This is a genomic window from Pseudomonas sp. SK (assembly GCF_012975065.1).
Classification (GTDB): Bacteria; Pseudomonadota; Gammaproteobacteria; order Pseudomonadales; family Pseudomonadaceae; genus Aquipseudomonas; species Aquipseudomonas anuradhapurensis.
In genome coordinates this window covers 344026-459368 of the sequence record NZ_CP051857.1, presented here as the reverse complement: position 1 = coordinate 459368, position 115343 = coordinate 344026, and the positions used below count along the sequence as shown (strand labels likewise).

Genomic DNA, 115343 nt, shown 5'->3' with positions numbered 1-115343 from the left:
AATCACCCCACGTGAGCACCAGGCGCTGTGGTACGAATACGAGCGCATCGGCGAAGCCTTCCCCGACACGTTCGCCCAGCAGCAGTTGGTATCGGCCGGCGACATCTACCCGGTCTTCCGTGAACTCTTCCAGCGCAGGTTAGCCACATGACCGCCAGAGCACAGAGACGCCAACCCATTTCCACCGGGTCCGAGTGGACGTTCGAACTGATCCAGACCTACGACCGGGAAATCAGCCGCCTGGCCGAGCGTTACGCCCTGGACACCTACCCCAACCAGATAGAGGTGATTACCGCCGAGCAGATGATGGACGCCTATGCCTCGGTCGGCATGCCACTGGGCTATCACCACTGGTCCTATGGCAAACAGTTCCTCAGCACGGAAAAGTCCTACAGCCGGGGCCAGATGGGCCTGGCCTACGAAATCGTGATCAACTCCGACCCGTGCATCGCCTACCTGATGGAAGAGAACACCATGTGCATGCAGGCACTGGTGATCGCCCATGCCTGCTACGGCCATAACAGTTTCTTCAAGGGCAACTACCTGTTCCGCACCTGGACCGACGCCAGCTCGATCATCGACTACCTGGTGTTCGCCAAGCAGTACATCGCCCAGTGCGAGGAACGCCACGGCATCGATGCCGTGGAGGACCTGATCGACTCCTGCCATGCGCTGATGAACTATGGCGTCGACCGCTACAAGCGCCCTTACCCGATTTCCGCCGAAGAGGAACGGCGCCGGCAGAAAGAACGCGAGGAGCACCTGCAACGGCAGATCAACGACCTGTGGCGGACCATCCCGAAAAGCGCTGACAAGGGCAACGAGCGCGATGATGCGCGCTTCCCCGCCGAACCACAGGAAAACATCCTGTATTTCATCGAGAAGAACGCCCCGCTACTGGAGCCATGGCAGCGTGAAGTGGTACGCATCGTGCGCAAGATTGCCCAGTACTTCTACCCGCAGCGCCAGACTCAGGTGATGAACGAAGGCTGGGCGACGTTCTGGCATTACACCTTGATGAACGACCTGTACGACGAGGGCCTGATCACCGAAGGCTTCATGATGGAGTTCCTGCAGTCGCACACCAGCGTGGTGTTCCAGCCTGGCTTCGACAGCCCGTACTACAACGGCATCAACCCGTACGCGCTGGGCTTTGCGATGTATACCGACATCCGCCGCATGTGCGAAAACCCGACCGAAGAAGATCGCCGCTGGTTCCCCGACATTGCCGGCAGTGACTGGCTTTCTACCATCAAGTTCGCCATGAGCAGCTTCAAGGACGAGAGCTTCATCCTGCAGTACCTGTCACCCAAGGTGATGCGTGACCTCAAGCTGTTCAGCATTCTCGATGATGACCAGCGCGACGACCTGCTGGTGCCCGCCATTCATGACGAGGCCGGCTACCGAATCATTCGCGAGCAACTGGCGGCGCAATACAACCTGGGCAACCGCGAACCGAACGTGCAGATCTGGAGCGTCGATCGCCGCGGCGACCGCTCGCTGACCCTGCGCCACCAACAACACAACCGTAAACCGCTGGGCGACTCCACCGATGAAGTGCTCAAGCACCTGCATCGCCTGTGGGGCTTCGACATCCACCTGGAGACCGTGCAGGGCGACCAGGTAATGAAGACCCACCACATGCCACCGCGCGGCGAGCACGGCGAAAACGCCGACTACGGGCGCATGGACCTGGCCGTCATCCACCACCTCTGATGCAACGCCATGGCTGTCGACAGGTTATCCTGTCGGCAGTTATGGAGAGTTGCACATGCACATCTACAAAGTCGGCGGCGCCGTGCGCGACCGCCTGCTCGGCCGCCCTGTGAGCGATATCGACTGGCTGGTGGTCGGCGCCACGGTCGAAGAAATGCACGCCAAGGGCTACCGCCCGGTCGGCGCCGACTTCCCGGTGTTCCTGCACCCGACCACCGGCGAGGAATACGCCCTCGCACGCACCGAGCGCAAGAGCGGACGTGGCTACGGTGGTTTCACCTTCCACGCCAGCCCCGAAGTGACGCTGGAAGAAGACCTCATACGCCGCGACCTGACCATCAATGCGATGGCTGAGGACGAAGCGGGCGTCTTGTACGACCCCTATCATGGCAAGAACGATCTCGATCAGCGCCTGTTACGCCACGTTTCCCCGGCATTTGCCGAAGATCCTTTGCGCGTGCTGCGCGTCGCGCGCTTCGCTGCCCGTTATGCACCGCTGGGTTTCCGGGTGGCCGAGGAAACCTTGGAGCTGATGCGCCAGATCAGTGCTTCGGGCGAGCTGCAGGCGCTGACGGCCGAACGCAGCTGGAAGGAAATCGAGCGGGCGCTGATGGAAGCGCAGCCGCAGGTGTTCTTCCAGATCCTGCAGGCCTGTGGCGCCCTGGCGGAGCTGCTGCCCGAGCTGGGAGAGCATACCCAGGCCATGCTGGCGCTGGAGCAGGCTGCACTGCATGACCAGGCCCTGCACCTACGCTGGGCCTGCCTGCTGCACAGGCTGGCTCCCGCTTCGATCAAAGCCGTCAACCAGCGCTTCAAGGCGCCGCGGGAATGCCAGGAGCTGGCGTTGCTGACCGGGGAGTGCCTGGCGCAAGGCAACCAGGCGCTGGCGTTGCCAGCGACGGCGTTGCTGGAGCTGTTACAGAAGTTCGATGTGTACCGGCGGCCGCAGCGGTTCGAGGACTTCCTGATCGCTTGCCAGATGATCGCACTGGGCGAGGGCAAAGTAGGTTATCCACAGGCCGATTACCTGCGAGGGGCAGCGGCCGCAGCGCGGGCGGTGGATGTGAAACCGCTGGTGCAGGCCGGGCTGACTGGGCAGGCACTGGGCGAAGCGCTCAAAGCTGAGCGGTTGAAAGCGCTTGAGACCTACCAGGTCGGTTGATCTCACCGACCTCATCGCGGGCACGCCCGCTCCCACAGAACAGTGTTTTACCTGTGGGAGCGGGCGTGCCCGCGAAAGGGCCGGTACAGGCTCAAGCCGGCGTCAGCTGCAACCCACGCCATTCAAAGGCAACCGGCGCCAGTACCTGGTCAATCCGCGCTTCCTGCCACAACTGCGCCATGCGCTTGCCCACCCCCGGATGCACCAGGTCGGGCGCCAGCAGCGCCAGCGGCCACAGCACGAAGGCATTCTTCAGAATCTCGGCACGGGGCAGCACCAGCCCATCGAACGTGCCCAGCAAGTCGTCATACATCAGCACATCGATATCCAGCGGCAGCCCCTTGCGGTCCGGTGCATAGCGGCCGTTGTCGGCCTCGATGAACTTCAACCGGCGGTCCAGCTCGATCAACGGCAGCGCCGTCTGCCCAGTCACCACGAAGTTGATGAACGGCCCGCTCTTGATACCCACCGCCTGGCTTTCGAACGCCGGCGAACAACGCATGTCGGTCAGGATGCCGGCCAGTGCATCGAGCCCGGCACACAGGTGCGCCTCGCGATCGATGTTGCTGCCAAGGCCCAGGTACACCGTGCTCAGAGACATCCGCGCTCGATCTCCACGCCAACACCACCACGGGCCGCAGGCACCGCACCCGGCTTGGTCAGCTTCAACCGCACCCATGGGATGTGGAACTCCTCCATCAGCGTTGCCACCAGGCGCTCGGCAAAGGTTTCCACCAGTTCGAAACGGGCCTGCTCGGCAAACGCCTGGATACGCGCCGACACACTGGCGTAATCCAGCGCCAGGCTCAGGTCGTCACCGGCCGCAGCCGGGCGGTTGTCCCAGGCGAAGCTCAGGTCCAGGCGCAAGCACTGGCGAATATCCCGCTCCCAGTCATAGGCACCGATGACGGTATCGACTTCCAGGCCTTCGATGAACACTCTGTCCAAGCACTTCTCTCCACAGCACGACAAGGGCGACTGGCGCCGTTAGAATCAGGGCGTCCTCGCCCGGAATAGTTAGCATGTTTTGGTTACTGGCGCTGCTCGCCTACCTGCTCGGCTCGCTGTCCTTCGCCATCGTCCTAAGCCGCCTTGCGGGCAGCCCGGACCCGCGTTCCAGCGGTTCAGGCAATGCCGGCGCCACCAACATGCTACGCCTGGCAGGCCGCAAGCTGGCGATCCTGACCCTGCTTGGCGACCTGTGCAAGGGCCTGTTGCCGGTATGGCTCGCCCGCCTTGCCGGGCTGGACCTGCACGCGCAGGCCTGGGTTGGCGTGTGCGCGGTGCTGGGCCATCTGTTTCCGCTGTACTTCCGCTTCCGTGGCGGCAAGGGCGTGGCGACTGCCGCCGGCATGCTCATGGCCCTGTACTTCCCGGCCGCACTGCTGGCCATCGGCGCCTGGCTGCTGACCTTCTACCTTACCCGCACCAGTTCGCTGGCGGCGCTGATCGCCACGCCGCTGACCTTGCCTCTGCTCGCCTGGCGCGAACCAGAGGCGCTGCTGCCGATCAGCGTGCTCACGCTGATGATCGTCTGGCGCCACCGCAACAACCTGCGCGACCTGTTCGCCGGGCGGGAACGGCATTTCTAGCCATCAGACCGGCGGCAACTGCTCCATCGGCCAGCGTGCCTGCACGCTGATGGCCAGGTCCTGCTGCTGCCCGGCCAACAACCGCTGGCAGCCAGCGTAGGCGATCATCGCGCCGTTGTCGGTGCAGAACTGCGGGCGCGCGTAGTACACGTTGCCCTTGATGCTGGCGAGCATGTCTTCGAGGGACGCCCGCAAGGCCTTGTTGGCGCTGACGCCACCGGCGATGACCAGGCGCTTGAGGCCGGTCTGCTTCAGCGCCCGCTTGCACTTGATGGTCAGAGTCTCCACCACCGCCTGCTGGAACGCCAGGGACAGGTCGCAACGGGTTTGTTCGTTGTCGTCACCAGCATCGCGGCACTGCTGCCAGGTGTTCAGGGCGAAGGTTTTCAGGCCGCTGAAGCTGAACTCCAGGCCCGGGCGGTCGGTCATCGGCCGCGGGAAGACGAAGCGCCCCGGCACACCGCGCTCGGCCAGGCGAGCGATTTCCGGGCCACCAGGGTAGTTCAGGCCGATCAGCTTGGCGGTCTTGTCGAACGCTTCGCCAGCGGCGTCGTCCAGGCTCTCGCCCAACAGCTCGTACTGGCCGATACCGTCGACGCGCACCAGCTGGGTGTGGCCACCCGAAACCAACAAGGCGACGAACGGAAACTCCGGCGGGTTCTGCTCCAGCATCGGTGCCAGCAGGTGGCCTTCCATATGGTGCACGCCAATCGCCGGGATATCCCAGGCAAAGGCCAGTGCCTGCGCACAGGACGCGCCCACCAGCAAGGCACCGACCAGGCCAGGGCCGGCGGTGTAGGCGATGGCGTCGATCTCGGTGGCGACGCAGCCGGCCTCGTCCAGCACCTGGCGGATGAGCGGCAGCATGCGCTTGACGTGGTCACGCGAGGCAAGCTCGGGCACCACACCGCCAAACACGCGGTGCAGGTCGATCTGGCTGAACAGTGCGTCGGCCAACAAACCACGCTCGCTGTCATATAATGCGACGCCGGTTTCGTCGCAGGATGTTTCCAATCCCAGTACTAGCATGGGCTCGTCCCTTGTGGGGGCTGAATTCGAAGCCGCGCATGATAGTCCTCGTGTCGGATGCCGACCAGCGGTTTTCGATCAGAGGCTTTGCATTCCGGCTTGCTAAGGGTTAACATCCGCAACCCTTGAAAACCGACGTTCTCCAGCACACCTTTGTTTTGCCAGGAGCACGTCTACCCCGGTAATGAATTAAGGTAGCCCTGGATGCCAGCCGTCAAAGTTAAAGAGAACGAACCCTTCGACGTAGCTCTGCGTCGTTTCAAGCGCTCCTGCGAAAAAGCCGGTGTACTGGCTGAAGTTCGTAGCCGCGAGTTTTACGAGAAGCCGACCGCCGAGCGTAAGCGCAAAGCAGCTGCTGCTGTTAAGCGTCACGCCAAGAAAGTTCAGCGCGAACAGCGCCGCGCCGTTCGCCTGTACTAATACAGGCGTTCTACGCAAAGCTTCTGCCCTGCCCGGCTAACCGCCGGGCGATGGCAGTGGTCGCTTCAAACTTGAGCAGCTAGCTCAAGGCCCTGCACAAGCTTCTTGCGAACTGCACATGGGCAACCTGCCTGAAACGTCAGAGCTGGTCCTCCTTGTTGTATGACCAGACGTGCACGTCCGACTGACGGGCCCCACCGGGCTGGCGACGAGCACATTTTCCCTCGTACTTCTCCAAGCGGCACCCGCCCCATTCGGCGTGTGAGCGATTAGACTTGCCAGTTGCCAGATGACGAGACTGCCATGGCCGGGCTGATTCCCCAGAGTTTCATTGACGACCTGATCAACCGCCTCGACATCGTCGACGTGGTGAGTTCGCGCGTCCAGCTGAAAAAGACCGGCAAGAACTACTCCGCCTGCTGCCCGTTCCACAAGGAAAAGACCCCTTCCTTCACGGTCAGCCCCGACAAGCAGTTCTACTACTGCTTCGGCTGCGGTGCCGGTGGCAACGCCCTGGGCTTCGTCATGGACCACGACAACCTGGACTTCCCCCAGGCGGTCGAGGAACTGGCCCGCGCCGCTGGCATGGAAGTACCCCGCGAGCAAGGCCGCCGCGACCACAAACCGCGCCAGCCCACCGATTCGCCGCTGTACCCGTTGCTGGACGCCGCTTCGGAGTTCTACCGCCAGGCCCTGCGCAGCCACCCGACCCGCAAGGCGGCGGTGGACTACCTCAAGGGCCGCGGCCTGTCCGGGGAAATCGCCCGCGACTTCGGCCTGGGCTTCGCCCCGCCAGGCTGGGACAACCTGCTCAAGCACCTGGGTGCCGACAGCCTGCAGCAGAAGGTGATGATCGACGCCGGCCTGCTGATCGAGAACGCCGAAAGCGGCAAGCGCTACGACCGCTTCCGCGACCGGGTGATGTTCCCGATCCGTGACAGCCGTGGGCGCATCATCGCCTTCGGTGGCCGGGTGCTCGGCGACGACAAGCCGAAGTACCTGAACTCCCCGGAAACCCCGGTGTTCCACAAGGGCCAGGAACTGTACGGCCTGTACGAGGCACGCAAGCACAACCGCAACCTCGACGAGATCATCGTCGTCGAGGGCTACATGGACGTCATCGCCCTGGCCCAGCAGGGCTTGCGCAACGCCGTGGCCACCCTTGGCACCGCCACCAGCGAAGAGCACCTCAAGCGCCTGTTCCGCGTGGTGCCCAGCGTGCTGTTCTGCTTCGACGGTGACCAGGCCGGGCGCAAGGCCGCCTGGCGCGCCCTGGAGTCGACCCTGCCGAACCTGCAGGACGGCCGCCGTGCGCGCTTCCTGTTCCTGCCCGAAGGCGAAGACCCGGACAGCCTGGTGCGCGCCGAAGGCACCGATGCCTTCATGGCCCGCATCAACCAGCACGCCCAGCCGCTGGCCGACTACTTCTTCGAGCAACTGGGCGTGGAAGCCGACCCGCGCTCGCTGGAAGGCAAGGCGCACATGGCGACCCTGGCAGCACCGCTGATCGAAAAGATCCCCGGCGCCAACCTGCGCCAGCTGATGCGCAACCGCCTGCGCGAAATTACCGGCCTCGACCCGCAGCAGGTCGAGCAACTGGCGCAACACGCCCCGGCCCCCGGCAACGTGCCGGACTACGACCCTGGCTACGATTACGACGCCATGGCCAGCTACACCCCCGACTACGGCGACATGCCGCAGCACGACTACGCCCCTGCCCAGCAGGAACAGGCGTGGAAGCCGAACAAGGGCGCCGGCAAGAAGCAATGGGGCGACAAGCCCTGGGACAAGAACCGCAAGGGCGGCAAACCCTGGCAACAACGTGACGAAGCGCCACCGCGCGTGCCGGCCCCGGTCGAGCCGCCAACCCTGGCCGCCCTGCGCACGCTGCTGCACCACCCGCTGCTGGCCGGCAAGGTGGAAGATGCCAGCCATTTTGCCGACGAAGAACACCTGTACAGCCAGCTGCTGGTGGCCCTGATCGAAGCCGCGCAGAAAAATCCTGGGCTAAGCTCAATGCAGTTGATCGCACGTTGGCACGGCACCGAACAGGGCCGCCTGCTACGGGCGCTGGCGGAAAAGGAATGGCTGATCGTGGCCGACAACCTTGAACAACAGTTTTTCGACACTATAACTAGCTTGTCCGCCCGCCAACGCGAGCGCAGCCTGGAACAACTGCTCAGGAAATCACGTCAAAGCGAATTGACCAGCGAGGAGAAATCCCAGCTCCTCGCCCTGCTGAGCCGGAATGTTCCCGCACAAACGCCGACCTCATCTGGCGCGTGAGGCCCATGCTCGGGTATAATCCTCGGCTTGTTTTTTGCCCGCCAAGACCTTCAGTGGATAGGGTGTTATGTCCGGAAAAGCGCAACAGCAGTCTCGTATCAAAGAGTTGATCACCCGCGGTCGTGAGCAGGGCTACCTGACTTACGCGGAGGTCAACGACCACCTGCCTGAGGATATTTCAGATCCGGAACAGGTGGAAGACATCATCCGCATGATCAACGACATGGGGATCAACGTATTCGAGAGTGCTCCGGATGCGGATGCCCTTCTGTTGGCGGAAGCCGACACCGACGAAGCTGCGGCCGAAGAAGCCGCTGCTGCGTTGGCGGCAGTTGAAACCGATATCGGCCGCACGACCGACCCGGTGCGCATGTACATGCGCGAAATGGGTACCGTCGAGCTGCTGACCCGCGAAGGCGAGATCGAAATCGCCAAGCGTATCGAGGAAGGCATCCGTGAAGTCATGGGCGCCATCGCCCACTTCCCGGGCACTGTCGACTACATTCTCGGCGAATATGACCGTGTCACCAGCGAAGGTGGCCGGCTGTCCGACGTTCTCAGCGGTTACATCGACCCTGACGACAACATCGCTGCACCGACCGAGGAAGTGCCGATCCCGGGCGCCAAGGCCGCGACCGCGAAGGAAGAGTCCGACGACGACGAGGAAGAATCCGAAAGCGGTGACGACGAGGAAGAGGCCGAGAGCGGCCCGGACCCGGAAGTCGCCCGCCAGCGTTTCGGCGCCGTCGCCGATCAACTGCAGGCCACCAACAAGGTCCTGAAGAAAAACGGTCGCGCCCACAAGGAAAGCATCGAGGCCCTGCAGGCCCTGGCCGACCTGTTCATGCCGATCAAGCTGGTACCCAAGCAGTTCGAGGTACTGGTAGAGCGTGTGCGTGACGCCCTGAACCGTCTGCGCCAGCAAGAACGCGCCATCATGCAGCTGTGCGTACGTGATGCGCGCATGCCGCGCGCCGACTTCCTGCGCATGTTCCCGGGCAACGAAACCGACCAGACCTGGAGCGGTGACCTGGCCAAGCGCAACACCAAGTGGGCTGCCGCCCTGGGTGAAAAGGACGCTGCCATTGTCGCTTGCCAGCAGAAGCTGATCGACCTTGAGAACGAAAGCGGCCTGACCGTTGCCGAGATCAAGGAAATCAACCGTCGCATGTCGATCGGTGAAGCCAAGGCCCGCCGCGCCAAGAAAGAAATGGTCGAGGCGAACCTGCGTCTGGTGATCTCCATCGCCAAGAAGTACACCAACCGTGGCCTGCAGTTCCTCGACCTGATCCAGGAAGGCAACATCGGCTTGATGAAAGCGGTGGACAAGTTCGAATACCGTCGCGGCTACAAGTTCTCGACCTACGCCACCTGGTGGATCCGTCAGGCGATTACCCGTTCGATCGCCGACCAGGCACGCACCATCCGTATTCCGGTGCACATGATCGAGACGATCAACAAGCTCAACCGTATTTCCCGCCAGATGCTGCAGGAAATGGGTCGCGAACCGACCCCGGAAGAACTTGGCGAGCGCATGGAAATGCCTGAGGACAAGATCCGCAAGGTACTGAAGATCGCCAAAGAGCCGATCTCCATGGAAACCCCGATCGGTGACGACGAAGATTCGCACCTGGGCGACTTCATCGAGGACTCGACCATGCAGTCCCCGATCGATGTGGCCACGGTCGAAAGCCTCAAGGAAGCCACTCGCGACGTGCTCTCCGGCCTCACCGCGCGTGAAGCCAAGGTACTGCGCATGCGCTTCGGTATCGACATGAACACCGACCATACCCTTGAAGAGGTAGGCAAGCAGTTCGACGTGACCCGTGAGCGGATCCGTCAGATCGAAGCGAAGGCGTTGCGCAAACTGCGCCACCCGACTCGCAGCGAGCACCTGCGCTCCTTCCTCGACGAGTGATGACAAACCCCGGCCCAGGCCGGGGTTTTTCTTTCCGCCCTGTGCAACCTGCCACTCCCGCATGGATCGTGCAGGCCTGCACGAAAGACTCCACCTTCCACCCAACACCAGCAGCAATGCCCGTCTACACTCGACTTCAGTCCCCCTGAAAGCGAGGCCGCTATGTCCCTGTTGCCGGCCATCCTGTTGATGTTCCTGCTTTTGTGGAACACAGCGGCCGGCGCCCTGACCCTGACAGATGAGGAAAAAGCCTGGTTGGCTGCCCATCCGCAGTTGAGCCTGGGTGTAGACGCCTCTTGGCCACCGTTCGAGTTTCGCGACCAGGAGGGCCGGTACCAGGGATTGGCCGCCGATTACATCGCCACCATCCAGCAACGCCTGGAGGTGACGCTCAAACCGGTCGAACCGCGCAGTTGGACCGAAGTGTTGGCGATGGCGCGGGAAAACCGCATCGACCTGCTGCCCGGCATCATGTCCACCCCCGAACGCCAAGGCTACCTGGCCTTCACCCGCCCGTACCTCGATTTCCCCATCGTCATCCTCGCCCATAAAGGCGCTGCACAGCCGCGCAACCTCGACGAGCTGTACGGCCTGAAGGTTGCCGTGGTGGAGAACTACGCCCCGCACGAATTGCTGCGCACGCACCACCCAGACCTCAACCTGGTGGCCCTGCCCAATGTCAGCTCGACGTTGCAGGCCCTGGCCACCGACCAGGTGGACGCCGTGGTCGGTGACCTTGCCTCGAGTATCTGGAGCCTGCGCCAGCTGAAGCTCGATGGCCTCTACGTCAGTGGCGAAACCCCCTACCGCTACCAGCTGGCCATGGCCGTGCCCCGTGACAAGCAGGTACTGGTCGGCATTCTGGACAAGGTGATCGCCGACATGAGCAGCGGCGAAGTCAGCCAGATCCAGCAACGCTGGGTGGGCAATGTGGTCGACCAACGGCTGTTCTGGTCTGACATGCTGATGTATGGCCTGCCGGCAGTTCTGGTATTGATGGCGGTACTGGCGGTGGTCATCCGCATCAACCGCCGCCTCAGCTCGGAGATCTCCCGGCGCATCGCCCTCGAACAGGAGCTGCGCAGCAGCGAATATCGCTACCGCAGCCTGGTCGAGAGCCTGTCCGCCATTGCCTGGGAGGCCGACGCCAACGACTTCATCTACAGCTACGTTTCGCCGCACGCCGAGGACCTGCTGGGCTATCCCCTCAGCGAATGGCTCAAGCCCGGCTTCTGGCGCAGCATCCTGCACCCGGATGACGCCCTCTGGGCGCAGGCCTATTGCGACAGCGAAACGGCGGCTGGGCGTGACCACAGCCTGGATTATCGGGTGATCCGCGCCGATGGCCAGCCGCTGTGGGTGCGCAACATCGTCAGCATGATCGAGCACGGCCACAAACCGGTGATGCGCGGGCTGATGATCGACATCAGCGAGACCAAGCGCACCGAGAACGCCCTGCGCCTGTCGGAACAGAAGTTCGCCTCGGTGTTCCAGCAGTGCCCGGACATCCTGCTGATCGCCCGCCACAGCGACGGCTGCCTGCTGGAGGTGAACGAAGCCTTCGAAGAGCAGATCGGCCTGGCCCCGGACCAGGTCATTGGCCGTACGGCCACCGACCTGAACCTGTGGGGCGTCGAAGGTACCGGCCCGCGCCTGCTCGAACGCCTGCACCAGGGCGGTATCCGCAACCTGGAGATGAGCTTCCGGCGCAGCAATGGCCAACTGTTCACCGGCCTGACCTCGGCGGAAACCTTCGAGCTCGACGGCACCCCGGCGCTGGTGGTGGCGGTGCGCGACATCAGCCAGCTCAAGGAAACCCAGGAGCAGCTGCAAACCTCGGAAGAAAAATTCGCCAAGGCTTTCCACGCCTCCCCCGACGGCCTGCTGTTGTCGCGCCAGACCGACGGCTTGCTGCTTGAAGTGAACGAGGGCTTCTGCCGCCTCACCGGCTACGACCTCAACCCGACCCTCGACCAGACCTCGCTGGACCTGGGCATCTGGGTCGACCTCAACGAACGCAAGCGCCTGGTCGAGCAGCTCAACCGCGACGGTTTCGTGCGTGACTTCACCTGCCACATTCGCCGCAGCGACGGACAGATCCGCCTTTGTGAGCTGTCCGCGCGGCCCCTGCCGATTGCCGGTGTAGATTGCATGCTGACCATCGCTCGCGATATCACCGAGCGCCACCTGATGCAGGAAAAGCTGCAACTGGCTGCCACCGTGTTCGAGAACACTGCCGAAGGGGTGCTGATCACCGACATCGACCAGCGCATCAGTGCGGTCAACCGCGCCTTCACCGAAATCACCGGTTACAGCGAGAGCGAGGCGCTTGGCCAGACCCCACGCCTGCTCGCCTCCGGCCAGCACGACAGCGCCTTCTATGCAGCCATGTGGCACCAGCTGACCGACGAAGGCCACTGGCAAGGCGAGATCTACAACAAACGCAAGAACGGCGAGCTGTACCCCGGCTGGCTGACCATCAGCGCCGTGCGCAACAGCGAGCGCGAGATCACCCACTTCGTCGCGGTGTTCGCCGACATCTCCAGCCTCAAGCACGCCCAGGCCAAGCTGGACTACCAGGCCCACCACGACCCGCTCACCGGGCTGCCAAACCGCACCCTGTTCGAAAGCCGCCTGCAGGCCGTGCTCACCAGTGAACAGGAGTCCAACCGCCAGGGCGCGGTATTGTTCCTCGACCTCGACCGCTTCAAGCACATCAACGACAGCCTCGGGCACCCGGTCGGCGACCTGCTGCTCAAGGGCATCGCCCAACGCTTGAAGGAGCAGGTACGCGACGTCGACACCGTAGCCCGCCTGGGCGGTGACGAATTCATCATCCTGCTGCCGGGCCTGCACAAACCCAGCGACGCCAGCACCATCGCCAACAAGCTGCTGGCCTGCTTCAACGCGCCGTTCCAGGCCGGCGAGCATGAGTTCTTCACCAGCGCCAGCATCGGCATCAGCCTTTATCCACAGGACGGCACCGACGTTTCCACATTGATTCGCAACGCCGACGCGGCGATGTACCGTTCCAAGGCCAAAGGCCGCAACCGCGTCGAAGCCTATACCCTCGACCTTACTGCCCAAGCCAGCGAACGCATTGCCCTGGAGCACGAGCTGCGCCGCGCCATCGAGCGTAACGAAATGAGCCTGTGCTTCCAGCCCAAGCTCAGCCTCAGGACCCAGAGCCTGGTGGGTGCCGAAGCATTGATCCGCTGGAGCCACCCGACCTTTGGTGAAGTGCCGCCGGAACATTTCATCCACCTGGCGGAAGAAAACGGCACCATTCTGCAGCTTGGCGATTGGGTACTGGAGCAGGCCTGCCGCCAGATACAGGCCTGGAAGCAGCATTACGAGCCCTTCGGCCCGCTGTCGATCAACCTCGCCGGCGCGCAGCTGCGCCACCCGCACCTGGCCCGGCGTATCGAACAGCTGCTCAGGCAATACCAGCTGCAGGCTGGCGACCTGCAGTTGGAAATAACCGAGAACTTCATCATGAGCCAGGCAGAAGAAGCCCTGGCCGTGCTGTACCAGTTGAAGAAACTGGGCGTGCAACTGGCCATTGACGACTTTGGCACCGGGTATTCCTCACTGAGCTATCTCAAGCGCCTGCCGCTGGACATTCTCAAGATCGACAAGTCGTTCATCCGCGGCCTGCCCGACGACCCGCACGATGCAGCCATAGCCCGGGCAATCATCGCCCTGGGCCGCAGCATGCAGCTGACCATCATTGCCGAAGGCGTGGAAAACCAGGCCCAGCAGCGTTTTCTGGCAGCTGAGGGGTGCGAGCAGATCCAGGGCTACATCGTCAGCCTGCCGCTGCCACCGGAGGAGTTTGCGGCAGGGTTCCTTCGCATAGCACTATCGGATCTTTCAGATGGCACAGGTGTGAAACCCTCGTTATAATCCGGCCACTTACTGAGGGCCTATAGCTCAGTCGGTTAGAGCAGAGGACTCATAATCCTTTGGTCCACGGTTCGAGTCCGTGTGGGCCCACCAGCTTGCAAGCCGCGCACTGCGCGGCTTTGTCGTTTCTGGCCCCTGCCATTTCCCGCCTCAATCACCTTTCACAATCTTTGGAAGTGTCCACAATTGTCCACGCATACCTGCCAGAGGGTTGAGATTGACCACATCGGCTAGATGCCCAACCAGAGCGCCATGATCGCGGCCCTGCCCGGGCTACGACCAGGTGCATCGATCAACCAGGGCGAGCGGGTGACCCACGTCGCGCTCGCCGACAACCAGAAGGCCATACGATGGAAGATGCAATCCGCCGCACAGTAGAGCGCCAATTCCCCGAAATCACGGGGTGATATCACCTGCCCCGCTTCGGGCGTGTCGTCGCGGTACCAGACGCCCCCCCAGGCGCAAGGTCTATGCGATGACTTCCGGCCACGCTTCGGTGTGGACGTACAGATTTTGCTGCCAGACGGCGAACCCGATCCCGCCCTGCCGATTCTCAACAACCTGCCTCTGCCAGCGCCTATGGGCGGCCAGGAGGCCGGTATGTTTGGCTTCCCCGAGGAAGGCACCACTGTCGTGGTGTCGTTCGCCTACGGCCTGCCGCACAAGCCCTTCATCAGATACTGCCGCACGGCCTGAGCCTTCCCCGGGTGCCAAAAGGAGACCAGGTTTGGCAGCACAGCGAGGCCTGCCAGCAACGCGTGGATGCGGACGGCAACTGGCTGCGCCAGACAGACGGCAAGATCCAGGACAAGGCAATCGAGCGGGAAGTGGAATCAATGTCCAATACCGAGCGGTACCAGAGCCACGCCAGGGAGGTAGATGGCCATTCGACAGAAGCCGTGGGGGGTATCAAGAAGATCGAAGCGCTGGGGGCGCTCAAGCTGCTGTCAGGTGGTACCGCCAGCCTGGCTGCTGTCGATGACTTGCACCAAGCCACGGGCCGCGATCTGAACCTGGTGGTGGGTCAGAAGCATAATGCGACAGTGGGTGGCGATATGCGGGAGCAGATTCAGGGCGTGCGAGAGAGCCTGACGAAGGTCAGCCAGCGCCTGCAGGCGCCCAAGACCTGGTTGGGATCAGAAGGGGTAAACGTGCTGAAGATACTTTGCGATCTTCTGGACATCGTCGAGCAGATGAACACCGCGCTGGCCGGGCACACCCACGGGCCAACTCCGGTACCGAGCAACGCCGGCGCATTCACTGCCGCCGGCGCGTCGACCAAGATGTTATTGGCTCAGTTGAAGCCGATCACCCAGTAATCAGAAGTTCAGGCGGAGCGCGGTGCGCCAGAGGTTCTTGAGTGGAGAACGCCAGTGCTTACGCCAGTTGCGTTCCCACCAGTCATCCTCATTCTTGACCACATCTTCCAGGTCGCTGCCCGCGACTGCGGCGGCATGCTGCCGGAACATCATCGGGAACACGCAGTGTTGCCGAATCCGATGCTTGAACATCACATCAACCGGCGTGCCATCGTATGGCGTCTCTGCCAGGACCCTGCAGCCCTCTCGGGACAGCACGTAGGCGTGTAGCGCAACAACTCGCCCCCTGGCGATGAACGGGAACCAGGTCAGCCAGGTCCGTCCCATCGAGTAGCCCAGGTGCAGGGCCTCGAATCGTCGTGTACGCATGAAGCGGTTGATCCAGCGAATCCTGGTGACGTTGAAGTCATACGGCTTCACGTCGTCTTCAAAGATCAGGACGCGCTCCAGGCCCTGGTTTAAAGCCATCTGAGCGATCTGCTGGTGAGATTCGTAGCATCCACGCTTCGGATCGTCTGCCTTCTGCACAACGTGGAAGATGACCTGGTTACCAATCCGCTTTCCAACGCTATCCCTGAACAGTTGACGCCTATCACTACGTGCCTCAAGCGAAATGCAATAGGCGGCGTCAACATCAAAACTGGCCCTGCTACCCATAATCCTTTCAACGTTCCTGTCATGTACTGGGTGGCTGCATATGGTACTACCGCACGCTGATATCACAAAGCCACTTTCCATTTCTGGCTGTTTCAGCAGGCATATTCATAGTTTGAGAGGGCGGTCAGCTATATTGGGGTCAAAATTCAAACTGCCATCAGCCTCGAAAGTGATATACGATAAGTGATCGTGTTCAATTTTTTGATAATTATCGTCATATCGTGCTTGGTAAAACTTGAAATCTGATCGCTTATAAACCTTACAGTGATCAGCAATCTTGCGAATCGCTCGAACTTTTACTTCGTCACTAGTATTTATACCAAATATCAAGCCTTTCAAGTCAAAGAAATTATAACCAACCGTCCTTTCTTCCCGTTCGAATGGATACCCAGCCATAATGATTCTGCATTCTGTCTCATTACCCCAATGAGCAGTCTTGGTAGTTACACTTTTTTCATACATAGCCCGATACGATGCATATCGTTGCCCATCGGCATTGGCAAGCCATTCTCCGCACTGACTTTTACGCTCTCCTTCAGAATACCAGTACGATAACGCCCATTCTTTCTGCTCATTATTTAGAGATGTAAAAAAATTCGCCGTAGTATATTCAGAATCATACCTCACTTTCATTAGAGGCATTTGACATTCCATATCTAGACGCCATTGATCATCGGGGCGACCGTAGTTAAATGCTTTAACGAAATCGGGAGGAAGTCTCTGAAACCTAAGAGTCTCGACTCCGCGGTGCAATTGTGACTCATACATCAAGCATATACCTTTGTGGTTGTCACCATAAGACCCCCATATTGCAGGATTAGAGCCACTCTCCATGAAGCAGACAACATACCAATGTGGATAGATCAAGTAGTCGAGTTGCTGCGCGAACTCTTCTGAGAAATTTACGAACACCCGCATCTGCCCAGCACTTAGAGGCTTATCCCTTAGAGCATTTCCCCTCAAGGCCTGCTGCTTGATTTTACTTTTAATCTCCTTGTAGCCATTAAGATCAGGATTACCACCAGCCGCTCTAATCTCTGCGGCACGCTGACCTGCAAAACGATAGAAACTATCTTTAACCAGCATATACCGATGAGAGTCAGACAATTGGTAACGCGTGGAGATACCATTAAATACGTGCATCAATACAATATTATGTATAGTCATCAGATGAACAATCAGCTCATATCTACTGACTTTTCTAGACGCGTCTACAATCGCTGAAAAATAATCGTTCAGCCCTTCATCGCGCTTTACAGCATCTAATATCCCCTCCAAGACCCCCCTTGGCTCAGCACCGTAGCTTTCCGGACGCAAGTTAATATAGGTAATTTCTCCATCACCTCCATTAACATACACATCGATTGTGGAAGAAAATAAAACAAGAGCGTAATGCTTTAACAAATTTCTCCAAACAACCAAATCGCCTTGAAAGAAGGTTTCTCGATGTCCTTCAAGAGGGTCATTCAACTCCTGTGGTGAAGCAAAGTAGACAGTGAGTTCGTCCAGCTCCCCTGAGCGGGCAGGGCTGTTCTCGGTAGCTGCTCGACCCAGCAGCCGATCTGCGCTTCGGAAACGATAGTACGTGCTCATAAATGATCCTTATCAAGCTGCTGCGCTTTGTTGGTAAATGACCGCAATCCGCTCTGGCATCCTGCCAAAGAATGCTGGGAGAGCTAAACCTATTTGATCGCAGAGCTTGAGCATAGAAATGCGCGAGCTGGTGCGTCAATAAACTCGCCCAGCCAAAAAAAATGAGGGTTAAAAATCACTTATCCCCCTCCCGCCGACGCGCTCTGCGTCGCGAAATAGTGCAAAGGCCAGCCCAGGTGCAAGCTAGCCCCGGAGCAGGCCCGGCGCGGGCCGCGTACAGGACAAGCGCATTGCACGCTGTGCAAAGAATTGAAGGTCTGTGCAGGCCGGTACAGCTGGATGTGTCCACAATGTGTCCACACCGAAATCGAATACCCTTCCCCAATAAGATCGAATATTCAATAAAATCAGGCACATCAAGGGTTTTGCCAATGGACACAGGTGATTTTTTCGGGCTCATAATCCTTTGGTCCACGGTTCGAGTCCGTGTGGGCCCACCAGCTACGACGAAGCCGCGCGATAGCGCGGCTTTTGCGTTTCTAGCCCCTGCAAAAAACGCACGGTGACTTTTGACGTAATTCACAACACGCCATAACCAAACAACTTGCCCAGAAAATAGACAGTGAGCCGAATAGCCGGCATTATCGGCTCATCATGTGAGCCGAATAGGCTCGTTAATCGGCTCAGCGAACCTTATGAACGACCCGCTCTGGATCTGGCAGCAGCCTGATTGGCCACACTTCAGCTGGCAAGCCGAAGCGCTTGCACCGCTGCTGCGCGCTTGCGGTCAGGCCGAGGGACGTTTGTTGGGCATGCTCGGCGCGGTGGGGAAGGACACCGAAGTGCAGAGCAGCCTGGATGCCATGCTGCAGAACATCATCACTTCTTCAGCCATCGAGGGTGAGCAGCTGAATGTCGGTTCGGTACGCTCATCACTGGCACGGCGCTTGGGGCTGAACGAAGAAGGTCGCACCACCTCACGCTCCGAAGGCCTGGCGGAACTCCTGCTCGATGCCACCCGTGCCCACCAACAACCGCTGGACGAACAGCGACTGTTCACCTGGCACCGTTGGCTATTCCCCAGCGATGAACAACTGCTGGCGCGACCGTTACACATCGGCGCACTGCGTGGCGATGAGCCGATGCAGGTCGTATCAGGCCGGATCGACCGCCCTACCGTACATTTCGAAGCTCCTCCTCGCGAAGGGCTGGAAGCGCAACTGGCAGAATTTCTCGCCTGGTTCGAGCGCAGCCGCAGCGAGGCTAGCCTTGACCCCTTTGTACGCGCCGGCATCGCTCATTTCTGGTTCGTTACCCTGCACCCTTTCGATGACGGCAACGGTCGCCTCACACGCGCCATCACCGACCTGGTATTGGCTCAAGGCGAGCAGCAGGCCATCCGCTTTTACGCCATGTCCGCAAGCATCCTCGATGACCGCACCGGTTACTACCGCATCCTCGAGGCCAGCCAGAAAGGCTCCCTGGACATCACCGCCTGGCTGCAATGGTTCCTCGCGACGTTGCTCAAAAGCTTGGAACAGGCCCTTGCCCGTATCGATCGCGTGCTGGCCAAGGCACGCTTCTGGCAGGTGCATCGCAGCCAGACGCTGTCGGTGGATCAGGTCAAAGTGCTCAATCGCCTGCTGGACGGTGGAGAGCGTGGTTTTGAAGATGGCATCAGCGCCGCTCAGTACCAAGCAGTGGCCAAGGTGTCCAAAGCCACCGCGACCCGTCACCTGAGCGATTTGCTGGAAAAGGGTTGTATCGAACGACTGCCCGGTGGCGGGCGCAGCACACGCTATCAAATAGCACGCTGAGCAGCTAAATCGCCCTCACCTGTCGCGCTGCTTCATCGTCGTAGGCCAATGGCTACGCCCGCGCCAAAAGAACGCGGAGGCGAACTTGACCCTCACGCTACGGGAGGCTTGACCATGCGTATGGTCAACCAAACGTGATGGGATGTAACGGCAATGATGAAACAGCAAGCCCTTCTCGAGGGTATTCCGCGCCGCCGGTCAGCGCTTACCATGGCCTTAGCACGTGCGGCCCACCAACTTCTCGATGAACCTAGGCTATTGCAGGACAGGCACGCGTTCGACGTACTGGGCAGCAACCTGGCACGGCAAACAGTCATCGACCCCTATGCCTACAATGCGCCAATGCTGCGTACGCTGCGCGCGGCAGTGGTCGCACGCAGCAAACTGGTGGAAGAGCGAGTGGCTCTTGCCATAAGCGCTGGGCTGCGTCAGGTCGTGATCCTCGGAGCCGGCCTGGACACGCTGTCCCTTCGCCTTCCCGAGAGCGTCAGATGCGTTGAGCTGGATCAGGCAGAGACCCAGCAATGGAAACTGGAGCGTTTGCAGGAGAGCGATGTCACGATCCCTTCCAACGTCGCCTTCGTTGCCGCAGACCTTGCGGAAGTTTCTTTGCCAGCAGTGCTCGATAAACATGGAATCGACCCGGAACGCCCGACCTTTTTCAGCTGCCTGGGCGTACTTCCCTACCTGGAAATCCCTGTCGCTTCGGCGGTGGTCCGCCAGGTTTCGCTTTATCCGCCCCAGAGCGAGATTGTGTTCGATGCGCGTGTTGCGCGCGGCTTGCTGTCACCGGTCGAGCAGTGGATGGACGATATGGCTGCACGCTCATTCGCAGCCGCAGGCGAGCCTTGGCTAAGCGCGTTTGACCCCGCCGAACTGAAAGCGATGCTCCTTTGCAGCGGGTTCTGCGAGGTGGAATGCCTGGATGCTGAAGCTGTCAACGCACGCTATTTCATGCGTCGGCGAGATGGCCTGCAGACTGTAGATGGCGGCTTGCGCCTGTACCGGGCTACCGTAGGTTAACGAGCATTCGAAACAGATTGGTGAGGAGATATTGCTGTGCGGCTAAAAGTCGGCGAACTTTCCAAGCGGTCGGGGCTTTCGGTACGCACGTTGCACCACTATGACAGCCTCGGGCTACTTAAACCGTCCGTTCGCTCCGATGCTGGCTATCGGCTTTATGGAGCGGCAGATATCCAAAGGCTCAGCAAAATACTGGCGCTTCGCGAGCTGGGCATTGCTCTTGACGAAATCCGCCAGCTCCTCGATGGAGGATTGCTTACCACTCCAGCTGTTCTGTCTGCCCAGCTGGCCCGTGTCGACGCTGAAATATCACGTCAACAGAAACTTCGTGCCGGCCTGGAACGTCTTCAACGAGCGTTACTTGAAGAAGATCCGTCTGAGGCGGCTTGCCTCAGTACGCTGGAAGCCATGGCGTTCTATCGCCAACATCTCAGAGAGGATGACTTAAGTTTGCCTTTGCTGGGAAGCAACGGAAAGTTTGCGGCTGCTTGGCAGGAGCATGTGGACGGTCTCAGGGCATTGTTTGAAAAGGGAGTGCCACCACGCGCGTCGGCGGCTCGCCGTGCGGCACGCGACTGGATAGCACTGTTGGAAAAAGACACGCGATCAAACGCCGGGACGTTCGTACGCGTGGACAATCTGCTTACTTCCCAGGGCCAGAACCTGCCGAATACGGGTTTTACTCCTCAACTTGGCGAGTACATCTTGAAAGCGTTCTGTGAGCACCGCCTGCTGATTTATCGCAGGCATCTCGCCCCCAACGCCTATAAGCACCTGCGACGCACCTACATCGATGTAATGCGGGAGTGGCCGCACCTGCTCGATAGGTTGGACGTCCTGCGCAACGCTCGTTGTCCAGCCAAGAACGCCGAGGTGCAGCGCGTGGCCAAATTGTGGATTGATATGCGACGCAGACTCGCGCTGGATGACGCTGCGCTTCAAACCATGCGCCACGCCGAAGCGTCCGAAGAGGAACTGCGGGTCGGCAGCTGGCTCCATCCTCGTCTGTTGACGTTTCTAGAGAAAGCCGTCGCCTCGGTCTCTGCAAGTGCGAATAGCCAAGCGCCCGACACATGACTCTTCATGGCACTAATCTGCCTGATGCCATGATCGAAGCAGGCAGTCGCGCTCGGATAAGCCGCTTGCAAGCCACAGAACACCAGCCTTGGCTTATCCCCCACCCGGCCGCATCTCAACCTGTCGCGGATTGTAGAACGTCATTCCGCCCGGAATATCCCGCGTAACCAGCGACATTGCCCCGATCACCACGTCGTCCCCGATGTCGATGTGGTCAGCAACGATACAGCTGTTGGCCCCCATGCTCACGTTGTCGCCAATGCGCAGCGCGTATTCCTGCAAGCCCAGGGTCTTGATGCCGATCGAGCAGTTCTGCCGAATGAAAAAATTCCGCCCGATGCTAACGTGCCGGGTGATGACCACGCCGGGCAGGTGCCCTATGCGCAGGCCGGGGGCGATCTGTGCGCCGATGTCGATGTCCACGGCGTACTTGAGATTGAGCCGTTGCTGCATGCGCCGCGCGTGACGCCGGAACACGCCGCCACGGGCACTGAAGTACTGGGCCAGGCGGAAGGCGAAGAGAAACCGTAGTTTGTTGTCCTTGCGTGCGCGACGCAGCACGTTGAACAGTAGACTGATGCGGCGTCCGGCCTTTTTCTTGTTGGAGACTTCCTGTCGCCAGCATTCGAATAGATGGTCGAGGTTCACAATCAGATTCCTGTTGGGTTTGCGCTGCTTCTCCCGAAGGCACAGCCGCTGGGCCAGCGTGGCCGGTGCCAGCCGTGTCGGCACGCTCGCTACGGCCACGCTTGCTCTGCTCGGCACGGGCTGGCTAGGCTAGCGGGCCAACCGTAGAGACTTGCCATGTCGGATTCCCGTTCCATCACGCTGGATGAAATCGATCGCCAGCTGATCGCCCTGCTGCAGATCAACGCCCGCGAAAGCGTCGCCACCCTCGCCCGCCAGCTGGGTATCGCCCGCACTACCGTCAACTCGCGCCTGGAGCGGCTGGAGAAAAACAAGGTCATCTCCGGCTATGGCGTGCGCCTGGGCCAGCGGGTATTGGGCGGCGGCCTGCAAGCGTATGTGGGGATCAAGGTGCAACCGCGCTCGGGCAAGGAGGTGGTGCGGCGCCTGAGTGCCATGGGGCAGGTGCAGCAGCTGTGTGCGGTAAGCGGCGAGTTCGACTATGTGGCCTGGTTGCGTACCGACTCGCCCGAACAGCTGGACCAGTTGCTCGACCAGATCGGCAGTGTCGACGGGGTGGAGAAGACTACCACATCGATCATCCTCAGCAGCAAGGTGGACCGCGGGCAGCCGCTCTGAGCGGGCTGGCACTCAGGCCTCCTGGGCGTCGAGCAGGCTGTCCAGGATCGCCGAAAGGCTTTCGGCGCAATGCTGCATCGCCCAGACCAGGTCGCGGCTGCGCTCGGGTGCATGGTGCTGGGCGTAGTCGGTGACGATCTGATCGAGGCCACGGGCCAGAAGGCAGGCGTGCACCAGAGCGTCTGCGGCGTCGATGCCGGGGCGGATGGCGAACAGCGGCGGGTGGCTGGATTCGCAGTTGCAGAAGGTTTTTTCGGCGGTGGGTTGCAGTTTTTCGGGTTGGCCTGAACCAAATTTCTTCACGATGCAATTTCCAAATTGAGTCTTGAGGAAACTGCCGGCCAACTCCTTCTCACGGGATATGGGCGGCAGCCATGCACGGGGTGAGAAACCGGCCAACTTGGAAATCCGGCCAGGCCGAAGCCTGCCCGCGCACAGCTGCCATGACACAAGCCTTGGTGCGAAGTTGGAGGATGGGTTCTCACACCCGCTCGCCCGAACAGCGGCGACCCAGTGAAGTTAACGATGAGGCGTTTCCCACGCAGCCAGACCGAGGCTATAGCTGGCGTAGGGTAATTCTTTGAATCTCGGTATGGGTGTAGGAATTGGCTGATCGGCGTCTTTCAAAACGCGCCACTAGGGGCTGGCCTTACGATTTGCAGGGCCTGTGCGATCGAGCGCCGCGCGGGCGGCGCTCGATCGCACAAACACCAAAAACCTTAAGACGAAAACCCGTCAAAAATAACAATCAAATAATCATTTCGACGAAAAAACCTACATTCAGACAACACAATAAGCCTTAATAACGAACACCCCACTCCCTAAAATGACCCCAGGCATCTCCTATACTCAGGCTCCGCTCCTCGCGCAGCCCCTCTGGCAAGGTCACTCCATGAACAAGAAAAACCGCCACCCCGCCGACGGCAAAAAGCCCATCACCATTTTCGGCCCGGACTTTCCCTTCGCCTTCGACGACTGGCTGGAACACCCCGCAGGCCTGGGCAGCATCCCGGCCGAGCGCCATGGCGAGGAAGTGGCCATCGTCGGCGCCGGCATCGCCGGGCTGGTGGCGGCCTACGAGCTGATGAAGCTGGGCCTCAAGCCGGTGGTGTACGAGGCCTCCAAACTGGGTGGCCGGCTGCGCTCGCAAGCCTTCAACGGTACCGACGGGGTCATCGCCGAACTGGGCGGCATGCGTTTCCCGGTGTCGTCCACCGCCTTCTACCACTATGTGGACAAGCTGGGCCTGGAAACCAAGCCCTTCCCCAACCCGCTGACCCCGGCCTCGGGCAGCACCGTGATCGACCTGGAAGGCCAGACCTACTACGCCGAAAAACCCGGTGACCTGCCCCAGCTGTTCCAGGAAGTGGCCGACGCCTGGGCCGACGCGCTGGAAAGCGGCGCCCAGTTCGCCGACATCCAGCAGGCCATCCGCGACCGTGACGTGCCGCGCCTGAAAGAGCTGTGGAACAAGCTGGTACCGCTGTGGGACGACCGCACCTTCTACGACTTCGTGGCCACCTCGCGCTCGTTCGCCAAGCTGAGCTTCCAGCACCGTGAAGTGTTCGGCCAGGTCGGCTTCGGCACCGGCGGCTGGGACTCGGATTTCCCCAACTCGATGCTGGAAATCTTCCGCGTGGTGATGACCAATTGCGACGACCATCAGCATCTGGTGGTCGGCGGGGTGGAGCAGGTGCCGCAAGGCATCTGGCGCCATGTGCCGGAGCGTTGCGTGCACTGGCCCGAAGGCACCAGCCTGAGCGCGCTGCATGGCGGCGCGCCACGTACCGGGGTCAAGCGCATCGCCCGCGCTGCCGACGGCCGCCTGGCGGTCACCGACAACTGGGGCGACACGCGGCACTACAGCGCCGTGCTCGCCACCTGCCAGACCTGGCTGCTGACCACCCAGATCGACTGCGAGGAATCGCTGTTCTCGCAAAAGATGTGGATGGCCCTGGACCGCACCCGCTACATGCAATCGTCGAAGACCTTCGTCATGGTCGACCGGCCATTCTGGAAGGACAAGGACCCGGAAACCGGCCGCGACCTGATGAGCATGACCCTCACCGACCGCCTCACCCGCGGCACCTACCTGTTCGACAACGGCGACGACAAGCCGGGGGTGATCTGCCTGTCCTACGCCTGGATGAGCGACGCCCTGAAAATGCTCCCGCACCCGGTGGAAAAACGCGTGCAACTGGCCCTGGACGCGCTGAAGAAGATCTACCCGAAGACCGACATCGCCGGGCATATCATCGGCGACCCGATCACCGTTTCCTGGGAAGCCGACCCGTACTTCCTCGGCGCCTTCAAGGGCGCGCTGCCAGGCCACTACCGCTACAACCAGCGCATGTATGCCCATTTCATGCAGCAAGACATGCCTGCCGAGCAGCGTGGCATCTTCATCGCCGGTGACGACGTGTCCTGGACCCCCGCCTGGGTCGAAGGCGCTGTGCAAACCTCGCTGAATGCGGTGTGGGGTATCATGAACCACTTCGGTGGTCGCACCCACCCGGAAAATCCTGGCCCAGGCGACGTGTTCAACGAAATCGGCCCGATCGCCCTGGCGGACTGAGACAAGGAGGCAGCATGCGCATCGCTCTGTTCCAGGGCGCGCCCAAGCCACTGGACGTGCCCGGCAACCTGCAACGCTTGCGCCACCAGGCGCAACTGGCGGCCGAACGCGGCGCCCGGTTGCTGGTATGCCCGGAAATGTTCCTGACCGGCTACAACATCGGCCTGGCCCAGGTCGAGCGCCTGGCCGAGGCCGACGATGGCCCGGCAGCCATGGAGGTAGTGGAGATCGCCCAGGCGCACCGCATCGCCATCGTCTATGGCTACCCGGAGCGCGGCGATGACGGCGCGATCTACAACAGCGTGCAGTTGATCGATGCACAGGGTCGCAGCCTGGGCAACTATCGCAAGACCCACCTGTTCGGCGAACTGGACCGCTCGATGTTCAGCGCAGGCCCCGACCACTTCCCCGTGGTGGAACTGGAGGGCTGGAAGGTCGGCCTGCTGATCTGTTACGACATCGAGTTCCCGGAGAATGCCCGCCGCCTGGCGCTGGACGGTGCCGAACTGATCCTGGTGCCGACGGCGAACATGGCGCCGTACGACTTTGTCTGCCAGGTGACCGTGCGAGCACGGGCACAGGAGAACCAGTGCTACCTGGTGTATGCCAACTACTGCGGTGCGGAAGGCGAGATCCACTATTGTGGGCAGAGCAGCATCATCGGCCCCGATGGCAGCCTGCTGGCGATGGCCGGGCATGACGAATGCCAGTTGCTGGCCGAGCTCGAACATGACCGGGTGGTGCAGGGACGGGCGGCATTCCCCTACCTGACCGATCTGCGTCAGGAGCTGCACCTGCGTAAAGGCTGAAGGCCCTTTCGCGGGCATGCATCCCACAGGACCGAGGCTTGCTCCGGACCTGAGGGGCTTACCCGCAAAGAGGCCGAGCCTGCCAGCAAATGGGTTAGCATGGCATGCAACAACCGGAGCCCCCATGCCTGACGCCACCCGCCACCTGAGCCTCGCCAACGGCCTGCAGCTGACCCTGCGCCACGCCCCGCGCCTGAAGCGGTCGGCCGCTGCCCTGCGGGTGCACGCGGGCAGCCACGATGCCCCGGGCAAATGGCCCGGCCTTGCGCATTTTCTGGAACACCTGTTCTTCCTCGGCCCCCCACGCTTCCCGCTTGAAGACGGCCTGATGCGCTACGTGCAGGCACTGGGCGGGCAAGTCAACGCCAGCACCCGGGAACGCACCACCGACTTTTTCTTCGAGGTGCCGCCCAGTGCCCTGGCAGGCGGGCTCGAGCGCTTGTGCCAGATGCTCGCCGAACCGGACCTGGGCATCGAGCGCCAACGTCGTGAACGCGAAGTGATCCATGCCGAGTTCATTGCCTGGTCACGCAACCCGCAAGCCCAGCAGCAGTTTGCCCTGCTGCAGGCGGTGGCGCCCGAGCATCCACTGGGTGCCTTTCATGCCGGCAACCGCTACACTCTGGCCTTGCACGACTCGGCCTTCCAGCAAGCGTTGCAGGGTTTTCACCAGCGCTTCTACCAGGGCGGCCAGGTTACCCTGAGCCTCTGCGGCCCGCAGCCGCTGGATGAACTGGAACTGCTCGGCCGCCAGCATGCCGCGCAGTTCACCGCGGGTGCACGTGTACCTCAGGCCCTGCCACCGCCGCTGGTGGCCGCGACCCTGCCGCGAGTGTTCAGCCACGCGCAGCTGCCTGCGGGCGCCGAGCAAGCCCTGGAACTGCTGATCAGCTGCCTTGGCGACAGCCGCCCGGGCACCTGGCTGGCGGCCCTTCGCCAGCGTGGCTGGCTGCGGGGTTTCAAGGCCGAGGCGCTGTATGCGTACGCCGGGCAATTGTTGTGGCATATCGACCTGCAGCTTACCGAGGACGCCTGCCGGGAAGAGGTCGATGCCCTGTTGCAGGGTTGGTTCGGCTTCCTCCGCCAGGCCGCGGCAGAGCCATTGAATGCCGAGTTCGAGTTGCTGCAGCAGAGCCGCGAACGCAGTGCCAGCGCCATTGAGCTGGCCCGCCGGGACAGTGCCGGCCAAGCGTTCGCCGGTTTGCCTGGGCAAGCCCTGCAGGCCTTCCGTGCCCTGCTGGCAGGCCTGCCGAGTCGCGTGCATGGGCACTGGCAGTTACCCGCTGGCGAGCCCTTGCTCCAGGCCGAACTGCCTGCTGCCAGGCCGCAACCGCTGCCAGCGGCACTGCAGATCAGCGACCAGCTCCCCGGTGCCCGCCAATACGCGGCGCTGTACCTGCGCTGGCAGGTTCCCCCAGCCGCAGGCCAACAGTTGTACCCGGTCCTCGAACGCACCTTGCAGCCACTGCAGGAGCGCTGCGCCCGCGTGGCAGTGCAGCTGCAGTTCAGTGCCGCTGGCGAATACTGGCAACTGCGCTGCGCCGGGTTACCGGCAGCGGTACTACGCACCGTGCAGCAGGCCTTGACGCTGCTGGTATCGCCACCGGCCGACAGCTGGCAGGCGTCCTCGCCGCCGCCTGCGGCACTGATCCCGCTCAGGGCCCTGCTCAAGCAACTACCCGACGCGGTGCTGGGGGCGCTGCCGGCGCCTGGTGCGCCCGGCACGCTGGCACAAGCCCAGCTCGACAGCCTGTGGCAGCAGGCGCGCTGGCATGGCCTGGCGGTCGGCTTCGACGAAACCGCCCTGAATGCATTGGCGACGGCGCTGCTGCATTGCCCCGGCCAAGGTTCGGCGCCGGGTCCACTACCGGCCTGGGCCAACCACCGCTGGCAACAGGTCGACGCCCCCGGCAGTGAACATGCCCTGCTGCTGTTCTGCCCCTTGCCGGCGGCGATGGAAGCCGCTGGCCGCTTGCTCGCCCAAGCGCTGCAAGGGCCGGTTTATCAACGGCTGCGGGTAGAACTGCAGCTCGGCTATGCGGTATTCAGTGCCTTTCGTCAGGTCGAAGGGGTCGGCGGCCTGCTGTTCGGCGTGCAGTCGCCGCACACCAGCCAGGCGCAGATACTCGAACACCTGCTCACTTTGCTACGCCAGGGCGTTACCTTCGATCCGGCCGCTCGCCAGGCACTGGCCGGGCAATTCGCGGAACCTGCGATGGCCAACGAGGACGTTGCCGAATGGGCATGGCAGACATGCCTGGCCACGCAAGCTGGTGGGCTGGATGCGCTGCGCAGGGCGATTATGGGTACCCAGCAGGCGGATCTGGATGACCTGCTGGACCACCTGCTCGGCAACGACAGCAGGTGGCTGTGCCTGGCCAACGCCGCCGCGCCAGATGGCGCCTGGTTGACCGCGACCGCGTGATTATTACGCCAGCTGCAAGGACACTTTGCTAATAATTAACCTTTCGGTACACCTATTTCTTGTAAGATAGCGCAATCTCGATCCAAGGGAACCTCCAGCCCATGGCGGTACCCTAGTATTAGCTGACAAACCCAACCCTCATCCGGAAGGAGTAATTCCATGTGGACCAAACCTGCTTACACTGATCTTCGCATCGGCTTCGAAGTCACCATGTACTTCGCCAACCGCTAAGCCTGGCTTAGGGTTCAACGCCTCGGCCTGCCGGGGCGTTTTCGTTTATTCGCTACGGTTTTCTGCATAGAGAGTGGCCATGTATATCCAGGTTCTCGGTTCCGCCGCCGGTGGCGGGTTCCCTCAGTGGAACTGCAACTGCGTCAACTGCAAGGGCTACCGTGACGGCACCTTGCGGGCCACGGCACGCACCCAGTCGTCCATTGCCCTGTCGGACGACGGCGTGCACTGGGTACTGTGCAATGCCTCGCCCGATATCCGCGCCCAGCTCCAGGCCTTTGCGCCGATGCAACCGGCCCGCGCCCTGCGTGACACCGGCATCAACGCCATCGTGCTGCTGGACAGCCAGATCGACCACACCACCGGCCTGCTCAGCCTGCGCGAAGGCTGCCCGCACCAGGTATGGTGCACCGACATGGTCCACCAGGACCTGACCACCGGTTTTCCGCTGTTCAACATGCTCAGCCACTGGAACGGCGGCCTGCAATGGAACCGCATCGAACTGCAAGGCAGCTTCGTGATCGACGCCTGCCCCAACCTGCGCTTCACCCCGTTCCCCCTGCGCAGCGCCGCACCGCCCTACTCGCCGCACCGCTTCGACCCGCACCCGGGCGACAACCTTGGCTTGCTGGTCGAGGACACCCGCACCGGCGGCAAGCTGTTCTACGCCCCAGGCCTGGGCCAGGTGGACGACAAGCTGCTGAAGATGATGGACGGCGCCGACTGCCTGCTGGTCGACGGCACCCTGTGGGAAGATGACGAGATGCAGCGCCGTGGCGTAGGCACCCGTACCGGGCGTGAAATGGGCCACCTGGCGCAGAACGGTCCTGGCGGCATGCTGGAGGTGCTCGAGGGCTTCCCGCGCCAGCGCAAGGTACTTATCCACATCAACAACACCAACCCGATTCTCGACGAAGACTCGCCCGAGCGTGCCGAAGTGCTGCGCCGGGGTGTGGAAGTGGCCTTCGACGGAATGAGTATCGAGTTGTAAGCACAGCCCTTGAGGTGACACAAACCCTGTGGGAGCGGGCATGCCCGCGAAAAATCCGACACGGTGTATGGCACCGGCTTCGCCGGTGTTCGCGGGCATGCCCGCTCCCACAGGGGGCGAGGTGAGCCGAGACTCAGCTATACAGGAGCCAGCCGAATGAGCGACGCACTGCCAATGTCCCCTGCCGAATTCGAGCAGGCCCTGCGCGCCAAGGGCGCCTACTACCATATCCATCATCCCTACCACGTGGCGATGTACCAGGGCCGCGCCACCCGCGAGCAGATCCAGGGCTGGGTGGCCAACCGCTTCTACTACCAGGTCAACATCCCGATGAAGGACGCCGCGATCCTGGCCAACTGCCCGGACCGCGAAGTACGTCGCGAGTGGATCCAGCGCCTGCTCGACCATGATGGCGCACCCGGCGAAGACGGCGGTATCGAAGCCTGGCTGCGCCTGGGCCAGGCCGTGGGCCTGGACCCGGACCAACTGCGCTCGCAGGAGCTGGTGCTGCCCGGCGTACGTTTTGCCGTGGACGCCTACGTCAACTTTGCCCGGCGGGCCAGCTGGCAGGAAGCGGCCAGCAGCTCGCTGACCGAGCTGTTCGCCCCGCAAATCCACCAGTCGCGCCTGGACAGCTGGCCGCAGCACTACCCGTGGATCGACCCGGCCGGCTACGAATACTTCCGCACCCGCCTGGGCCAGGCCCGGCGTGACGTCGAGCACGGCTTGGCGATTACCCTGCAGCACTACACCACCCGCGCAGGCCAGGAGCGTATGCTGGAGATCCTGCAGTTCAAGCTGGACATCCTCTGGAGCATGCTCGACGCCATGAGCATGGCCTACGAGCTGAACCGCCCGCCCTATCACTCCGTCACCCAGGAACGGGTGTGGCACAAAGGGATCACCCTATGAGTTTCGATCGTAATCAAGTGCCGAACTGGCGCCCCGGCTACCGCTTCCAGTACGAGCCGGCGCAAAAGGGCCATGTGTTGCTGTACCCCGAGGGCATGATCAAGCTCAACGACAGCGCAGCCCTGATCGGAGGCCTGATCGACGGCCAGCGCGACGTTGCCGCGATCATTGCCGAACTCGAACAACAGTTCCCCGATGTCCCGCAAGTGGCCGACGACATCGAGCAGTTCATGGAGGTGGCCCGTGCCGAACACTGGATCGTCCTCGCCTGAGTTACCACCCACGCCCGCAGTCGGCCTGCCGCTGTGGCTGCTGGCCGAGCTGACCTACCGCTGCCCGCTGCAGTGCCCGTACTGCTCCAACCCGCTGGACTTCGCCGCCCAGGGCCAGGAGCTGAGTACCGCGCAGTGGTTCAAGGTGATGGCCGAAGCGCGGGAAATGGGCGCCGCGCAAATCGGCTTTTCCGGCGGCGAGCCGCTGGTGCGCCAGGACCTCGCCGAGCTGATCGGCGAGGCGCGCCGGCTGGGTTACTACACCAACCTGATCACCTCGGGCATAGGCTTGACCGAGGCGCGCATCGCCGACTTCAAGAAGGCTGGCCTGGACCACATCCAGATCAGCTTCCAGGCCAGTGACGAGCAGGTGAACAACCTGTTGGCCGGCTCGAAGAAGGCCTTTGCGCAAAAACTGGAAATGGCCCGCGCGGTGAAGGCCCACGGCTACCCGATGGTGCTCAACTTCGTCACCCACCGGCACAATATCGACAAGATCGACCGCATCATCGAGCTGTGCATCGCCCTGGAAGCGGACTTCGTCGAACTCGCCACCTGCCAGTTCTACGGCTGGGCCCACCTCAACCGCCTGGGCCTGCTGCCGACCCGCGCGCAGCTCGAACGGGCCGAACGCATCACCAACGAGTACCGTGACAAGCTCAAGGCCGAAGGCAACCCGTGCAAGCTGATCTTCGTCACCCCGGACTACTACGAAGAACGCCCCAAGGCCTGCATGAACGGCTGGGGTAGCCTGTTCCTTACCATCACCCCGGACGGCACCGCGCTGCCGTGCCACGGCGCACGCCAGTTGCCGGTGCAGTTCCCCAACGTGCGCGACCACGACCTGCGGCATATCTGGTACGACTCGTTCGGCTTCAACCGCTTCCGTGGCTATGAATGGATGCGCGAACCCTGCCGTTCCTGCGACGAGAAGGAAAAGGACTTCGGCGGCTGCCGCTGCCAGGCCTTCATGCTGACCGGCGATGCCAGCAACGCCGACCCGGTGTGCGCCAAGTCGGCCGACCACGGCGTCATCCTCAAGGCCCGCGAGGAGGCGGAAAGTGCCCAGCTCGCGATTGAACAGATGACCTTCCGCAATGAGCGAAACTCCCGTGTCATCGCCCGCGGCTGAATTCAGTGCGGCCCAGGCAGTCGCGGCCGGCACCGACTTCGCCGAACTCAAGGTCAGCGCAGCCGGGCTGTTCTGGAACGAGTTCCGCCCCGCCGATGGCGCGTGCCGTATCTGGCATTGGCAGCACCAGCAGGCCCGCTGCCTGACACCTAATGGTTTCAGCGTGCGCAGCCGGGTCTATGAGTACGGCGGGGGGAGTTTCTGCCTGGGCGGCGACGGGCTGCTGTTCGTCAACGAAAAGGACCAGCAGGTCTACACCCAGGGCCTGGCAGCAGCAGCGCCACGGCCCCTGAGCCACGACGCGAATTGCCGCTACGGCGACCTGCAGTGGCACGCCGGCCTGGTGCTGGCGGTCGAAGAGCGGCATGGCGAACGGGTCGAGCATCGACTGGTTGCCCTGGCGGAACGAAGCCGGCAGGTGCTTGCCGAAGGCGCCGACTTCTACGCCTCGCCCACCGTGAGTGCCGATGGCCAGCGCCTGGCGTGGATCGAGTGGGACCGCCCGGCGCAGCCCTGGACGGTCACCCGGCTGATGTGCCGCACGCGTGACAACAGCGGCCGATGGGGGCCAGCGCAGTGTGTGGCCGGTGCCGACGAGTCGCTGCAGCAGCCACGCTTCGATGCCCAAGGCCGGCTGTACTGCCTGTCCGACCGTAACGGCTTCTGGCAGCCCTGGGGTGAGCTCGATGGTGGTTGGCAGGCGCTGCCTGCCGAGCCGGCAGACCATGCCGCCGCCCCCTGGCAATTGGGTGCGAGCACCTGGTTGGCATTGGGGCAGCAGAGTTACCTGGCCAGCTGGTTCGAAGACGGCTTTGGGCAACTGGGGCTACGCACCGTCGCTGGCCTGGAGCGATTCGCCAGTGCCTATACGCGCTTTCGCAGCCTGGCCATGGATGCCGACCACCTGTACGCCATAGCTGCTTCGCCGATAAGTCCGCCGGCCGTCATCAGCATCGACCGCAGCAACCACCAGGTCAGCGTTCTGGCTGGTGGTGCGCAAGTGCTTGCAGCCACGCATATCAGCCTGCCGCAGCCGATCCACTATGGCAGTGAGGGCCACCAGGCGCACGGTTTCTTCTATCCGGCAGCGCGCTCGCAAGGGGCCACGCCGCTGGTGGTGTTCATCCATGGCGGGCCGACCTCGGCGTGTTATCCGGTACTCGACACGCGCGTGCAATACTGGACCCAGCGCGGCTTCGCCGTAGCCGACCTCAATTACCGGGGCAGCACCGGCTACGGCCGGGAATACCGCCAGGCCCTGCACCTGCGCTGGGGGGAAAGCGATGTGGCCGATGCCTGTGCGGCTGTCGAACACCTGGCGGCACGTGGCTTGATCGACCGCAGCAAGGCGTTCATCCGCGGCGGTAGCGCCGGCGGCTATACCACGCTGTGCGCCTTGGCGTTTCATGATGTGTTCCGCGCCGGCGCCAGCCTGTACGGGGTCAGCGACCCGCTGGCGCTTGGCCGGGCCACGCACAAGTTCGAGGGCGACTACCTGGACTGGCTGATCGGTGACCCGCAGCAGGACGCCGAGCGCTACCGCCAGCGCACGCCACTGCTGCATGCCGGGCAGATCGGGGTGCCGGTGATTTTCTTCCAGGGCGAACTGGATGCGGTGGTGGTGCCGGAGCAGACGCGCTCGATGCTGGCGGCGTTACAAGCCAACGGGATCGAGGCCGAAGGGCACTTCTATGCTGGCGAGCGGCATGGCTTCCGCAAGGCCGAGAACCTGGCGCACGCGCTGGAAGAAGAGTGGAAGTTCTATTGTCGGGTGTTGGGGGGTTGAGATTCGGGGGCCGCTTTGCGGCCCATCGCGACACCAGGCCGCTCCTACAGGGATCGCGTAAATCCGAATATGGCACTGTACCTGTAGAAGCGGCCTTGTGTCGCGATGGGCTGCAAAGCAGCCCCAGAAGGTCTCAGCGCTTGGCGATGATGTACACCGCGTGCACGATCCCCGGAATGTAACCCAGCAGGGTCAGCAGAATGTTCAGCCAGAACGCCCCGCCGAACCCCACCTGCAGGAACACCCCCAGCGGCGGCAGGATGATGGCGATGATGATGCGTATGAAATCCATGCGAGTCTCTCCTGAAGGGGTTACCTCACAGACTAGCCACTCGCCACAGAGGTTCCACGCGCAAAAAAAACGCCCCGGGCCGAATGAAACAGGCCAGGGGCGATGCGCAGGAACGCCAGACGGTTCGTAGAATTCTCGGTTTCGCCAACCCGCTATGCCGGCATTTCCCGACGCGCCTGCTGGCGGGCGTGCAGGCGGGCAAAGGCGCGGGCCAGGCGTAGCAACATTTCGTCGATGTTGCCCTTGCTCACGGTCAGGGCCGGCGAGAAGCGCAGCACATCCGCCTGTGGCGCACTGAGCAGCAGGCCTTCGTGCAGGGCTGCACTCACCAGCTCCTGGGCCAGGCTTTCTTTCAGCTGCAGTGCCCACAGCAGGCCCTGCCCGCGCACTTCCCCTTGGCCGTAACGCCCGGCCAGGCGGCTCAGGCCTTCGCGCAGGTGGCGGCCGTTGTCCTGCACCTGGGCAAAGAAGCCAGGCTCCAGCACTGCATCCAGCACGGCCAGGCCTGCGGCGCACATCAACGCATTGCCATGGTGGCTGCCCTGCAGTTCGCCAGGTTCGGCGCAGCACGCCGTGCCCCGGGCCAGCAACGCTGCCAGTGGCACACCGCCCCCCAGGCCTTTGCCCAAGGTCACGATGTCGGCACGCACGCCGTAGGTTTCTTCGGCCAGCAGCGCACCACAGCGGCCGATGCCGGTCTGCACTTCGTCGAGGATCAGCAGGATGCCCAGCTCGCGGCAGAGGGTTTCCACCCCCTTGAGGTATTCCTGCGTCGCCGGGATGACACCCGCCTCGCCCTGGATCGGCTCCAGCATGATCGCCACGGTGCGTGAGTTGACCTCGGCGTGCAGCGCCGCCAGGTCGTTGAACGGCACCTTGCTGAAGCCGGGGAGGCCGGGCTCGCAACGATTGCACGGCAGTGGGTCGGATGCCGACAGCGCACCCAGGCTACGGCCGTGGCACGCCTGGCTGGCGGTGATGATGTGATAGGCGCCGTTGCGGTGCCGCTGGCCCCACTTGCGCGCCAGCTTGATCGCGCCCTCGCACGCTTCGGCACCGCTGTTGAGCAGGTAGGCCTGGTCGCTGCCGGTGCTCTGGCACAGGCGCTCGGCCAACTCCAGCAAGCCACGGCTGCGCAAGCCCGAACCCGGGTTGATCAGCGCCTGGGCCTGGTTGCCCAGTGCCTTGACCAGCACGCTGGGGCTGTGCCCCAGGCTGTTGACCGCGCCACCCTGGGTGAAGTCCAGGTAGGCATGCCCGTCGTTGTCCCACAGCCAGGAACCCTGGCCACGTACGAAAACCTGCGCTGCGCGTTCGCTGCCAGGCATCAGCCGTTCATGCGACAGCTGCGCGGCTTCCGCTACGATCACCGGCGCACGCTTGGGCTCGGCGACGGCGGTGAGGGCCGGGCGGCGCAGCTTGAACAGGTTCATCAGGGCTCCAACCAGTCACGGAAGAAGGCGTTGTCGGTGCGGTCTGGATGCCGTCACTCGATATTTTGCCTTTCCTATCAAAAGTGTTTTTCATCCAGGGTAACAATCGATTCATTCATTGCTGTAACCCTTTGGAATACAGCGATAGACTAGGCCTCGCAGGGGGTTTCGGCCATTTCGTTTTTCCAGCATTTTCGATAAGCAGCACTTATGGATTTCCGCCAACTGCGTTATTTCGTCGCGGTGTATGAAGAGGGTCACGTGGGCCGCGCCGCCGAGCGCCTGTCACTGTCCCAGCCGGCGCTGTCGCAACAGATCCGCCAGCTGGAGCACAGCCTCGACCTGAGCCTGTTCGAGCGCAGCAACAAGCGCCTGCTGCCGACCCTGGCTGCGCATACCCTGTACAACCATGCCCTGCCGCTGCTCGACGGCCTGCAGCGCGCCCACGAGGCCATGCGCAACTTCAAGGGCCAGTCGTTGCGCACCCTGGCCATCGGCGTGCTGCAGACCGTGCGCCCCAGCCTCGTACCACAACTGCTCGAACGCCTGCGCAGGGCACAGCCGCACCTTGTGGTGCAGATCTACGAATTGTCGGGGCTGGAAATCGAGCGGCGCCTGCTCAACGGCAGCCTGGACATCGGCATCAGTTACCTGCCGCCACGCCAGCCGGGGCTGCATGGCCTGTTGCTGTACGAAGATGAGCTGCAGTTGGTCATCCCCGCGACGCACCCGCTGAAGGACTTCAAGAAGGTATCCATCCGCCAGGCCGCCGAGCTGCCCATGCTGATGCTGGGCGAAGAATTCCAGATCCGCCAGATCTGGCAGGCGCAGCTGGCCAGCCAGGGGCGTCGGCCGCAGGTACAGGCGGAAATGAACAACATGGCCGGGATACTCGACAGCCTGGCCCACACGGCATTGGCGACCATCCTGCCGGGCCGGGCCAAGGAGGCCGCCGAGGATGACCAGGCGTTGTTGTGGAAGCCCTTGAGCGAGCCGCGCGTGCCGCTGAAGGTGGGCTTGGTGTTTCGCGATGCCCAGCGCCAGCAGGCCTCAGTGGAGCTGCTGCGCACGCTGCTGGAGGAAGAGACCGACGCCCGCCTGTTAGGGACATCGCCACTGGATGTGCTCGCCTGAAAAAACGCGCGCACAAAGAAAACCCCGCCTAAGCGGGGTTTTCCAGACTGTTTCCCTGTGACATCCGTATCGCCCCGCCATCCTGGCAGGTGTTCCTTCGTTGTCTTCCGTGATCTGTACTTTGCGCTTCCTGCGCAACGTCCATGTGGGAAAGATTAACCGTGGATCCAATGTGAGAACAGTGGTGAAAAGTCACCACGTCATGTAGGAAAAAGCTTACACGAGCAGATTTTTCGCATGCCGGTTGGGAATCGAGGCCGCTGCGCGGCCCCATAACCTGTCAGAACTGCTCAGCATCCAGCAGGTACAGCGATTCACTGCCTGCCTTCACCGCAGCCACCAGCGAATCCACCCGTGGCAGCAACCGCGCAAAGTAGAACCGCGCCGTACCCAGCTTGCCCGCGTAGAATGCCTCATCCCCATCACCGGCCTGTGCCGCCCGCGCCATCAACGCCCACATGTAGGCGTAGGCCACGTAGCCAAAGGCGTGCAAGTACTCGACCGAAGCCGCGCCGATTTCATTCGGGTTGCCCTTGGCCTGTTCCAGCACCCATTCGGTCAGCCCGTCGAGCTGGTCGAGGCTGGCCGCCAGCGGCTTGGCAAATTCCTCCAGCTGGCTACCTGCACTGGCAATGAACTGGCGAATCTCGTCGGAGAACAGGCGGTAGTACGCGCCACCACTGGCCACCACCTTGCGCCCCATCAGGTCCAGGGCCTGGATGCCATTGGTGCCTTCGTAGATCTGCGTGATACGCACATCGCGCACCAACTGCTCCTGCCCCCACTCGCGGATGTAGCCATGCCCGCCGAACACCTGCTGGCCGTGCACCGCGCACTCCAGGCCAAGGTCGGTGAGGAAGGCCTTGGCTACCGGCGTCAGCAATGCCACCAGCTCCTCGCTGCGCTTGCGCACGCCAGCGTCCTCGCTGTACTTGGCACTGTCCAGCTGCATGGCCACGTAGGTGGAGAAGGCTCGGCCACCTTCGATCAGTGCCTTCATGGTCAGCAACATGCGGCGCACATCGGGGTGGACGATGATCGGGTCGGCGGCCTTGTCCTTGGCTTGCGGCCCGGTCGGGGCGCGGCTCTGCAGGCGCTCGCGGGCGTATTCCACGGCGTTCTGGTAGGAGCGTTCGGCCGAGGCCAGGCCCTGGATACCCACGCCCAGGCGCTCGTAGTTCATCATGGTGAACATCGCCGCCAGGCCCTTGTTCGGCTCGCCGACCAGATAGCCGACGGCTTCGTCGAAGTTCATCACGCACGTGGCAGAAGCCTGGATGCCCATCTTGTGCTCGATGGAGCCGCAGGTGGCCGGGTTGCGCGCGCCGAGGCTGCCGTCTTCATTGACCAGGAACTTCGGCACCAGGAACAGCGAAATGCCTTTCGGCCCCGCCGGTGCATCTGGCAGCTTGGCCAGCACCAGGTGGATGATGTTCTCGGTCAGGTCGTGCTCGCCACCGGTAATGAAGATCTTGGTGCCGCTGACCTTGTAGCTGCCATCGGCCTGTGGCTCGGCCTTGGTGCGGATGATGCCCAGGTCAGTACCCGCGTGCGGCTCGGTCAGGCACATGGAGCCCGCCCACACACCGGCGTACATGTTCGGCAGGTACTTTTCCTTCAGTGCTTCACTGGCGTGGGCATTGATCGACAGGCAGGCACCGGCGGTCAGCATCGGGTAAAGGCCGAACGCCAGGCTGGAGGCGTTGACCATTTCTTCGACCTGGGCCGAAATGGCCTTGGGCATGCCCATGCCGCCGAACAACGGGTCGCCGCCCACGCCCACCCAGCCACCTTCGGCATAAGTGTTGTAGGCGTCGATGAAACCGGCCGGGGTGCGTACGGCACCATTGTCCCAGTGGCAGCCCTCTTCATCGGCGGCGCGGCTGAGCGGCGCGATGGACCTGGCAGTGACCTTGCCGGCTTCTTCGAGCACCGCCATGGCTGTGTCGGCATCGACAACCTCGGCCAACCCGGGCAACTGCGCCCACTGCTCGGCCACGTTGAAGACTTCATTCAGTACGAAGCGCATGTCGCGCACGGGCGCTTTATATTCAGCCATGACAACCTCTCGCTAGTCGGTCGGGGCGGTCTCGGGGAACCGCGACACTGGGTAACGAGCAGTGTAACCGAACAACTTTTACGACACATAGGGTCATCACTAGACCGGACAGTCAGCTTCAGTCACGCCATGCGCACCGCGCCACGCTGCGATTGCTGCCCGTGCACCATGACGCAATTGCGCCCTGCGCTCTTTGCGCTATACAGCGCCTGGTCGGCAGATTTCAGCACAGCCTCGGGGTTGCGATGCTCGGCCTGGCGCTCGGCGACGCCGATACTGATGGTGACCGACACCGTCCCACCGCTGCTGCCTGCACGCCGCTGGCGCCCGGCGGTATCGTCCTGCGGGCGGCTATGCTGGTCGCGCAGGTGCATCACGTAATTGGCGATCACCTCGCGCACCGCCTCCACGTGCGGCACGCATTCTTCGGCGGTCTTGCCAGCGAACACCAAGGCAAACTCCTCGCCACCATAACGGTAGGCCCGGCCACCGCCGGTCACCTTGGACAGGCGGCTGGCGACCAGGCGCAGCACCTGGTCGCCGACATCGTGGCCGTGGGTGTCGTTGAACTTCTTGAAGTGGTCCACATCGGTCATGGCGATCACGTAGTTGCGCCCCAGGCGTTGCATGCGCTCGTTCAGCGCGCGGCGCCCCGGCAGGCCAGTCAGCTCGTCGCGGAAGGCCATCTGGTAGGCCTCGTGGGCCACCGCCGCGGCGATCATCAGCATCACCTGGCTGCACATGATGTTCAGGGTGAACGGCAGGATGAAGGTTTGCGGCAGCATCCAGAAAATACCCAGCAGGCCCGAGATCAACGCGGCGTGCAGCGGCCGCGGAGCGCGCAGGTACTGCACCACCAGCAGGATCAACACGCAAAGGAACAGTGGGTAGACCATCTGGATCAGGCTCATCCACTGGCCATGCAGGGACGGCCAACGGATTTCCGCCAACCAGGTCAGCAGCGCTTCGGGGTAGCTTTGCTCGAGGGCCAGGGCCACGCTGCCCACGGCAAACAGCACGGCGCCACGGGCGACCAGGTCCTGCAGCAGGTGGGTGCGCTCCTGCCAGGCGCCATACAGCCCGAACAGGGCAGGCAGCAACAGGCACACCAGGTGGAAGACCAACGCCGCATCCTCGCGTACGCGGCCATGGTCACGGTAGAAGTCGGTCTGGGTGTCGAGCAGGAAGTAGGCGATATAGACCGTGAGCATCAGGAACAGCTCGCGTTGACGACGGTATACCGCGCAATAGGCGCCGCCCAGCAGCAGGACCAAGGTGGGCAGGACATTGAACAGCGATGTGAAAAACACACTGAGGTCTCTCACATAAGCCGCGGCGAGGCCTGCCAGCAACAGGATCAGCGAAGGCAGGAAGTGGCTCGCGCGAACAGCGTTAAGACGAAGCAAGGGTAATCTCCAACCCGGCAGATCAATGGTGGCATTGTGCCCATACTTCATCGGCAGTGCACATGAACAGTTGAATTCAAATCGGATACCGCCCTTGTAGGAGCGGCCTGGTGTCGCGATCGGGGCGCGAAGCGGCCCAACCATTTCCGCCAAGCAACGGTCCCCGGGGCTGCCTTGCCGCTCGATCGTGACACCAGGTCGCTCCTGCAAAGGCACCGCGCCGGGCCTGAGATACAAAAAACCCGCCTGCCGGTGAGGGCAGGCGGGTTTCAGTTACAACCGCCGGATCAGTAGGACAGGCCGAAGCTTTCTTCGTCCATCGCCATCAGGTTGTCGGCACCCGACAGCATCGCTGCCACATGGGTACGGGTACGCGGCAGGATACGCTGGAAGTAGAAGCGCGCGGTCTGCAGCTTGGCGGTGTAGAACGCCTCTTCGCTGGTGCCGGCAGCCAGCTTCTCGGCGGCCAGGCGGGCGATGTCGGCCCAGAAGTAGGCCAGGCAGGCATAACCGGAATACATCAGGTAGTCGACCGAGGCCGCGCCCACCTCTTCACGGTCCTTCATGGCGGCCATGCCCACTTTCATGGTCAGCTCGCCCCATTCCTTGTTCAGCGCCGCCAGCGGTTCGACGAACTCCTTCACCGCATCGTTGCCTTCCTGCGCCTGGCAGAACTTGTGCACGATCTTGGTGAAGCCCTTCAGCGCTTCGCCCTGGGTCATCAGCACCTTGCGGCCAAGCAGGTCCAGGGCCTGGATGCCGGTGGTGCCTTCGTACAGCATGGAGATACGGCTGTCGCGCACGTTCTGCTCCATGCCCCACTCGGCGATGAAACCGTGGCCGCCGTAGATCTGCACGCCGTGGTTGGCGGCCTCGAAGCCGACTTCGGTCATGAACGCCTTGGCGATCGGGGTGAGGAAGGCCAGCAGGGCGTCGGCCTTCTTGCGCTCCTCTTCATCCTGGCTGTACTTGACGATGTCCACTTGCTTGGCGGTGAAGTACACCATTGCACGGTTGCCTTCGGCGAAGGCCTTCATGGTCAGCAGCATGCGACGCACGTCGGGGTGGACGATGATCGGGTCAGCCGCCTTGTCCGGTGCTTTCGGGCCAGTCAGCGAACGCATCTGCAGGCGCTCACGAGCGTACTTCAGGCCGCCCTGGAAGGCCACTTCGGCATGCGCCAGGCCTTGCAGTGCGGTACCCAGCCGGGCGGTGTTCATGAACGTGAACATGCAGTTCAGGCCTTTGTTGGCCGGGCCGATCAGGAAGCCGGTGGCGCCGTCGAAGTTCATCACGCAGGTAGCGTTGCCGTGGATGCCCATCTTGTGCTCGATCGAGCCGCAGCTGACGCCGTTGCGCTCACCCACGCCGCCTTCGGCGTCAGGCAGGAACTTCGGCACGATGAACAGCGAGATGCCCTTGGTGCCGGCCGGTGCATCCGGCAGGCGGGCCAGGACGATATGGACGATGTTATCGGCCATGTCGTGCTCACCGGCGGAAATGAAGATCTTGGTACCCGACACCTTGTAGCTGCCGTCGGCCTGGGGCTCGGCCTTGGTGCGCAGCATGCCCAGGTCGGTACCGCAGTGCGGTTCGGTCAGGCACATGGTGCCGGTCCACTCGCCGGAGACCAGCTTGGTCAGGTAGGTGTGCTGCTGCTCAGGGGTACCGTGCGCGGAAATGGTGTTCATCGCGCCATGGGACAGGCCAGGGTACATGCCCCACGACCAGTTCGCCCCACCGACCATTTCGCTCAGGGCCAGGCCCAGCGACTCCGGCAGGCCCTGGCCACCATGCTCGACATCATGCGCCAGGCTCGGCCAGCCGCCTTCGACGAACTGCTGGTAGGCCTCTTTGAAGCCAGTCGGGGTTTTCACGCCCGATTCGCTCCAGGTGCAGCCTTCCTGGTCACCCACACGGTTCAGCGGCGACAGCACCTGCTCACAGAACTTCGCGCCTTCCTCAAGAATCGCGTCGACCATGTCGGGCGTGGCGTCCTGGCAACCCGGCAGGCTCTGATAGTGCGCCTCATAGCCGAGCAGTTCGTCGCGAACGAAGCGGATATCACGCAAGGGGGCTTTGTAGTCAGGCATTGCGATGAACCTCTAGGTGAGTTCTGTGGGGTGACGCGCGCCGACCGGCGTCGGTCAAACAGTTGTTTGAAACTTACGTTTAGCTCCGCCGTATGTCAAGAATGGACTATGGTGCCATTTACGCCACGAAAAATGGCAAATACGCCAACGCATGCCATGGCTCCGGTAGGAATGGGCTTACCCGCGAAAAAGCCGGCCTAGAAAACAGATGTCTGGGCTGACGCATACGCGGGTATACCCGCTCCCACCGGGGTGCAGGCGTTGATTCGGGGGTGGATGGCAGCGATCAGGCGTAGGTATCGATGAACCGGCCGAGCATTTCGTCGGATGCCTTGGCGATCTTCACGCCAAGCTCGACCTCATGTTTGCCCACGGCCAATTGCACGGTGCTGGTGGCGAGGTCCATCTGCTGGCTGCGGTCGACCGCGCGCAAGCGTTCAGCCTGAAAGTCGCTGGACTGGCTGGTGGCAGAACGTTCGGCGGTGGTATTGGCAATCTGGCTGGCAGCCTGATCGACGCGGTTCTGGCCGGTCTGGATTGCGCTCAGGCCTGCGTAGTAGGCGGAGCTACCGGTGATTTCCATGTCAGGACTCCATTGACGCTGGATGACGAACAGGCCCAATTAAAGCAGGCCGGGCGCAAAAAGGCCCGTTTAAATCCCTAATGGCCTGGTGCCATTCGATAGGCCCTGGGTATACCTGGTAGCCCGATTACCTGAACCCCGCGCAGTACCTGCCGGAGCGGCCGTGCCCGCGGAGGGGCCTGGCCTGGAACCGCCTAATCCAGCAGATCCAGCTGCAGGTGCTCGGCCACCATATCAGCGCTGGCCTGCTTGAGCTTGGGCACCCGCCCCAGGCAAGGCGCTGGCAACCGCTCAGCCAGGCTGGCCAGGTTCTCTTCCAGCCGCGAAGTACGGGGTTCGATGATGTTCGCCACCCATCCCACCAGTTGCAGCCCGTCACGGGCGATTGCCTCGGCGCTGAGCAGGGCATGGCTGATGCACCCCAGCCGCACCCCCACTACGAGGATCACCGGCAGCTTGAGGGCAATGGCCAGGTCGGACAGGTTGGCCTGCCCCGACAACGGCACGCGCCAGCCGCCGGCCCCTTCGATCAGGGTGAAATCGGCATTCTGTTGCAGCACATTGCGCATCGCCGCGAGCAGCTCCGGTACCGCAAGGGTTACCCCCGCCTCACGCGCTGCCACATGGGGTGCGATAGCCGGCTCGAAGGCAAACGGGTTGACCTGCTCGTAGGGCAGCTTGATCGAGCTTTCATCGATCAGCGCCTGGGCATCGCTGTTGCGCAGCCCTTTCGCCGTCATCGTGCAACCCGACGCCACCGGCTTGGCCCCCAGCGTACTCAAGCCTTGCAGGCGCGCCGCATGCAACAGCCCGGCAGCGATGGTGGTCTTGCCAACGTCGGTATCGGTACCGGCAATGAAATAGGCCTGGCTCATCTCGCTCCCCTCACGCCTGTGTCTTGCGCAACACACCATAGACCACTTGATAAGTGGCTGGCAGCCCTTGGGGCTGGCGAAACGCCTCGTAGGCCTGCAGCAAGCCCTGCATGCGCGCCCGGCCCGTCAGCCCGGACGGCCGCCCTGGGTTCAGGTTGTGCGCACCCAGGGCCTTCAGTTCGTGGGTCAGGCTGCGCACATCAGGGTAGTGCAGCACATGCGGGCAACGCTGCAGTTGGAGTTGCTCGAGGCCGCTGGCCGCACACAGCCGCTGGTAGTCTTCGAAGCGACGGAAGCGGTTCACATGCACCAGGCCATCCACCGCCTGCCAACTGGCGCGCAGTTCATCCAGGGTACCCACGCACAGGCTACTGAAGGCCAGCACACCGCCCGGTCGCAATACCCGCCGCGCTTCTGCCAGCACGCTGGCAAACTGGTCGCACCATTGCACCGCCAGGCTGGAAAACACCAGGTCGACGCTGGCATCCCGCAACGGCAAGCGCTCGGCATCGCCAGCGACGTGATAGTGCGCCCCACCTTGCTCGTTGCGCGCATGGCGCAGCATGCCTTCGGCGATATCCACCGCCACGCCGCTGGCGGCGGCGAAACGCTCGGCCAGCGCCCGGCTGAAGTGACCGGTGCCGCTGCCCAGGTCCAGCCAGCGCGACGGCTGCAGGCCTTGCGGCAACTGCGCCAGCAGGTTCAGGCCCACGGCACGCTGCAGCGCCGCCACGCTGTCATAGCTGGCCGCAGCGCGGGAGAACGAAGCCGCCACCTGGCGCTTGTCGGGCAGTGAGCCAGGCAGGGTCGGACGGGAAAGGTCAGTCATCGCCACTCTCATGCAGGAAACTCTTGATGCCCGCCGCCAGCTCCTGCGGGTACTCCAGCAGGAACGCGTGGGAACTGTCTTCAACCAGGCCCACTTCCACATCGGGCAACAGCTCGCTCAGGGCTTTAGCCGCTTCTGCCGGCACCAGTGCGTCGCTGCCGGCGAACAGGTGCAGCTGCGGGCCGGCGTAGGCCTGCAGGGCTTCGCGGGTATCCAGCTTGGCCAGCACTTCCAGGCCGGTGGCCAGGTACAACGGGTCGGTGTCCGGCACGCCGATACCCAACTGGCGCAGCAGGGTACGGGGTTGCTGGGCACCGTCGCTGCATAGCGTACGGAAGCGCTTGAGGGTGACCTGGGTATGGCTACGGCAGCCGTCGAGGAAGGTGCCGAAGGTATCTTCGGCCATGCCGTGGGGCCAGCCCGGGCGCACGACGAAACTAGGGTTGCTGGCCAGGGTCAGCAGGCCACAGCAGTGGTCGCCGCGCTTGTGCGCCAGGGCGCTGGCCAGCATCCCGCCGAACGACCAGCCACCCAGCCAGGCATCGTTCGGCAGCTTGCGATCGAGGTACTCGATCCAGGCCTGGACATCGCTGTGAGGCAGCTCCGGCAGGGGCATCAGCTCTACTTGCAGGCGGGCGTCCTGGCCGCGCAGGCTGGCGGCCAGCGGCTCCAGGGAGGCAGTGCCCAGGCCCCAGCCGGGCAACAGAACAAGTCGATTACGCATCGGCGCTCTCCAACTGTGGATAACACTCGGCCAATGCATTCAACAATAGCTGCACCTGCGCCTCACTGTGGGCGGCGCTCAAGGTCACCCGCAGGCGTGCGCTACCCGCCGGTACAGTAGGCGGGCGGATGGCCGTCACCAGCAGGCCGCGCTCGCGCAGCATGCGCGACAGGCGCAGGGCCTGCGCGCTGTCGCCGATGACGATCGGCTGAATCGGCGTCGGGCTGTCCATCAATTGCAGCCCGATCTGCTGTGCGCCTTCGCGGAACTGGCGAATCAACGCCGCCAGGTGCTCGCGGCGCCAGGTTTCGCGGCGCAGCAGTTCCAGGCTTTTCAGCGTGGCGCAGGCCAGCGCCGGTGGCTGGCTGGTGGTGTAGATGTAGGGGCGGGCGAATTGCACCAGCGCCTCGATCAGTTCTTCGCTGCCAGCGACAAAGGCACCGGCGGTACCGCACGCCTTGCCCAGCGTGCCAATCAACACCGGAACCTCATCCACGCCCAGGCCGAAGTGCTCGACGATACCGCCGCCCTGGTTGCCGAGGGTGCCCAGGCCATGGGCATCGTCGACCATCAGCCACGCGCCGCGCGCCTTGGCGACAGCGGCCAGTGCCGGCAGGTCGGCCAGGTCACCGTCCATGCTGAACACGCCATCGGTCACCACCAGGGTATTGCCGACCGCCTTGTCCAGGCGGCTGGCCAGGCTGGCCGGGTCGTTGTGCAGGTAGCGGCTGAAACGGGCCCCGCTGAGCAGCCCGCCATCCAGCAGCGAAGCGTGGTTCAAACGGTCCTGCAGCACCGTGTCACCCTGCCCCACCAGCGCAGTGATGGCGCCCAGGTTGGCCATGTAGCCGGTGGAGAACAGCAGCGCGCGCGGGCGCCCGGTGAGTTCGGCCAAGGCCTCTTCCACCTGGTGGTGCGGGGTGCTGTGGCCGACCACCAGGTGCGAGGCGCCACCACCGACACCCCAGCGCTCGGCGCCGGCCTGCCAGGCGGCAATCACCTGCGGGTGGTTGGCCAGGCCTAGGTAATCATTGCTGCAGAAGGCCAGCAAAGGCTGGCCGTCGACCACCACTTCCGGCCCTTGCGGGCTGTGCAGCAGTGGCCGCTGTCGATACAGGTCTGCGGCGCGCCGTTCGGCCAGGCGCGCGGCCAGGTCGAAGGCCATCTCAGGCAGACGCGGCGTTGTAGAACATCTCGCTGCTGCGCTGCTCGACCAGCGCCTGCTCGATGGCTGCCTGGTGCACTTCGTCGGCATGTTCCTCACGTGCTTCGGGCTGGATGCCCAGGCGTGCGAACAGTTGCATGTCCTTGTCGGCCTGCGGGTTGGCAGTGGTCAGCAGTTTTTCACCGTAGAAGATCGAGTTGGCGCCGGCCATGAAGGCCAGGGCCTGCATCTGTTCGTTCATCTGCTCACGGCCGGCGGACAGGCGCACGTGCGACTTGGGCATGAGGATACGCGCCACCGCCAGCATGCGGATGAAGTCGAACGGGTCGACGTCCTCTTCCTCGGCCAGCGGCGTGCCGGCGACCTTGACCAGCATGTTGATCGGCACCGACTCCGGGTGCTCGGGCAGGTTGGCCAGCTGGATCAGCAGGCCGGCGCGGTCGTCCAGCGACTCGCCCATGCCGAGGATGCCGCCGGAACAGATCTTCATCCCGGCATCACGCACGTAGGCCAGGGTCTGCAGGCGCTCGCTGTAGGTGCGGGTGGTGATGATGCTGCCGTAGAACTCCGGCGAGGTATCGAGGTTGTGGTTGTAGTAATCCAGGCCGGCCTGGGCCAGGGCCTTGGTCTGCTCCTGGTCGAGCTTGCCAAGGGTCATGCAGGTTTCCAGGCCCATGGCCTTCACGCCTTTGACCATTTCCAGCACGTAGGGCATGTCTTTGGCCGATGGGTGCTTCCAGGCCGCGCCCATGCAGAAGCGGGTGGAGCCGATGGCCTTGGCGCGTGCGGCTTCTTCCAGCACCTTCTGCACTTCCATCAGCTTCTGTTTTTCCAGCCCGGTGTTGTAGTGGCCGGATTGCGGACAATATTTGCAATCTTCCGGGCAGGCGCCGGTCTTGATCGACAGCAAGGTCGAAACCTGCACGCGGTTCGGGTCGAAGTGCGCGCGGTGCACGGTCTGCGCCTGGAACAGCAAGTCATTGAACGGTTGCTGGAACAGCGCCTTGACCTCGGCCAGGGACCAGTCGTGACGTGTTGTTGCAGTTGTGCTGGCGCTCATCGGTGTTTCCTTGTTTAGGCTGTAGCTGGCGCCGGGACAGGAAAGCCCGCCAGCGCATCACGGATAGCTCGCATAGTCATGGAAGGCCTATGAACTGTCAACCGCATTGGAAAAGGCTGGTTTACAAGTGGTTAATTATTAATCAAGCGTGTTTATTGTGCGACGAGCCTGCCGAGCAGGCCTACCCGTTGTGCGTCGCCTGCGAACAGGAGCTGCCCTGGCTGGTTGATCAATGCCTGCGCTGCGCCCTGCCCATGCCAATGGCTGGCCTGACCTGCGCGCAATGCAGCCGCCGTGCGCCGGCTTTCGAGCGGGTGGTTGCGCTGTGGCATTTCGGCTTTCCGGTAGACACGCTGGTCAGCCGCTTCAAGCACAAGCGCCAGTGGCCCCTGGGGCGGCTGATGGCGCAAATGCTCGGGCATGGCTTGCTGCATCGCTTCGCCGAAGGGCTGGCCCGGCCCGACCTGCTGTTGCCGGTGCCCCTGGCCAGGCGTCGACTGCGCGAGCGCGGCTTCAACCAGGCAGGCATGTTGGCGCGCTGGTTGTCGGCACAACTCGGCATACGTTGCGACGAACGGTTGCTGGCACGCAGCCGCGAGACGCCTGCACAACAGCAACTGGATGCATCGGCAAGGCGGCGCAATTTGCGCCAGGCGTTTGCCGTAGCAGGCGAGTTGACGGGCAGGCATATCGCCATCGTCGATGACGTGCTGACCACCGGCGCCACCGCGCAGGCGGTCGCCGAAGTACTACGCAAGGCCGGGGCGCGGCAGGTCGATGTGTATTGCCTGGCACGCACGCCCAAGCCGGCTCATGTGTGATCTCAGGGGCACCATCGCTGGCAAGCCGGTTCCTGCACGGAGAGCGTTGCCGTGGAGTCAACGTTGCCTCTGCAGGAACTGGCTTGCCGGCGATGGGGCGCGAAACGGCCCCGGCTCACTTGACTGGCCCGGACAGGAGAGGCACCGTCCCTTTATCCGTTGACGACTACATTACCTATGTCCCTGCCCGCCCTCCTCACCCAGCATATCGCCCGCCGCCCCCAGCGCATCGCCCTGCTGCATCACATTGCCGAGCAAGGCTCTATCACCCGCGCCGCCAAGGCAGCGGGGATCAGCTACAAGGCCGCCTGGGACGCCATCGACGAACTCAACAACCTGGCCAGCCGGCCGCTGGTCGAGCGCAGCACCGGCGGGCGTGGCGGCGGTGGTGCCCGCTTGTCGCTGGAAGGCGAACGGGTACTGCGCCTGTATCAGCGCCTGCAGGCCCTGCAGGCGCAAATCCTCGAAGCGGCCGAACAATCCAGTGACCTCGACCTGCTTGGTCGCCTGATGCTGCGCACCAGCGCGCGCAACCAGTTGCAGGGGCAGGTCAGCGGCCTTCGCCGCGAAGGGCGGCATGATCGCGTCAGCCTGGCCTTGGGCGGCGGGCTGGAGATCGAGGCGCTGATCACGCATGACAGCACTGCCCGGCTGGAGCTGATTCCGGGAACAACGGTGGTGGCACTGCTCAAGGCCGGGTGGGTGCGGTTGCTGGCGCCAGGGGAAGAGGCCGAAACGGGTAGCAACTGCCTGAAGGCGACGGTGGAGCAAGTGCTGGCGGAGCCTGATGGGCCGAGCGAGGTGCGGCTGGCGCTGGGCAACGGGCAGACGCTGTGTGCGTTTGCCGAGGCGCACTGGCTGGCTGAGCACCGGGTGGCGGATGGCAGTACGGTACGGGTGCAGTTTCATCCTTCTTATGTGTTGATCGGGGTTCCCGCCTAGGCTGGTTGCGCGGTGCGGGGTGTGCCCGTGAAGAGGCCGACACAGGCATAACGCGGTACCATGGCCCCCATGCCGCTTACCCCCGGAGCCCTCATGTCCCACCCCTTCGACACCCTCACCCCCGACCTGGTCCTGGACGCCGTGGAAAGCCTGGGCTTTCTCAGCGATGCCCGGGTGCTGGCGCTGAACAGCTACGAGAACCGCGTCTACCAGGTGGGTATCGAGGGCGCGCAGCCGCTGGTGGCCAAGTTCTACCGCCCAGGCCGTTGGAGCGATGCGGCCATCCTCGAAGAGCATAGCTTCACCGCCGAACTGGCCGACTGCGAAGTGCCGGTGGTTGCGCCACTGCAGCACCACGGCCGCAGCTTGTTCGAACACCAGGGTTTCCGCTTCGCGCTGTTCCCCCGCCGTGGCGGCCACGCCCCGGAGCCGGGCAACCTCGACCAGCTCTACCGCCTTGGCCAGTTGCTTGGCCGCCTGCATGCCGTAGGCGCCAGCAAACCGTTCGAGCACCGCGAGGCGCTGGCTGTGGACAACTTCGGCCACGCCTCGCTGAACACCCTGCTGCAAGGTGGCTTTGTGCCCCGAGACCTGCTGCCGGCTTTCGAGTCGGTGGCCCGCGACCTGCTCAAGCGCGTGGAAGCCATCTACGCCCGCACGCCGCACCGGCTCATCCGCCTGCACGGCGACCTGCACCCCGGCAACCTGATGCATCGCGACGAGGTGTACCACGTGGTCGACCTTGACGACTGTCGCATGGGCCCGGCCGTGCAAGACCTGTGGATGATGCTGGCTGGCAGCCGTGAGGAACGCCTGGGGCAGCTCGCCGAGCTGATCGATGGCTACAACGAGTTTCACGATTTCGACCCGCGCGAACTGGCTTTGATCGAACCGTTGCGCGCCCTGCGCCAACTGCACTACAGCGCCTGGCTGGCGCGGCGCTGGGACGACCCGGCCTTCCCGCCCAGCTTCCCCTGGTTCGGCCAGCCACGCTATTGGGGCGACCAGATCCTGGCATTCCGCGAGCAGTTGGCGGCCCTGGATGAACCGCCATTGAAATTGTTCTAGAAGCGAGCCCGTCTCTGTCTACAATAGGCGTCGCGTTATTTAGCTACCTAAGCAAGGATTCTGCATGCACGCCGCAAACCCGCGTCGCGGGTACCTACTGGGCCTCAGCGCCTACATCATCTGGGGGCTGTTTCCCCTGTACTTCAAAGCGATCCAGAGCGTCCCGGCGGTAGAGATCATCGTTCACCGGGTGCTGTGGTCGGCACTCTTCGGCTCGCTGCTGCTGTTGGTGTGGAAACACCCCGGCTGGTGGCGTGAGCTGCGTGACAACCCACGCCGGCTGGGCATCCTGGCCCTGAGCGGGGCGCTGATCGCCGGCAACTGGCTGACCTACGTGTGGTCGGTGAACAACGGCCGCATGCTCGAGGCCAGCCTGGGCTACTACATCAACCCGCTGATCAATGTGCTGCTGGGGATGCTGATTCTTGGCGAGCGCCTGCGCCGCCTGCAATGGCTGGCAGTGGCCATGGCTGCCGTGGGCGTGGCCCAGCAGGTATGGCAGGTGGGTAGCCTGCCATGGGTATCGCTGGCGCTGGCATTGAGCTTCGGTTTTTACGGGTTGATCCGCAAACAGGCGCCGGTAGCGGCGCTGCCGGGCCTGGTGGTGGAAACCTGGATGCTGGTACCCCTGGCGCTTGGCTGGTTGCTGCTGCACCCGGCGGCAATGAGTGCCCAGGGCGCGTTCTACACCAGCAGCGAGGCGTTATGGCTGATGGCCGCGGGGCCGGTGACGCTGATACCCCTGGTGTGCTTCAACGCTGCCGCGCGGCACCTGCCGTACACCACGTTGGGCTTCCTGCAGTACCTGGCGCCAACCTTGGTGCTGCTGCAGGCAGTGTTGCTGTTCGATGAGCATCTGTCGCCGAGCACACTGGTGGCGTTCATGTTCATCTGGGCGGGGCTGGCGGTGTACAGCGTCGATGCGTGGTTGAGCTTGCGCAAGCGCAGCTGATCAAAAAACAACCACTATGCTGCAAGCCTCGCGGCCCGGGGCCTGCAGCGACATCTCCAAAGGTTATCCACACCCTCGTCCCCGTGCTTTGTGCACAAGCTGCTGATTTTTGGGTGTTTTTTGAGCAAAGCTGTGCAAAGCGCGGATCTTGTGGGCTGGAGAGGTGCACCCCCAGGTTATCCACAGGGCCTTCCCCGTGATATCGGGATAACTGCAGGGGGCTGCCTTGCAGCCCTTCGCGACACAAGGCCGCTCCTACCTTGGACCGCAAAAGCTGTGGGTAAACCGGTTTGCTGCAGGAGCGGGTCGCGAAGGGCCGCAAAGCGGCCCCGGCATCCTCTGGTCATTCCTGCGGCCGCAGTTTCAACTCCACCATCAAGTCATCCGCCAGGCTCTCCAGCTTCTGTTGCAACTCATCCAGCGACAGCGTCAACGGCATGGCCAGCAAGGCATCGGCATGAAACAGCGGCTCGCTGCTCATCGGCGCCGGGCGCACCTCTGTCGTGAAGCGTTCAAGGTTCACGCCCAGGTCCGCCAGCAAGCGGGTAATGTCACGCACGATCCCTGGCCGGTCGTTACCTACCAGCTCCATGGCAATCGGTTTCCAGGTGCACGACGGCTCGATGCCGCTCTCGGCGATCAGCACGCGAATGTCATACCGCACCAACCCCTGCAACGACGCCACCAGCTCGGCGTAGTTTTCTGCCGGCACCGCCACCCGCAAGATCCCGGCAAACTGCCCGGCCATGCGCGACATGCGGCTTTCCAGCCAGTTGCCACTGTGGTCGGCAATGCACTGGGCAATGCGTTCGACCTGCCCGGCCTTGTCCGGGGCAATCACAGTCAGTACAAGATGATCCACAAGCCGTTCCTCGTGTCGGACCGCGCCGGGCGGCAGGAAATCAGGGGATCGACTCAGTATAGGCAAGGCGCGGCAACCTGCCGCAGGGCAATTTGCACAATGAATCGTGTACTGTTTCAAGATTTATCTGGAACAATCCACCTGTTTTTTGCGAACATACCCACTCCCAGCGTGACCATACGCGACCAACGGGTCGCATAACGGCGCTTTTAGTCTGATTTTGCCCCGCCTACTGCTTCATGTAGTATCCCGTGGCGCGGACTACAAAACGCTGTTTGGATGTCTGCCAAGGCGCCTGTGAAAATACGCACACTGTCTGCCAGCCAGCCTGGCAGGCCGCACCCAGCCGCGCTCGGGCATTCCCTGGGCGCATGCACTGGTGCCGTGTTTAGAGAAGCGCTACAGGCTTAATACAGAAGAGCGAAATAGCTGAGCAGAGTGAGGCAAGCAATGACTGGATACGTTCAAGTCGGTGGCCTTCAGGTCGCCAAGGTCCTGTACGACTTCGTGAACAACGAAGCCATCCCCGGGACCGGCATCGTCGCCGAGCAGTTCTGGGCGGGTGCAGAGAAGATCATCAATGACCTCGCTCCAAAGAACAAAGCCCTGCTCGCCAAGCGCGACGAGCTGCAAGCCAAGATCGACGCCTGGCACCAGGCACGCAAAGGCCAGGCCCACGACGCCGCAGCCTACAAAGCATTCCTCCAGGAAATCGGCTACCTGCTGCCACAAGCTGACGATTTCCAGGCCACCACCCAGAACGTGGACGAAGAAATCGCCCACATGGCCGGCCCACAGCTGGTCGTACCGGTGATGAACGCCCGTTTCGCCCTGAACGCTGCCAACGCCCGCTGGGGCTCGCTGTATGACGCGCTGTACGGCACCGATGCCATCAGCGACGAAGGCGGCGCCGAAAAAGGCCAGGGCTACAACAAGGTGCGTGGCGACAAGGTGATCGCCTTCGCCCGCGCCTTCCTCGATGAAGCCGCGCCATTGGCGGCTGGCTCGCATGTCGATTCCATCGGCTACCGCATCGAAGGCGGCAAGCTGATCGTTGCCCTCAAGGGCGGCAGCAACAGCGGCCTGCGTGACGACGCCCAGCTGATCGGCTTCCACGGTGATGCCGGCGCACCGACTGCCGTGCTGCTCAAGCACAACGGCCTGCACTTCGAAATCCAGATCGATGCCAGCACGCCGGTCGGCAGCACCGACGCCGCCGGCGTGAAGGACATCCTGATGGAATCGGCGCTGACCACCATCATGGATTGCGAGGACTCGGTTGCCGCCGTCGACGCCGACGACAAGGTAGTGGTCTACCGCAACTGGCTGGGCCTGATGAAAGGTGACCTGGCGGAAAACGTGAGCAAGGGTGGCAAGACCTTCACCCGCACCATGAACCCGGACCGCGAGTACGCCGCTCCCAACGGTGGCAGCGTGACCCTGCACGGTCGCTCGCTGCTGTTTGTGCGCAACGTTGGCCACCTGATGACCAACCCGGCGATCCTCGACGCCCAGGGCAACGAAATTCCCGAGGGCATCCAGGACGGCCTGTTCACCAACCTGATCGCGCTGCACAACCTCAACGGCAACACCAGCCGCAAGAACACCCGCAGCGGCAGCGTGTACATCGTCAAGCCGAAGATGCACGGGCCGGAAGAAGTCGCCTTCGCCGCCGAGATCTTCAGCCGCGTCGAAGACCTGCTAGGTATGAAGCGCAACACCGTCAAGGTCGGCATCATGGACGAGGAACGCCGTACCACGGTCAACCTCAAGTCCTGTATCAAGGCGGCCGCCGAGCGCGTGGTGTTCATCAACACCGGCTTCCTCGACCGCACCGGCGACGAAATCCATACCTCGATGGAAGCCGGCGCCGTGGTGCGCAAGGGCGCCATGAAGAACGAGAAGTGGATCGGCGCCTACGAGAACAACAACGTCGACGTTGGCCTGGCCACCGGCCTGCAAGGCCGCGCCCAGATCGGCAAAGGCATGTGGGCCATGCCGGACCTGATGGCGGCCATGCTCGAACAGAAGATCGCCCACCCGTTGGCCGGTGCCAACACCGCCTGGGTGCCGTCGCCGACCGCCGCCACCTTGCATGCCCTGCATTACCACAAGGTTGACGTGCAGGCGCGCCAGCGTGAGCTGGCCTCGCGCACCCCGGCATCGGTGGACGACATCCTGACCATCCCGCTGGCGGCCGACACCAACTGGTCGGCCGAAGAGATCCGCAACGAGCTGGACAACAATGCCCAGGGCATCCTCGGCTACGTGGTGCGCTGGATCGACCAGGGCGTGGGTTGCTCGAAAGTGCCGGACATCAACAACGTCGGCCTGATGGAAGACCGCGCCACCCTGCGCATCTCGGCCCAGCTGCTGGCCAACTGGCTGCGCCACGGCGTGGTCAGCCAGGAGCAGGTGCTGGAAAGCCTCAAGCGCATGGCCGTGGTGGTCGACCAGCAGAACGCAGGCGACGCCCTGTACCGGCCGATGGCGCCGAACTTCGACGACAACATCGCATTCCAGGCAGCTGTGGAGCTGGTGCTGGAAGGTGGCAAGCAGCCGAACGGTTACACCGAGCCGGTACTGCACCGCCGTCGCCGTGAGTTCAAGGCGCGTAACGGGCTGTAAGTAGCATCCGCCAAAGGGGCCGCCTTGCGGCCCTATCGCGACACAAGGCCGCTGCTACAGGAACAACGCTGGCATCGAATGTGCGGCGTTCCTGTAGCAGCGGCCTTGTGTCGCGAGTGGGCTGCAAAGCAGCCCCTGACCTGCTTCACAATATCTGCAACTCTTTCCTCACCAGCTCCAGCAGCCTGTCCAGGTCCACCGGCTTCAACAGGAAATCCACCACCCCCAGGTGCATCACGTCCACCGCCTCTTCGACATCGGTGTCACCCGACACGACGATGATCGACAACGCCGCCCGCTCCGATTCGCGAACCTGCCGGATCAGCGTCAGGCCGTCCTCGGGCTGCATTCGCAAATCGGTGATCATCAAGCCTATCCGCGGCTGGTAATGCAGGTACAGCCTGGCTTCCTCGGCGCCGTCCGCCCCTACACAATCGATACCCCGGCTTTTCAGGTAGTAGATCAGTGCATCGCGATTCGCCGCATTGTCATCCACCACCAGCACCAGTGGCCTGGCGGCCACCGGCGCATTGGCCAAGGCCAAGGCCTCGCGCTCGGCGTCGCTCAGGATGTCGTGTGGCTCAACCATGGTCATCTCGTCAAAAAAACTCCGCTTCAGCATTAGGACCACAGAACTTGCGTTACCCGTTTCGCCTTTCGTCGGGTCTTTGACAGGGCGGCTCATAGACTTACGTCCAATGGGCACCACCCCGCTGCAAGCCGACCATGGAGGCAGAGAACAACATGGCCGGCACCTATATAGAGATATATATAGATCGGCATAGCGATACGGTCAGTTTCATGAGCAAAAAGGACGCCTACAGCCAGGCGGGCAGGACAGCAGTGCTGCAGAACATCCAGGGTACCCTGCAGTTCCTGCAGCGCTTTCCGCCGTTCAACCAGATGGAACACAGCCACCTGGCCTACCTGGTCGAACAGTGCCAGCTGCGCTTCTATGCCAGCGGCGAAAGCATCGTCAAACCAGCCGACGGGCCGGTGGAGCACTTCTACATCGTCAAGCAGGGCCGCGTGGTTGGCGAGCGCCAGCACCTAGTCAAGCCTGGCGTCGAGACCACCTTCGAGATCACCAGCGGCGAGTGCTTCCCGCTGGCGGCATTGCTAGGCGAGCGGGCGACCCGTACGGAGCACCTGGCCGGTGAGGACACCTTCTGCCTGCAATTGAACAAGGCAGCGTTCATCCGCGTGTTCTCGATGTCGGAAGTGTTTCGCGATTTTGCCCTGCGCGGCGTCAGCAGCCTGCTCGACCAGGTTAACCAGCAGGTGCGCCAGCGTGCAGTGGAAACCCTCGGCACCCAGTACTCATTGAACACACCCCTGGGTGAACTGGCCATGCGCCACCCGGTGGTATGCAGCGCCGACACCCCGCTGCGCGATGCCGTGCGGCTGATGCACGAGCAGCAGGTCGGCAGCATCGTGGTGGTCGATGCGCAGCGCTACCCGACCGGCATCTTCACTCTGCGTGACTTGCGCCAGGTGGTGGCCGCCGCCGATGCCGAGTTGGGCGCGCCGATCGAACGACACATGACCGCCCAGCCGTTCTACCTCAGCCCCCAGGCCAGCGCCTTCGACGCGGCCATGGCAATGACCGAGCGGCATATTGCCCACGTGTGCCTGGTGGAAAACCGCCGCCTGTGCGGGGTGGTTTCGGAGCGCGACCTGTTTTCCCTGCAGCGGGTCGACCTGGTACACCTGGCGCGCACCATCCGCCATGCGCCACGCCTGGAGACCCTGGTCTCGCTGCGCGGCGAAATCAGCCAGCTGGTCGAACGCATGCTGGCGCATGGCGCGTCATCCACGCAGATAACCCAGATCATCACCCTGCTCAACGACCACACCGTGTGCCGGGTAATCGAGCTGGCGCTGGCCGAGCGCGGCGACCCCGGCGTGCCGTTCAGCTGGCTGTGCTTTGGCAGCGAAGGGCGTCGCGAGCAAACCCTGCACACCGACCAGGACAACGGCATCCTCTTCGAGGCAGCCGACAGCGCCGAAGCCGACGCCATCCGCACCCGCCTGCTGCCGTTGGCGCAGTACATCAATCAATGCCTGGCCCAATGCGGCTTCACCCTGTGCAAGGGCAACGTCATGGCCGGCAACCCCGAGCTTTGCCTGTCGCGCAGCGAATGGGCACGGCGCTTTGCCGGTTTCGTCCGCGAAGCCAGCCCGGAAAACCTGCTGGGTTCGAGCATCTACTTCGACCTGCGGGTGGTGTGGGGCGACGAGCAGGGTTGCGAGCAACTGCGCCAGGGCCTGCTCGAGCAAGTGGCCGACAACCGCCTGTTCCAACGCATGATGGCTGATAACGCGCTGCGCCAGCGCCCGCCGGTTGGCCGCCTGCGCGAGTTCGTGCTGACCCGCCAGGGTAACGACAAGGCCGCCACCCTCGACCTCAAGGTGCAGGGCCTGACGCCCTTCGTCGATGGTGCCCGGCTACTGGCCCTGGCCAATGGCATTGCTGCCTGCAATACCCTGGAGCGCCTGCGCCAGCTGGTGGCCAAGGGCATCATCGAGGCGCAGGACGGCGCCGCGTATGAGGAGGCCTACCACTTCATCCAGCAAACCCGCATGCAGCAGCACCAGCGCCAGACCCGCGATAACCTGCCCTACTCCAACCGGCTCGACCCGGACAGCCTCAACCACCTTGACCGGCGCATCCTGCGCGAATCCCTGCGCCAGGCCCAGCGCCTGCAGAGCAGCCTGGCGCTGCGGTACCAGTTATGAGCCTGTTCGCCTGGCTGCGCCCCAGCGCGCCCGAGCTGGATACGGCCACCCGCCAGCGCCTGGCCCGGCTGCCCAAACCCGCACCGTTGGGGGTCTGTACCCTGCGTGAGCAGCGCTGGGTGGTGCTGGACCTGGAGACCAGCGGCCTCAACCTCAACCGTGATCAGGTGCTGTCGATCGGCGCCGTGGCGATCGAAGACGGCGCCATCGACTTTGCCCAGCAGTTCGAGCGTACTCTGCACCGGCCAACGCAGAAGACCAACCCCAGCGTGCTGATCCACGGCCTGGGCCCCAGTGCCCTGGCTGCCGGTTGCGACCCGGCCGAAGCCTTGCTCGATCTGCTCGACTTCATCGGCAATAGCCCGGTGCTGGCATTCCATGCCCCCTTCGACCAGCGCATGCTGGCCCGCGCATTGAAGGACAGCCTGGGCTATCGCCTGCAGTCGCCGTTCCTCGACATCGCCGAACTGGCCCCCATGCTCAACCCCGACACGGTACTGCGCGAAGCCGGTCTCGATGACTGGGTAGCGCGCTTCGGCCTGCAGGTGGAAGAGCGCCATCATGCCAGTGCCGATGCCCTGGTGACCGCCGAACTGGCGCTGATCCTGTTCAGCCAGGCCCGGCGCCAGCAGCTGGATAGCCCGTTGCAACTGGAACAGCGGCTGCGCGGATGGCGGCGGCGCAAGGTGCAGAGTCACGGCTTGTGAGGTTTGAGTAGTGCGGCGCCTGTGAGATCGCGCGGGCGCTGAACCACCCACGCCCAACACCAGCCAGCCCCAGCCATACTGGCCATCCGATAAGCGCCCATTGCACCCTCCCCTTGCCTCTGCAACAATCGCGAATAATTATCGTTAGTTAATGCATACGTTCCGGGGGGACGCTGCTTGTCTTCTGCACAGAGCCCACACGCCGATCTGGTCGGTGCGCTGTACCGCGACCATCGCGGCTGGCTGCTCGCCTGGCTGCAGCGCAGCATGGCCTGCCGCCAGCGTGCCGAAGACCTGAGCCAGGACACCTTCGTGCGTCTGCTCGGCCGCGAGCGACTGGACACCCCACGTGAGCCACGCGCCTTCCTCGCCGCGGTGGCCAAGGGGCTGTTGTTCGATCACTTCCGCCGCGCCGCGCTGGAGCAGGCCTACCTGGCCGAGCTGGCCCTGATGCCGCAAGCCGAGCAACCGTCGGCGGAGCTGCAACACCTGATCCTCGAAGACCTCAAGGCCATCGACCGCCTGCTGGGCAAGCTGTCGAGCAAGGCCCGCGCAGCCTTCCTGTACAACCGCCTGGATGGCATGGGCCATGCCGAAATTGCCGAGCGCCTGGGCGTTTCGGTGTCGCGCGTGCGCCAGTACATCGCCCAGGGCCTGCGCCAGTGCTACACGGCCCTGTACGGGGAGCCGACGTGAGCAGTGCCCCGGTTTCGTCCCGCGTGCTGGAAGCCGCGATTGCCTGGAAACTCAGCCTCGACGGCGGCAGCAGTACGGCCGATGAGCGCAGTGAATTCATGCGCTGGCATGCTGCCAGCGAAGAGCATGCCCGCGCCTGGCGCCAGCTGGGCGCAATGGACCAGCGTGTCGGCACCGCCGTCGGCCCGGCACGCCAGGCCCTGCTGCAGTCGCGCGTCGGCCTGCGCCGACGGATCGGCAAGGTTGGCAGCGGGTTGGCTGGCATGTTGCTGCTCGGCTCGCTGCTGGCCTGGGTTGGCGCGCCGTCGCTCGCGCCCAGCTACTGGCTGGCTGACCAACGCACCGCTACCGGCGAACTGCGTACCCTGCGCCTGGAAGACGGCACATTGCTGAGCCTGAACAGCCATACCGCCGTCGATATCGACTATGCGGGCGAACAACGGATCATCGTGCTGCACCAGGGCGAAATCTCGGTACAGACCGGCCATCAGGACCCACGCCCGCTGCTGGTCCGTACCGCCGACGGGCGCCTGCGCCCATTGGGCACGCGCTTCCTGGTGCGCCGTGAGGCCGACGGTACGCGCCTGGAGGTGCTGCAGGCCGCGGTAGCTGCCCAGCCGCTGGACAGCGGCGAGGAACAGGTGCTGCGCGAAGGCCAGCAAGTGCTGATGCACGCCAACGGCCTTGGCCGGGTCGGCGCGGTAGCCGCCGGTGCCGACGCCTGGACCCGCGGCATGCTGGTGGTGGACAACGTGCGCCTGGCTGACCTGCTGGCGGCGCTGGGCCGGTACCGCAGCGGTTACCTCGGGGTGGACGACAAGGTCGCCGACCTGCGGGTGACCGGCAGCTTCCCGCTGACCGATACCGACCTGGCCCTGGCGTCGTTGCTGCCGGTACTGCCGGTGAAGATCCAGCGACATACCCCGTGGTGGGTGAACGTGGTGCCCAAGTAGGCAAACAGGCCAGCTCCCGCAGGAATCACCCAGATTGCGAGCTTCGTGGAATACCCGTGGGTACGGGTACCCACGAAAAGGCCAAGACAGGAGCAGCCAATTTCAAATAATTCTCGATATTTTTCAGATTCGCCCTGTCACTTTTCCAATCTCGCTCGGCAAGGAAGCAGTAAGCACTTACCCGTCGAGGAGCCGCTGCATGTCCCGTGCTGTTGAACGTATCCTGCGCCCCAGCCTGGTGGCCCTGGCCATCGCGGTAGCCGCGCCATTGGCCAGCCCTGCCCTGTGCGCCGCCGAGCAATCCGCCCCACGCGGCTACGACCTGCCGAGCGCCCCGCTGGCCGCCACCCTCAACCAGATCGCCAGCCAGGCCGGCATCGCCCTGGCCATCGACCCGGCGCTGGTCAGCGGCCGCAGCTCGGCGCCGGTGCATGGGCAGTATGACGGCCTGGGCGCGCTGCAGGCGGCCCTGCGCGGCACGGGGTTACAACTGCAACAGAGCAACGCAGGCAGCTACAGCCTGGTGGCAGTCGCGGAAGGTACCTTGGCGCTGCCGGCAACCACCATCGAGGCGGCGAGCATCAGCGAAAGCGCGTGGGGCCCGGTCGAAGGCTACGTGGCCAAGCGCAGCGCCGCCGGCACCAAGACCGATACCGCACTGGTCGAGCTGCCGCGTTCGGTTTCCGTCGCCACCCGCGAACAGATGAAAGACCGTGGCGTGCATAGCCTCGACGATGCCGTGCGTTACATGCCGGGTATCGTGTCGGCCAGCTTCGGCAGCGACACGCGCTATGACTGGATGCGCGTGCGGGGCTTCGAGCCAACCCAGTTTCTCGATGGCCTGCCGTTGCCACGTGGCGTATACGCCAACCCTAAAGCCGAAACCTGGAACCTCGACCGCCTAGCCCTGCTGCGCGGGCCGGCTTCGTCGATCTATGGCCAGACCCCGCCCGGCGGCCTGCTGGACATGCTCAGCCGCCGCCCGCAGGCCGACAGCGCGCATGAGATCGAGCTGCAATATGGCAGTGACAACCATCGCCAGATCAACTTTGCCAGTACCGGCAGGATCGATGCCGAAGGCCGCTTTCTGTATGGCGTCAGCGGGGTCATCCGCGACGGTGGCACGCAGATCGACCATATCGACGACAAGCGCTACAACATCGCCCCGAGCCTGACCTGGAACATCGACGAAGACACATCGCTGACCTTGCTCACCCAGTTCACCCGCGACGATACCGGTGCCACCAGCCAGTTCCGGCCGATCCAGGGCACCAAGATCGACATGCCGTTCGGCAAGATCTCCCACCACAAGAACCTGGGTGACCCTGACTACGAGTTCTACGACCGTACCTACTACGCGCTGGGCTACGCCTTCGAGCACCGCATCAACGATGTGTGGCAGTTCCGTCAGAACCTGCGCTACACCAAGTCGGATCTGGCCTTCCAGACCATCACGCCCGGCAGCTACAACAAGGACAATCCGCCGGTGAAGGACGACGGCACGGTCAGCCGCATGTCCACCAACACCGACGAAGACATCAGCCAGTTCGCGGTGGACAACAACTTCCAGGCCGACTTTGCCACCGGTGACATCAGCCACACCTTGCTGCTCGGTCTGGACCACCAGCGCATCAACACCAACTACCTGTCGATATTCGGCTTCAACGTGCCGGACAGCAACGTCAACAACCCGGTCTATGGGCTGCCGATCACCCGTCCGGACCGCGCCACCGCGTTCTATGACTACAACCAGAAAACCCGCCAGACCGGCGTCTACGTCCAGGACCAGATGGCGCTCGGCAACTGGCGCCTGACCCTGGGCGGGCGCGAAGACTGGGTGCATACCGGCACCAAGTTCTTCAACAAGGGCGATGCCACCAATACCCAGCGCGACCAGCAGTTCAGCGGCAACGCAGCCATCAGCTACGTGTTCGACTCGGGCTTCGTCCCCTACCTGTCGTATGCCGAGTCGTTCCAGCCATCCAGCAATGCCAGTGCCTCGGCAACCGACTCGTTCAAGCCCACCGAAGGCAAGCAGTGGGAACTGGGCGTGAAATACCAGCCACCGGGCTCCAGCACCCTGCTGTCGGCAGCCGTGTACGACCTGACCCAGAAAAACGTCGCGGTGACCGACAGCGTCGGTGGCGTGACCATCACCAGCCAGACCGGCGAAGTGAAGGTGCGTGGCCTGGAACTTGAAGCGGTTTCCGATGTGACCGAGAACCTCAAGGTGATTGCTGCCTACACCCTGGCCAAGTCGGAAGTGCAGGACGGCGATTTCAAAGGCAACCGCCTGCAACTGATGCCCAACCAGCAGGCGTCGGTGTGGGGCGACTACACCTGGCATGCGGGCGTACTCGATGGCTTCGGCATCGGCCTGGGTGCGCGCTATACCGGCAATACCTATGGCGACCAGGCCAATACCTACCTGGGCAAGGCCAACGCCTACACGGTGTTCGATGCAGCGGTGCATTACGACCTGGGGCGCCTGGACAGCAGCCTCAAGGGCGCGTCGGTGGCGATCAACGCGACCAACCTGCTGAACAAGGACTACCTGTCGACCTGTGATTCCTACTACTGCTACTACGGCGACGAACGTAGCGTCGTGGCCAGTGCCACCTACAAGTTCTGAGTGAGCTGGGGCCGCCTTGCGGCCCAGGTCCAACAAGGCAGATACCCGACAGTGATGAAAAGCCCAACCATCCGCCGCTGGTCCACGATCCACACCTGGAGCAGCCTGGTCTGCACCCTGTTCCTGCTGTTGCTGGCGCTCACCGGCCTGCCGCTGATCTTTCACCACGAGCTCGAACAGCTGCTCGGCGACGCGCCGAAGCTGCGCGACATGCCGGCCGACACCCCGCACCTCGACCTGCAACAGCTGGTGATCAAGGCCGAGCAGCACCGCCCCGGCGAGGTCGTGCAGTACTTCGGCTATGACGAAGACGAACCCAACGGCGTGGTCGCCATCACTGCGGCCACTGCCGGTACCGAGCCCAACTCGTCGCACACCTTCATGCTCGATGCACGCACCGGCGAAGCAGTCGCCATGCCCGCGGCCAACGGCGGCTTCATGATGCTCATGCTGCGCCTGCATGTAGACATGTTCGCCGGGCTGCCGGGCAAACTGTTGCTGGCGTTCATGGGCTTGCTGTTCGTCGTCGCGATCGTTTCCGGCACCGTGCTGTATGCGCCGTTCATGCGCCGCCTGGCGTTCGCCACAGTCCGCCACGACAAGTCGCGGCGCCTGCGCTGGCTCGACCTGCACAACCTGATCGGCGTGGTCACCCTTGTCTGGGCCTTGACGGTAGGTGTAACCGGAGTGATCAGTGCCCTGTCCGACCTGGTCATCGCCGCCTGGCGCAACGACAGCCTGGCCGCCATGGTCGCGCCGTACCGCGACGCTCCAGCGCTCAGCGAGCGCGCCCCGGCCACCCGCCTGCTGGAAATTGCCGCGCAGGCAGCGCCTGGCATGCGACCGGATTTCATCGCGTTCCCGGGGACGCGCTTCTCCAGCGAACATCACTACGCCGTATTCATGAATGGCGCCACGCACCTGAGTTCGCACCTGTTCACACCGGTACTGATCGACGCCCGCACGCTTGAACTGACCGCGGTTGGCGAGCGCCCCTGGTACATGGACGCCATGGGCTTGTCGCAACCGCTGCATTTCGGTGATTACGGCGGCAGGCCGATGCAGATCCTCTGGGCGGTGCTCGATGTGCTGACCATCGTGGTGCTGTGCAGCGGGCTGTACCTGTGGTGGGGCAAACAACGCAAAGCCAGGGAGGCACGTGCATGAGCCACCGGTCACAAGCCACTGCGCGTATCTTCGCCTGGCCTGCGCTGATTGCCGCGCTGACCGCACTCGGGCTGTTTGCCGCCCTGCTCGGTGACCGCTGGTGGGACGGGCTTTCCTGGCTAGGCCTGGGCCTGCCCGCGTGGTTTTCGCTACGGGGCCTGTGGCACCGCTGAGGTAGCCCGCTAACACAGCAGCCCTGGCGCCTTGGCGCAGCATGGTCCGCCCTCACTACAGGAGACGGACCATGCCGATCCCCCCCCTTTTCCAGACCCTGGATAACCAGCTTGATGCACTGCTCCCACCCATCGAGGGGGTCGAGCACAACCTGGACCTGACGCTCGCGCGACTGTTCCCAGGCCTTTCCATCAACGCCCGCACGCTGTACTTCGGGGCCCAGCCACTGTTGCAGCTGGTGGGTTTCCATCTGTTCGATGGCGGTACCTTCCGCCTGCCCGCAGGCAGTCCGATCAGGCATGCCGACTACCCGGCGCTCAGCCTGCCACTCGATTTCAACGGCCATATCGACGGCTTTTGCAAAACCATTCGTCAGACGCTACATGCCCGCCTGGCAGCGTACTGGCTGGAGCCGGACAACAAAGGCTTGACCCGCACCGTGCGCCTTGCCGTGCTGTACCGCGAGCAACTGGATGCGGAGATCCGTCTGCGCACCACCGACCAGACCCTGTCAGCGGCGCATGCACACCTATTGAGAACCTACCTGGAACTGCCGCAGCCCTGGCAACGTCGCCACTTGCCGACTGCCGCGCGTCCCCAGGCCTATCGCCTGTTGCTCGACAGTACGGCGCCCAACTGGCGCAGCCATGTACCAGGTTTCCTGGTGCTCACCGAACACGGCGCCGAAGGGCGAATGCTCGATCATCTTGAGCCGGTTGGCCGGGTACTGCTGTGCAGTGCCGCACACGGCATCGAGGCCTTCGACAACCTGGCCGACCTGCACACGGAGGTATGCGAGCGCCTGGAAGACCCGCAACAGAGCGAACACTTGCTGCAACTGATGATCGACCCCGACAACCAGCAAAACGCCCGTCGTTCAGAGCGCCTGCGCTACGACTGGTATACAGAAGACCTGGCCGACTACCTCGCCTCGACCCTGCGCGATGCCCAGGCCAGGCAACTGAGCTACAGCTGGCAACAGGCCTGGAAGCTCGGCAAACAGCGCAATATCGAGCAGCTGGATCTGGCCCTGGCTGCGGCGCTCGACATACGGCGCTCCGTCAGTAGCCGCGGCCCGCTGGCCAACCGCTACGGCCTGCTACTCGAAAAGCATCTACCCAACTGGTTACGCGCCACTTCGCAGCAGGGCGTCGCCCACATCATGCAGACCCTGCAGGAACTGATCGTGGCCATCGAAGCGGCCAGCGCTCCCGGCATCCTCAGCCTGGAACAGTTCAACCACAGGCATTCCCTGCTGAACTGGGTCAACCTGCGCCTGCGTGAATACCTGCAACGTGAACCGGGCCTGGACTGCGACCCGCGTGACATTACCATCAGTGTCACCCTGGCTCGACAGGTCGGGCCGATCGTCAACCCGCTACCCCTGGGAAGTACCACGGGCTACGTTCCGGTAGCCAGCCGGCGCCAGGCAGGCGACACCATCGAGTTGGTCAGGCATACCTACCGGCTGGATGAGCTGGCCTTGCTGAACATCGCCTGGTTCGACGTGGACTACTGGCTGACCGCGCATGTCCACCTGCACGGTGAAGCGCTGCCGGCGCTGACACCCCTGCGGGTCAAACAGATCGTGAGACGCCTGAACGCGGGCAGTGGCTATCAGGCCTACCTACGCACCCAGCTGCTTGACTCGCCCGAAGGCCGTTGGCGCCAGACAGCCCATGCGCAGATCAGCCGCGCACGGATGAATGCCGAAGCAGTGAAAGCACGCTATGTCGGCCATTTTCTCCCCGACACACTCGAACAGGGCTACGGTTGGGCCAGCACGGTCATCAGCGCCCCGGACAGCCACGCCCGCCCCTATTTCAATGAGCAGCGCGTGACAGTCCAGCAGCTGCTGGTGCAGGGCGACACGCTGATGGGGGTATTGCTGCTGGTTTCGCCAGAGCACTCGAAACGTATCGTCGTCTACTGCCCCGACGTTCCGGACCGGCGCTACTGGCGCGAATACAGTGATACCAAGGCGCTGATCCGGGCCATGCGCAGTGACCCGGCATTGCAAGACTACCTGGTCCAACGCCTGCCACGGGCCAGCGGGAAAAAACTCAAGGAGCGGCTGCACAAAGGCCGGCTGGGCGCGTTGATCACTCGCGATGCCATTACCGGCAACCTGTATCAGGCGCTGTACCGCGCCGAGGTGCAAAGCCTGATGGCCCACACCGATACCGTCACCCGCAGCAATGAAGAACTGCTGGGCGAATTCTCGGTCAACGTGCTCAGGCTGGTGCTGGATATGGTCACGTTCATACTGCCGCAACGGGCATTGATCACCCTGGCATTCGGCCGCATGGCAATCTCCATATGGGACGGCTTCGAGGCCTACGAGCAGGACGACCATGCAAGCGCATTGCACCATGCGGTCGCGGCCCTTGGCCATGCCACCGCCGGGCTGAACGAAATGGCAGGCTCCAGCCTGATGCGCCGCGCCTTGCGAGGGCTGCCCAAACCACCACCGGTGCCGCTGCCAGGTCATTACGAAACAGCGCCAGTCGCTGCCCGGCTGCGCTACCGGATCGATTCGGCGCATGGCGAGGCCGTGTATGAACAACCGTCGAGTTCCCCGGGGCTGAGCCAATACTTCGTACGGGATAACCTGGGCCGTTACTTCAATGTCAGTTTTGACGGCGCGCGCTGGCGCGCCACCGACCCCGACCAGCCTTACGCCTACCTGAAGCTGCCGATCAGGCGTAACCAGGATGGCAACTGGGTAGTTGATTCTCCGCTGCTCTGGCACGACGGCTTGCCAGACATCCCGCACCTGCTCGAGCAGTGCCGGCTGAAAACACTGCTTGAGGGCGCTGCGGATGGCACGGACAACAACCTGTTCAGCGACAACGGCAGGTACTACCTGCAGCTGCACAACCAGCAGCTGCCGGTGCGGCGCCATCTGCTGGCCGGGCATTACCACCTGATTCTCCCCGACGCCTTGTCTGGCGCAGTACCTGCCTGGGCGGTGCTGCGTCATCAGGACGGCGAATGGCGCATCCGCGTGCGCCAGGTCGGCCGTGGCAGCGACTGGCTGGCGTTACCGCAGGATTATTCGGCCAGCTTGGGCAGCAGCCGGTCCAGGCGCTGATGCAAGGCACTGCCGCTCGGCCAATTGCGCAACAACCGCGCCCGGTCACGGGCGTAGGCCGGGGCGAAGCTGAGCTGGGTGGCATGCTGGCACATTGCATCAAGGTCGATCAGCGACCAGCGGCCGTTGTCCCAGAACAGGTTGTGGCCCTTGAAGTCGCCATGGCTGATGCGTTCCCGAATCAGCTGCTGCATGACCTGGACCAAGGCATCCACCTGCTCTTCAGGGGCGTCGCCATTTTCCACATAAGGCGCGAAACAGGCAGCCAGGTCCGGGCCATCGATGTACTCGGTGACCAGGTAGGCGCGGCTGCGCAGGCCAAGCACGCGCTGCTCCAGCACTGCCAGCGGGCGCGGCGTGGCGATATCGAGGAACTCCAGGCGGTGCCCTTCGATCCATGAATGCCAGGCCCGGCTCGGGCGCCAGAAGCGTTTGAACCAGTGCGCGGTGTTCTTGATGTTGTAACGCTTGAGCACCAGCTGGCGCCCCTTCACCTCGATGCGCGCCACACTCGCGGCGCCACCGGTCTTGTACAGGTGGCCCTGGTCGAGCAACTGGTCGGCCTGCTCCAGCACCGGCAACAGCGCCTCGACCTCGTCACGGCGGATCGCGCGCAGGCCAGACAGGCTGCGCTGGACGCTGAACAGGCTGCATTCGCGACCGGCCTTTTCCAGGTAGTCCTTCTGCCGCCAGCTGCGCACCTTGTCCACTTGCTTCTGCAAGGCCTCCAGCGGCAGCGCATGTTCGGCGTTGGCCAACAGGTAGTGCACCAGCAGTTCTTCGATGAACGGCTCCAGGCGCTTGGGCAGCTGGGCGAAGAACACCCCGAGGTTTTCCAGCACACGTGGGCGCGACAGTTGCTGGCCAGGCGTTTCGGCCTTGATGCCGGCGCCGTCGATCAGGTACAGCTTGCCGCCGTGGCGCAACAGGTTGTCCAGGTGCAGGTCCTCCTGCCAGAGGCCCTGGGCATGCATGTGCGCCACCGCAGTGAGCGCCTCGCCCAGCACCAGGTGCTGCTCGTCGGCCAGCACCGGCAGGTCTTGCACGGCCGCCCAGGCATCGGCCAGGCTTTCGGCGCCGTCGAGAAACTCGAACAGCAACCAGCCGCCCTCACCTTCCTTGAGGCCATCGGCCAGCAGCTTCGGCGTGGTCAGGCCTTGCTCGGCGAGCAGCTTCACGCCCTGCAGTTCGCGCTGGAAATGCCGCGCAGCGTTGCTACCGACCAGCAGTTTGGCCAGCACCGGGGTGCCGCGCCATACCCCGGCGCCCACATAGCGCTGGCCCGGCAGCACGCGCAACAGGCTGAGCAGCTGCAAGTCAGCGCTGCCGGCGGCGTCGGCCAGGGTAATGCTCAGGGGCAGCGACGGGTTGCGCCCGGCTTCTTTCAATTCGGACAAACGCATCAGCGGGCCTCTTTTTCACGACGGCGTTGCGTCAGGCGTTGCAGCCAGGTATCGACCAGCGAGCCATCGGCCGGCTGTGCCAGGTAACTGGCCAGCAATGTACGAACATCCTGCTCGCTCCAGGCCGGGGCACGACGCAGCAGCGGCTCCAGGTCCTTGAGACGGTCACGCATGCCGAACAGCAGGGGTCGGGTCTTTTCCAGGTCGATCAGTTGCGCGTCCCAGCCTTCGCGGCGCTGGCGCAGGAAGATGTGCTTGGGGTAGAAGCAACCGTGCACCTGCCCGGCGCTGTGCAGGGTACGCGCCAGTTGGCCGCAGGCCTGCAGGATGCCATTGCGATCGCCATCGCCCAGTTGTGCCCAGCGCGCCAGCAGGCTGTCGAGGTCGGCCCATTCGTCCAGGGCGCGTGTCATCAGGATGGCCCGATGCTGGCCGGCTTGCTTGCGCTCGCCATAGAACACCGCCTGCAAGGCCGGAATGCGCAGCTTCTGGTAGCGGCTGATATTGCGGAACTCACGGGCGAAGGTTGGCTCGCCGAACGGCCGGTGCAGGGTACGGGTCAGGTAGTCGCTCTGGCGCTTGAGGTAGTAGCCCTTGCCTTCGAGCTCCAGGCGAAACACGCTGCTCCAGCCGCCACGGCCGGTATTCGGCTCGTCGACGGCATCCAGCTGCAGTGCCCACAGCGCCTCGAAGTCATCCAGGCCATGGCGTTTGAGCAGCGCGAGGTCCGCGCTGGCCAGGTAATCGGTCATTCCCTTCCCTCGAAAAAGCCCACTACCTGGCGAATGCGCTTCTTGTCGCGCTCATTCAGCCGGTCGCGGCCACGGTATTGCAGGTAGAAGCGCAGGCGCTGGGTTGCCGACAGCTGGTACTTGGCCACTTTGTCCAGGCACGCCAGGTCCTTGATCATCCGGTGCCGCCACATGAAGCCGCGCCAGAAGTCGCCGGTGGGGCAATCGATGAAGAATAGCGTGCCCTGGTCATCGACCAGCAGGTTGCGCCATTTCAGGTCGTTATGGGCGAAGTGATGCTTGTGCATGACCCGGGTATGGCGCGCCAGCTGGCTGCTGACATGCCCGACCCAGGTGCGGTCGGCGAGGCGCGCATCGTTGCGCTCGGCCAGCGCCGAGAGGTCTTCGGTGTTCGGCAATTCGCGGGTAATCATCGCGCCACGCCCAAATGCGAGGCCAAAGGCCAAGCCATTGCGCTCCAGGCCCCAGGCCACCACTTCGGCGGTGGGGATGCCCCACTTGGCGAACAGCTTCAGGTTCTGCCATTCCGCCTTGATCCGCGGCCGGCCCAGGTAGCGGCGCATGTGTTTGCCGGCCCCGGTGTAGCGCTTGACGTAGTAATTGACCCCATCACGCGTGATGCGCACCACTTCGCTGAGCGGGTCGCGGGTCAGGCGTTCGCCTTGCAGGGCAAATACCGCCTCGAGGCTGCCGAAGTCCGCCGCCAGGTGCTCATAGCCCGGCGCCAGTGTCCAACCCGACATCAGAGTGCATCCCCATAGCGTTGCTTGCGGTCGTAGAGTTTCTGCGCCTTGCGTTCAAGCCAGGCGAGCAGCGCGGCCTCCTCCTTGAGGACCTGCCGCAGCGGGCGCTGGAAATAACCCCGCAGGAAGCGCAGCTTGTCGCGCTGGGTGAGGCCGATGTCCAGCGCCGAGAAGTACAACGCGGCCAGGTCCTTGTCGCGCCAGCGACGGCTGATTTTCGCCCGGGTTTGCGCGCGGTGCAGGTCGATAACCGACAATTTGAAGTCATCCGCCGTCACCGGGCGGTCGGTGTGCAGCAGGAAGTGGCAGATGTAGCAGTCGCGGTGGTTGACCCCGGCGCGGTGCATGCCGCCGGTCATCCTGGCCACCTCGGCGATGAGTGCGCGCTTCAGGCGTGGCTCGGGCGGTTGCCTGAGCCAGTCGATGCTGAAGTCTTCCAGGCTGACGGTCGGCGCCAGCTCTTCGGTAATGATGAACGAATGCTGCGCGGCCGGGTTGCTGCCACGCTCGCCATAGGCCACCGCAGTCATGGTCGGCACGCCAGCCTGGTGCAGGCGCTGGATGGCCTGCCATTCCTGGCCGGCACCGAGCACCGGCAGCTTGGCGGTAAACAGGTTCTTGAAGATCTCGCCCCAGCCGATGCCGCGGTGGATCTTGACGAAAAAGCCAGCGCCAGCGACCTCGGTGCGCAGCGTGCGGCGCCCTTCCAGCTCGCGGTAGACCTCGCCTTGCAGCGCCTCCACCGCATCGAAGGCATCGCGCCCCGCCCACAGGCGCTTGAACGGCTCGGCCAGTATCAGCTTCATGCGGACTCCTGCCCCAGGATCACGTCGGCGGCATGCTGCGGCATGCTGTACAGGTCGGCGGTTTCAGCAAACGCCAGGCCGTTGCGCGCCCAGCTGGCACGGGCCGGCTGGTCTTCGAGCATGCGCTGCAGGTAGGTATTGAGCTGCTCTTGTTCGAACGGCTCGTCCAGCACCAGGCCGCTGTCGGCCTCGGCAATGTAGTGGGCGTAGCCACACACCTTGGACACCAGCACCGGCAGGCCGGCCACCAGCGCTTCGAGCAGCACCGTGCCGGTGTTCTCGTTGTACGCCGGGTGGATCAGCAGGTCGGCACCCAGCAGGAAGCGCGGAATATCGCTGCGCCCCTTGAGGAACTGCACCTGCTCGCCCAGGCCCAGGGTAGCGCTTTGCAGCTGGAACACCTTGGGGTCGTCCTGGCCGATCACCATCAGCCTGGTCCGCTTGCGCAGGGCCGAGGGCAATGCCGCCAGGGCCTTGAGGCTGCGGTCCACGCCCTTGGTCTTGAAGCCAGAGCCGATCTGCACCAGCAACAGGTCGTCATCGCCGAGGTTGAACTCCTTGCGGAATTCGGCGCGGATCTCGGCAGCGTTGGCCGGTGCGCGGCGGTCCTGGGAAATGCCTGGCGGCAGCAGGTGGAAGCGTTCCACCGGGGTGCCATAGTGCTTGATGAACAGCGGCTGCTGCACTTCGGAAATCATCAGTACTTCGGTATGCGCGTCCTTGGCGAACACCGCGCGCTCGTACTCGGCAAAGTGCCGGTAGCGGCCCCAGCGGCGGTACAGGCCGCCACGCAGGGTCTGCGCCTTGTCCTCGAAGCAGCCGTCGGCGGCGTAGTACACGTCCAGCCCCGGCATCTTGTTGAAGCCGATCAGGCGATCGACCGGGCGCTTGGCCAGGTCGGCAGCCATCCAGGCGCTGAGCTTCTCGTTGCGGCGGTGGTTGAAGATTGCCTTGACCGGCGCCACCAGCACTTCGAAGCCCGGCGGAATGTCACCCTCCCAGATCAGCGTGTACACACGGATCTGGTGGCCCCGCTTCTGGCACTCCAGGGCAATGCGCATGAAGTCGCGCTGCAGCCCGCCGAAGGGGAAATATTTGTACAGCACGAAAGCCAGTTGCATCAACGGACATCCTCAGCCAGCAGCAGCGCGCTCAAGCGGCTCGCCACATGCTCGGGATTCAGGCGAGTGAAGCACAGTGGCCACTCGCGTTTCAGATCGTACCGGCGCAGGTCATCGGCGCTCGGTTTGTAAGTGCACTTCTTCTGCAGGCAGGGAGCGCATGGCCAGTCACTGGCCTGGTGAATCTGGGTCCGTCCGTAGGCGCCGGTCAGCCCCGGGTTGGTCGGGCCGAACAGCGAAATGGTGGGTACATCGAGTGCCGCCGCCAAGTGGCCAAGGCCAGTATCGACGGCCACACAGGCCTTTGCCGCCGCCAGTACGCGGGCGACGCCAGCCAGGTTCAATTTGGGGAGCACCTGGCAATTGTTCAAGCCCTGGGCAATGCGCTCGGCCCGCGCCTTCTCGGCCGGGTTGCCCCACGGCAGGCGCACTTCCAGCTTGCGCCGGCCCATGCGTTCGGCCAGTTCGCGCCAGTAGGCTTCGGGCCAGTGCTTGGTCGCCCAGGTGGTGCCATGCAGGAACACCACGTACGGGGCCGCCGGCGGTAGCTGCAGGCGGTCGAGGTCGAGGCCGTAGTTGCCAATGCCCTCCGGCAGGTCATACGCCAGGGCCATGGCGAACAGCTGGCGTACCCGCTCCACCGCATGCTGGCCGACGGCAACCGACAGGCGTCGATCATAAAAGCGGCTTGCCCAGCCCTCGCGGGCCGAATAGCGATCCAGGCCGGCGACCGGCGCCTTCACGTAGCGGGTCAGCCAGGCCGACTTGACCAGGCCCTGGGCGTCGATCACCAGGTCGTACTGGCGCTCGCGCACGCGCTGCTTGAACGCTTTCCACTCGCCACTCTTGATGGTTTGCCAAAGGTTCTTGCGCCAGCGGCGGATGGCCACCGGGATGACCTGGTCGACCGCCGGGTGCCAGCTGGGGATTTCGGCGAAGCCTTCTTCCACCACCCAGTCGAAGCGGATCCCCGGAATGGCATGGGCGGCATCAGTAAGCGCCGGCAGGGTGTGAATCACATCACCCAGCGACGAGGTCTTGATGATCAGTACCCGCACTTAGTCGACCTCGGCCACGGTATCGATCAGCTCCGGCCCGCTCAGGCTGTGCAGGGCGGCGATGACTTTGCCCGGTTCCAGCAGGCGCAGGCAGTTGTAGTGGCCGAAGCGGCAGGTACGGTCGAAACACGGGCTGCATTCGATACCGGTGCGCACCACTTCGACGTGCTCGGCCAGCGGCGGGGTAAAGCCCGGCGAGGTCGAGCCGTACACCGCCACCAGCGGGCGGTTCAGCGCTGCAGCCACGTGCATCAGGCCAGAGTCGTTGGAAACCACGGCGTCGGCGCAGGACATCAGGTCGATGGCCTCGGCCAGTGAGGTTTCCCCGGCCAGGTTGGCCGATTCTTCACGCAGGCCCGGGATCAGCCGGTCGCGGATCTGCTCACCGACCGGGTGATCGTTCTTCGAGCCGAACAGCCACACCTGCCAGCCTTGGCGGATCATCGCATCGGCGACGCTGGCATAGTGCTCGGCCGGCCAGCGCTTGGCCTCGCCGAACTCGGCACCGGGGCACAGCGCCAACACCGGGCGGTCCAGCTCCAGGCCGAACTTGGCCAGGGCGGCGTCGCGGCTTTGCGCTTCAATCTGCAGGCTGGGGCGCGGATACGGCTGCGGCAACTCGGCGCCAGGCGCGTAGGCCAGGGCCATGAAGCGCTCGATCATCAGCGGGTAGCGGGCCTTGTCCAGCTTGCGCACGTCGTTGAGCAGGCCAAAGCGCATTTCGCCGCGCCAGCCGGTACGTTTGGGGATACCGGCGAAAAACGGCACCAATGCCGACTTCAGCGAGTTGGGCAGCAGGATGGCCTGGTCGTACTGGCCGGCCAGCGACTTGCCGATGCGCCGCCGCGTCGCCAGCTCAAGCGCACCGTGGCCGAGCGGGAAGCTCAGGGCCTGACGTACCTCGGGCATGCGTTCGAGGATCGGCCGGCTCCACTCGGGAGCGAGCACATCGATCACGCAGTCGGGGTGCTGCTGTTTCAGGCACTGGAACAGGGTCTGCGCCATCACCATGTCGCCGACCCAGCTGGGGCCAATGATCAGTATTCTCATGCTTGGTCCAGAAACACTCGGGGAGGCAACAGGCTGCAGTACAGCCTGGCCTCCCCTCTTTATATTCAGGCTATTTGGCGGACAGTGTACCACTCACATGGCCCATTCGCGGGCACGCCCGCTCCCACAGGTATTGCACAGCCATCCAGCCCTGCGCTTTCCTTGTGGGAGCGGGCATGCCCGCGAATGAAGCCAACTCGATATCAAGCCAGGCCCAACTCACCCCAGATCCGCCGCACCTCGCGGCGCTCATCGGCAAACTGCGCCGCATCGATCACCCCGGCCTGCTTCTGCAGGGCCTGGCGGTGCGAGGCAGAGCGGAACGCCTTGTACACTTCACGTAACAGCACCGCGTCACTGGCCGGCATCAAACCTGCCTGCTCCAGCTCTTCCAGAATGCGGATGTTATCGGTCCATCGCAGCAAGGCCGGATGGTCATGCGACCAGGCCAAAGCGGCGTATTGCACCATAAATTCGATATCGACGATACCGCCGGCATCCTGCTTGATATCGAACGGCACACCGGGCTCGAAGGCGTTGCCCGCGGTGCCGGCAGCGGTGGCCTTGGTGCCCAGGTTGTCGCGCATCTTGGCGCGCATTTCGCTCACTTCGCTGCGCAGTTTCTGCAGGTCGCGCGGCTGGCCCAGCACCTTGGCACGCACGCCTTCGAACGCTGCCCCCACCTGCGGGCAGCCCACCAGTACACGGGCCCGCACCAGGGCCTGGTGTTCCCAGGTCCAGGCTTCGTTCTGCTGGTAGCGCTCGAACGCGCCCAGCGAGCTGACCAGCAGCCCGGCGGCCCCGGACGGGCGCAGGCGCATGTCGACGTCATACAGCTGGCCGGAGTTGGTCTGGGTGGCCAGCAGGTGAATGATGCGCTGGCCCAGCCGGGTGAAGAACTGCGCACCGTCGATCGGCTTGGCGCCGTCGGTTTCCGCCTGCGGGTCGCCGTCGTGGATGAACACCAGATCCAGGTCCGAGCCGTGGCCGAGTTCCAGGCCGCCGACCTTGCCGTAGCCAATGATGATGAAGCCCGGGTCGCACAGGCTGCCGTCGCTGCGCCTGGGCTGGCCATGACGGGCCACGGTCTGGCGCCAGGCCAGGGCCAGCACCTGGTCGAGGATGGCTTCGGCCAGCCAGGTCAGGTAGTCGCTGACTTTCATCAAGGGCAGGTTGCCGCTGATTTCCGAGGCCGCCACGCGCAGGCTGTGGGCCAGCTTGAAATGGCGCAGCGCCTCCATTTGCTGCTCCAGGTCGTCCTCGGGGATGCGCGTCAGGCGCTCGCGCAGCTCGCTGGCAAGCTCCGGCGCCAGCGGCGGGCTGTACAGGCGGCCTTCGTTGAGCAGTTCGTCGAGCAGCAGCGGGTAACGGGCAATCTGCTCGGCGATCCACGGGCTGGCGGCGCAAAGGGTCAGCAGGCGGCCCAGGGCGCCGGGGTTTTCGGTCAGCAGCACCAGGTAGGCAGAACGCCGCGCCACGGCTTCGACCAGTGGCAGCACGCGCTCAAGCACCAGGTCGGGGTCGCCATGTTCGACCGTCTGGGCCAGCAACCGTGGGATAAAGGCATCCAGGCGCTCACGGCCAATGCGCTGCATCGAGCGCAGCTGCGGGCTCGAGCGCAGCGCAGCCAGGCGCCGCAGGGCGTCGGCGGGCTGCTTGAAACCGGCCTCTTCCAGTTGGCGGCCCGCAGCCTCTTCATCCTGCGCCTGCTCCCATAGCGGCGACCACTCACCGCCTACCACCAGCTCGCCTTCGCCGTCTTCATCATCCGGGTCGGCAATCACCTGGCGGAAGTGCCAGTCGATACGGCCGCGCCAGTGCACCAGTTGGTCCTGGAAGCTCTGCCAGTCGGCAAAACCGAGCATGTAGGCCACCCGTGCCTGGTCAAGCTCGCTGTCCGGCAGCATCTGCGTCTGGCGGTCGGCGATGGCCTGGATGGCGTGCTCGGTATAACGCAGGAACTCGTAGCCCTCGCGCAGCTCGGTGACCACCGCCGGTGGCAGGTAGCCCTGGCCTTCGAGGGTGGCCAGCACTTTCAGCAATGGCCGCTGCTGCAGGCTGAGGTCGCGCCCACCATGGATCAGCTGGAAGGCCTGGGCGATGAATTCCACCTCGCGAATGCCGCCAGCGCCCAGCTTGATGTTGTCGGCCATGCCCTTGCGCCGCACTTCCTGCTGGATCAGCTGCTTCATGGTGCGCAGTGCTTCGATCGCGGAGAAGTCCAGGTAGCGGCGATACACGAACGGCCGCAGCATCTCCTGCAGCTGCGCGCCGGCGGCCTGGTCACCGGCCACCACCCGCGCCTTGATCATTGCGTAGCGTTCCCAGTCGCGCCCCTGGTCCTGGTAATACTGCTCCAGCGCATTGAAGCTGAGCACCAGCGCGCCGGCCGAGCCGTAGGGGCGCAGGCGCATGTCGACGCGGAACACGAAGCCGTCCACGGTGACCGGGTCCAGGGCCTTGATCAGGCGCTGGCCCAGGCGGGTGAAGAACTCCTGGTTATCCAGCGAGCGCTTCACCCCTTCGGTTTCGCCGCCTTCGGGGAAGGCGAAGATCAGGTCGATGTCCGATGACAGGTTCAGCTCCACCGCACCCAGCTTGCCCATGCCCAGCACCACCATCTGCTGCGGTTGGCCACTGCGGTTGCCGATCGGCGTGCCGAACTGCTGGCAATGGCGCGGGTACAGCCATTGATAGGCCTCATCGATGGCGGCATCGGCCAGGTCGGACAGGTCGCGACAGGTTTCACCCAGCGCGGCCTGGCGGGTGATGTCGCGCCAGATGATGCGCAACTGCTGGCGGTTGCGCTCGCGGCGCAGGTTGCGCGCCAGCTCGTCCTCGCTCTGCGCCGCCTGGGCGGCAGCGGCAATGTGCCCACGCAGCTCGCCCATGGCGTACGGCCGGTCCAGCTCGCCACTGGCCAGCAAGCCGAACAACATGGCCGGCTCGCGCCGGGCCAGGCCAAGCACGAAGTCGCTGGCAGCGGCTACCTGGTCGAACTGTTGCCGGTGCGCCGGGCTCCAGGCCTGCAGGTCGAGTTCCGGGTGATATGCCACGGCATCGCGAAGGAATTGCTGGTTGCGAGCGACCAGCGGTTGCAGGGTGGCGGGCAGATCGGACGGCAAAGGCAGGCGCATGGTCTATCCTTGATCGGCGTGAAATGGAGGGGGAAAAGCGGCCAAGGGGAAGCCGGACCACGGTTGGACTGTCGTACAAAAGTTGGAAATAGCTGGAACAGCCTTAAAATTGGCAACAACCATCAAGAATTACCCGTTCGCGACACAATGCCAACCAACATGAACGTTTTTCCTCACAAGCCAGCATGCGACGAAACGTCGCACAAATGTAGTTTTACTACTACCCCTGTCGTGTAAAAGCATGAAATGCGAAAGCAAATGTAGTAAAACTACACGGCGCCGGAGGACACCCCGGTAATCCAAGAATTCACGACGTCTGCCCATAAGGCCAGTCGCAAACTCAGGCAATCGATTCTGGTTGCCTTTCCGCCCTGGAGCAAGCCATGCAAGACCTCGATCCAATCGAAACCCAGGAATGGCTGGATGCCCTGGAGTCGGTCCTCGACAAAGAAGGCGAAGACCGCGCTCATTACCTGATGACCCGTATGGGCGAGCTGGCCACCCGTAGTGGCTCCCAGCTGCCATACGCGATCACCACGCCATACCGCAACACCATCCCTGTCACCCACGAAGCACGCATGCCTGGCGACCTGTTCATGGAACGCCGCATTCGCTCGATGGTGCGTTGGAACGCCCTGGCCATGGTCATGCGTACCAACCTGAAAGACTCGGACCTGGGCGGACACATCTCCAGCTTCGCCTCCAGCGCCACCCTGTACGACATCGGCTTCAACTACTTCTTCCAGGCCCCGACCGAAGAACACGGCGGCGACCTGATCTTCTTCCAGGGCCACGCTTCGCCAGGCGTCTACGCCCGCGCCTTCATGGAAGGCCGCATCAGCGAAGAGCAGATGAACAACTTCCGTCAGGAAGTGGACGGCAACGGCCTGTCTTCGTACCCGCACCCTTGGCTGATGCCTGACTTCTGGCAGTTCCCGACCGTATCGATGGGTCTGGGTCCGATCCAGGCCATCTACCAGGCACGTTTCATGAAGTACCTGGAAGCGCGCGGCTTCATCCCGGCCGGCAAGCAGAAAGTCTGGTGCTTCATGGGCGACGGCGAGTGCGACGAGCCGGAATCCCTGGGCGCGATCGCCCTGGCCGGCCGCGAGAAGCTGGACAACCTGATCTTCGTCATCAACTGCAACCTGCAGCGCCTCGACGGCCCGGTTCGCGGCAACGGCAAGATCATCCAGGAACTCGAAGGCGTGTTCCGTGGCGGTGGCTGGAACGTCAACAAGGTCGTCTGGGGCCGCTTCTGGGACCCACTGTTCGCCAAGGACACCAACGGTGCCCTGCAGCGCCGCATGGACGAAGTCATCGACGGCGAATACCAGAACTACAAGGCCAAGGACGGTGCGTACGTCCGTGAGCACTTCTTCAACACCCCAGAACTCAAGGCCATGGTCGAAGACCTGTCCGACGACGAGATCTGGAAGCTCAACCGTGGCGGCCACGACCCGTACAAGGTCTACGCAGCGTACCACCAGGCGGTCAACCACAAGGACCAGCCTACCGTCATCCTGGCCAAGACCATCAAGGGTTACGGTACCGGTGCCGGCGAAGCCAAGAACACCGCGCACAACACCAAGAAGGTCGACGTCGACAGCCTGCGCCACTTCCGTGACCGCTTCGACATCCCGGTCAAGGATGCCGACCTGGAGAACCTGCCGTTCTTCAAGCCGGAAGAAGGTTCTGCCGAAGCCAAGTACCTGGCCGAGCGCCGTGCTGCCCTGGGCGGTTTCGTGCCACAGCGCCGCGCCAAGAGCTTCAGCGTGCCGACCCCGCCACTGGAAACGCTGAAAGCGATCCTGGACGGCTCGGGCGACCGCGAAATCTCCACCACCATGGCCTTCGTGCGTATTCTGGCGCAGCTGGTCAAGGACAAGGAAATCGGCCAGCGCATCGTCCCGATCATCCCGGACGAAGCCCGTACCTTCGGTATGGAAGGCATGTTCCGCCAGCTGGGCATCTACTCGTCGGTTGGCCAGCTCTACGAGCCGGTCGACAAAGACCAGGTGATGTTCTACCGCGAGGACAAGAAGGGCCAGATCCTCGAGGAAGGCATCAACGAAGCCGGCGCCATGTCGTCGTTCATCGCTGCCGGTACCTCGTACAGCTGCCACAACCAGCCGATGCTGCCGTTCTACATCTTCTATTCGATGTTCGGCTTCCAGCGCATTGGCGACCTGGCCTGGGCCGCTGGCGACAGCCGTACCCGTGGCTTCCTGATCGGCGGTACCGCCGGCCGTACCACCCTCAACGGTGAAGGCCTGCAGCACGAAGACGGTCACAGCCACATGATGGCGGGCACCATCCCGAACTGCCGCACCTACGATCCAACCTACGGCTACGAGCTGGCGGTGATCATCCAGGACGGCATGAAGAAGATGACCGAAGAGCAACAGGACATCTTCTACTACATCACCGTGATGAACGAGTCGTACCAGCAGCCAGCCATGCCGGCCGGTGTCGAGGAAGGCATCATCAAGGGCATGTACCTGCTCGAGGAAGACACTCGCGAAGCCGCGCACCACGTACAGCTGATGGGCTCCGGCACCATCCTGCGCGAAGTCCGCGAAGCGGCGAAGATCCTGCGTGACGAGTTCAACATCGGTGCCGACGTGTGGAGCGTGACCAGCTTCAACGAACTGCGTCGCGACGGCCTGGCAGTGGAACGCGCCAACCGCCTGAAGCCTGGCCAGAAGCCACAGCAGACCTACGTCGAGCAGTGCCTGAGCGGCCGCAAGGGCCCGGTCATCGCCTCTACCGACTACATGAAGCTGTTCGCCGAGCAGATCCGCCAGTGGGTGCCGAGCAAAGAGTTCAAGGTCCTGGGTACCGACGGTTACGGTCGCAGCGACAGCCGCAAGAAGCTGCGTCACTTCTTCGAAGTCGACCGCCACTTCGTGGTGCTGGCTGCGCTGGAAGCCCTGGCTGACCGTGGCGAGATCGAACCCAAGGTTGTGGCTGACGCCATCGTCAAGTTCGGCATCGACCCGGACAAGCGCAACCCACTGGACTGCTGAGGAGTATTTTTAAGTGAGCGAACTCATTCGCGTACCTGACATCGGCAGCGGTGAAGGTGAAATCATCGAGCTGTTCGTCAAGGTCGGTGACCGTATCGAGGCTGACCAGAGCCTGCTGACCCTGGAGTCCGACAAGGCCTCCATGGAAATCCCGGCGCCGAAGGCCGGCGTCATCAAGGAGCTGAAGGTCAAGCTGGGCGACCGCCTGAAAGAAGGCGACGAGCTGCTGGTTCTGGAAGCCGAGGGCACCGCTGCTGCGGCCCCCGAGGCGCCTGCCGCCGCTCCGGCGCAGGCTGCTGCACCGGCTCCGGCCGCTGAAGCCGCCCCGGCTCCTGCCCCGGCCGCAGCCCCGGCTGCCGCCAGCGTGCAGGACATCCACGTGCCGGACATCGGTTCGTCGGGCAAGGCCAAGATCATCGAAGTGCTGGTCAAGGTCGGCGACACCGTCGAAGCTGACCAGTCGCTGATCACCCTGGAGTCCGACAAGGCCTCCATGGAAATCCCGTCGCCGGCTGCCGGCGTGGTCGAAGAAGTACTGTGCAAACTGGAAGACGAAGTCGGCACTGGCGACCTGATCTTCAAGCTCAAGGTTGCTGGCGCGGCGCCTGCTGCCGCTCCGGCTCCGGCCGCCGCTGCTGCCCCGGCCAAGGCTGAGGCGGCTCCGGCCGCCGCACCTGCCGCTGCCGCTCCGGCTGCTGCTCCTGCACCGGTCGCTACCGCACCGGCTGCCGGCAGCAACGCCAAGGTTCACGCCGGCCCGGCGGTTCGCCAGCTGGCCCGTGAATTCGGTGTCGACCTGGGTGCCGTTGCGGCCACCGGTCCGCACGGCCGTATCCTGAAGGAAGACGTGCAGGTCTACGTCAAGGCGATGATGCAGAAGGCCAAGGAAGCCCCGGCAGCCGCCGGCGCGACCGGCGGCGCCGGCATCCCGCCGATCCCGGCCGTGGACTTCAGCAAGTTCGGTGAAGTGGAAGAAGTGGCCCTGACCCGCCTGATGCAGGTCGGTGCCGCCAACCTGCACCGCAGCTGGCTGAACGTGCCGCACGTCACCCAGTTCGACTCCGCCGACATCACCGAGCTGGAAGCCTTCCGCGTGGCGCAGAAGGCCGTGGCCGAGAAGGCTGGCGTGAAGCTGACCGTGCTGCCACTGCTGCTCAAGGCCTGCGCCTTCCTGCTCAAGGAACTGCCGGACTTCAACAGCTCGCTGGCGCCAAGCGGCAAGGCCATCATCCGCAAGAAGTACGTGCACATCGGCTTCGCCGTGGACACGCCGGACGGCCTGCTGGTACCGGTGATCAAGAACGTCGACCAGAAGAGCCTGCTGCAACTGGCTGCCGAAGCGGCTGCGCTGGCTGAAAAAGCCCGCACCAAGAAGCTGTCGGCTGACGAGATGCAGGGCGCCTGCTTCACCATCTCCAGCCTCGGCCACATTGGCGGCACCGGCTTCACGCCGATCGTCAACGCACCGGAAGTGGCTATCCTCGGCGTCTCCAAGGCGACCATGCAGCCCGTCTGGGACGGCAAGGCCTTCCAGCCGAAGCTGATGCTGCCGCTGTCGCTGTCCTACGATCACCGTGTGATCAACGGCGCTGCCGCCGCGCGCTTCACCAAGCGCCTGGGCGATGTGCTGGGCGATATCCGCACCATGCTGCTGTAAGGCAGCACACTGCCCCTCCCAGCGAGGGGCAGTACCCTTTTCGAGCTGCCACGCTCGTACCTCAACCCCGTCGATTGGCGGGGCTTTTTTTTGCCTGGCGATAAACGTTTGGCGCCTGTGCAATCGAGCGCCGCGCGGGCGGCGCTCGATCGCACAGGCGCCGAAACAATCAAGGCGAACTACAGAATCCAGCCCACAAGCCGATAACCCGAACACAGCATCACACATGGCGGCTTGCCAGCCCCCTGGACATGATGCAACCTTGCCAGATCTGCCGCCGCCCAAAGGCCGCGTTCCCTCTTCAAGCGAGTCTTCGATGAAAAGCCAACCCGATGCCGCCAGCCGTGTGGCGGCCGAGGTCGTCACGCAGTTACCCGTGCCCTCGCGGCTCGGCATGCTGCGTTTCGAAAGGCTCAACGAAGCCACTTGGGCCATGCTCTACCTCGACCCGGCTTGCGAACGCCAGTTCGGCCTGCACGCCAGCGACCTGTGCGCGCTGGTCGACGCCCCTTACGCCAGCCTGATGGAACCCGAGGTCCGCTACCGGCTACACGACGAGATCCAGTTGCAACTGGCCCAGCGTGGCTACTATCGCGTGCGCTACACCTTGCACACGCCCACCGCATCGCTACGCCTGCTGGAAGTAGGGGAAACCTACAAGCAGCACAATCGCCAACTGTTGCACGGCTACCTCAGTGTGCTCGACGACCAGCCCGAAGAGAGCGGCGACGCCGGCTCCAGCGACCTGGAATCGCGCAACAACCGCCTGCAACTGGCCCTGCAACTGAACCAGCGTGCGCAGCAGGAACAGCTCGAACACCTGGAGCGGGTACGTGGCCAGCAGGACCTGATCCTGCGCCTGGCGCGCCAACGCTACAGCGGCGGCAACTCGCTGCTGGAAGCTGCCCAGCTCATCACCCAGAGCGCCTGCGAAATCTATAAGGTCGACTGCGCCAGCATCTGGCACCTGGACGGCCAGCAGCTGGAGCCGATCACTGCCTGGTACCGGGACACGCAAGAGCATCGCCAGCCCGAAGCCATCGATGCCAGCCGCTTCCCCGACTACCTTGACGCGCTGCATGCCAGCCGCGCCATCGACGCCCACAATGCTGGCCATGACCCGCGCACCCGCGCGCTCGCGCAAAGCCTGCGCCCGGCAAACAAGGCCATGCTCGATGCCAGCATCCGCGTCGATGGCCAGGTAGTCGGCGTGCTGTGCCTGGAGCAGACCGGCCAGCCACGGGCCTGGCAGTCGGACGAAATCGCCTTTGCCGGCGAGCTGGCCGACCAGTTCGCCCAGGTCATCACCAACCATAACCGGCGCACCGCGGCCAGTGCCCTGCACTTGTTCCAGCGTGCGGTGGAGCAGAGCGCCAGTGCCTTCCTGCTGGTCAACCGCGACGGCGTGGTGGAGTACGTCAACCCCAGCTTCACCGCCATCACCCAGTACAGCACCGAGGAAGTCCAGGGCCGCCACCTGGGTGAGCTGCCCGCCCTGGAGAACCTGAGCGAACTGTTGTTCGACTCGCCGTCGAGCCTGGCCATGGGCAACAGCTGGCAGGGCGAGTTCAGGAGCCGGCGCAAGAACCTCGAGCCCTACTGGGGCCAGTTGTCGATCTCCAAGGTGTATGGCGACAACCGTGAGCTGACCCACTACATCGGCATCTACGAAGACGTCACCCAGACCAAGCTGGCCCAGCAGCGCATCGAACGGCTGGCCTACACCGACAACCTGACCAACCTGGGCAACCGCCCGGCGTTCATCCGCAGCCTGGACGAGTGCTTCGCCCGTGACGGCGAAAACGCCATGTGCCTGCTGCTGGTGGACATCGATAACTTCAAGCGCATCAACGACAGCCTGGGCCATCAAACCGGCGACAAGTTGTTGATCAGCCTGGCCCGGCGCCTGCGCAACAGCCTGCACGCCGGTGGCATCCTGGCGCGCTTCGCCAGTAACGAGTTCGCCGTGCTGCTCGACGACACGCGTCTGGAAGATGGCCAGGCCGTCGCCATGCAATTGCTGCGAACCCTCGACAAACCGATGTTCGTCGACAACCAGCTGATCAACGTCACCGCTTCGGTAGGCCTCGCCTACGCGCCACTGCACGGTGCAGACCCGGCCAGCCTGATGAAGAACGCCGGCCTGGCGCTGCACAAGGCCAAGGCCAACGGCAAGCACCAGGTGCAGGTATTTACCGAAGTGCTCAATGCCGAAGCCAGCTACAAGCTGTTCGTCGAGAACAACCTGCGCCGCGCCCTGACCCAGAACGAGCTGGAGGTGTTCTACCAGCCCAAGCTGTGCCTGCGCAGTGGTCGCCTGCTGGGGCTGGAAGCGCTGCTGCGCTGGAACCACCCCGAGCGCGGCATGATCCGCCCGGACCAGTTCATCAGCGTGGCCGAGGAAACCGGCCTGATCATCCCCATCGGCAAATGGGTGGTACGCCAGTCGTGCCGCATGAGCCAGCAGCTGCGCGAGGCCGGCATGGGCAACCTGCATGTGGCCATCAACCTGTCGCCCAAGCAGTTCTCCGACCCGGACCTGGTGGCCTCGATCAGCAGCATCCTCAAGGAAGAAGCCCTGCCCCCGCATCTGCTCGAGCTGGAACTGACCGAAGGCCTGCTGCTGGAAGCCACCGATGACACCCACCGCCAGCTGGAGGAATTGAAGGCCTTGGGCCTGACCCTGGCCATGGACGACTTTGGTACCGGTTATTCGTCGCTGAGCTACCTGAAGAAGTTTCCCATCGACATCCTCAAGATCGACCGCAGCTTCATCAACGAAATCCCGGACAACCAGGACGACATGGAGATTACCTCGGCGGTGGTGGCCATGGCCCATAACCTCAAGCTGAAGGTGGTGGCCGAAGGTATCGAGACGCCGGAGCAGCTGGCGTTCCTGCGCCGGCACCGCTGCGACGTCGGCCAGGGTTACCTGTTCGACCGGCCAATCCCGGGGCGCGAGCTGGCCGAACGGCTGAAGCGCTATCCGCGTGGTCCGCTGGCCTGACAGCGGCGTAAACCTCGGGCACTATAGAAACCATTCGGGCCCTTTCGCGGGCACGCCCGCTCCCACAGGTACCCCACAACATTCAGACCCTGTGGTGATCCTGTGGGAGCGGGCATGCCCGCGAAGGCCCCAACACCTATTCAACTGACATACAGAGGAACGGCCATGGTCCTGCGTTCGGAAATCCTGGTGAACAAAAACGTCATGCCTACTGCGGAACAGGCCCTGCCTGGCCGTGAAACGCCAATGAGCCTGCCCGAGTTCCATTACGTGTTCAAAGACACACCGCTGCTCGGCCCGTTCTTCCAGAATGTCGACTTCGCCATCTTCGGCCTGGGCTGCTTCTGGGGCGCCGAACGCCGCTTCTGGCAGCGTGAAGGCGTGGTCAGCACGGTGGTCGGCTACGCCGGCGGTTTCACCCCGCACCCGACCTACGAAGAAGTCTGCTCGGGCCTGACCGGGCACACCGAAGTGGTGCTGGTAGTGTTCGACAAGGACAAGGTCAGCTACCGCGAGCTGCTGGCGATGTTCTGGGAACTGCACAACCCGACCCAGGGCATGCGCCAGGGTAACGACATCGGCACCCAGTACCGCTCGGCCATCTACTGCACCAGCCCGGAACAGCTGGAACAGGCCGAGGCCAGCCGCGACGCCTACCAGGCCGAGCTGAGCAAAGCCGGTTTCGGCGAAATCACCACCGAGATCGCCCAGGCGCCGACCGTCTACTTCGCCGAGGCCTACCACCAGCAATACCTGGCCAAGAACCCGGACGGCTACTGCGGTATCGGCGGTACCGGCGTGTGCCTGCCACCCAGCCTGCAGGGTAATTGAGCGTGAGCACGATGACCCTGTTCCATGCACCGCTGTCGCCTTTCGTGCGCAAGGTCATGGTGGTGTTGCACGAAACCGGCCAGCTGGATCGGGTCAGGTTGCAGCCGGTGAACATCAGCCCGGTAAGCGGCGACCCCCAGCTGAACCAGGACAACCCGATCGGCAAGATCCCCGCCCTGCGCCTGGACGACGGTACCGTGCTGCACGACAGCCGGGTGATCTGTGAATACCTTGACCTGCAGCACGTCGGCTTGCCGCTGCTGCCGCGTGAGGGTTCGGCTCGCTGGCGGCGCATGACACTGGCTTCGCAGGCAGATGCGATCATGGATGCGGCGGTGTCGAGCCGCTACGAGAGCTTCCTGCGGCCGGAAGACAAACGCTGGGAGGGCTGGCTGGAAGCACAAGGCGAGAAGATCCGCCGCAGCCTGGCCAACCTGGAGCAGGAGCATCTGGCCGAGTTGGCCAGCGGCTTCGATCTCGCGGCGATTGGCGTGGCCTGTGCGCTGGGGTACCTGGACCTGCGTCAACCCGAGTTCGGTTGGCGCGAGCGCCAGCCTGGCCTGGCGGCGTGGTATGCCGAAGTGGCCAAGCGGCCGTCGATGGTCGCTACAGCCCCGATAGCCTGACAGACCAATCGCGGATGAATCCGCTCCTACACGAATTTGTAGGAGCGGATTCATCCGCGATGAGGCCAGCACAGCATCAGCAGTCAGGCTTGCCAGCGGTGAACTTCTTCGCCGGGTTGACCGCAGCCTTGAATTCGCGCAGCGCCTTGGAACCCACCAGCAGCGGGTAGTTGAAGCTGCTGCGGTCGACCAGGTTCACTTCCACGGTACGCTTCACGTCACCCAGGCACAGCTCCAGGTCGACCACCGGGCGCTTGGAGATTTCCGGCCCGTCGCCTTCGTCTTCCTCGTCGGCACGCCCCTTGATCTTGCTGATGCGCGAGACCTTGTGCTCGTACACCTTGCCGTCCGAGTCCTTGGTCGCCAGGCGGAAGCGCACCCACTCGTCGCCATCACGGGTGAACAGTTCGATGTCCTTGGCCGACAGCGACGCGGTGAAGGCACCGGTGTCCATCTTGGCTTTCAGGGTTTCGCCCAGTTCGGGCAGGGCAATGTTTTCGTAACGACCGTAAAGGGTAGGCTCGGCAGCCATTACTGGCAGGGCCAACAGCGACAACATGGCAAAGAGATATTTCACAGGCAGGCTTCCTTGAGAAGTGTCAGTGCTTAGACTGCACTGGCAGGATAGGTTCGCTGTCACAAGCCTAACCAACATAATGTGAAACATTTGTCCCCACCGCCGGGCAGTGGAAATTTGGCGTAGGCCACGGCCCTGCTTATGATTGCCAACCGTTTTCATCCCACAACAAGAGTCTCCTTATGCGTCGCCTGCTGACCGGCATCCTCACCACCACCCTGCTGCTGCTCAACACCCTGGTGTTGATCGGCCCACTGCTGGTCTTCGCCCTGCTCAAGCTGGTGCTGCCAGGCCGCGGGCGTGACTATGCCTCGTGGGCGGTAATGTGGGTGGCTGAAACCTGGTCGGAGATCGACAAGGCCATTTTCGCCCTGTGCATTCCTACCCAGTGGGATATACGCGGTGTAGAGAACCTGCGCAGGGACACTTCCTACCTGGCGGTCAGCAACCACCAGACCTGGGTCGACATCCCGGCGCTGATCGAAAGCCTCAATCGCCGCACTCCTTTCTTCAAGTTCTTCCTCAAGAAGGAACTGATCTGGGTGCCGCTGCTGGGCCTGGCCTGGTGGGGCCTGGACTATCCGTTCATGAAGCGCTACAGCAAGGCGTTTCTGCAAAAGCACCCGGAACTCAAGGGCAAGGACCTGGAAATCACCAAGGCGGCCTGCGAGCTGTTCAAGCGCCAACCGGTGACCGTGGTCAACTACCTCGAGGGCACCCGCTTCAGCGAGGCCAAGCGCCTGGAGCAGCAGTCGCCGTATCGCCACCTGCTCAAGCCCAAGGCCGGCGGCGTGGCCTTTGTGTTGGCAGCGCTGGGCGAGCAACTGGATGCGTTGCTGGACGTGACCATCGTCTACCCCGGCAACTCGGCGCCAGGGTTCTGGGATTTGCTCAATGGCAGCATCAGCCGGGTGATTATCGACATTCGTGTGCGTGAACTGGACCCGGCGCTGTGGGCTGGCGACTACGAGAACGATGCTGAATTCCGCCAGACCGTGCAGGCCTGGGTGAACCAGTTGTGGATAGAGAAGGACCAGCGGATCGAGCAGCTTCGGGCCGAACTGGGCTGACCTGTACTGGCCTCATCACCGGCAGGCCAGCTCCACAAGTACAGCGTCAGGCTTGAATGCTGTAAAAGCCCTGTGGGACCCGGCCTTGGCGCCAGCATGGGTACGACAGGATCGTCAGACCGAAGGTCGGGTCAATGGCGCCGGGCTGGTCCACAAGCTGCCCAGATTCTGCAGCAACGACCCGGCAATACCCTGTTGCCCAAGGTACTGGAGCAGCAGCGGGGCGAACTGGCCGATCATGCCGGTATCCATGCCCAACGCCTTGAATGCAGCGTCCAGGTCGGTGCGGTTCTGCACATCGTTGCCCAGCGCCTTGTCCAAGGCCGACTGGCTATCCTTGTCATTGCCCAGCAACTGCCCCAACCCACTCAGCCCCCCCAGGAGATTGGCACCCGACAGCAGGTCGAGGCCAGGCACGGCCTTGGTCAGCTGGCCGTAGTCGTCGCTGCTGAGGTTGTTGCGCGCCAGCCCCAGCATGGCCCCTGCGCCACCCACCGCCTGTTCCGGGGTGATGTTCAGCTGACTGCCCAGGATGTTGAGCAGGTTGGCCTGCGCCGCCGGTGCCTGTACCTGGCCTTGCTGGCCCTGTTGTTGCATGGCGGCCACGGCATTGGCCGCATCGCTGAGGTTGTAGGCGAACACCGGGCTTGCGGCCAGGGTCATCAGGGTAGCCAGCGTGAATGCTTTCATCGGGAGGGACCTCGTCGGCCGGGATGGCCGGGGAAACGAGGCATTGGACTGGAGCCAGACAAGTTTGTTCCAGGCCGGTGATCGGCCCGCTTGGGCTCACTCGAAACACAACGCCCCCCGGGCGGGGGCGTTGCTCCATCAGGTTAAGCTGCGCCCCACATCTTGTGCGGGTCGATGACGAATTTCTTCGGCACGCCAGCATCGAACTCGCCATAGCCTTCCGGTGCCTGGTCGAGGTTGATGACCTGCACGCCTACCACTTCGGCAATGTTGATACGGTCCCACATGATCGCCTGCATCAGCTGGCGGTTGTACTTCATGGTCGGGGTCTGGCCGGTGTGGAAGCTGTGCGACTTCGCCCAACCCAGGCCAAAGCGGATGCTCAGCGCGCCGATCTTGGCCGCGGCATCCACCGCACCCGGGTCTTCGGTCACGTACAGGCCCGGGATACCGATGTTGCCGGCAACACGGGTCACCTGCATCAGCGAGTTCAGCACGGTGGCCGGCGCTTCATGCTTGGCCCCTTCGTGGCCGTGGCCGCGAGCCTCGAAGCCAACGGCGTCGACGGCGCAGTCCACTTCCGGCTCGCCGAGAATGTCGACGATCTGCTCGTGCAGCGGGGTGTCCTTGGACAGGTCGACCACTTCGAAGCCCTGCGACTTGGCGTGGGCCAGGCGGGCCGGGTTGAGGTCACCGACGATGACACAGGCCGCGCCGAGCAGGCGCGCCGAGGCGGCAGCGGCCAGGCCGACCGGGCCGGCACCGGCAACATACACGGTGCTGCCTGGGCCTACACCAGCGGTGACAGCGCCGTGGTAGCCGGTCGGCAGGATGTCGGACAGGCAGGTCAGGTCACGGATCTTCTCCATGGCCTTGTCGCGATCCGGCAGCTTCAGCAGGTTGAAGTCGGCGTACGGCACCAGCACGTATTCGGCCTGGCCACCGGTCCAGTCGCCCATGTCGACGTAGCCGTAGGCACCACCGGCGCGGGCCGGGTTGACGGTGAGGCAGACACCGGTGTGCATTTCCTTGCAGGAGCGGCAGCGGCCGCAGGCAACGTTGAACGGTACCGATACCAGGTCACCGATTTTCAGGCGTTCGACATCACGCCCCATCTCGACGATTTCACCGGTGATTTCGTGGCCCAGGACCAGGCCGACCTGGGCAGTGGTGCGACCGCGGACCATGTGCTGGTCGGAGCCGCAGATGTTGGTGGAGACCACCTTCAGGATCACGCCGTGCTCGATCTTGTTGCCGCGTGGGTCCTGCATTTTCGGGTAGTCGATCTTCTGCACCTCGACCTTGCCGGCGCCGAGATATACCACTCCACGATTGCCAGACATGCTCTTACCTCGCTTGATTTGTATTTATGCAGCGGTGGTTGAACGCGCCGCCATCCGTGGGCGGCATGTGTTTCTGGAATGCAGGGAATTGTGGGCCTGATACGGCGATTTGCACTGACTGGAAGCGACAGGGAGATGCCATTTAACGGCAGGGGAAATTGTGTTGGTCCATTCGCGGGCAAGCCCGCTCCCACAGGAAGAATGCCAGCTGTGAAGGCCGCATATAACCTGTGGAAGCGGGCTTGCCCGCGAATGGCCGGTGCAGGTTGTTAGAGCACGACCGTCCGGTTGGCGTTGAGGAACACTCGCCGCTCGATGTGGTAGCCCACCGCCCGCGCCAGGGTCAGGCATTCGATGTCGCGCCCCTTGGCAATCAGGTCTTCCGGATAATGGCTGTGGTCCACCACCTCCACGCCCTGGGCGATGATCGGCCCTTCGTCCAGGTCGTTGTTGATGTAGTGCGCCGTGGCGCCAACCATCTTCACCCCCTTGTTGTAGGCCTGGTGGTAAGGCTTGGCGCCTTTGAAGCCGGGCAACAGCGAGTGGTGGATGTTGATCGCCCAGCCATCCAGGCGGCGGCACAGCTCCGGCGACAGCACCTGCATGTAACGGGCAAGCACCACCAGCTCCGCGCCGGTTTCCTCGATCACCTGGACCACCTTGCGCTCTTGCGCAGGCTTGTCCTTGGGGTCGAGGGCAAAGTGGTAGTAAGGAATCTTGTGCCACTGTGCCAGGGGCTCGAGGTCAGGGTGGTTGGACACCACTGCGACCACGTCCATGGCCAGCTGGCCGATGCGCTGGCGGTACAGCAGATCATTGAGGCAGTGGTCGGCTTTCGACACCATGATCACCACCTTCGGGCGGTGGTTGGGTGCGGTCAGCTCGAAGGCCATGCCGAACGCTTCGCTGCGCTCGGCAAGGCCGGCGCGAAAGCCTGCCTCGTCGAAATCGTCCGGCTGGCGAAACTCCACGCGAATGAAGAAACGCCCCGACAGCCGGTCATCGAAGGAGTGGTGCTCCGTCACGTAGCAGCGCTGCTCGAAGAGGTAACGCGTCACCACGTCGACGGTACCGAGCATGCTCGGGCAGTCGGCGGTGAGAATCCAGGTATCCGGTGCCCGACTCATGTTCGCTCTCCTTAAGCTTCGATGCTCAGGCCGTACTCGGCCGAAGCGTCCTGCAGCCACAGCCACCAGTAGTCGGCGAAGCTGCGGCGAATCACCAGCTCCCAGGTGTCTTCGGCGGTGCGGCGGATCACCAGTTGCGACTTGGCGAACACGGTACCGACAGCCTTGCCCACCGGGAAGTTGTTCGGATGAACATCATAGCTGGTGGACTTCATCAGCACTTCGCGCACGTTCGGGCCGCGCAGTTCCAGCAGGCTCTGCCCACCGCTGACGTTGACCACCTGGATGTGCTGGCCTTCGAGGGCGGCGCGCAGCTTTTGCTCGACGGCAAACTCCTGGCCGCCGGGAACGATCAGCAACCACTCGTCAGGGCCCATCCATTGCAGCGACATTTCATTGTTGGCGACCACTGTCAGCGCCACTGGCAGCTCCAGGCCCAGGGCCTTGTGCACGCCGGCGGCGAACTCCGGGTCGTGGCCATCGCCACGAATGGTCAGGTGGCCGAGGAACTTGCGTTCACGCAGGGTCACGCCTGCGTTCTTGCGGCCTTTGCCAACCAGGCTGGCCAGGTCGGCGTGGTGCAGTGGCGACTGGGCCTTGGCCTCGGCGCCGGGGTTTTGCTGGAAGACGTTGATAGCGCTCATTTCTTACCTGCCTTGAATTCTGGATTCGACCACGATGCCTGGGGGAGACGGTCATCCTGTGGGAGCGGGCATGCCCGCGAATGCGATGGTGGATTCACCGCCTTCTTCGCGGGCACGCCCGCTCCCACAGAGACCTCATTCCAAGCTGGGCATCAGTTGGTACCGGGGCCTTAGACGTTCTGCCGCTCACCCTTCGGATCGAAGAACACCGAAGACACGATCTCCGCCTCGATCACGCTGCCATCCGCCTGCGGCGAGTACACACGCTCGCCCATGCGCTTGAGGCCGCCCTTGACCACACCCATGGCGAACGAATAGCCCAGCGAGTTGGCTGCATAGCTGGAGGTGACGTGGCCGACCATGTCCATCGGGATCGGTTGCTTCGGATCGAACACCAGCTGGGCACCTTCCGGCAGCCACTTGGTCGGGTCGACCGGCTTCAGGCCCACCAGCTGCTTGCGGTTCTCGCGCACGCAGTCTTCGCGGTTCATGCCACGCAGGCCGATCCACGAGTACGGCTTGTTGCGGCCCACGCACCAGCTCATGTTCAGGTCGTCCGGGGTCATCGAGCCGTCGGTGTCCTGGCCAACGATGATGAAGCCCTTCTCGGCACGCAGCACGTGCATGGTCTCGGTGCCATACGGGGTCAGGTTGTACTTCTTGCCCGCCTCGATGATCTGCTCCAGCACGCCCATGGCGTAGTTGGCCTGCACGTTGACTTCGTACGACAGCTCACCGGTGAACGAGATACGGAACACCCGGGCTGGCACGCCGCCGACGTTGCCTTCCTTCCAGGTCATGAACGGGAAGGCTTCCTTGTCCATGTCGATGTCGGTCAGCTCGCTCAGCAGCTTGCGGCTGTTGGGGCCGGACAGGGTCATGGTCGCCCAGTGGTCGGTGACCGAGGTGAAGTACACCTTCAGCTCCGGCCATTCGGTCTGGTGGTACAGCTCCATCCACTGCAGCACGCGCGCAGCGCCGCCGGTGGTGGTGGTCATGATGAAGTGGTTGTCGCCGACGCAGGCGGTCACGCCGTCGTCGAAGACCATGCCGTCTTCCTTGCACATCAGGCCGTAACGGGCCTTGCCCACGTCGAGCTTGGTCCAGGCGTTGGTGTAGATGCGGTTGAGGAACTCACGCGCATCCGGGCCCTGGATGTCGATCTTGCCCAGGGTCGAGGCGTCCAGCAGGCCCACGCTGTCGCGCACGGCCTTGCATTCACGGGCCACGGCCGCATGGATGTCTTCACCGGCCTTGGGGAAGTACCAAGGGCGTTTCCACTGGCCGACATCTTCGAACTCGGCGCCGTTCTTCACGTGCCAGGCATGCAGGGCAGTGAAGCGCACGGGCTCGAACAGATGGCCACAGTGCCGGCCTGCTACCGCGCCGAAGGTTACCGGCGTGTAGTTGGGGCGGAACATGGTGGTGCCCATTTCCGGGATGGTGATGCCCATCGAACGGGCGGCGATGGCCAGGCCGTTGATGTTGCCCAGCTTGCCCTGGTCGGTACCGAAGCCCAGCGCGGTGTAGCGTTTGACGTGCTCGACCGACTCGAAGCCTTCGCGGGTGGCCAGTTCGATGGCGGCCGCGGTAACGTCGTTCTGCTGGTCGACGAACTGCTTGGGCGCACGGGCAGTGCCCTTGTCGTGCGGCACCTGGAACAGCGCCACGGTGGCCTCTTCCTTGCGCGCCACGGTTTTCGGCAGGCTGCCGACAGTGGCCTTGAAGCCGGCTTCGGTGGCTGCGCGCACGCCGCCTTCGAAACCATCGGCAATTGCGTCGCCCAGGGGGTAGACACCATTGATACCGCCGACACATTCGCGCTTCTGCGGCGCATCACCCGGTACGAAGCCGAGGATGTCTTCGCGCCAGATCGGGCGGCCGCCCAGGTGCGAAGCCAGGTGCACGACCGGGCTGTAACCGCCGGAGGTGGCGATCAGGTCGCAGTCCAGGGTTTCGCCAGGGCTGGTGACCTTGTGCGCCTGTACGTCGATGGCGGCCACGCGGGCGCCAGTGACATGCTTGCTGCCCTTGGCCTCGATCACCGCGCTGGAGGTGAGAATGCGGATGCCCTTGGCACGTGCTTCTTCAACCAGCGAACCACGCGGGTTGTGGCGGGCGTCGGCGATGGCGACCACCTGCAGGCCGGCATCGTGCCAGTCCAGCGCGGCGCGGTAGGCGTGGTCGTTGTTGGTCGACAGCACCAGCTTGCGACCCGGGGCCACGCCGTAACGGCGCACGTAGGTGGAAACGGCACCGGCCAGCATGTTGCCCGGCACGTCGTTGTTGCCGTACACCAGCGGGCGCTCGTGGGCACCGGTGGCCAGCACCACGCGCTTGGCGCGGACGCGGTGCACGCGGTGGCGCACCTGGCCGATCGGGGCACGGTCGCCGAGGTGGTCGGTGAGGCGCTCGTGGATGGTCAGGAAGTTATGGTCGTGGTAGCCGTTGACCGTGGCGCGAGGCAGCAGGGTCACTTCCGGCAGGCTTTCCAGCTCTTTGACCACGGCGTTGACCCAGTCGGTGGCAGGCTTGCCGTCGAGGGTTTCGCGGGTGTCGAGCAGGCTGCCGCCGAACTCTTCCTGCTCGTCAGCCAGGATCACCCGGGCGCCGCTGCGCGCAGCGGCCAGGGCCGCAGCCAGGCCAGCAGGGCCGGCACCGACGATCAGCACGTCGCAGTGCTGGTTCATGTAGTCGTAGCTGTCCGGGTCGTTCTGCAGCGGCGCGCGGCCAAGGCCGGCGGCTTTGCGGATGTACTTCTCGTAAGTCATCCAGAACGATTTCGGGTACATGAAGGTTTTGTAGTAGAAGCCCGGCGGCATCATGCTGCCACCGACCTTGCCGAGGATGCCCATGACGTCGTTGTTGACGTTCGGCCAGCCGTTGGTGCTGGTGGCGACCAAGCCTGCGTACAGTGCCTGTTGGGTAGCACGCACGTTAGGGATCTGGGTGGCTTCGCTGGAGCCGATCTGCAGGATGGCGTTCGGCTCTTCGGTACCGGCGGCGATGATGCCGCGAGGGCGCGAGTACTTGAAGCTGCGGCCAACGATGTCGACGCCGTTGGCCAGCAACGCGGCGGCCAGGGTGTCGCCGGCATAACCCTGGTAGGTCTTGCCGTTGAAGCTGAAGTTAAGGACCTTGCTGCGGTCGATACGGCCGCCGCTGGCGAGGCGATAGGTCTGGCTCATACTTTTTCCCCTTGGCCTTTGACGGTCGACGGTGCGCTGCTTTGCTTGCCGTTGGCGGTCACTTGCGGCTTCTCGCCAATCTTGTAGGTTTCCAGAATTTCGTAGGTCACGGTGTCACGGGTGACGTTGAAGTACTGGCGGCAGCCGGCAACGTGGTCCCACAGTTCGTGGTGAATACCGCGCGGGTTGTCACGGTAGAACATGTAGGTACCCCACTCCTCGTCGGAGCAGGCGTTGGGGTCCAGCGGGCGGGCGATGTGCGCCTGGCCAGAGGCGTGGAACTCTTCTTCGGAGCGCAGCTCGCCGCAGTGGGGACAGAAAATATGCAACATGACGGTGTCTCCGGTTAGTGGGCGACGGCGGCGGCGCCGTGTTCGTCGATCAGTGCGCCGTTGTAGAAACGGTCCATGGAGAACGGCGCGGCCAGTGGGTGCATTTCGCCCTTGGCCAGGCTCGCGGCGAAGACGTTGCCCGAACCCGGGGTCGCCTTGAAGCCGCCGGTACCCCAACCGCAGTTGAAGAACAGGTTCTTGACCGGGGTCTTGGTGATGATCGGGCAGGCGTCCGGCGAGGTATCGACGATGCCGCCCCACTGGCGGTTCATGCGAACGCGCGAGAGGTTGGGGAACATCTCGACGATGGCCTGCAGGGTGTGCTCGATCACCGGGTACGAACCGCGCTGGCCGTAGCCGACCCAGCCGTCGATGCCGGCACCGATCACCAGGTCGCCCTTGTCCGACTGGCTGATGTAGCCGTGTACGGCGTTGGACATGATCACGCTGTCGATGATCGGCTTGATCGGCTCGGATACCAGCGCCTGCAGCGGGTGCGATTCCAGCGGCAGGCGGAAGCCGGCGAGCTTGGCCATGTGCCCGGAGTTACCGGCGGTGACCACGCCGACACGCTTGGCGCCGATGAAGCCTTTGTTGGTTTCCACACCGATGACCGCGCCGTTTTCCTTGCGGAAACCGGTCACTTCGGTCTGCTGGATCAGGTCCACGCCCAGGGCGTCGGCAGCACGGGCGAAGCCCCAGGCCACGGCGTCGTGACGGGCCACGCCACCACGGCGCTGTACGGTGGCGCCAAGGATCGGGTAACGGGTGTTCTTCGAGCAGTCCAGGTACGGGATCTCGGCCGCGACCTGGGCAGTGTTCAGCAGCTCGCCGTCCACGCCATTCAGGCGGTTGGCGGAGACGCGGCGCTCGGAGTCACGCATGTCCTGCAGGGTGTGGCACAGGTTGTAGACGCCGCGCTGGGAGAACATCACGTTGTAGTTGAGGTCCTGGGACAGGCCCTCCCACAGCTTCATGGCGTGCTCGTACAGGTGCGCCGACTCGTCCCACAGGTAGTTGGAACGCACGATTGTGGTGTTACGGGCGGTGTTGCCGCCGCCCAGGTAGCCCTTCTCGATCACGGCAACGTTGGTGATGCCGTGTTCCTTGGCCAGGTAGTAGGCCGTGGCCAGGCCATGCCCGCCACCGCCGACGATAACCACGTCGTAGACCTTTTTAGGGGTTGGCGTGCGCCACATGCGCTGCCAGTTCTCGTGGTGGCTGAGGGAGTGCTTGAAAAGGCCGAAGCCCGAGTAACGTTGCATGGTGTGTGGCTCCACTCAGCGGTAAACAGGGAAATCTGCGCACAGCGCCGCGACGTTCTTCGCCACATCGGCTTCGACGTCTGCGTCACCGAGGTTGTCGAGGATGTCGCAGATCCAGCCGGCCAGGGCGACACATTGCGCGACCTTGAAGCCGCGGGTGGTGACGGCCGGGGTGCCGATGCGCAGGCCCGAGGTGACGAACGGCGACTGCGGGTCGTTCGGCACGGCATTCTTGTTGACGGTGATGTGCGCACGGCCCAGGGCGGCGTCGGCGTCTTTGCCGGTGAGGCCCTGGCGAATCAGGCTGACCAGGAACAGGTGGTTGTCGGTGCCACCGGAAACCACGTCGTAGCCACGCTCGATGAACACCTGGGCCATGGCCTGGGCGTTTTCGATCACTTGTTTCTGGTAGGCCTTGAACTCAGGTTCCAGCGCTTCCTTGAAGCACACCGCCTTGGCGGCGATCACGTGCATCAGCGGGCCGCCCTGGGCGCCTGGGAATACCGCGGCGTTGAGCTTCTTCTCGATCTCTTCGTTGGCCTTGGCCAGGATCAGGCCGCCACGTGGCCCGCGCAGGGTCTTGTGGGTGGTGGTGGTCACCACGTCGGCGAACGGGATCGGGTTCGGGTACAGGCCGGCGGCAACCAGGCCGGCAACGTGCGCCATGTCGACGAACAGCAGCGCCCCGACCTTGTCGGCAATGGCGCGGAAGCGCGGGAAGTCGAGGGTCTTGGAGTAGGCCGAGAAGCCGGCCACGATCATTTTCGGCTTGTGCTCGACCGCCAGGCGCTCGACTTCGTCGTAGTCGATCAGGCCGGTATTGGTGTCGATGCCGTACTGCACGGCGTTGTACAGCTTGCCCGAGGACGACACCTTGGCGCCGTGGGTCAGGTGGCCGCCGTGGGCCAGGCTCATGCCGAGGATGGTGTCACCCGGCTGCAGCAGGGCCAGGTAGACCGCGCCGTTGGCCGACGAGCCGGAGTGCGGCTGGACGTTGGCGTAGTCGGCACCGAACAGCTGCTTGGCGCGCTCGATGGCCAGGGCCTCGACTTTGTCCACATGCTCGCAGCCACCGTAGTAGCGCTTGCCCGGGTAGCCTTCGGCGTACTTGTTGGTCAGGCCGCTGCCTTGGGCCTGCATCACGCGCTTGGAAGTGTAGTTTTCCGAGGCGATCAGCTCGATGTGGTCTTCCTGGCGCTGTTCTTCGGCATTCATCGCCGCCAGAAGTGCATCATCGTAACCCTGGATCTGGTCTTGCTTGCTGAACATCGTGTATCTCCCGGCGGCGATCATTTTTTGTCGTGGGGCACTGTGGCCCTTTGTGGCGATGTTATGACTGGCCGGGGCGGGTCAGATGCCTGCGCACGCCTTGCAATGGCGCGTTTACGACATTGGTTGGAGGCATCTGGCAAGGTGCCGGCCTGTACCGGCCTTTGCGTGGGGCAAGCGCGCTCCTGCAAAAGCGCATCAATTCTCTTCAGGGGCAAGCTTGCCCCACGAAAGGCCGGCACACAGGAGGTGGAACAGACCTATCAAAAATGCCAGTTTCGCAGCCAGGCGCTATTCGCTAACTTCATGCCATTCTTTTGAAGGAGCAAGACCATGAAAACTTCAGCATCGGCCAAACGCGGAAAACCAGTAGAACCTATCAAACGAAAGAAAGCGGAAGATCCTGAAAAGTTGCTGCAGGCCGGCATGGGCAGTTTCTACCCGCACGACGGCCCCGAAGCCAGAGTAAAAATTCGCTTCATTCAACTGACCAGCGATAATCAAGCCATCATCACGGTCCTGGTAGGCGCTATATTCTACTCCGCCACGGTTAGCCGTGAACACGCCATTAATAGCAGCGACCTCTACGACATCATCGTGGAAAACGGGGTGTATCGTCATATTCGCCAAAAAATCATTTACAACACGAATAATGAAACACGACTTCAAACCTTAGAGCTTCCTTCAGTAAAAGTAGAACCTGGCGAGGTCCATAGCATTGCCCTCTACGCACCGAAAAACACTGTCCTTCGCCTCGATCAGTTCATAGACACCGTCTTTTCCAGAACCCTTTATCACCTTCGAGATGGCACCAAGAAATTTGTGATTAAAACTAGCGGAAATAGAGTATTCGAACACCCCATCGAACCCGGTACTGGTCCACTTGGAGTACCTGGTGATTTTGAAATTCATGAAGACGAAGGGTATGTCCGCTTAATTACCCACCGCCTAATGCTCAATAGCATCATTCGCGACGAGGGCTCACCGATCTGGTTGCCTTGACCCCTTCGCAGCAGGGCAAGTGTGTCGCCATCTCGTTCTGATACGGGACGAGCAGGGTAGCATGGCGCCAAACTTGCTCTCCAAGCGTCATCTCGCGGCACATGGCCTTCGGTTGTATAGGCAACCTGCAATCCGATGGTTTACAGTGCTGTTCTGCGTCGTTCACAGGACAGTGCCATGACAGACAAGAGCCAACAATTCGCCAGCGACAACTATTCCGGCATCTGCCCCGAAGCCTGGGCCGCGATGGAAAAGGCCAACCACGGCCACGACCGCGCCTATGGCGACGATCAATGGACCGAGCGCGCCGCCGAATACTTCCGCAACCTGTTCGAAACCGATTGCGAAGTGTTCTTTGCCTTCAACGGTACCGCTGCCAACTCCCTGGCCCTGGCCTCGCTGTGCCAGAGCTACCACAGCGTGATCTGCTCCGAGACCGCCCACGTCGAAACCGACGAATGCGGCGCGCCGGAGTTCTTCTCCAACGGCTCCAAGCTGCTGACCGCAGCCAGCATCCACGGCAAGCTGACCCCACAGTCGATCCGTGATGTGGCCTTGAAGCGACAGGACATCCACTACCCCAAGCCACGCGTGGTGACCATTACCCAGGCCACCGAAGTGGGCACGGTGTATCGCCCCGAAGAACTGAAGGCGATCAGCGCCACCTGCAAGGAGCTGGGCCTGAACCTGCACATGGACGGCGCGCGCTTTGCCAACGCCTGCTCGTTCCTGGGCTGCAGCCCGGCCGAGCTGACCTGGAAGGCCGGCGTCGACGTGCTGTGCTTTGGCGGCACCAAGAACGGCATGGCGGTGGGCGAAGCGATCCTGTTCTTCAACCGTCAGCTGGCCGAGGACTTCGATTACCGTTGCAAGCAGGCCGGGCAACTGGCGTCGAAGATGCGCTTCCTGTCGGCGCCATGGGTAGGCCTGCTGGAAGACGGCGCCTGGCTGCGTCATGGCGCGCATGCCAACCGCTGCGCGCAGTTGCTGGCCTCGCTGGTCAGCGACCTGCCTGGGGTGGAGCTGATGTTCCCGGTGGAGGCCAACGGGGTGTTCCTGCAGATGCCGGAGCATGCGATCGAAGCGCTGCGTAGCAGAGGCTGGCGGTTCTACACCTTCATTGGCAGTGGTGGGGCGCGCTTCATGTGCTCGTGGGATACCGAGGAAGAGCGGGTGCGCGAGCTGGCGGCGGATATCCGCAGCATCATTGGCGCCTGACCGAATACCTGGCTTAGCGCGGTGCATCTGCCGCGCTGGCTATAAGTCAGTACGTTATTCGTCAACTATTAGAAATGCCAGTTTCATGAAACCAGCCTCGGCGCTAGGGTGAAGTTCCCAAATAGGAGCACCCCGTATGCGCAACGACAAAATCATCACACGCGAAGATCTCAAAAACACCAAAGCAGAGGAAGTAGAGAATCCCCAAAAGCTGCTTGAGGCCTGTGTAAACAGTGCGTTTTCCAAAGATGGATTAGGTTACCCGGTCACTGCCCGTTTTATTCGCCAAACCGCCGGCGAAGCAGCCATCATCCAAATTCGGAATGACCAGGGAGATGAGTATTTCGGCACGGTGAACTCGCTGCAGAACGCCTACGAATACGCAACAGACCTTGACATATTTATTGATAAACAAGACAACTACTCTATTGTATGGGAAAAGAGTGTCTTTTTCAGCGGACACCAGACAGAAGTGGTTCTCGAGTCTCTCCCTCCCTTGGAACCCGAAACGGGAGTGGAGCACTCCTTGGCATTATCCTGCCATAAACGTGCACGAATTTACGTTGACGACCAGACAGATTATATTGCTTACCGTGTCCTTTATGAACTTTCGGAACAGGAATCTGTATTTGTCGCACGAACACTGAAGAACAAGGTATATACGAGTCGAGGCACGAGCGACGCCTTGAGCGCCCGGCTTGTTCCCGGAGATTTTTACCAATTTCAATCTTCCAATGACCTGCTATTTCAAGTGTATGGCATGGAATTGAATCCTTTCGGAGTCGTCAGACCCGCTGTTTCCCCGGTGTATGTTGTGCCTCCCCAGGCTTGATCGCCCTACCCCGGCCTTTGCAAAGTGCACAAGACTGCGCTGTGGCACACAAGGCCGCCCCACAGGAACAAACATCCTGGGAGCGGCCTGACATCGCGATTGACCCGCAACGCGCCTCGGTTTAGAGCTTGAACCCACCCATCTGCCGCGCCAGGTCATCGGCCAGGCCGCGCAACGCCCGGCACTCTTGACGACAGCCTTGCACCTCCGCCGCGGTCGCCCGCGCCAGGTCGGAAATCCCCTGCACCGTGCGGTTGATTTCCTCGGTCACCGCCGACTGCTCTTCGGTCGCCGTCGCGACCTGATGGTTCATGTCGCTGATGTGCTCGACCCGGTCGGTAATGGCCCCCAGCGATGCGCCTGTGCGCTGGCTCGACTCGACACCACTGCCGGTGGCCTGCTGCCCCGCCTGCATCGAACTCACCGCCACGCCCGCGCCCTGCTTCAGGCGCTGGATCATCTGCTGCACCTCGTCGGTGGACAGCTGCGTGCGCCGCGCCAAGGTGCGCACTTCATCGGCCACCACGGCAAACCCGCGCCCCATCTCGCCTGCCCGTGCGGCCTCGATGGCAGCATTCAGCGCCAGCAGGTTGGTCTGTTCGGAAATGCTGCGGATCACCGCGAGCACTTCATCGATCGAGGCGACTTCACCGGCCAACTGGCCCACAGCCTCGGCCGCCCTGCCGATATCGCCCGACATGCCCTCGATACCCTGGACCGAGCGCCGTACCACTTCGCGCGCCTGTACGGCTTCATCGCGCGCCGCCTGCGAGGCCTGGGCCGCATCGCCGGCATTGCGGGCAATGTCCTGCACGGTCAGGCCCATTTCGTGTACGGCGGTAGCCACCATTTCGGTCATTTCCTGCTGGCGCCCGGAACGTTCGGCGGTGTTGTCCACCACCACGGTCACCTGTTCAACCGCCTGGTGCAGCCGCTCGGAGGTCTGCAGCACTTCACCGATGAGCCGCCGCTGGCTGTCGAGGAAGCGGTTGAAACCGCGAGCCAGGTCACCCAGTTCGTCCAGGCGTGAATCGTCCAGGCGCTGGCTGAGGTCACCCGCGCCACTGCCAATTTGCACCAGCGCAGCCGTGACGCGACGGATCGGCCGCACCAGGCCGCGGGCCAACAGCACCACCAGCAGCAGCGAGACCAGCGCTACGGCGCCACCGATCAGGCTGGTCAGCCACACTGCCTGGTGCATTTGCGCGTAGATCTCCTGCTCCGGCACCTCGGCGACCAAGGTCCAGTTCAGGTCGCGCAAGGGCAGGCCGAGCGCCAGGTAGCTTTCGCCGTCTCGGCTGAAGCGGCTGCTGCGCAGGCCCTGCGCCCCGCTCAGCACCGCCTTGGCGGCGTCCGCACCGAGCTGCTCGGCCAGCTGCCGCTTGCCGCTGAAGGCGTTATCCGGGTGCACCTGGATCAGGCCATCGTTACGCACCAGAAACACTTTGCCGTGTTCGCCAAAGCTGAAGTCGTGGATCAGCTGCGACAGCTCGGTCATGCGCAGGCCCATACCGGCCACGCCGACCAGTTGGCCATGCTTTTCCACCCGGTAGTCGATGAACAGGGCCAGCTCGCCCGTGGCGCCATCGATGTCGATATTGATGAACCGCTCGGCACCGCTGTCGATGTAGCCGTAGAACCACTGGTCCTTGGGGTTGCTGCGGCTGAGGGTACGGTCCAGCCCGTTCTCGTTGTAGTAGTGGCCGGTCTCGGTGGAGACGAACAAGGTGGTGAACGCCTGGTTGCGCTGCTTGGCGGCGGTGAGGTATTCGATGAACTGCGGGGCCTGCGCGGGGTTCTCACCTGCGGCGAGCCAGTCGCGCAGTAGCGTGTTGCCAGCGATGTCTGCCGCCGCTACCAGCGGCTGGCCGAGCATGCGTTCGATGTCGTTGCGGATGGCCTCGATGCTGGCCGGCAAGGCACTGCCCACCAGGTAGCGTTCGGTGAGGCGATTGAGCGCCACGGTGAAGATGATGACTACGACCAGAATGCTCACCAGCAGGGCGGCGCCCATGCTGGTGATCAACTGCCACTGGATGCTTTTACGCCAGATACGCATGCCCCTGCTCCCCACATAATTATTGTTTTGCGGGAAGTGTATACACTTGCGTATCCAGTTAATCCAGTGATCTAGAACAACAGCTTCTCGCCCGTGCCAGCGGGGATGCTCAGGATTGCTTCATCACTGTGTCTGGCACCGGCTGCGCCGGTGTTTGCGGTGGTTCGAAGCCTCGAAAAACTCGCTCCACAGGCCCCTGGCATCAGCCCGTCATTGTTCGGCAATGGTCCGGACGATGGTGTCCACGGTGGCATCTATCTGCGCCTGGGTACGCTCCAGCGTCTTGCGGTGCTCATCCTGCAGTTCGATCTGTCGCGAACACAGGTTCAACGCGGCCAGCACCAGCAACTTGTCACCGATCAGGGTCGGGTACTGACGCTTGGTCTGGGCCAGGGCGGTGTTGAGCATTTGTACAGCCTGGGCCAGGGTTGCCTCCTGGCCTTCAGGCGCCTTGATCGAATAGTCGTTACCGAGGATCGACACGACATTGATCGGCTGGGCCCGTAGTGTCATGCGCCGACAACGCCAGCGGTGGCGCGCTCGACCAGCGCCTGCAGGCGCGCGGCGGTGCTGCCGTGCTTCTCTTCCTGCTCCATCAGCGACAGCTGCAGGGTCTCGTTTTCTTCCTTGGCCTGGGCCAGTTCCTGGCCGAGGGCGGCGTTCTGCTCGGTCAGTTGGGCGTTCTTCTGCAGCAGGTCGTTGACCAGTTGCTCGATTTGATTCAGGGAAGCTTCCAGCATGGGTCTATCTCAGGTTGTTGCGGGGGGCGCACACGATAAAGAAAAGTGCCGCCCGTCGCCATTAAATATCGGATTCACAACGTGTCGAACCCGCAGATTGACAGGGTAACCGGCCCCTTGTTCCGACCTGGGTCAACCGCCGGTCAGGAACACCTGGGCCAACTCGGGATTTTGTCAGGCGCAGACTCAAGACTGGCCGGTCACGACCGATACTCAAAGAGACACATTCTGTCGCACTGGGTGCCTCTCCTTCACTTTCCTGGATCTGCCCACCATGTCATTACGCAACATGAACATTGCCCCGCGCGCACTGCTGGGCTTTTCGCTTATCGGCCTGCTGATGCTCGGCCTCGGTACTTTCTCCCTGATGCAAATGGGCAACATCCGCCAGGCCGGCCTGGTCATCGAGCAAATCAGCGTCCCCGCGATCAAGACGCTGGATGAAATCAGCGCGCTGAACCTGCGCCTGCGCAGCCTCTCCTACCGCCTGCTGGTGAACCGCGACCCGCAAAGCCAGCAGGAAATCCTCAACCTGATGGAACAGCGCAACCAGCAGATCGACCGCGCGCGCGAAGCCTACGTGCCGCTGATCACTGCCGCTGACGAAAAGGCCGCGTACGACCAGTACGTCCAGGCGCTCAACCAGTACCGCCAGCTCGAGGCGCGCATGCGCAGCCTGAACCAGGCCGGCCGCCTCGACGAACTGAGAGATGTGCTCAACCGTGACTTGCAGGCCAACTCCGAGCAGATCAACAAGATCATGGAGACCCTGGTACAGATCAACACCGAGCAGACCCGTGACACCAACGCGAAAGCTGCCAACCAGTATGACGTGGCTTTCTCCCTGGTGATCACCCTGCTGGTCGCCGCCACCGTGCTGACTTTTGCCTGCGCCCTGCTGTTGACCCGCAGCATCGTCAAGCCGATCGACGAGGCGCTCAGATGCGCCGAACAGATCGCCGACGGCGACCTGACCCACGTCATCCATGCCGAGGGTACCGACGAAGCTGCCCGCCTGCTGCGCGCCATGGCCCGCATGCAGGACAAGCTGCGCGACACCTTGCAGCTGATCGCCGGCTCGGCCACGCAGCTGGCCTCGGCTGCCGAGGAGCTGAACGCCGTCACCGACGAAAGCGCTCGTGGCCTGCAGCAGCAGAACAACGAAATCGAACAGGCCGCCACGGCGGTGACCGAAATGACCAGCGCCGTCGAAGAGGTGGCACGCAATGCCGTCAGCACCTCGGAAGCCTCCAGCGAAGCCAGCCGTTCGGCGGGCGATGGCCGCGACCTGGTCATGGAAACCGTGGGTGCCATCGAGCGCATGAGCGGTGACGTACAAGCCACCGCCAAGCTGGTTACCCACCTGGCCGAACAGTCGCGTGATATCGGCAAGGTGCTGGATGTGATCCGCGGCCTGGCAGACCAGACCAACCTGCTGGCACTCAACGCGGCGATCGAGGCGGCCCGTGCCGGCGAGGCCGGCCGTGGTTTTGCCGTGGTCGCCGATGAAGTGCGGGCGCTGGCCCACCGCACCCAGCAGTCGACCAGCGAGATCGAGCGGATGATCGGCAGCATTCAGGGCGGTACCGAAGAGGCCGTGAACTCGATGCGCACCAGCACCGAGCGTGCCGAATCGACCTTGAATATCGCCCGTGGCGCAGGCTTGGCGCTGGATACCATTGCCGGGGCGGTGGCGCAGATCAACGAGCGTAACCTGGTAATTGCCAGCGCTGCGGAAGAGCAGGCGCAGGTGGCGCGGGAAGTGGACCGCAACCTGGTGAACATCAACGACCTGTCGGTGCAGAGCGCTACTGGGGCGAATCAGACCAGTGCGGCGAGTGCCGAGTTGTCGCGCCTGGCGGTGGATCTGAATGGGTTGGTAGCACGGTTCCGTACCTGAAAGACCTGGGGCCGCTTTGCGGCCCTTTCGCGACGCAAGGCCGCCCCTACAAGAGAATGAGCTGCGCCCCAATGTTGGACATCTGTCCACCCTCTGGGGCGCAGCTCAGAACGCGACTCCTGCAGGAGCGGCCTTGCGTCGCGATGGGCTGCAAAGCAGCCCCTGCAATCGCGGATCAGTAATCGATCCGCACATCCCCTTTCGGCACACTGCAGCACGACAGGATGTAGCCCTCGGCTTCGTCCTCTTCGGTGATGCCACCGTTGTGCTCCATCTCCACTTCGCCGCCCAGCTTGAGCACCTTGCAGGTGCCGCAGATGCCCATGCCGCAAGCTTTCGGGATCATCAGGCCAACCTTGGCGGCCGCTGCGTGCACGGTCTCGCCCGGGGCGATGCGGATACTCTTGTCGCTGCCGATGAATTCCACCAGGTTGAGGTCGGCGGCATCCAGTTCCGGCGCATCGGCAGCCTGTTCGGCATGCTCCACCGCGTCCGCCTTGGCTTCCGGCGGCGTGGCACCGAACGACTCCTCGTGGTAGTTCTTCATGTCGAAGCCCACCGCTTCGAGCATGCGCTTGACCGCGCTCATGTACGGCGTCGGGCCACAGCAGAACACCACGCGCTCCATGTAGTCCGGCGCAATCAGCTCCATCAGGCGCTGGTTCAGGTAGCCGCGGTAACCCGCCCACGGCTCACCCAGGCCATGCTTTTCGCAAATGATGTGCAGGCTGAAGTTGGGGATGCGCGAGGCCATCTGTTCCAGCTCGCGATGGTAGATGATGTCCTTCGGCGAACGGGCACTGTGCACGAACACCATGTCGACATTGCCGTTGGTGTCGTAGAACCAGCGGGCCATCGACATCACCGGGGTGATACCGACACCGCCGGAAAGGTACAGCACCTTCTGCGCCGGGAAATCGATGGCGTTGAACAGCCCCACCGGGCCGTGCACCGGCAGTTCGGCGCCTTCGTGCATGGTGTCGTGGAGGAAGTTGGAGACCAGGCCGCCCGGTACGCGCTTGACCGTGATCGAGAAGCTGTAGGGCACCGAAGGCGAGCTGGAGATGGTATAGGAGCGCATCACCGGCTTGCCTTCGATCTCCAGCTCCAGGGTGACGAACTGCCCGGGCTTGAAGAAGAACATGATCGGCTGGTCGGCCATGAAGCAGAAGGTGCGCACGTCCCAGGTCTCCTGGATGACCTTGACGCAGCGCACGATGTGGCGGCCGTTGGCCCAGGTCTGGGTGGTGACCGGATTGAGGAAGGTATCGGACATGTTCATCTCCAGCAGCCGACTATTGGCCTTTTATGGCTTGGATAATGCGCAAGCTGAAGGCGACGTACATTCCTGCCAGCGACATCGGCGTGCTTATCGCGACCAGCCCCGCCCCACAAGGGCTGCGGAGTCGTAATTCAATTCGGCCATGTCGCCCATGGATACGGTTCACGACGTCTTCGGACGCACACTCCACGGCAAAACAACCGCTGTTTCTTGATAAGCAGCCTTGCGGCACCACAACAACGATTAGCCACCTTTTGCCGGCCGCACACGGCCCCGAGGAATACACGATGGACGTCACCGCAACCCTGAGCCTGGGCGATCCACTGGAACCTGCACGCAAGGCGACAGCCGAAATGCTGCAGACCCGCGAGCGCACCTTCTCGCTGCCCCAGCCTTTCTACAACGACGAGCGTCTGTTCCAGATCGACATGCAGGAGATCTTCCACAAGGAGTGGCTGATCGCCGGCATGACCTGCGAGATCCCGGCCAAGGGCAACTACATCACCCTGCAGATCGGCAAGAACCCGATCATCGTGGTGCGTGGCGCCGAAGGCAAGGTGCATGCCTTCCACAACGTCTGCCGCCATCGCGGCTCGCGCCTGTGCGTCAGCGACAAGGGCAAGGTGGCCAAGCTGGTCTGCCCGTACCACCAGTGGACCTACGAGCTGGACGGCCGCCTGCTGTTCGCCGGCACCGAAATGGGTGCCGACTTCGACATGAACCAGTACGGCCTGAAGCCGGTGAACGTGAAGGTCGCTGGCGGCTACATCTTCATCAGCCTGGCGGAAAACCCGCCTGCCATCGACGAGTTCCTGGCCACCCTGGACCACTACATGGAGCCGTACGACATGGAGAACACCAAGGTGGCGGTGCAAACCACCTTGATGGAAAAGGCCAACTGGAAGCTGGTGCTGGAAAACAACCGCGAGTGCTACCACTGCAACGGTTCGCACCCGGAACTGCTGCAAACCCTGCTGGAATGGGACGACACCAACGACCCGCGCGCCAGCCAGGAATTCAAGGACCACGTGGCTGCCTCGGCCGCCGCCTGGGAAGCCGAGAAGATCCCGTACCTGCACAAGAGCCATGGCCTGCGTAACCGCATCGTGCGCATGCCGCTGCTCAAGGGCACCGTGTCGATGACCATGGATGGCAAGCAGGCCTGCCAGAAGCTGATGGGCCGCATCAAGAACCCGGACCTGGGCTCGATGCGCATCCTGCACCTGCCGCACTCGTGGAACCACTGCATGGGCGACCACATGATCGTGTTCACCGTGTGGCCGATCAGCGCCCAGGAAACCATGGTCACCACCAAGTGGCTGGTGCACAAGGATGCCGTGGAAGGCGTGGATTACGATCCGGAGCGCATGCGCAAGGTGTGGGACGCCACCAACGACCAGGACCGCCGTCTGGCCGAAGAAAACCAGCGCGGGATCAACTCCACCGCATACCAGCCGGGCCCTTACTCGAAGACCTACGAGTTTGGCGTGGTCAACTTCATTGACTGGTACAGCCAGCGCTTGCTGAACAACCTGGGGGCGGAGCCAGCACCTTACCTGAAGGAAGTACAGGCACAGTAAGCCCAACCCCGCCACTGAACGTTGTTTGGTGGCGGGGACTCCCCTTTCTACACTCCCCGCATGAAACCCGCTGTGTAACCCTTCCCCCTGCAACACTCGCCCCAGCGAATCACTGATCAGTATTTGACCAACTCGGTCAAACCCGCATACGCGCTCGGGTGCAGCGGTGTTCATACACCTTATCCACAGAGCCACCAACAGAGTTTGTGAGCAACCACGCGAGCACTCGCAACCGAACTGTGGATAAGTGCTGCAAGGCGCTGATTATCAAGTTCGGAAGGTTAAAAACAGGGCTTTGATCATTTTTCGAACAAATCCGTCAACGCCTTTGAATACGCGGCTCGCAGCCGATACCGAACATATTATCCACAGAGGGGCTAACAGCGATTGTGGGCAAAAACAGGAAGAGGCTGATGTGCTAGGCAAGCAAGCGCCCCGACAGAGCCTGACTGTTTTTTGATCAAACCAATGGAGGCAGCGTGATACGAGGCCTGCGGCCATGCGCCAACACTTTATCCACATGTTGGCGAACAGATTTGGTGGGCAAAGTATGCGGCCGATGCCTTGCCCCGAATGTAGGAGCGGCCTTGCGTCGCGATGGACTGCGCAGCAGCCCCGACAATCCTGAGTCTGGCTCAAGAGCTGGGGGCTGCTGCGCAGCCCATCGCGACGCAAGGCCGCTCCTACATGGGACTGCGGGAGGCTTTAGCGCAGCACGCCTTCTTCCACCAGCAGCTTGAGGATGGCTTCGGCGCCTTCCTGCGGAGTAACGTCTTTCAACACCTTGCCACCGCCACCACTGGCCTTGGCAGTCGCCGCCTTCATGCGGTCGGCGCCGCTCTTGGCCTTGATCACCTTCAGCCGCTTGGGCCGTGGGCGCGCCGGCTGCAGCTCGGCCTCGGCCAGCAGCTGGTCTTCGACGATGGCCACGTTGCGCGCCGCCAGGACACCACGGCGCGCCGGCCCGAAGGCACTCTGGCGCGGCTTCGGCGCGGCGTTATCGACAGTCGCCAGCAGCGGCAGGCGCACCTTCAGCCGGCGCCGTTGGCCACGTGGCAGGGCCTGCAATACCTGGGCGGTGCCGTTGTCGATCGATTCCACTTCGGCCAGGCCCACGATCAATGGCCAGCCGAGTTTCTCCGCCAGCAGGAACGGCAGCATGCCCGACCCTTCGCCGGTCTCTGCCTGGCTGCCGGTCAGCACCAGTTGTGCCCCGGCGTCACGCAGGTAGTCGCCCAGCACGCCCAGCACATCGGCACCGGCCGGCTGCTCCAGCACATCCAGGTGGTCCAGGCCCATGCCCAGGTAGGCGCGCAGCGCCTCTTCGCGTGGGTCGCCGGCATGCACCACCTGCAAGTTATCCCCAGCCAGCTGCAAGCCCAGTTCCACCGCGCGGGCATCCTGCTCGGCGCGGCGCGCGCGGCCGGAGCTGGGGTGGGCACCGATGGAAACCAGGCTGATCACTTTCGTACTCATGCTCGTGCCCTTATGCCGCGTCGCGCTGGCCGCCGCTGCGGTAGTTATCCACAGCCTCGATCAGTGCCTTGAGAATTGCCGAGCTGTCGCCAATCACCGACAGGTCGGCCCGTTTGATCATGTCGCAGCCTGGGTCCATGTTGATGGCCACCACCTTGTCGCAGGCGCCAATGCCCTGCAGGTGCTGGATCGCACCCGAGATACCCACCGCCACGTAGACCCGTGCGGTAACCCAGGTACCGGTAGCGCCCACCTGGCGGTTGCGCGGCATGAAGCCGTCGTCCACCGCCACCCGCGAGGCACCTTCGGTGGCGCCCAGCGCTGCGGTAGCCTGGTGGTACAGGTCCCAGTCCTTGACGCCGTTGCCACCGGAGACGATGAACTCGGCCTCGGCCATGGCAATGGTGGCCGGGTCGACGGCCACCGAGCCGAGGTCCTCGATACGCGACAGGCTGCGCGGAACACTTGTGGACAACTCTACCGGCAGCGCTTCATGACGGGTTTCGCTGACCGGCTCGGCGCATTCGGCCGCCGCCAGGATCAGGCGCGGCACGGCGCGTTGCAGGTCTTGCTGGCCGGCACCGGCACGGCCAATGCACTGGCCATCCTTGACCTGCCATACCCGCGTCGCCGGGCGCTCGCCCAGCGCCGCGCCCAGGCGTCGGCCAAGTTCGCCGCCACCGGTGCGGCTGTCGGGCAGCAGCCAGTGGCGCGGGGTGAACTGGTTATCCACAGCGCGCAGGCCCTGCACCAGTTGCTCCGGTGCATAACCTTCGAAGGCCTCGCCCTCGATGACCAGCAGGCGGTCGACGCCAGCTGTGGAAAAGTTGCTTTCCTTGTGCTCACCGAATACCACCGCCAATACCGCGCCGTCGCTGCCGGCCAGGCTGTGGGCCAGGCCGAGCAGGTCGCGGTCGTGGCTGCTCAGGCGGCCACCGACCATGTCCGGCACTACGGCAATGTAGAACGCCGGCGCCGTTACCTGGTGCAGCGGCAGCTGCACCTCGGCCGCCGCCGTGCGCCGCCCGCCCACACCGGTGCCCTGCTGGGCGCCGCTGCGGTCGATGCGCTTGAGGCCGGCCGGGCCGATGAAGCCTGCGGCAATCGCATGAGGGTTCTTGCGGATCAGGCCGTTCGGCCCCATCCAGCGGGTTTGCTGCGTCTGCATCGCTGCGTGCAGCGGGTGCAGACGGTTACGGGCGATCCACTCGGCGCGCGGGTCGCGGCGGATAATGTCGCTCATCAGTGCACCTCCGCAGGTTCACGTTTGGCCGTTTGCGCCTTGGCGGCAGCAGGCGCGTCCTCTTCGATCAGCACGTCGGCGACCAGCTCGGCCAGGTCCTTGATCTGTGGGCGCGGTTCGACCACGCCTTCGAGCATCGCGGTGCACTGCGGGCAACCCACGGCCACCAGCTCGGCCTCGGTCTGGCGGATATCGTCCATGCGCATGTCGGGGATCCGCTGCTTGCCAGGGATGTCGGTAATCGGCGCACCGCCGCCACCGCCACAGCAGCGCGAGCGGAAGCCGGAGCGTTCCATTTCGCGCACCTCGATGCCCAACGCCTTGAGCACTGCCCGCGGGGCTTCGTACTCGCCGTTGTAGCGGCCCAGGTAGCACGGGTCGTGGTAGGTGACGCTGCCACCTTTGTGCTGGCCGAGGTTGAGCTTGTTGGCCGCAATCAGTTCGGCGATGTAGGTGCTGTGGTGCTGCACCTGGTACTCACCGCCCAGGGCGCCGTACTCGTTCTTCAGCACATGGAAGCTGTGCGGGTCACAGGTGACGATGCGCCGGAACTTGTACTTGGCCAAGGTCTGGATATTGCGTTTGGCCAGCTGCTGGAAGGTCGCTTCGTCGCCCAGGCGGCGCGCCACGTCGCCACTGTCGCGCTCTTCCAGGCCGAGCACGGCAAAGTCCACGCCGGAGGCCTTGAGCACCTTGACGAACGAACGCAGGGTCCGCTGGTTGCGCATGTCGAAGGCACCATCACCGACCCAGAACAGCACCTCGGTGGTTTTCACCTCCGACAGCAGTTGCAGGTTGAGGTCGGCGGCCCAGTTCATGCGCCCACCGGGGGCGAAACCGCCCGGGTTGTCGGTGGCGATCAGGTTGTCCAGTACCTCGGCGCCCTTGTTCGGGGTCGCGCCTTTTTCCAGGGTCAGGTGACGACGCATGTCGACGATGGCATCGACGTGCTCGATCATCATCGGGCATTCCTCGACGCAGGCACGGCAGGTGGTGCACGACCACAGCGTTTCGGCGTCGACCAGGCCATTGACGATCGGCTGGTGCGGGTGGCCGCCATGCTCGCCGATCGGCTTGCCAGGGTACGGGCTGCCGGCGAACTGGGCGTCGGTACCACCGGCCAGGCCGATGACCATGTCCTGGATGAGTTTTTTCGGGTTCAGCGGCTGGCCGGCGGCAAACGCCGGGCACATGGCTTCACATTTGCCACACTGCACGCAGGCATCGAAGCCCAGCAGCTGGTTCCAGGTGAAGTCCACCGGTTTTTCCACGCCCAGCGGCGCGTTCGGGTCTTCCAGGTCCAGCGGCTTGAGGCCGGTGGAGCGGCCGCCGCCGAAGCGCTCGGCACGGCGGTGCCAGGCCAGGTGCAGGGCACCGGCGAAGGCGTGCTTCATCGGCCCGCCCCAGGTCATGCCGAAGAACAGCTCGGACACGCCCCACAGCACGCCCAGGCCGAGAATCGCGACCATCACCCAGCCGCCGGTATTGGCAGGCAGGATGCCGGCGACCGGTAGGGTGGCGATGAAGAAGCTCGCGGCGAACGCCAGCAGGCTCTTCGGCAGGCGCATCCACGGCCCCTTGGACAGCCGCGCTGGCGGGTTAAGGCGGCGCTTGAAGACGAAGATGGCGCCGCTGAACATGATCACCGTGGCCACCAGCAGCGCGTAGCCGAGGATCTTGCTCTGCAGGCCGAAACCGTGCACCAGGATTGCCAATGCGGCAGACAGCACGAAGCCGCCTGCGGTGGCCACGTGGGTCTTGGACATGTACTTGTCGCGCTCGACCACGTGGTGCAGGTCCACCAGGTAACGGCGTGGCATGGCCAGCAGACCGCCGATCAGGTTGACCTTGGATGGCCGGCCGCGCCGCCACATGCGCACCCGGCGCAGGGCGCCGAGCACTGCCAGGCCAAGGGCAGCGAACAGCAGGATGGGTAGAAGGGTGTTCAACATGGGAGGCTCCCACAACAGCTGGATTCTTGCGCCACTCTCAAGGGCGGCGCGGACCCTGTGGGAGCGGGTTCACCCGCGAATGCGTCCGATCAGGCAACGAGGTTGTCAGTGCTGACGCATTCGCGGGTAAACCCGCTCCCACAGGGGGCCAATCCCGCCCTCGGGGGCGGTGTTCATGCCGGTGCGATCAGAAGTCCTTGCACAGGCGCAAGGCGTCGTAGATCGCCGCATGCACGTTGCGCTGGGCTACGCAGTCGCCGATGCGGTACAGCAGGTAGCCTTCGCCCGGCTGGCTGAGGATCGGCTGTGGCTTGATGGCGAACAGCGCCTCCACGTCGATCTGGCCCTTGTTGCGCGAACCTTCCTTCAGCGCGTAGTACAGCTGCTCGTCAGGACGCACGCCGTTCTCCACCACTACCTGGTCAACCACGCGCTCTTCCTTGGCGCCGGTGTATTCGTTCTCCAGCACCGCCACCAGCTTGTCACCCTCGCGGTAGACCTTTTCCAGCATCATGTCGCCGGTCATGATCACTTCTTTCGGGTAGATGCTGCGGTAGTAGGTCGGGAAGCTGGTACCGCCCATGGCCACGCCCGGCTTGATGTCGTCGGTGACGATTTCCACCTGGCTGCCCTTGTCGGCGATGAAGTCCGCCACCGACATACCGGTGAATTCACAGATGGTGTCGTACACCAGCACGTTCTTGCCCGGTGCCACCTTGCCATCGAGCACGTCCCAGCTGCTGACCACCAACCCTTCGGCGGCGCCCCAGTGCTCGTTCTGCTCGAGGAACGAATGCCCACCCACCGCCAGCACGATGATGTCCGGGCGCAGGTCCTGGATGGTCGCCACGTCGGCAGCGGTGCCCAGGCGCAGGTCGACCTTCAGGCGCGCCAGCTCCAGCTGGTACCAGCGGGTGATACCGGCAATCTGGTCGCGTTGCGGCGCCTTGGCGGCGATGGTGATCTGCCCGCCGATCTGGTCCTTCTTCTCGAACAGGGTCACATCGTGGCCACGTTCGGCAGCCACGCGGGCCGCTTCCATGCCGGCAGGGCCGGCGCCCACTACCACCACCTTGCGCTTGGCGCCGGTGGTCTTCTCGATGATGTGCGGCACGCCCATGTATTCACGGGAGGTCGCGGCGTTCTGGATGCACAGCACGTCCAGGCCCTGGTACTGGCGGTCGATGCAGTAGTTGGCACCGACGCACTGCTTGATCTGGTCGATCTGGCCCATCTTGATCTTGGCGATCAGGTGCGGGTCGGCGATGTGCGCACGGGTCATGCCGACCATGTCCACGTAGCCGCCTTCGAGGATACGCGTGGCCTGGTTCGGGTCCTTGATGTTCTGCGCGTGCAGTACCGGGACCTTGACCACTTCCTTGATGCCGGCGGCCAGGTGCAGGAACGGCTCCGGCGGGTAGCTCATGTTGGGGATGACGTTGGCCAGGGTGTTGTGGGTGTCGCAACCCGAGCCGACCACGCCGATGAAGTCGATCATGCCGGTGGCGTCGTAGTACGCGGCGATCTGCTTCATGTCCTCATGGCTGAGGCCGTCCGGATGGAACTCGTCACCGCAAATGCGCATGCCCACGCAGAAGTCGTCACCGACCTCGGCGCGTACGGCCTTGAGCACTTCCAGGCCGAACTTCATGCGGCCTTCGAAAGTGCCGCCCCATTCGTCGGTACGCTTGTTGACCCGCGGGCTCCAGAACTGGTCGATCATGTGCTGGTGCACGGCCGACAGCTCGACGCCGTCCAGGCCGCCCTCTTTGGCGCGGCGTGCCGCTTGCGCGTAGTTGCCGATCACGCGCCAGATCTCTTCCACCTCGATGGTCTTGCAGGTGGCACGGTGCACGGGTTCACGGATACCCGACGGCGACATCAGGGTCGGCCAGTTGAAGCCGTCCCAGCGCGAGCGACGGCCCATGTGGGTAATCTGGATCATGATCTTGGCGCCATGCTTGTGCATGGCGTCGGCCAGGTTCTGGAAGTGCGGGATGATGCGGTCGGTCGACAGGTTGACCGACGACCACCATTCCTGCGGGCTGTCGATGGCGACGACAGACGAGCCGCCGCAGATCGCCAGGCCGATACCGCCCTTGGCCTTTTCTTCGTAGTACTTCACGTAGCGGTCGGTCGTCATGCCGCCGTCAGTGGCGTAGACCTCGGCGTGCGCGGTGCTGAGCACGCGGTTACGGATGGTCAGTTTGCCGATCTGAATCGGCTGGAACATTGCTTCGAATGCCATGACGCTATCTCCGGCTTACAACGGCTTGACGACGAACAGGCCATCTTCGTGGCCTTCTTCCGAACCGCCGTAGACCTGTTCGGC

The 115343-nt window shown here is 63.4% G+C and carries 92 protein-coding genes, 1 tRNA gene and 1 pseudogene (2 of these 94 only partly in view); 48 read left to right on the top strand and 46 right to left on the bottom strand.

The annotated features are described in order from the left end of the window. The 3 genes in view from HG549_RS02000 to HG549_RS01990 are tightly spaced (at most 55 nt apart) and all read left to right on the top strand, a layout consistent with a single transcriptional unit that may run on beyond the window. On the top strand, positions 1-151 hold the end of the coding sequence (locus HG549_RS02000) for a YeaH/YhbH family protein (RefSeq protein WP_170027947.1). The gene continues 1121 nt to the left of window position 1, outside the view; only the last 151 of its 1272 coding nucleotides appear in the window; its start codon lies beyond the left edge, outside the window; it ends in the stop codon at positions 149-151. Continuing rightward, complete coding sequence (locus tag HG549_RS01995; RefSeq protein WP_170027946.1) at positions 148-1716, top strand: SpoVR family protein; 1569 nt, start codon at positions 148-150, stop codon at positions 1714-1716. The genes HG549_RS02000 and HG549_RS01995 overlap by 4 nt, the downstream gene beginning before the upstream one ends. A gap of 55 nt (positions 1717-1771) precedes the next feature. Beyond that, positions 1772-2878, top strand: a complete 1107-nt coding sequence (locus HG549_RS01990; RefSeq protein ID WP_170027945.1) for a multifunctional CCA tRNA nucleotidyl transferase/2'3'-cyclic phosphodiesterase/2'nucleotidase/phosphatase — start codon at positions 1772-1774, stop codon at positions 2876-2878. 91 nt (positions 2879-2969) lie between these two features. On the opposite strand, the gene folK is transcribed toward HG549_RS01990, so the two are convergent. Further along, complete coding sequence (gene folK, locus HG549_RS01985; RefSeq protein ID WP_170027944.1) at positions 2970-3479, bottom strand: 2-amino-4-hydroxy-6-hydroxymethyldihydropteridine diphosphokinase; 510 nt, start codon at positions 3477-3479, stop codon at positions 2970-2972. After that, positions 3470-3826: a dihydroneopterin aldolase gene (gene folB, locus HG549_RS01980; RefSeq protein WP_019471281.1), complete on the bottom strand. Its 357-nt coding sequence runs from the start codon at positions 3824-3826 to the stop codon at positions 3470-3472. Before folB ends, folK begins: the two co-directional genes overlap by 10 nt. Positions 3827-3900: 74 nt before the next feature. Here folB and plsY point away from each other — a divergent pair, with 74 nt between their 5' ends. Beyond that, positions 3901-4470, top strand: coding sequence for a glycerol-3-phosphate 1-O-acyltransferase PlsY (gene plsY / locus HG549_RS01975; RefSeq protein WP_170027943.1), 570 nt, complete (start codon positions 3901-3903; stop codon positions 4468-4470). A gap of 3 nt (positions 4471-4473) precedes the next feature. Here plsY and tsaD read toward each other — a convergent pair whose 3' ends face one another. Continuing rightward, complete coding sequence (gene tsaD, locus HG549_RS01970) at positions 4474-5499, bottom strand: tRNA (adenosine(37)-N6)-threonylcarbamoyltransferase complex transferase subunit TsaD (protein ID WP_170027942.1); 1026 nt, start codon at positions 5497-5499, stop codon at positions 4474-4476. Positions 5500-5703: 204 nt separating this feature from the next. Between tsaD and rpsU the strand changes: the two genes are divergently transcribed. The 6 genes and pseudogenes from rpsU to HG549_RS01940 all read left to right on the top strand — a co-directional run bounded on the left by rpsU (position 5704) and on the right by HG549_RS01940 (position 15348). Further along, positions 5704-5919 (top strand): 30S ribosomal protein S21, encoded by a 216-nt coding sequence (gene rpsU / locus HG549_RS01965; RefSeq protein WP_003255575.1) that lies wholly within the window; start codon positions 5704-5706, stop codon positions 5917-5919. 303 nt (positions 5920-6222) lie between these two features. After that, positions 6223-8205: a DNA primase gene (gene dnaG, locus HG549_RS01960; protein ID WP_170027941.1), complete on the top strand. Its 1983-nt coding sequence runs from the start codon at positions 6223-6225 to the stop codon at positions 8203-8205. A gap of 67 nt (positions 8206-8272) precedes the next feature. Continuing rightward, positions 8273-10123, top strand: a complete 1851-nt coding sequence (gene rpoD, locus HG549_RS01955) for an RNA polymerase sigma factor RpoD (RefSeq protein WP_170027940.1) — start codon at positions 8273-8275, stop codon at positions 10121-10123. Between the two features lie 162 nt (positions 10124-10285). Then, a complete protein-coding gene (locus tag HG549_RS01950; RefSeq protein WP_170027939.1) occupies positions 10286-14029 on the top strand; it encodes an EAL domain-containing protein in 3744 nt (1247 codons plus the stop codon). Between the two features lie 16 nt (positions 14030-14045). Next, a tRNA-Ile gene (locus HG549_RS01945) sits at positions 14046-14122 on the top strand. Positions 14123-14379: 257 nt separating this feature from the next. After that, positions 14380-15348 (top strand): annotated as a pseudogene (locus HG549_RS01940) (hypothetical protein). On the opposite strand, the gene HG549_RS01935 reads toward HG549_RS01940, so the two are convergent. Together HG549_RS01935 and HG549_RS01930 are read right to left on the bottom strand one after the other, a co-directional pair. Then, positions 15349-16005: a hypothetical protein gene (locus tag HG549_RS01935; RefSeq protein ID WP_170027938.1), complete on the bottom strand. Its 657-nt coding sequence runs from the start codon at positions 16003-16005 to the stop codon at positions 15349-15351. A gap of 105 nt (positions 16006-16110) precedes the next feature. Continuing rightward, positions 16111-17598, bottom strand: a complete 1488-nt coding sequence (locus HG549_RS01930; protein WP_170027937.1) for a DUF2971 domain-containing protein — start codon at positions 17596-17598, stop codon at positions 16111-16113. Positions 17599-18293: 695 nt separating this feature from the next. Between HG549_RS01930 and HG549_RS01925 the strand changes: the two genes are divergently transcribed. The 3 genes from HG549_RS01925 (at position 18294) to HG549_RS01915 (ending at position 21515) form a co-directional block, all read left to right on the top strand. Continuing rightward, positions 18294-19415 (top strand): Fic family protein, encoded by a 1122-nt coding sequence (locus HG549_RS01925; RefSeq protein WP_170027936.1) that lies wholly within the window; start codon positions 18294-18296, stop codon positions 19413-19415. Positions 19416-19568: 153 nt separating this feature from the next. Further along, positions 19569-20438 carry an SAM-dependent methyltransferase gene (locus tag HG549_RS01920; protein WP_170027935.1) on the top strand — a complete coding sequence of 290 codons (870 nt, stop codon included), beginning with the start codon at positions 19569-19571 and terminating at the stop codon, positions 20436-20438. A gap of 36 nt (positions 20439-20474) precedes the next feature. Continuing rightward, positions 20475-21515: a MerR family transcriptional regulator gene (locus HG549_RS01915; protein WP_170027934.1), complete on the top strand. Its 1041-nt coding sequence runs from the start codon at positions 20475-20477 to the stop codon at positions 21513-21515. Positions 21516-21608: 93 nt separating this feature from the next. On the opposite strand, the gene HG549_RS01910 is transcribed toward HG549_RS01915, so the two are convergent. Continuing rightward, positions 21609-22163, bottom strand: coding sequence for a serine acetyltransferase (locus HG549_RS01910; protein ID WP_170034008.1), 555 nt, complete (start codon positions 22161-22163; stop codon positions 21609-21611). Between the two features lie 156 nt (positions 22164-22319). Between HG549_RS01910 and HG549_RS01905 the strand changes: the two genes are divergently transcribed. Further along, a complete protein-coding gene (locus HG549_RS01905; RefSeq protein ID WP_112251518.1) occupies positions 22320-22781 on the top strand; it encodes an Lrp/AsnC family transcriptional regulator in 462 nt (153 codons plus the stop codon). A 12-nt stretch (positions 22782-22793) separates the two neighbouring features. Here the strand turns inward: HG549_RS01905 and HG549_RS01900 are convergent, their stop codons facing one another. Next, positions 22794-23084, bottom strand: coding sequence for a hypothetical protein (locus tag HG549_RS01900; protein WP_170027933.1), 291 nt, complete (start codon positions 23082-23084; stop codon positions 22794-22796). A gap of 589 nt (positions 23085-23673) precedes the next feature. Here HG549_RS01900 and HG549_RS01895 point away from each other — a divergent pair. The 9 genes from HG549_RS01895 (at position 23674) to HG549_RS01855 (ending at position 33914) form a co-directional block, all read left to right on the top strand. Beyond that, on the top strand, positions 23674-25356 hold the full coding sequence (locus HG549_RS01895) for an NAD(P)/FAD-dependent oxidoreductase (RefSeq protein WP_170027932.1): 1683 nt from the start codon (positions 23674-23676) through the stop codon (positions 25354-25356). 14 nt (positions 25357-25370) lie between these two features. After that, on the top strand, positions 25371-26165 hold the full coding sequence (locus HG549_RS01890; RefSeq protein ID WP_170027931.1) for a carbon-nitrogen hydrolase family protein: 795 nt from the start codon (positions 25371-25373) through the stop codon (positions 26163-26165). A gap of 124 nt (positions 26166-26289) precedes the next feature. Further along, positions 26290-28590: a pyrroloquinoline quinone biosynthesis protein PqqF gene (gene pqqF / locus HG549_RS01885; protein WP_170027930.1), complete on the top strand. Its 2301-nt coding sequence runs from the start codon at positions 26290-26292 to the stop codon at positions 28588-28590. A gap of 159 nt (positions 28591-28749) precedes the next feature. After that, on the top strand, positions 28750-28821 hold the full coding sequence (gene pqqA / locus HG549_RS01880) for a pyrroloquinoline quinone precursor peptide PqqA (RefSeq protein ID WP_003243383.1): 72 nt from the start codon (positions 28750-28752) through the stop codon (positions 28819-28821). 79 nt (positions 28822-28900) lie between these two features. Then, entirely contained in the window at positions 28901-29812 is a 912-nt protein-coding gene (gene pqqB / locus HG549_RS01875) for a pyrroloquinoline quinone biosynthesis protein PqqB (RefSeq protein WP_170027929.1), read from the top strand. A gap of 156 nt (positions 29813-29968) precedes the next feature. Then, positions 29969-30724: a pyrroloquinoline-quinone synthase PqqC gene (pqqC, locus tag HG549_RS01870; RefSeq protein WP_003255592.1), complete on the top strand. Its 756-nt coding sequence runs from the start codon at positions 29969-29971 to the stop codon at positions 30722-30724. Further along, complete coding sequence (gene pqqD, locus HG549_RS01865; RefSeq protein ID WP_170027928.1) at positions 30721-30996, top strand: pyrroloquinoline quinone biosynthesis peptide chaperone PqqD; 276 nt, start codon at positions 30721-30723, stop codon at positions 30994-30996. The genes pqqC and pqqD overlap by 4 nt, the downstream gene beginning before the upstream one ends. Beyond that, a complete protein-coding gene (gene pqqE, locus HG549_RS01860; protein WP_170027927.1) occupies positions 30968-32128 on the top strand; it encodes a pyrroloquinoline quinone biosynthesis protein PqqE in 1161 nt (386 codons plus the stop codon). Before pqqD ends, pqqE begins: the two co-directional genes overlap by 29 nt. Beyond that, complete coding sequence (locus tag HG549_RS01855) at positions 32094-33914, top strand: S9 family peptidase (RefSeq protein WP_170027926.1); 1821 nt, start codon at positions 32094-32096, stop codon at positions 33912-33914. Before pqqE ends, HG549_RS01855 begins: the two co-directional genes overlap by 35 nt. 133 nt (positions 33915-34047) lie before the next feature. Here the strand turns inward: HG549_RS01855 and HG549_RS01850 are convergent, their stop codons facing one another. After that, entirely contained in the window at positions 34048-34206 is a 159-nt protein-coding gene (locus tag HG549_RS01850) for a YqaE/Pmp3 family membrane protein (protein WP_009681539.1), read from the bottom strand. A 152-nt stretch (positions 34207-34358) separates the two neighbouring features. Continuing rightward, positions 34359-35639, bottom strand: a complete 1281-nt coding sequence (locus HG549_RS01845; protein WP_170027925.1) for an aspartate aminotransferase family protein — start codon at positions 35637-35639, stop codon at positions 34359-34361. 210 nt (positions 35640-35849) lie between these two features. Here HG549_RS01845 and HG549_RS01840 point away from each other — a divergent pair, with 210 nt between their 5' ends. Then, positions 35850-36773, top strand: coding sequence for a LysR family transcriptional regulator (locus HG549_RS01840; RefSeq protein ID WP_170027924.1), 924 nt, complete (start codon positions 35850-35852; stop codon positions 36771-36773). 280 nt (positions 36774-37053) lie between these two features. Here HG549_RS01840 and HG549_RS01835 read toward each other — a convergent pair whose 3' ends face one another. The 9 genes from HG549_RS01835 to bioB form a co-directional block, all read right to left on the bottom strand. Beyond that, positions 37054-38832: an acyl-CoA dehydrogenase C-terminal domain-containing protein gene (locus HG549_RS01835; protein WP_170027923.1), complete on the bottom strand. Its 1779-nt coding sequence runs from the start codon at positions 38830-38832 to the stop codon at positions 37054-37056. A 122-nt stretch (positions 38833-38954) separates the two neighbouring features. Then, entirely contained in the window at positions 38955-40238 is a 1284-nt protein-coding gene (locus HG549_RS01830) for a diguanylate cyclase (RefSeq protein WP_170027922.1), read from the bottom strand. 287 nt (positions 40239-40525) lie between these two features. After that, positions 40526-42331: a phenylacyl-CoA dehydrogenase gene (locus HG549_RS01825; protein ID WP_170027921.1), complete on the bottom strand. Its 1806-nt coding sequence runs from the start codon at positions 42329-42331 to the stop codon at positions 40526-40528. Between the two features lie 286 nt (positions 42332-42617). Continuing rightward, positions 42618-42914, bottom strand: coding sequence for a pyrroloquinoline quinone biosynthesis protein PqqE (locus tag HG549_RS01820; RefSeq protein WP_170027920.1), 297 nt, complete (start codon positions 42912-42914; stop codon positions 42618-42620). A gap of 194 nt (positions 42915-43108) precedes the next feature. Continuing rightward, positions 43109-43789, bottom strand: a complete 681-nt coding sequence (bioD, locus tag HG549_RS01815) for a dethiobiotin synthase (RefSeq protein ID WP_170027919.1) — start codon at positions 43787-43789, stop codon at positions 43109-43111. Positions 43790-43799: 10 nt separating this feature from the next. After that, positions 43800-44618, bottom strand: coding sequence for a malonyl-ACP O-methyltransferase BioC (gene bioC / locus HG549_RS01810; protein ID WP_170027918.1), 819 nt, complete (start codon positions 44616-44618; stop codon positions 43800-43802). Continuing rightward, a complete protein-coding gene (locus HG549_RS01805; protein WP_170027917.1) occupies positions 44611-45342 on the bottom strand; it encodes an alpha/beta fold hydrolase in 732 nt (243 codons plus the stop codon). The genes bioC and HG549_RS01805 overlap by 8 nt, the downstream gene beginning before the upstream one ends. Further along, positions 45335-46507, bottom strand: coding sequence for an 8-amino-7-oxononanoate synthase (bioF, locus tag HG549_RS01800; RefSeq protein ID WP_170027916.1), 1173 nt, complete (start codon positions 46505-46507; stop codon positions 45335-45337). The genes HG549_RS01805 and bioF overlap by 8 nt, the downstream gene beginning before the upstream one ends. 1 nt (position 46508) lies before the next feature. Next, complete coding sequence (gene bioB, locus HG549_RS01795) at positions 46509-47567, bottom strand: biotin synthase BioB (RefSeq protein ID WP_170027915.1); 1059 nt, start codon at positions 47565-47567, stop codon at positions 46509-46511. Positions 47568-47656: 89 nt separating this feature from the next. Here bioB and HG549_RS01790 point away from each other — a divergent pair, with 89 nt between their 5' ends. The 4 genes from HG549_RS01790 to rarD all read left to right on the top strand — a co-directional run bounded on the left by HG549_RS01790 (position 47657) and on the right by rarD (position 51350). Further along, positions 47657-48388, top strand: coding sequence for a ComF family protein (locus tag HG549_RS01790; protein ID WP_170027914.1), 732 nt, complete (start codon positions 47657-47659; stop codon positions 48386-48388). 177 nt (positions 48389-48565) lie between these two features. Further along, positions 48566-49330, top strand: a complete 765-nt coding sequence (locus HG549_RS01785; RefSeq protein WP_170027913.1) for a TOBE domain-containing protein — start codon at positions 48566-48568, stop codon at positions 49328-49330. A gap of 93 nt (positions 49331-49423) precedes the next feature. Continuing rightward, positions 49424-50398: a serine/threonine protein kinase gene (locus tag HG549_RS01780; RefSeq protein ID WP_170027912.1), complete on the top strand. Its 975-nt coding sequence runs from the start codon at positions 49424-49426 to the stop codon at positions 50396-50398. Positions 50399-50462: 64 nt separating this feature from the next. Further along, complete coding sequence (gene rarD / locus HG549_RS01775; RefSeq protein ID WP_170027911.1) at positions 50463-51350, top strand: EamA family transporter RarD; 888 nt, start codon at positions 50463-50465, stop codon at positions 51348-51350. A 343-nt stretch (positions 51351-51693) separates the two neighbouring features. Here the strand turns inward: rarD and HG549_RS01770 are convergent, their stop codons facing one another. Next, positions 51694-52212 carry a glycine cleavage system protein R gene (locus HG549_RS01770; RefSeq protein ID WP_170027910.1) on the bottom strand — a complete coding sequence of 173 codons (519 nt, stop codon included), beginning with the start codon at positions 52210-52212 and terminating at the stop codon, positions 51694-51696. Positions 52213-52662: 450 nt separating this feature from the next. Between HG549_RS01770 and HG549_RS01765 the strand changes: the two genes are divergently transcribed. Continuing rightward, positions 52663-54840 carry a malate synthase G gene (locus HG549_RS01765; protein ID WP_170027909.1) on the top strand — a complete coding sequence of 726 codons (2178 nt, stop codon included), beginning with the start codon at positions 52663-52665 and terminating at the stop codon, positions 54838-54840. 145 nt (positions 54841-54985) lie between these two features. Here the strand turns inward: HG549_RS01765 and HG549_RS01760 are convergent, their stop codons facing one another. Beyond that, complete coding sequence (locus HG549_RS01760) at positions 54986-55525, bottom strand: response regulator (RefSeq protein ID WP_170027908.1); 540 nt, start codon at positions 55523-55525, stop codon at positions 54986-54988. A 116-nt stretch (positions 55526-55641) separates the two neighbouring features. Between HG549_RS01760 and HG549_RS01755 the strand changes: the two genes are divergently transcribed. The 8 genes from HG549_RS01755 (at position 55642) to HG549_RS01720 (ending at position 67002) form a co-directional block, all read left to right on the top strand. After that, positions 55642-57579: a DUF294 nucleotidyltransferase-like domain-containing protein gene (locus tag HG549_RS01755; RefSeq protein ID WP_170027907.1), complete on the top strand. Its 1938-nt coding sequence runs from the start codon at positions 55642-55644 to the stop codon at positions 57577-57579. Then, on the top strand, positions 57576-58286 hold the full coding sequence (locus tag HG549_RS01750; protein ID WP_170027906.1) for a PolC-type DNA polymerase III: 711 nt from the start codon (positions 57576-57578) through the stop codon (positions 58284-58286). The genes HG549_RS01755 and HG549_RS01750 overlap by 4 nt, the downstream gene beginning before the upstream one ends. A 177-nt stretch (positions 58287-58463) precedes the next feature. Then, positions 58464-58982: an RNA polymerase sigma factor gene (locus HG549_RS01745; RefSeq protein WP_170027905.1), complete on the top strand. Its 519-nt coding sequence runs from the start codon at positions 58464-58466 to the stop codon at positions 58980-58982. Continuing rightward, positions 58979-59935 carry a FecR domain-containing protein gene (locus tag HG549_RS01740; RefSeq protein ID WP_170027904.1) on the top strand — a complete coding sequence of 319 codons (957 nt, stop codon included), beginning with the start codon at positions 58979-58981 and terminating at the stop codon, positions 59933-59935. The genes HG549_RS01745 and HG549_RS01740 overlap by 4 nt, the downstream gene beginning before the upstream one ends. Before the next feature lie 199 nt (positions 59936-60134). Next, positions 60135-62567 (top strand): TonB-dependent siderophore receptor, encoded by a 2433-nt coding sequence (locus HG549_RS01735; RefSeq protein ID WP_170027903.1) that lies wholly within the window; start codon positions 60135-60137, stop codon positions 62565-62567. A gap of 54 nt (positions 62568-62621) precedes the next feature. Next, complete coding sequence (locus tag HG549_RS01730) at positions 62622-63734, top strand: PepSY domain-containing protein (protein WP_170027902.1); 1113 nt, start codon at positions 62622-62624, stop codon at positions 63732-63734. After that, complete coding sequence (locus tag HG549_RS01725; protein WP_170027901.1) at positions 63731-63907, top strand: hypothetical protein; 177 nt, start codon at positions 63731-63733, stop codon at positions 63905-63907. The genes HG549_RS01730 and HG549_RS01725 overlap by 4 nt, the downstream gene beginning before the upstream one ends. 71 nt (positions 63908-63978) lie before the next feature. Continuing rightward, positions 63979-67002, top strand: a complete 3024-nt coding sequence (locus HG549_RS01720) for a dermonecrotic toxin domain-containing protein (protein ID WP_170027900.1) — start codon at positions 63979-63981, stop codon at positions 67000-67002. On the opposite strand, the gene HG549_RS01715 is transcribed toward HG549_RS01720, so the two are convergent. From HG549_RS01715 to glnE, 8 genes are all read right to left on the bottom strand, one after another. Continuing rightward, positions 66963-68405: a lipopolysaccharide kinase InaA family protein gene (locus HG549_RS01715; protein ID WP_170027899.1), complete on the bottom strand. Its 1443-nt coding sequence runs from the start codon at positions 68403-68405 to the stop codon at positions 66963-66965. The two genes, HG549_RS01720 and HG549_RS01715, sit on opposite strands and share 40 nt — an antisense overlap. Further along, positions 68405-69157 carry a lipopolysaccharide kinase InaA family protein gene (locus HG549_RS01710; protein ID WP_170027898.1) on the bottom strand — a complete coding sequence of 251 codons (753 nt, stop codon included), beginning with the start codon at positions 69155-69157 and terminating at the stop codon, positions 68405-68407. Before HG549_RS01710 ends, HG549_RS01715 begins: the two co-directional genes overlap by 1 nt. Beyond that, positions 69154-69900 (bottom strand): lipopolysaccharide kinase InaA family protein, encoded by a 747-nt coding sequence (locus HG549_RS01705; RefSeq protein WP_170027897.1) that lies wholly within the window; start codon positions 69898-69900, stop codon positions 69154-69156. The genes HG549_RS01710 and HG549_RS01705 overlap by 4 nt, the downstream gene beginning before the upstream one ends. Next, positions 69900-70706, bottom strand: a complete 807-nt coding sequence (rfaP, locus tag HG549_RS01700) for a lipopolysaccharide core heptose(I) kinase RfaP (RefSeq protein WP_170027896.1) — start codon at positions 70704-70706, stop codon at positions 69900-69902. Before rfaP ends, HG549_RS01705 begins: the two co-directional genes overlap by 1 nt. Next, complete coding sequence (locus HG549_RS01695) at positions 70703-71827, bottom strand: glycosyltransferase family 4 protein (RefSeq protein WP_170027895.1); 1125 nt, start codon at positions 71825-71827, stop codon at positions 70703-70705. Before HG549_RS01695 ends, rfaP begins: the two co-directional genes overlap by 4 nt. Beyond that, positions 71827-72885, bottom strand: coding sequence for a lipopolysaccharide heptosyltransferase I (gene waaC, locus HG549_RS01690; protein ID WP_170027894.1), 1059 nt, complete (start codon positions 72883-72885; stop codon positions 71827-71829). The genes HG549_RS01695 and waaC overlap by 1 nt, the downstream gene beginning before the upstream one ends. Beyond that, positions 72886-73935, bottom strand: a complete 1050-nt coding sequence (gene waaF / locus HG549_RS01685) for a lipopolysaccharide heptosyltransferase II (protein ID WP_170027893.1) — start codon at positions 73933-73935, stop codon at positions 72886-72888. A gap of 203 nt (positions 73936-74138) precedes the next feature. Next, on the bottom strand, positions 74139-77072 hold the full coding sequence (gene glnE, locus HG549_RS01680) for a bifunctional [glutamate--ammonia ligase]-adenylyl-L-tyrosine phosphorylase/[glutamate--ammonia-ligase] adenylyltransferase (RefSeq protein ID WP_170027892.1): 2934 nt from the start codon (positions 77070-77072) through the stop codon (positions 74139-74141). 383 nt (positions 77073-77455) lie between these two features. On the opposite strand from glnE, the gene aceE reads away from it, so the two are divergent. From aceE to HG549_RS01655, 5 genes are all read left to right on the top strand, one after another. Next, positions 77456-80101 carry a pyruvate dehydrogenase (acetyl-transferring), homodimeric type gene (aceE, locus tag HG549_RS01675; protein WP_170027891.1) on the top strand — a complete coding sequence of 882 codons (2646 nt, stop codon included), beginning with the start codon at positions 77456-77458 and terminating at the stop codon, positions 80099-80101. Between the two features lie 13 nt (positions 80102-80114). Continuing rightward, entirely contained in the window at positions 80115-81758 is a 1644-nt protein-coding gene (gene aceF / locus HG549_RS01670) for a dihydrolipoyllysine-residue acetyltransferase (RefSeq protein WP_170027890.1), read from the top strand. Positions 81759-82074: 316 nt separating this feature from the next. Then, positions 82075-84765, top strand: coding sequence for a bifunctional diguanylate cyclase/phosphodiesterase (locus HG549_RS01665; protein WP_170027889.1), 2691 nt, complete (start codon positions 82075-82077; stop codon positions 84763-84765). A gap of 165 nt (positions 84766-84930) precedes the next feature. Beyond that, positions 84931-85596 carry a peptide-methionine (S)-S-oxide reductase MsrA gene (gene msrA, locus HG549_RS01660; RefSeq protein WP_170027888.1) on the top strand — a complete coding sequence of 222 codons (666 nt, stop codon included), beginning with the start codon at positions 84931-84933 and terminating at the stop codon, positions 85594-85596. 2 nt (positions 85597-85598) lie between these two features. Further along, positions 85599-86222 (top strand): glutathione S-transferase, encoded by a 624-nt coding sequence (locus tag HG549_RS01655; protein ID WP_170027887.1) that lies wholly within the window; start codon positions 85599-85601, stop codon positions 86220-86222. 76 nt (positions 86223-86298) lie between these two features. Here the strand turns inward: HG549_RS01655 and HG549_RS01650 are convergent, their stop codons facing one another. Then, on the bottom strand, positions 86299-86799 hold the full coding sequence (locus HG549_RS01650) for an ATP-dependent zinc protease (RefSeq protein WP_170027886.1): 501 nt from the start codon (positions 86797-86799) through the stop codon (positions 86299-86301). Positions 86800-86981: 182 nt separating this feature from the next. Between HG549_RS01650 and HG549_RS01645 the strand changes: the two genes are divergently transcribed. Beyond that, positions 86982-87869 (top strand): acyltransferase, encoded by an 888-nt coding sequence (locus HG549_RS01645; RefSeq protein ID WP_170027885.1) that lies wholly within the window; start codon positions 86982-86984, stop codon positions 87867-87869. Between the two features lie 114 nt (positions 87870-87983). On the opposite strand, the gene HG549_RS01640 is transcribed toward HG549_RS01645, so the two are convergent. From HG549_RS01640 to HG549_RS01605, 8 genes are all read right to left on the bottom strand, one after another. Next, the gene (locus HG549_RS01640; RefSeq protein WP_170027884.1) at positions 87984-88559 is read right to left on the bottom strand and encodes a DUF2780 domain-containing protein; all 576 of its coding nucleotides are present in this window, start codon (positions 88557-88559) and stop codon (positions 87984-87986) included. Positions 88560-88702: 143 nt separating this feature from the next. Further along, on the bottom strand, positions 88703-89902 hold the full coding sequence (fdhA, locus tag HG549_RS01635; RefSeq protein ID WP_051095434.1) for a formaldehyde dehydrogenase, glutathione-independent: 1200 nt from the start codon (positions 89900-89902) through the stop codon (positions 88703-88705). A gap of 269 nt (positions 89903-90171) precedes the next feature. Next, positions 90172-91029 (bottom strand): formyltetrahydrofolate deformylase, encoded by an 858-nt coding sequence (gene purU, locus HG549_RS01630; protein ID WP_170027883.1) that lies wholly within the window; start codon positions 91027-91029, stop codon positions 90172-90174. 11 nt (positions 91030-91040) lie between these two features. After that, entirely contained in the window at positions 91041-91673 is a 633-nt protein-coding gene (locus HG549_RS01625) for a sarcosine oxidase subunit gamma (protein ID WP_013970521.1), read from the bottom strand. Between the two features lie 170 nt (positions 91674-91843). Then, entirely contained in the window at positions 91844-94861 is a 3018-nt protein-coding gene (locus HG549_RS01620; protein ID WP_170027882.1) for a sarcosine oxidase subunit alpha, read from the bottom strand. Next, entirely contained in the window at positions 94858-95193 is a 336-nt protein-coding gene (locus HG549_RS01615) for a sarcosine oxidase subunit delta (RefSeq protein ID WP_170027881.1), read from the bottom strand. The genes HG549_RS01620 and HG549_RS01615 overlap by 4 nt, the downstream gene beginning before the upstream one ends. A 14-nt stretch (positions 95194-95207) precedes the next feature. After that, a complete protein-coding gene (locus HG549_RS01610; protein WP_138219304.1) occupies positions 95208-96458 on the bottom strand; it encodes a sarcosine oxidase subunit beta family protein in 1251 nt (416 codons plus the stop codon). 15 nt (positions 96459-96473) lie between these two features. Next, complete coding sequence (locus tag HG549_RS01605) at positions 96474-97727, bottom strand: serine hydroxymethyltransferase (RefSeq protein WP_170027880.1); 1254 nt, start codon at positions 97725-97727, stop codon at positions 96474-96476. 333 nt (positions 97728-98060) lie between these two features. Between HG549_RS01605 and HG549_RS01600 the strand changes: the two genes are divergently transcribed. From HG549_RS01600 to HG549_RS01590, 3 genes are all read left to right on the top strand, one after another. Beyond that, positions 98061-98729 carry a hypothetical protein gene (locus HG549_RS01600; protein ID WP_170027879.1) on the top strand — a complete coding sequence of 223 codons (669 nt, stop codon included), beginning with the start codon at positions 98061-98063 and terminating at the stop codon, positions 98727-98729. 177 nt (positions 98730-98906) lie between these two features. Continuing rightward, positions 98907-99947 carry a low specificity L-threonine aldolase gene (locus tag HG549_RS01595; protein ID WP_170027878.1) on the top strand — a complete coding sequence of 347 codons (1041 nt, stop codon included), beginning with the start codon at positions 98907-98909 and terminating at the stop codon, positions 99945-99947. A gap of 136 nt (positions 99948-100083) precedes the next feature. Further along, positions 100084-100779, top strand: a complete 696-nt coding sequence (locus HG549_RS01590) for a hypothetical protein (RefSeq protein ID WP_170027877.1) — start codon at positions 100084-100086, stop codon at positions 100777-100779. A 121-nt stretch (positions 100780-100900) separates the two neighbouring features. Here the strand turns inward: HG549_RS01590 and HG549_RS01585 are convergent, their stop codons facing one another. The 3 genes from HG549_RS01585 to HG549_RS01575 form a co-directional block, all read right to left on the bottom strand. Then, positions 100901-102838, bottom strand: coding sequence for a methyl-accepting chemotaxis protein (locus HG549_RS01585; RefSeq protein WP_170027876.1), 1938 nt, complete (start codon positions 102836-102838; stop codon positions 100901-100903). 210 nt (positions 102839-103048) lie between these two features. After that, on the bottom strand, positions 103049-103351 hold the full coding sequence (locus HG549_RS01580; RefSeq protein WP_170027875.1) for a cell division protein ZapA: 303 nt from the start codon (positions 103349-103351) through the stop codon (positions 103049-103051). Beyond that, entirely contained in the window at positions 103348-103578 is a 231-nt protein-coding gene (locus HG549_RS01575; protein ID WP_170027874.1) for a hypothetical protein, read from the bottom strand. Before HG549_RS01575 ends, HG549_RS01580 begins: the two co-directional genes overlap by 4 nt. Positions 103579-103852: 274 nt before the next feature. Between HG549_RS01575 and HG549_RS01570 the strand changes: the two genes are divergently transcribed. After that, entirely contained in the window at positions 103853-105478 is a 1626-nt protein-coding gene (locus HG549_RS01570; RefSeq protein WP_170027873.1) for a methyl-accepting chemotaxis protein, read from the top strand. A 175-nt stretch (positions 105479-105653) separates the two neighbouring features. On the opposite strand, the gene gbcB is transcribed toward HG549_RS01570, so the two are convergent. Then, positions 105654-106754, bottom strand: coding sequence for a glycine-betaine demethylase subunit GbcB (gene gbcB, locus HG549_RS01565; protein ID WP_170027872.1), 1101 nt, complete (start codon positions 106752-106754; stop codon positions 105654-105656). Positions 106755-107047: 293 nt separating this feature from the next. On the opposite strand from gbcB, the gene gbcA reads away from it, so the two are divergent. After that, positions 107048-108340 (top strand): glycine-betaine demethylase subunit GbcA, encoded by a 1293-nt coding sequence (gene gbcA / locus HG549_RS01560; protein ID WP_170027871.1) that lies wholly within the window; start codon positions 107048-107050, stop codon positions 108338-108340. Between the two features lie 705 nt (positions 108341-109045). On the opposite strand, the gene HG549_RS01555 is transcribed toward gbcA, so the two are convergent. The 5 genes from HG549_RS01555 to HG549_RS01535 form a co-directional block, all read right to left on the bottom strand. Then, complete coding sequence (locus HG549_RS01555) at positions 109046-109816, bottom strand: electron transfer flavoprotein subunit beta (protein ID WP_170027870.1); 771 nt, start codon at positions 109814-109816, stop codon at positions 109046-109048. A 10-nt stretch (positions 109817-109826) separates the two neighbouring features. Further along, positions 109827-111059, bottom strand: coding sequence for an electron transfer flavoprotein subunit alpha/FixB family protein (locus tag HG549_RS01550; RefSeq protein WP_170027869.1), 1233 nt, complete (start codon positions 111057-111059; stop codon positions 109827-109829). Then, a complete protein-coding gene (gene dgcB / locus HG549_RS01545) occupies positions 111059-113011 on the bottom strand; it encodes a dimethylglycine demethylation protein DgcB (protein ID WP_170027868.1) in 1953 nt (650 codons plus the stop codon). The genes HG549_RS01550 and dgcB overlap by 1 nt, the downstream gene beginning before the upstream one ends. A gap of 187 nt (positions 113012-113198) precedes the next feature. Then, positions 113199-115259 carry a dimethylglycine demethylation protein DgcA gene (gene dgcA / locus HG549_RS01540; RefSeq protein WP_170027867.1) on the bottom strand — a complete coding sequence of 687 codons (2061 nt, stop codon included), beginning with the start codon at positions 115257-115259 and terminating at the stop codon, positions 113199-113201. Between the two features lie 15 nt (positions 115260-115274). Continuing rightward, positions 115275-115343: the final stretch of a DUF5943 domain-containing protein gene (locus HG549_RS01535; RefSeq protein WP_046614486.1), read on the bottom strand. Its footprint extends 462 nt past the window's final position; only the last 69 of its 531 coding nucleotides appear in the window; the start codon falls outside the window, past its right edge; its stop codon occupies positions 115275-115277.

Coding starts and splice junctions, on each gene's coding strand:
- HG549_RS01995 (WP_170027946.1), top strand. CDS start 148: ATGACCGCCAGAGCACAGAGACGCCAACCCATTTCCACCGGGTCCGAG.
- HG549_RS01990 (WP_170027945.1), top strand. CDS start 1,772: ATGCACATCTACAAAGTCGGCGGCGCCGTGCGCGACCGCCTGCTCGGC.
- folK (WP_170027944.1), bottom strand. CDS start 3,479: ATGTCTCTGAGCACGGTGTACCTGGGCCTTGGCAGCAACATCGATCGC.
- plsY (WP_170027943.1), top strand. CDS start 3,901: ATGTTTTGGTTACTGGCGCTGCTCGCCTACCTGCTCGGCTCGCTGTCC.
- tsaD (WP_170027942.1), bottom strand. CDS start 5,499: ATGCTAGTACTGGGATTGGAAACATCCTGCGACGAAACCGGCGTCGCA.
- rpsU (WP_003255575.1), top strand. CDS start 5,704: ATGCCAGCCGTCAAAGTTAAAGAGAACGAACCCTTCGACGTAGCTCTG.
- dnaG (WP_170027941.1), top strand. CDS start 6,223: ATGGCCGGGCTGATTCCCCAGAGTTTCATTGACGACCTGATCAACCGC.
- rpoD (WP_170027940.1), top strand. CDS start 8,273: ATGTCCGGAAAAGCGCAACAGCAGTCTCGTATCAAAGAGTTGATCACC.
- HG549_RS01950 (WP_170027939.1), top strand. CDS start 10,286: ATGTCCCTGTTGCCGGCCATCCTGTTGATGTTCCTGCTTTTGTGGAAC.
- HG549_RS01935 (WP_170027938.1), bottom strand. CDS start 16,005: ATGGGTAGCAGGGCCAGTTTTGATGTTGACGCCGCCTATTGCATTTCG.
- HG549_RS01930 (WP_170027937.1), bottom strand. CDS start 17,598: ATGAGCACGTACTATCGTTTCCGAAGCGCAGATCGGCTGCTGGGTCGA.
- HG549_RS01925 (WP_170027936.1), top strand. CDS start 18,294: ATGAACGACCCGCTCTGGATCTGGCAGCAGCCTGATTGGCCACACTTC.
- HG549_RS01920 (WP_170027935.1), top strand. CDS start 19,569: ATGATGAAACAGCAAGCCCTTCTCGAGGGTATTCCGCGCCGCCGGTCA.
- HG549_RS01905 (WP_112251518.1), top strand. CDS start 22,320: ATGTCGGATTCCCGTTCCATCACGCTGGATGAAATCGATCGCCAGCTG.
- HG549_RS01895 (WP_170027932.1), top strand. CDS start 23,674: ATGAACAAGAAAAACCGCCACCCCGCCGACGGCAAAAAGCCCATCACC.
- HG549_RS01890 (WP_170027931.1), top strand. CDS start 25,371: ATGCGCATCGCTCTGTTCCAGGGCGCGCCCAAGCCACTGGACGTGCCC.
- pqqF (WP_170027930.1), top strand. CDS start 26,290: ATGCCTGACGCCACCCGCCACCTGAGCCTCGCCAACGGCCTGCAGCTG.
- pqqB (WP_170027929.1), top strand. CDS start 28,901: ATGTATATCCAGGTTCTCGGTTCCGCCGCCGGTGGCGGGTTCCCTCAG.
- pqqC (WP_003255592.1), top strand. CDS start 29,969: ATGAGCGACGCACTGCCAATGTCCCCTGCCGAATTCGAGCAGGCCCTG.
- pqqD (WP_170027928.1), top strand. CDS start 30,721: ATGAGTTTCGATCGTAATCAAGTGCCGAACTGGCGCCCCGGCTACCGC.
- HG549_RS01855 (WP_170027926.1), top strand. CDS start 32,094: ATGAGCGAAACTCCCGTGTCATCGCCCGCGGCTGAATTCAGTGCGGCC.
- HG549_RS01850 (WP_009681539.1), bottom strand. CDS start 34,206: ATGGATTTCATACGCATCATCATCGCCATCATCCTGCCGCCGCTGGGG.
- HG549_RS01845 (WP_170027925.1), bottom strand. CDS start 35,639: ATGAACCTGTTCAAGCTGCGCCGCCCGGCCCTCACCGCCGTCGCCGAG.
- HG549_RS01840 (WP_170027924.1), top strand. CDS start 35,850: ATGGATTTCCGCCAACTGCGTTATTTCGTCGCGGTGTATGAAGAGGGT.
- HG549_RS01835 (WP_170027923.1), bottom strand. CDS start 38,832: ATGGCTGAATATAAAGCGCCCGTGCGCGACATGCGCTTCGTACTGAAT.
- HG549_RS01825 (WP_170027921.1), bottom strand. CDS start 42,331: ATGCCTGACTACAAAGCCCCCTTGCGTGATATCCGCTTCGTTCGCGAC.
- HG549_RS01820 (WP_170027920.1), bottom strand. CDS start 42,914: ATGGAAATCACCGGTAGCTCCGCCTACTACGCAGGCCTGAGCGCAATC.
- bioD (WP_170027919.1), bottom strand. CDS start 43,789: ATGAGCCAGGCCTATTTCATTGCCGGTACCGATACCGACGTTGGCAAG.
- bioC (WP_170027918.1), bottom strand. CDS start 44,618: ATGACTGACCTTTCCCGTCCGACCCTGCCTGGCTCACTGCCCGACAAG.
- HG549_RS01805 (WP_170027917.1), bottom strand. CDS start 45,342: ATGCGTAATCGACTTGTTCTGTTGCCCGGCTGGGGCCTGGGCACTGCC.
- bioF (WP_170027916.1), bottom strand. CDS start 46,507: ATGGCCTTCGACCTGGCCGCGCGCCTGGCCGAACGGCGCGCCGCAGAC.
- bioB (WP_170027915.1), bottom strand. CDS start 47,567: ATGAGCGCCAGCACAACTGCAACAACACGTCACGACTGGTCCCTGGCC.
- HG549_RS01790 (WP_170027914.1), top strand. CDS start 47,657: ATGAACTGTCAACCGCATTGGAAAAGGCTGGTTTACAAGTGGTTAATT.
- HG549_RS01785 (WP_170027913.1), top strand. CDS start 48,566: ATGTCCCTGCCCGCCCTCCTCACCCAGCATATCGCCCGCCGCCCCCAG.
- HG549_RS01780 (WP_170027912.1), top strand. CDS start 49,424: ATGTCCCACCCCTTCGACACCCTCACCCCCGACCTGGTCCTGGACGCC.
- rarD (WP_170027911.1), top strand. CDS start 50,463: ATGCACGCCGCAAACCCGCGTCGCGGGTACCTACTGGGCCTCAGCGCC.
- HG549_RS01765 (WP_170027909.1), top strand. CDS start 52,663: ATGACTGGATACGTTCAAGTCGGTGGCCTTCAGGTCGCCAAGGTCCTG.
- HG549_RS01760 (WP_170027908.1), bottom strand. CDS start 55,525: ATGAGCCGCCCTGTCAAAGACCCGACGAAAGGCGAAACGGGTAACGCA.
- HG549_RS01755 (WP_170027907.1), top strand. CDS start 55,642: ATGAGCAAAAAGGACGCCTACAGCCAGGCGGGCAGGACAGCAGTGCTG.
- HG549_RS01750 (WP_170027906.1), top strand. CDS start 57,576: ATGAGCCTGTTCGCCTGGCTGCGCCCCAGCGCGCCCGAGCTGGATACG.
- HG549_RS01735 (WP_170027903.1), top strand. CDS start 60,135: ATGTCCCGTGCTGTTGAACGTATCCTGCGCCCCAGCCTGGTGGCCCTG.
- HG549_RS01730 (WP_170027902.1), top strand. CDS start 62,622: ATGAAAAGCCCAACCATCCGCCGCTGGTCCACGATCCACACCTGGAGC.
- HG549_RS01725 (WP_170027901.1), top strand. CDS start 63,731: ATGAGCCACCGGTCACAAGCCACTGCGCGTATCTTCGCCTGGCCTGCG.
- HG549_RS01720 (WP_170027900.1), top strand. CDS start 63,979: ATGCCGATCCCCCCCCTTTTCCAGACCCTGGATAACCAGCTTGATGCA.
- HG549_RS01715 (WP_170027899.1), bottom strand. CDS start 68,405: ATGCGTTTGTCCGAATTGAAAGAAGCCGGGCGCAACCCGTCGCTGCCC.
- HG549_RS01710 (WP_170027898.1), bottom strand. CDS start 69,157: ATGACCGATTACCTGGCCAGCGCGGACCTCGCGCTGCTCAAACGCCAT.
- HG549_RS01705 (WP_170027897.1), bottom strand. CDS start 69,900: ATGTCGGGTTGGACACTGGCGCCGGGCTATGAGCACCTGGCGGCGGAC.
- rfaP (WP_170027896.1), bottom strand. CDS start 70,706: ATGAAGCTGATACTGGCCGAGCCGTTCAAGCGCCTGTGGGCGGGGCGC.
- HG549_RS01695 (WP_170027895.1), bottom strand. CDS start 71,827: ATGCAACTGGCTTTCGTGCTGTACAAATATTTCCCCTTCGGCGGGCTG.
- waaF (WP_170027893.1), bottom strand. CDS start 73,935: ATGAGAATACTGATCATTGGCCCCAGCTGGGTCGGCGACATGGTGATG.
- glnE (WP_170027892.1), bottom strand. CDS start 77,072: ATGCGCCTGCCTTTGCCGTCCGATCTGCCCGCCACCCTGCAACCGCTG.
- aceE (WP_170027891.1), top strand. CDS start 77,456: ATGCAAGACCTCGATCCAATCGAAACCCAGGAATGGCTGGATGCCCTG.
- HG549_RS01665 (WP_170027889.1), top strand. CDS start 82,075: ATGAAAAGCCAACCCGATGCCGCCAGCCGTGTGGCGGCCGAGGTCGTC.
- msrA (WP_170027888.1), top strand. CDS start 84,931: ATGGTCCTGCGTTCGGAAATCCTGGTGAACAAAAACGTCATGCCTACT.
- HG549_RS01645 (WP_170027885.1), top strand. CDS start 86,982: ATGCGTCGCCTGCTGACCGGCATCCTCACCACCACCCTGCTGCTGCTC.
- HG549_RS01640 (WP_170027884.1), bottom strand. CDS start 88,559: ATGAAAGCATTCACGCTGGCTACCCTGATGACCCTGGCCGCAAGCCCG.
- fdhA (WP_051095434.1), bottom strand. CDS start 89,902: ATGTCTGGCAATCGTGGAGTGGTATATCTCGGCGCCGGCAAGGTCGAG.
- purU (WP_170027883.1), bottom strand. CDS start 91,029: ATGAGTCGGGCACCGGATACCTGGATTCTCACCGCCGACTGCCCGAGC.
- HG549_RS01625 (WP_013970521.1), bottom strand. CDS start 91,673: ATGAGCGCTATCAACGTCTTCCAGCAAAACCCCGGCGCCGAGGCCAAG.
- HG549_RS01620 (WP_170027882.1), bottom strand. CDS start 94,861: ATGAGCCAGACCTATCGCCTCGCCAGCGGCGGCCGTATCGACCGCAGC.
- HG549_RS01615 (WP_170027881.1), bottom strand. CDS start 95,193: ATGTTGCATATTTTCTGTCCCCACTGCGGCGAGCTGCGCTCCGAAGAA.
- HG549_RS01610 (WP_138219304.1), bottom strand. CDS start 96,458: ATGCAACGTTACTCGGGCTTCGGCCTTTTCAAGCACTCCCTCAGCCAC.
- HG549_RS01605 (WP_170027880.1), bottom strand. CDS start 97,727: ATGTTCAGCAAGCAAGACCAGATCCAGGGTTACGATGATGCACTTCTG.
- HG549_RS01600 (WP_170027879.1), top strand. CDS start 98,061: ATGAAAACTTCAGCATCGGCCAAACGCGGAAAACCAGTAGAACCTATC.
- HG549_RS01595 (WP_170027878.1), top strand. CDS start 98,907: ATGACAGACAAGAGCCAACAATTCGCCAGCGACAACTATTCCGGCATC.
- HG549_RS01590 (WP_170027877.1), top strand. CDS start 100,084: ATGCGCAACGACAAAATCATCACACGCGAAGATCTCAAAAACACCAAA.
- HG549_RS01585 (WP_170027876.1), bottom strand. CDS start 102,838: ATGCGTATCTGGCGTAAAAGCATCCAGTGGCAGTTGATCACCAGCATG.
- HG549_RS01580 (WP_170027875.1), bottom strand. CDS start 103,351: ATGACACTACGGGCCCAGCCGATCAATGTCGTGTCGATCCTCGGTAAC.
- HG549_RS01575 (WP_170027874.1), bottom strand. CDS start 103,578: ATGCTGGAAGCTTCCCTGAATCAAATCGAGCAACTGGTCAACGACCTG.
- HG549_RS01570 (WP_170027873.1), top strand. CDS start 103,853: ATGTCATTACGCAACATGAACATTGCCCCGCGCGCACTGCTGGGCTTT.
- gbcB (WP_170027872.1), bottom strand. CDS start 106,754: ATGTCCGATACCTTCCTCAATCCGGTCACCACCCAGACCTGGGCCAAC.
- gbcA (WP_170027871.1), top strand. CDS start 107,048: ATGGACGTCACCGCAACCCTGAGCCTGGGCGATCCACTGGAACCTGCA.
- HG549_RS01555 (WP_170027870.1), bottom strand. CDS start 109,816: ATGAGTACGAAAGTGATCAGCCTGGTTTCCATCGGTGCCCACCCCAGC.
- HG549_RS01550 (WP_170027869.1), bottom strand. CDS start 111,059: ATGAGCGACATTATCCGCCGCGACCCGCGCGCCGAGTGGATCGCCCGT.
- dgcB (WP_170027868.1), bottom strand. CDS start 113,011: ATGTTGAACACCCTTCTACCCATCCTGCTGTTCGCTGCCCTTGGCCTG.
- dgcA (WP_170027867.1), bottom strand. CDS start 115,259: ATGGCATTCGAAGCAATGTTCCAGCCGATTCAGATCGGCAAACTGACC.